101 protein-coding genes and 1 pseudogene (2 of these 102 running past the window's edge) are annotated in these 115343 nt (G+C 70.1%); 51 read left to right on the top strand and 51 right to left on the bottom strand.

Going from position 1 to position 115343, the window contains the following annotated elements:
- Nucleotides 1-2213 carry the 5' portion of a penicillin acylase family protein gene (locus ACIQF0_RS06535; RefSeq protein WP_401025237.1) on the bottom strand. 328 nt of this gene lie to the left of the window's left edge, so the window shows 2213 of its 2541 coding nt (coding positions 1-2213); the start codon lies at nt 2211-2213; the stop codon falls past the left edge of the window.
- Between the two features lie 118 nt (nt 2214-2331).
- Between ACIQF0_RS06535 and ACIQF0_RS06530 the strand changes: the two genes are divergently transcribed.
- A complete protein-coding gene (locus tag ACIQF0_RS06530) occupies nt 2332-3564 on the top strand; it encodes an MFS transporter (RefSeq protein WP_401025234.1) in 1233 nt (410 codons plus the stop codon).
- A gap of 7 nt (nt 3565-3571) precedes the next feature.
- On the opposite strand, the gene ACIQF0_RS06525 is transcribed toward ACIQF0_RS06530, so the two are convergent.
- Genes ACIQF0_RS06525 through ACIQF0_RS06500 form a run of 6 tightly spaced genes read right to left on the bottom strand, consistent with a single transcriptional unit; the run spans nt 3572 to nt 13778 of the window.
- Entirely contained in the window at nt 3572-4906 is a 1335-nt protein-coding gene (locus ACIQF0_RS06525; protein WP_401025231.1) for a M20/M25/M40 family metallo-hydrolase, read from the bottom strand.
- Between the two features lie 19 nt (nt 4907-4925).
- Entirely contained in the window at nt 4926-6728 is a 1803-nt protein-coding gene (cysC, locus tag ACIQF0_RS06520; protein WP_401025228.1) for an adenylyl-sulfate kinase, read from the bottom strand.
- Complete coding sequence (gene cysD, locus ACIQF0_RS06515; RefSeq protein ID WP_401025225.1) at nt 6728-7636, bottom strand: sulfate adenylyltransferase subunit CysD; 909 nt, start codon at nt 7634-7636, stop codon at nt 6728-6730. The genes cysC and cysD overlap by 1 nt, the downstream gene beginning before the upstream one ends.
- Nucleotides 7636-7842: an MbtH family NRPS accessory protein gene (locus ACIQF0_RS06510; protein ID WP_360033704.1), complete on the bottom strand. Its 207-nt coding sequence runs from the start codon at nt 7840-7842 to the stop codon at nt 7636-7638. The genes cysD and ACIQF0_RS06510 overlap by 1 nt, the downstream gene beginning before the upstream one ends.
- Nucleotides 7835-12928 (bottom strand): MupA/Atu3671 family FMN-dependent luciferase-like monooxygenase, encoded by a 5094-nt coding sequence (locus tag ACIQF0_RS06505; protein ID WP_401025222.1) that lies wholly within the window; start codon nt 12926-12928, stop codon nt 7835-7837. The genes ACIQF0_RS06510 and ACIQF0_RS06505 overlap by 8 nt, the downstream gene beginning before the upstream one ends.
- Before the next feature lie 28 nt (nt 12929-12956).
- The gene (locus ACIQF0_RS06500; protein WP_401025219.1) at nt 12957-13778 is read right to left on the bottom strand and encodes a GNAT family N-acetyltransferase; all 822 of its coding nucleotides are present in this window, start codon (nt 13776-13778) and stop codon (nt 12957-12959) included.
- Nucleotides 13779-13908: 130 nt separating this feature from the next.
- On the opposite strand from ACIQF0_RS06500, the gene ACIQF0_RS06495 reads away from it, so the two are divergent.
- The 3 genes from ACIQF0_RS06495 to ACIQF0_RS06485 are packed head-to-tail and all read left to right on the top strand — an operon-like array spanning nt 13909 to nt 19219.
- Entirely contained in the window at nt 13909-17175 is a 3267-nt protein-coding gene (locus ACIQF0_RS06495; protein ID WP_401025216.1) for an amino acid adenylation domain-containing protein, read from the top strand.
- Nucleotides 17172-18284, top strand: a complete 1113-nt coding sequence (locus tag ACIQF0_RS06490) for an acyl-CoA dehydrogenase family protein (protein ID WP_401025213.1) — start codon at nt 17172-17174, stop codon at nt 18282-18284. Before ACIQF0_RS06495 ends, ACIQF0_RS06490 begins: the two co-directional genes overlap by 4 nt.
- The gene (locus ACIQF0_RS06485) at nt 18281-19219 is read left to right on the top strand and encodes an acyl-CoA dehydrogenase family protein (protein WP_401025210.1); all 939 of its coding nucleotides are present in this window, start codon (nt 18281-18283) and stop codon (nt 19217-19219) included. Before ACIQF0_RS06490 ends, ACIQF0_RS06485 begins: the two co-directional genes overlap by 4 nt.
- On the opposite strand, the gene ACIQF0_RS06480 is transcribed toward ACIQF0_RS06485, so the two are convergent.
- A complete protein-coding gene (locus tag ACIQF0_RS06480) occupies nt 19200-19907 on the bottom strand; it encodes a sulfotransferase family protein (protein WP_401025207.1) in 708 nt (235 codons plus the stop codon). The genes ACIQF0_RS06485 and ACIQF0_RS06480 overlap by 20 nt on opposite strands.
- 253 nt (nt 19908-20160) lie before the next feature.
- Here ACIQF0_RS06480 and ACIQF0_RS06475 point away from each other — a divergent pair, with 253 nt between their 5' ends.
- The 10 genes from ACIQF0_RS06475 (at nt 20161) to ACIQF0_RS06430 (ending at nt 33380) form a co-directional block, all read left to right on the top strand.
- The gene (locus ACIQF0_RS06475) at nt 20161-22983 is read left to right on the top strand and encodes an amino acid adenylation domain-containing protein (RefSeq protein WP_401025205.1); all 2823 of its coding nucleotides are present in this window, start codon (nt 20161-20163) and stop codon (nt 22981-22983) included.
- A 78-nt stretch (nt 22984-23061) separates the two neighbouring features.
- Nucleotides 23062-26148 (top strand): amino acid adenylation domain-containing protein, encoded by a 3087-nt coding sequence (locus tag ACIQF0_RS06470; RefSeq protein WP_401025202.1) that lies wholly within the window; start codon nt 23062-23064, stop codon nt 26146-26148.
- Nucleotides 26148-27227: a [LysW]-lysine hydrolase gene (locus ACIQF0_RS06465; protein WP_401025199.1), complete on the top strand. Its 1080-nt coding sequence runs from the start codon at nt 26148-26150 to the stop codon at nt 27225-27227. Before ACIQF0_RS06470 ends, ACIQF0_RS06465 begins: the two co-directional genes overlap by 1 nt.
- Before the next feature lie 16 nt (nt 27228-27243).
- Complete coding sequence (lysX, locus tag ACIQF0_RS06460) at nt 27244-28101, top strand: lysine biosynthesis protein LysX (RefSeq protein ID WP_401025196.1); 858 nt, start codon at nt 27244-27246, stop codon at nt 28099-28101.
- A complete protein-coding gene (locus tag ACIQF0_RS06455; protein WP_401025194.1) occupies nt 28098-29417 on the top strand; it encodes a DegT/DnrJ/EryC1/StrS family aminotransferase in 1320 nt (439 codons plus the stop codon). Before lysX ends, ACIQF0_RS06455 begins: the two co-directional genes overlap by 4 nt.
- Nucleotides 29414-30229: a transketolase gene (locus ACIQF0_RS06450; protein ID WP_401025192.1), complete on the top strand. Its 816-nt coding sequence runs from the start codon at nt 29414-29416 to the stop codon at nt 30227-30229. Before ACIQF0_RS06455 ends, ACIQF0_RS06450 begins: the two co-directional genes overlap by 4 nt.
- Nucleotides 30226-31173, top strand: coding sequence for a transketolase family protein (locus tag ACIQF0_RS06445; RefSeq protein ID WP_401025190.1), 948 nt, complete (start codon nt 30226-30228; stop codon nt 31171-31173). The genes ACIQF0_RS06450 and ACIQF0_RS06445 overlap by 4 nt, the downstream gene beginning before the upstream one ends.
- Before the next feature lie 67 nt (nt 31174-31240).
- Nucleotides 31241-31414 (top strand): lysine biosynthesis protein LysW, encoded by a 174-nt coding sequence (lysW, locus tag ACIQF0_RS06440; RefSeq protein ID WP_360033666.1) that lies wholly within the window; start codon nt 31241-31243, stop codon nt 31412-31414.
- Entirely contained in the window at nt 31415-32431 is a 1017-nt protein-coding gene (argC, locus tag ACIQF0_RS06435; protein WP_401025186.1) for an N-acetyl-gamma-glutamyl-phosphate reductase, read from the top strand. It begins immediately after the preceding gene.
- 121 nt (nt 32432-32552) lie between these two features.
- Complete coding sequence (locus ACIQF0_RS06430) at nt 32553-33380, top strand: [LysW]-aminoadipate kinase (RefSeq protein WP_401025183.1); 828 nt, start codon at nt 32553-32555, stop codon at nt 33378-33380.
- Nucleotides 33381-33475: 95 nt separating this feature from the next.
- Here ACIQF0_RS06430 and ACIQF0_RS06425 read toward each other — a convergent pair whose 3' ends face one another.
- Nucleotides 33476-36022 (bottom strand): ATP-binding protein, encoded by a 2547-nt coding sequence (locus ACIQF0_RS06425; RefSeq protein ID WP_401025181.1) that lies wholly within the window; start codon nt 36020-36022, stop codon nt 33476-33478.
- 581 nt (nt 36023-36603) lie between these two features.
- Between ACIQF0_RS06425 and ACIQF0_RS06420 the strand changes: the two genes are divergently transcribed.
- The 8 genes from ACIQF0_RS06420 (at nt 36604) to ACIQF0_RS06385 (ending at nt 47409) form a co-directional block, all read left to right on the top strand.
- A complete protein-coding gene (locus tag ACIQF0_RS06420) occupies nt 36604-37539 on the top strand; it encodes a chlorinating enzyme (RefSeq protein WP_360033655.1) in 936 nt (311 codons plus the stop codon).
- Nucleotides 37539-37817, top strand: coding sequence for an acyl carrier protein (locus tag ACIQF0_RS06415; protein ID WP_401025178.1), 279 nt, complete (start codon nt 37539-37541; stop codon nt 37815-37817). The genes ACIQF0_RS06420 and ACIQF0_RS06415 overlap by 1 nt, the downstream gene beginning before the upstream one ends.
- 164 nt (nt 37818-37981) lie before the next feature.
- Nucleotides 37982-39454 carry an amino acid adenylation domain-containing protein gene (locus tag ACIQF0_RS06410; protein WP_401025176.1) on the top strand — a complete coding sequence of 491 codons (1473 nt, stop codon included), beginning with the start codon at nt 37982-37984 and terminating at the stop codon, nt 39452-39454.
- On the top strand, nt 39451-40539 hold the full coding sequence (locus tag ACIQF0_RS06405; RefSeq protein WP_401025173.1) for an acyl-CoA dehydrogenase family protein: 1089 nt from the start codon (nt 39451-39453) through the stop codon (nt 40537-40539). The genes ACIQF0_RS06410 and ACIQF0_RS06405 overlap by 4 nt, the downstream gene beginning before the upstream one ends.
- Before the next feature lie 15 nt (nt 40540-40554).
- Complete coding sequence (locus ACIQF0_RS06400; RefSeq protein ID WP_401025170.1) at nt 40555-41814, top strand: cation:proton antiporter; 1260 nt, start codon at nt 40555-40557, stop codon at nt 41812-41814.
- A complete protein-coding gene (locus tag ACIQF0_RS06395; RefSeq protein WP_401025167.1) occupies nt 41811-42593 on the top strand; it encodes a thioesterase II family protein in 783 nt (260 codons plus the stop codon). Before ACIQF0_RS06400 ends, ACIQF0_RS06395 begins: the two co-directional genes overlap by 4 nt.
- 101 nt (nt 42594-42694) lie before the next feature.
- Nucleotides 42695-45685, top strand: a complete 2991-nt coding sequence (locus tag ACIQF0_RS06390) for a substrate-binding domain-containing protein (protein WP_401025165.1) — start codon at nt 42695-42697, stop codon at nt 45683-45685.
- Between the two features lie 137 nt (nt 45686-45822).
- Nucleotides 45823-47409, top strand: coding sequence for a glycoside hydrolase family 76 protein (locus tag ACIQF0_RS06385; protein WP_401025162.1), 1587 nt, complete (start codon nt 45823-45825; stop codon nt 47407-47409).
- A gap of 13 nt (nt 47410-47422) precedes the next feature.
- Here ACIQF0_RS06385 and ACIQF0_RS06380 read toward each other — a convergent pair whose 3' ends face one another.
- The 4 genes from ACIQF0_RS06380 to ACIQF0_RS06365 form a co-directional block, all read right to left on the bottom strand.
- Nucleotides 47423-48442: an NADPH:quinone reductase gene (locus ACIQF0_RS06380; RefSeq protein ID WP_401025160.1), complete on the bottom strand. Its 1020-nt coding sequence runs from the start codon at nt 48440-48442 to the stop codon at nt 47423-47425.
- Entirely contained in the window at nt 48442-49011 is a 570-nt protein-coding gene (locus tag ACIQF0_RS06375; RefSeq protein WP_401025157.1) for a TetR/AcrR family transcriptional regulator, read from the bottom strand. The genes ACIQF0_RS06380 and ACIQF0_RS06375 overlap by 1 nt, the downstream gene beginning before the upstream one ends.
- A gap of 122 nt (nt 49012-49133) precedes the next feature.
- Nucleotides 49134-50300, bottom strand: coding sequence for an AbfB domain-containing protein (locus ACIQF0_RS06370; RefSeq protein WP_401025155.1), 1167 nt, complete (start codon nt 50298-50300; stop codon nt 49134-49136).
- Between the two features lie 26 nt (nt 50301-50326).
- A complete protein-coding gene (locus ACIQF0_RS06365) occupies nt 50327-50635 on the bottom strand; it encodes an AbfB domain-containing protein (protein ID WP_401025152.1) in 309 nt (102 codons plus the stop codon).
- A 318-nt stretch (nt 50636-50953) separates the two neighbouring features.
- Here ACIQF0_RS06365 and ACIQF0_RS06360 point away from each other — a divergent pair, with 318 nt between their 5' ends.
- Entirely contained in the window at nt 50954-51397 is a 444-nt protein-coding gene (locus tag ACIQF0_RS06360) for an SRPBCC family protein (protein WP_401025150.1), read from the top strand.
- A gap of 144 nt (nt 51398-51541) precedes the next feature.
- Nucleotides 51542-51907, top strand: coding sequence for an ArsR/SmtB family transcription factor (locus tag ACIQF0_RS06355; protein WP_401025147.1), 366 nt, complete (start codon nt 51542-51544; stop codon nt 51905-51907).
- On the opposite strand, the gene arsB is transcribed toward ACIQF0_RS06355, so the two are convergent.
- Together arsB and ACIQF0_RS06345 are read right to left on the bottom strand one after the other, a co-directional pair.
- Nucleotides 51861-52934 (bottom strand): ACR3 family arsenite efflux transporter, encoded by a 1074-nt coding sequence (gene arsB / locus ACIQF0_RS06350; protein WP_401025144.1) that lies wholly within the window; start codon nt 52932-52934, stop codon nt 51861-51863. The genes ACIQF0_RS06355 and arsB overlap by 47 nt on opposite strands.
- 19 nt (nt 52935-52953) lie before the next feature.
- The gene (locus ACIQF0_RS06345) at nt 52954-53283 is read right to left on the bottom strand and encodes an ArsR/SmtB family transcription factor (protein WP_401025141.1); all 330 of its coding nucleotides are present in this window, start codon (nt 53281-53283) and stop codon (nt 52954-52956) included.
- 59 nt (nt 53284-53342) lie between these two features.
- Between ACIQF0_RS06345 and ACIQF0_RS06340 the strand changes: the two genes are divergently transcribed.
- Nucleotides 53343-53744, top strand: coding sequence for a low molecular weight phosphatase family protein (locus tag ACIQF0_RS06340; RefSeq protein WP_401025138.1), 402 nt, complete (start codon nt 53343-53345; stop codon nt 53742-53744).
- Here ACIQF0_RS06340 and ACIQF0_RS06335 read toward each other — a convergent pair.
- Both ACIQF0_RS06335 and ACIQF0_RS06330 read right to left on the bottom strand, forming a co-directional pair.
- Nucleotides 53741-54928, bottom strand: a complete 1188-nt coding sequence (locus tag ACIQF0_RS06335) for an MFS transporter (protein ID WP_401025135.1) — start codon at nt 54926-54928, stop codon at nt 53741-53743. The genes ACIQF0_RS06340 and ACIQF0_RS06335 overlap by 4 nt on opposite strands.
- Nucleotides 54918-56243 carry an FAD-dependent oxidoreductase gene (locus ACIQF0_RS06330; protein WP_401025132.1) on the bottom strand — a complete coding sequence of 442 codons (1326 nt, stop codon included), beginning with the start codon at nt 56241-56243 and terminating at the stop codon, nt 54918-54920. Before ACIQF0_RS06330 ends, ACIQF0_RS06335 begins: the two co-directional genes overlap by 11 nt.
- A 226-nt stretch (nt 56244-56469) precedes the next feature.
- Here ACIQF0_RS06330 and ACIQF0_RS06325 point away from each other — a divergent pair, with 226 nt between their 5' ends.
- Nucleotides 56470-56946 (top strand): hypothetical protein, encoded by a 477-nt coding sequence (locus ACIQF0_RS06325; RefSeq protein ID WP_401025130.1) that lies wholly within the window; start codon nt 56470-56472, stop codon nt 56944-56946.
- A gap of 56 nt (nt 56947-57002) precedes the next feature.
- Here ACIQF0_RS06325 and ACIQF0_RS06320 read toward each other — a convergent pair whose 3' ends face one another.
- A complete protein-coding gene (locus ACIQF0_RS06320) occupies nt 57003-57767 on the bottom strand; it encodes an SDR family NAD(P)-dependent oxidoreductase (protein ID WP_401025127.1) in 765 nt (254 codons plus the stop codon).
- Nucleotides 57768-57852: 85 nt separating this feature from the next.
- On the opposite strand from ACIQF0_RS06320, the gene ACIQF0_RS06315 reads away from it, so the two are divergent.
- Nucleotides 57853-58695: a helix-turn-helix transcriptional regulator gene (locus tag ACIQF0_RS06315; RefSeq protein WP_401025124.1), complete on the top strand. Its 843-nt coding sequence runs from the start codon at nt 57853-57855 to the stop codon at nt 58693-58695.
- Here the strand turns inward: ACIQF0_RS06315 and ACIQF0_RS06310 are convergent.
- The 6 genes from ACIQF0_RS06310 to ACIQF0_RS06285 form a co-directional block, all read right to left on the bottom strand.
- Nucleotides 58692-59450: a DeoR/GlpR family DNA-binding transcription regulator gene (locus tag ACIQF0_RS06310; RefSeq protein ID WP_401025122.1), complete on the bottom strand. Its 759-nt coding sequence runs from the start codon at nt 59448-59450 to the stop codon at nt 58692-58694. The genes ACIQF0_RS06315 and ACIQF0_RS06310 overlap by 4 nt on opposite strands.
- A gap of 73 nt (nt 59451-59523) precedes the next feature.
- Nucleotides 59524-60804 carry an alpha-glucosidase/alpha-galactosidase gene (locus ACIQF0_RS06305; RefSeq protein ID WP_401025119.1) on the bottom strand — a complete coding sequence of 427 codons (1281 nt, stop codon included), beginning with the start codon at nt 60802-60804 and terminating at the stop codon, nt 59524-59526.
- A gap of 56 nt (nt 60805-60860) precedes the next feature.
- A complete protein-coding gene (locus ACIQF0_RS06300; protein WP_401025116.1) occupies nt 60861-61772 on the bottom strand; it encodes an SIS domain-containing protein in 912 nt (303 codons plus the stop codon).
- Between the two features lie 23 nt (nt 61773-61795).
- The gene (locus tag ACIQF0_RS06295; protein ID WP_401025113.1) at nt 61796-62602 is read right to left on the bottom strand and encodes a carbohydrate ABC transporter permease; all 807 of its coding nucleotides are present in this window, start codon (nt 62600-62602) and stop codon (nt 61796-61798) included.
- Complete coding sequence (locus tag ACIQF0_RS06290) at nt 62599-63489, bottom strand: carbohydrate ABC transporter permease (protein WP_401025111.1); 891 nt, start codon at nt 63487-63489, stop codon at nt 62599-62601. Before ACIQF0_RS06290 ends, ACIQF0_RS06295 begins: the two co-directional genes overlap by 4 nt.
- A complete protein-coding gene (locus tag ACIQF0_RS06285; RefSeq protein ID WP_401025108.1) occupies nt 63486-64754 on the bottom strand; it encodes an ABC transporter substrate-binding protein in 1269 nt (422 codons plus the stop codon). The genes ACIQF0_RS06290 and ACIQF0_RS06285 overlap by 4 nt, the downstream gene beginning before the upstream one ends.
- 177 nt (nt 64755-64931) lie before the next feature.
- Here ACIQF0_RS06285 and ACIQF0_RS06280 point away from each other — a divergent pair, with 177 nt between their 5' ends.
- Nucleotides 64932-65780 carry an endo alpha-1,4 polygalactosaminidase gene (locus ACIQF0_RS06280; RefSeq protein ID WP_401025105.1) on the top strand — a complete coding sequence of 283 codons (849 nt, stop codon included), beginning with the start codon at nt 64932-64934 and terminating at the stop codon, nt 65778-65780.
- A 40-nt stretch (nt 65781-65820) separates the two neighbouring features.
- Here ACIQF0_RS06280 and ACIQF0_RS06275 read toward each other — a convergent pair whose 3' ends face one another.
- Nucleotides 65821-66693, bottom strand: a complete 873-nt coding sequence (locus ACIQF0_RS06275) for a hypothetical protein (protein WP_401025103.1) — start codon at nt 66691-66693, stop codon at nt 65821-65823.
- A gap of 196 nt (nt 66694-66889) precedes the next feature.
- Nucleotides 66890-68128, bottom strand: coding sequence for a hypothetical protein (locus tag ACIQF0_RS06270; protein ID WP_401025100.1), 1239 nt, complete (start codon nt 68126-68128; stop codon nt 66890-66892).
- A gap of 135 nt (nt 68129-68263) precedes the next feature.
- Here ACIQF0_RS06270 and ACIQF0_RS06265 point away from each other — a divergent pair, with 135 nt between their 5' ends.
- The 4 genes from ACIQF0_RS06265 to ACIQF0_RS06250 all read left to right on the top strand — a co-directional run bounded on the left by ACIQF0_RS06265 (nt 68264) and on the right by ACIQF0_RS06250 (nt 72538).
- A complete protein-coding gene (locus ACIQF0_RS06265; protein WP_401025097.1) occupies nt 68264-69094 on the top strand; it encodes a PhzF family phenazine biosynthesis protein in 831 nt (276 codons plus the stop codon).
- An 82-nt stretch (nt 69095-69176) separates the two neighbouring features.
- The gene (locus tag ACIQF0_RS06260; protein WP_401025094.1) at nt 69177-70637 is read left to right on the top strand and encodes a PP2C family protein-serine/threonine phosphatase; all 1461 of its coding nucleotides are present in this window, start codon (nt 69177-69179) and stop codon (nt 70635-70637) included.
- A complete protein-coding gene (locus ACIQF0_RS06255) occupies nt 70634-71647 on the top strand; it encodes a B12-binding domain-containing protein (protein ID WP_401025091.1) in 1014 nt (337 codons plus the stop codon). Before ACIQF0_RS06260 ends, ACIQF0_RS06255 begins: the two co-directional genes overlap by 4 nt.
- Before the next feature lie 120 nt (nt 71648-71767).
- Nucleotides 71768-72538 carry an MHYT domain-containing protein gene (locus tag ACIQF0_RS06250; protein WP_401025088.1) on the top strand — a complete coding sequence of 257 codons (771 nt, stop codon included), beginning with the start codon at nt 71768-71770 and terminating at the stop codon, nt 72536-72538.
- Between the two features lies 1 nt (nt 72539).
- Here ACIQF0_RS06250 and ACIQF0_RS06245 read toward each other — a convergent pair whose 3' ends face one another.
- The 3 genes from ACIQF0_RS06245 to ACIQF0_RS06235 are packed head-to-tail and all read right to left on the bottom strand — an operon-like array spanning nt 72540 to nt 74501.
- On the bottom strand, nt 72540-72803 hold the full coding sequence (locus ACIQF0_RS06245; RefSeq protein ID WP_360033532.1) for a Smr/MutS family protein: 264 nt from the start codon (nt 72801-72803) through the stop codon (nt 72540-72542).
- Entirely contained in the window at nt 72800-73297 is a 498-nt protein-coding gene (locus tag ACIQF0_RS06240) for a hypothetical protein (RefSeq protein WP_401025085.1), read from the bottom strand. The genes ACIQF0_RS06245 and ACIQF0_RS06240 overlap by 4 nt, the downstream gene beginning before the upstream one ends.
- A complete protein-coding gene (locus tag ACIQF0_RS06235) occupies nt 73272-74501 on the bottom strand; it encodes an MFS transporter (protein WP_401025082.1) in 1230 nt (409 codons plus the stop codon). Before ACIQF0_RS06235 ends, ACIQF0_RS06240 begins: the two co-directional genes overlap by 26 nt.
- A gap of 67 nt (nt 74502-74568) precedes the next feature.
- On the opposite strand from ACIQF0_RS06235, the gene ACIQF0_RS06230 reads away from it, so the two are divergent.
- Entirely contained in the window at nt 74569-75009 is a 441-nt protein-coding gene (locus ACIQF0_RS06230) for a helix-turn-helix domain-containing protein (protein WP_401025079.1), read from the top strand.
- Here ACIQF0_RS06230 and ACIQF0_RS06225 read toward each other — a convergent pair whose 3' ends face one another.
- Genes ACIQF0_RS06225 through ACIQF0_RS06215 form a run of 3 tightly spaced genes read right to left on the bottom strand, consistent with a single transcriptional unit; the run spans nt 75010 to nt 76628 of the window.
- Nucleotides 75010-75675 carry a DUF1345 domain-containing protein gene (locus ACIQF0_RS06225; protein WP_401025076.1) on the bottom strand — a complete coding sequence of 222 codons (666 nt, stop codon included), beginning with the start codon at nt 75673-75675 and terminating at the stop codon, nt 75010-75012. It lies immediately after the preceding gene.
- Entirely contained in the window at nt 75668-76009 is a 342-nt protein-coding gene (locus tag ACIQF0_RS06220) for an STAS domain-containing protein (protein ID WP_401025074.1), read from the bottom strand. The genes ACIQF0_RS06225 and ACIQF0_RS06220 overlap by 8 nt, the downstream gene beginning before the upstream one ends.
- A 1-nt stretch (nt 76010) precedes the next feature.
- On the bottom strand, nt 76011-76628 hold the full coding sequence (locus ACIQF0_RS06215; protein WP_401025071.1) for a DsbA family oxidoreductase: 618 nt from the start codon (nt 76626-76628) through the stop codon (nt 76011-76013).
- A 73-nt stretch (nt 76629-76701) separates the two neighbouring features.
- Here ACIQF0_RS06215 and ACIQF0_RS06210 point away from each other — a divergent pair, with 73 nt between their 5' ends.
- Together ACIQF0_RS06210 and ACIQF0_RS06205 are read left to right on the top strand one after the other, a co-directional pair.
- The gene (locus ACIQF0_RS06210; RefSeq protein WP_401025069.1) at nt 76702-77718 is read left to right on the top strand and encodes a GTP-binding protein; all 1017 of its coding nucleotides are present in this window, start codon (nt 76702-76704) and stop codon (nt 77716-77718) included.
- Nucleotides 77718-78812 carry a GTP-binding protein gene (locus ACIQF0_RS06205; RefSeq protein WP_401025067.1) on the top strand — a complete coding sequence of 365 codons (1095 nt, stop codon included), beginning with the start codon at nt 77718-77720 and terminating at the stop codon, nt 78810-78812. The genes ACIQF0_RS06210 and ACIQF0_RS06205 overlap by 1 nt, the downstream gene beginning before the upstream one ends.
- Before the next feature lie 215 nt (nt 78813-79027).
- Here the strand turns inward: ACIQF0_RS06205 and ACIQF0_RS06200 are convergent.
- The 4 genes and pseudogenes from ACIQF0_RS06200 to ACIQF0_RS06185 form a co-directional block, all read right to left on the bottom strand.
- Nucleotides 79028-79870: pseudogene (locus tag ACIQF0_RS06200) on the bottom strand (glycosyltransferase 87 family protein); the annotation flags it as partial.
- A 61-nt stretch (nt 79871-79931) separates the two neighbouring features.
- On the bottom strand, nt 79932-81095 hold the full coding sequence (locus ACIQF0_RS06195; RefSeq protein ID WP_401025064.1) for a glycosyltransferase 87 family protein: 1164 nt from the start codon (nt 81093-81095) through the stop codon (nt 79932-79934).
- Nucleotides 81088-82584, bottom strand: a complete 1497-nt coding sequence (gene mptB / locus ACIQF0_RS06190) for a polyprenol phosphomannose-dependent alpha 1,6 mannosyltransferase MptB (protein WP_401025061.1) — start codon at nt 82582-82584, stop codon at nt 81088-81090. The genes ACIQF0_RS06195 and mptB overlap by 8 nt, the downstream gene beginning before the upstream one ends.
- A 103-nt stretch (nt 82585-82687) precedes the next feature.
- Entirely contained in the window at nt 82688-83038 is a 351-nt protein-coding gene (locus ACIQF0_RS06185) for a hypothetical protein (protein ID WP_401025058.1), read from the bottom strand.
- Between the two features lie 56 nt (nt 83039-83094).
- Here ACIQF0_RS06185 and ACIQF0_RS06180 point away from each other — a divergent pair, with 56 nt between their 5' ends.
- Together ACIQF0_RS06180 and ACIQF0_RS06175 are read left to right on the top strand one after the other, a co-directional pair.
- A complete protein-coding gene (locus tag ACIQF0_RS06180; RefSeq protein WP_401025055.1) occupies nt 83095-83982 on the top strand; it encodes a trypsin-like serine peptidase in 888 nt (295 codons plus the stop codon).
- A 102-nt stretch (nt 83983-84084) separates the two neighbouring features.
- A complete protein-coding gene (locus tag ACIQF0_RS06175) occupies nt 84085-84603 on the top strand; it encodes a DUF4232 domain-containing protein (RefSeq protein WP_401025054.1) in 519 nt (172 codons plus the stop codon).
- On the opposite strand, the gene ACIQF0_RS06170 is transcribed toward ACIQF0_RS06175, so the two are convergent.
- Nucleotides 84536-85645: a glycosyltransferase 87 family protein gene (locus ACIQF0_RS06170; RefSeq protein WP_401025052.1), complete on the bottom strand. Its 1110-nt coding sequence runs from the start codon at nt 85643-85645 to the stop codon at nt 84536-84538. The two genes, ACIQF0_RS06175 and ACIQF0_RS06170, sit on opposite strands and share 68 nt — an antisense overlap.
- 148 nt (nt 85646-85793) lie before the next feature.
- On the opposite strand from ACIQF0_RS06170, the gene ACIQF0_RS06165 reads away from it, so the two are divergent.
- On the top strand, nt 85794-88124 hold the full coding sequence (locus ACIQF0_RS06165; RefSeq protein WP_401025049.1) for an ATP-binding protein: 2331 nt from the start codon (nt 85794-85796) through the stop codon (nt 88122-88124).
- Nucleotides 88125-88163: 39 nt separating this feature from the next.
- Here the strand turns inward: ACIQF0_RS06165 and ACIQF0_RS06160 are convergent, their stop codons facing one another.
- Nucleotides 88164-89351, bottom strand: coding sequence for a peptidoglycan DD-metalloendopeptidase family protein (locus ACIQF0_RS06160; RefSeq protein WP_401025047.1), 1188 nt, complete (start codon nt 89349-89351; stop codon nt 88164-88166).
- A 227-nt stretch (nt 89352-89578) separates the two neighbouring features.
- Here ACIQF0_RS06160 and ACIQF0_RS06155 point away from each other — a divergent pair, with 227 nt between their 5' ends.
- Nucleotides 89579-90514 carry a hypothetical protein gene (locus ACIQF0_RS06155; protein WP_401025044.1) on the top strand — a complete coding sequence of 312 codons (936 nt, stop codon included), beginning with the start codon at nt 89579-89581 and terminating at the stop codon, nt 90512-90514.
- Here the strand turns inward: ACIQF0_RS06155 and ACIQF0_RS06150 are convergent.
- The 3 genes from ACIQF0_RS06150 to ACIQF0_RS06140 form a co-directional block, all read right to left on the bottom strand.
- On the bottom strand, nt 90511-91155 hold the full coding sequence (locus ACIQF0_RS06150) for a DUF998 domain-containing protein (RefSeq protein WP_401025041.1): 645 nt from the start codon (nt 91153-91155) through the stop codon (nt 90511-90513). The genes ACIQF0_RS06155 and ACIQF0_RS06150 overlap by 4 nt on opposite strands.
- 24 nt (nt 91156-91179) lie before the next feature.
- Nucleotides 91180-92061 (bottom strand): alpha/beta fold hydrolase, encoded by an 882-nt coding sequence (locus ACIQF0_RS06145; protein ID WP_401025039.1) that lies wholly within the window; start codon nt 92059-92061, stop codon nt 91180-91182.
- Between the two features lie 87 nt (nt 92062-92148).
- On the bottom strand, nt 92149-93069 hold the full coding sequence (locus ACIQF0_RS06140; RefSeq protein WP_401025037.1) for an RNA polymerase sigma factor: 921 nt from the start codon (nt 93067-93069) through the stop codon (nt 92149-92151).
- A gap of 91 nt (nt 93070-93160) precedes the next feature.
- Between ACIQF0_RS06140 and ACIQF0_RS06135 the strand changes: the two genes are divergently transcribed.
- Complete coding sequence (locus ACIQF0_RS06135) at nt 93161-95167, top strand: ATP-dependent Clp protease ATP-binding subunit (protein ID WP_401025035.1); 2007 nt, start codon at nt 93161-93163, stop codon at nt 95165-95167.
- Nucleotides 95168-95189: 22 nt separating this feature from the next.
- Here ACIQF0_RS06135 and ACIQF0_RS06130 read toward each other — a convergent pair whose 3' ends face one another.
- Nucleotides 95190-96095 (bottom strand): NADP-dependent oxidoreductase, encoded by a 906-nt coding sequence (locus ACIQF0_RS06130; RefSeq protein WP_401025032.1) that lies wholly within the window; start codon nt 96093-96095, stop codon nt 95190-95192.
- Between the two features lie 121 nt (nt 96096-96216).
- On the opposite strand from ACIQF0_RS06130, the gene ACIQF0_RS06125 reads away from it, so the two are divergent.
- The 3 genes from ACIQF0_RS06125 to ACIQF0_RS06115 all read left to right on the top strand — a co-directional run bounded on the left by ACIQF0_RS06125 (nt 96217) and on the right by ACIQF0_RS06115 (nt 98059).
- Nucleotides 96217-96669, top strand: a complete 453-nt coding sequence (locus ACIQF0_RS06125; RefSeq protein WP_401025029.1) for a MarR family winged helix-turn-helix transcriptional regulator — start codon at nt 96217-96219, stop codon at nt 96667-96669.
- 138 nt (nt 96670-96807) lie between these two features.
- Nucleotides 96808-97701 (top strand): aminoglycoside phosphotransferase, encoded by an 894-nt coding sequence (locus tag ACIQF0_RS06120; RefSeq protein WP_401025026.1) that lies wholly within the window; start codon nt 96808-96810, stop codon nt 97699-97701.
- Between the two features lie 67 nt (nt 97702-97768).
- Nucleotides 97769-98059, top strand: coding sequence for an NUDIX domain-containing protein (locus ACIQF0_RS06115; RefSeq protein ID WP_401027729.1), 291 nt, complete (start codon nt 97769-97771; stop codon nt 98057-98059).
- On the opposite strand, the gene ACIQF0_RS06110 is transcribed toward ACIQF0_RS06115, so the two are convergent.
- A complete protein-coding gene (locus ACIQF0_RS06110; protein ID WP_401025024.1) occupies nt 98049-99077 on the bottom strand; it encodes an SDR family oxidoreductase in 1029 nt (342 codons plus the stop codon). The two genes, ACIQF0_RS06115 and ACIQF0_RS06110, sit on opposite strands and share 11 nt — an antisense overlap.
- A 133-nt stretch (nt 99078-99210) precedes the next feature.
- On the opposite strand from ACIQF0_RS06110, the gene ACIQF0_RS06105 reads away from it, so the two are divergent.
- Both ACIQF0_RS06105 and ACIQF0_RS06100 read left to right on the top strand, forming a co-directional pair.
- Complete coding sequence (locus tag ACIQF0_RS06105; RefSeq protein ID WP_401025021.1) at nt 99211-100047, top strand: helix-turn-helix domain-containing protein; 837 nt, start codon at nt 99211-99213, stop codon at nt 100045-100047.
- Nucleotides 100048-100107: 60 nt separating this feature from the next.
- A complete protein-coding gene (locus tag ACIQF0_RS06100) occupies nt 100108-101427 on the top strand; it encodes a hypothetical protein (protein ID WP_401025018.1) in 1320 nt (439 codons plus the stop codon).
- Nucleotides 101428-101458: 31 nt separating this feature from the next.
- On the opposite strand, the gene ACIQF0_RS06095 is transcribed toward ACIQF0_RS06100, so the two are convergent.
- From ACIQF0_RS06095 to ACIQF0_RS06075, 5 genes are all read right to left on the bottom strand, one after another.
- Nucleotides 101459-104212, bottom strand: coding sequence for a BTAD domain-containing putative transcriptional regulator (locus tag ACIQF0_RS06095; RefSeq protein ID WP_401025015.1), 2754 nt, complete (start codon nt 104210-104212; stop codon nt 101459-101461).
- A gap of 103 nt (nt 104213-104315) precedes the next feature.
- Nucleotides 104316-104801 carry a flavin reductase family protein gene (locus tag ACIQF0_RS06090; RefSeq protein WP_401025013.1) on the bottom strand — a complete coding sequence of 162 codons (486 nt, stop codon included), beginning with the start codon at nt 104799-104801 and terminating at the stop codon, nt 104316-104318.
- A complete protein-coding gene (locus tag ACIQF0_RS06085) occupies nt 104798-106939 on the bottom strand; it encodes a tetratricopeptide repeat protein (protein WP_401025011.1) in 2142 nt (713 codons plus the stop codon). The genes ACIQF0_RS06090 and ACIQF0_RS06085 overlap by 4 nt, the downstream gene beginning before the upstream one ends.
- Nucleotides 106936-108120 (bottom strand): hypothetical protein, encoded by a 1185-nt coding sequence (locus ACIQF0_RS06080; RefSeq protein ID WP_401025008.1) that lies wholly within the window; start codon nt 108118-108120, stop codon nt 106936-106938. Before ACIQF0_RS06080 ends, ACIQF0_RS06085 begins: the two co-directional genes overlap by 4 nt.
- A 260-nt stretch (nt 108121-108380) precedes the next feature.
- Nucleotides 108381-108881, bottom strand: coding sequence for a methylated-DNA--[protein]-cysteine S-methyltransferase (locus tag ACIQF0_RS06075; protein ID WP_401025005.1), 501 nt, complete (start codon nt 108879-108881; stop codon nt 108381-108383).
- Nucleotides 108882-109025: 144 nt separating this feature from the next.
- Here ACIQF0_RS06075 and ACIQF0_RS06070 point away from each other — a divergent pair, with 144 nt between their 5' ends.
- The 6 genes from ACIQF0_RS06070 (at nt 109026) to ACIQF0_RS06045 (ending at nt 113843) form a co-directional block, all read left to right on the top strand.
- Nucleotides 109026-109400 carry a YciI family protein gene (locus tag ACIQF0_RS06070; RefSeq protein WP_401027726.1) on the top strand — a complete coding sequence of 125 codons (375 nt, stop codon included), beginning with the start codon at nt 109026-109028 and terminating at the stop codon, nt 109398-109400.
- Nucleotides 109400-110635, top strand: coding sequence for an RNA polymerase sigma factor (locus tag ACIQF0_RS06065; protein ID WP_401025003.1), 1236 nt, complete (start codon nt 109400-109402; stop codon nt 110633-110635). Before ACIQF0_RS06070 ends, ACIQF0_RS06065 begins: the two co-directional genes overlap by 1 nt.
- Nucleotides 110636-110768: 133 nt before the next feature.
- Nucleotides 110769-111803 carry a DUF1996 domain-containing protein gene (locus tag ACIQF0_RS06060; RefSeq protein ID WP_401025000.1) on the top strand — a complete coding sequence of 345 codons (1035 nt, stop codon included), beginning with the start codon at nt 110769-110771 and terminating at the stop codon, nt 111801-111803.
- The gene (locus ACIQF0_RS06055; protein ID WP_401024997.1) at nt 111803-112321 is read left to right on the top strand and encodes a DUF305 domain-containing protein; all 519 of its coding nucleotides are present in this window, start codon (nt 111803-111805) and stop codon (nt 112319-112321) included. Before ACIQF0_RS06060 ends, ACIQF0_RS06055 begins: the two co-directional genes overlap by 1 nt.
- A 93-nt stretch (nt 112322-112414) precedes the next feature.
- On the top strand, nt 112415-112984 hold the full coding sequence (locus ACIQF0_RS06050) for an RNA polymerase sigma factor (protein ID WP_401024994.1): 570 nt from the start codon (nt 112415-112417) through the stop codon (nt 112982-112984).
- Entirely contained in the window at nt 112977-113843 is an 867-nt protein-coding gene (locus ACIQF0_RS06045) for a CU044_5270 family protein (protein WP_401024991.1), read from the top strand. The genes ACIQF0_RS06050 and ACIQF0_RS06045 overlap by 8 nt, the downstream gene beginning before the upstream one ends.
- Here ACIQF0_RS06045 and ACIQF0_RS06040 read toward each other — a convergent pair.
- The 3 genes in view from ACIQF0_RS06040 to ACIQF0_RS06030 are tightly spaced (at most 35 nt apart) and all read right to left on the bottom strand, a layout consistent with a single transcriptional unit that may run on beyond the window.
- A complete protein-coding gene (locus tag ACIQF0_RS06040; protein ID WP_401024989.1) occupies nt 113840-114682 on the bottom strand; it encodes an alpha/beta hydrolase in 843 nt (280 codons plus the stop codon). The two genes, ACIQF0_RS06045 and ACIQF0_RS06040, sit on opposite strands and share 4 nt — an antisense overlap.
- 30 nt (nt 114683-114712) lie before the next feature.
- Nucleotides 114713-115249 carry a carboxymuconolactone decarboxylase family protein gene (locus ACIQF0_RS06035; protein ID WP_401024987.1) on the bottom strand — a complete coding sequence of 179 codons (537 nt, stop codon included), beginning with the start codon at nt 115247-115249 and terminating at the stop codon, nt 114713-114715.
- A 35-nt stretch (nt 115250-115284) separates the two neighbouring features.
- Nucleotides 115285-115343, bottom strand: the 3' portion of a protein-coding gene (locus ACIQF0_RS06030; RefSeq protein WP_401024984.1) for a hypothetical protein. The gene runs 469 nt beyond the window's last position; only the last 59 of its 528 coding nucleotides appear in the window; its start codon lies off the right edge, out of view; its stop codon occupies nt 115285-115287.

Genomic DNA, 115343 nt, shown 5'->3' with positions numbered 1-115343 from the left:
AGAGTCTGGTTCTGCACCGTCAGCTGGTGCAGGTCGCCCCACTTCCACGCGGCCGGGTCGGCGCCGAGCCGTTCGCGCAGCTCCTTGTTGGCGTCGTTCATGGCCGTGCTCAGCATGGCGTCCCTGCCGTTCACGCCGCGCTGGGTGTTGTGCCAGAAGTCGTCGTCCGGGTGCTCCAGCAGGGTGCGCACGACCTCGAACCACTGGCCGCCGCCGTCCACGTCGACCTTGGGCGCGGCGTTCGTGAGCTTGTCCAGGAACATCAGCTGCAACAGGTTGCGCCACACGGCGTTGAAGTAGGCGGCCGGGGCGGAGTCTGCCGGTTGCAGGTAGTCCCAGCCGCGCAACAGGTCCTGTGCCTTGGCCGTGTCTCCCTCGACGGTCGCCTTGAGCAGGTACGGGGTGAGGTTGGCCGCGTTGGCGTTGCGGGTGTCGAGCTGGATCCGCTGCATCGCCGCCGCGTCCAGCTTGCCGCCCTGCTTGATCAGGTCGGTGATCCGCTGGCTGCGGTTGCCGTCACCCCAGTCCTTGGTGAGCAGGTACGGGTACGACGGGTCGGTCACCGCGTTGTTCGCGTTCACGAAGTACCCGCCGGCCGGATCCAGCGCGCTGGGCAGCTTCTCGAACGGGATGTACCCGGACCACTCCGTCGCGCTCGTCCAGCCGGGCACCGGGAAACGCCCGTCGCCCTGTTTGCGGATCGGGATCTGACCGGGCACCTGGAAACCGATGTGCCCCGCACCGTCGGCGTAGAGCATGTTCTGCGACGGCGCGGCGAACAGCGACGCGGCCTCGCGGAACGAGTTCCAGTCGCGGGCGGTGGCCAGCCCGAACACCGCGTCGACGGTCCGGGACGGTTGCAACGCGGTCCACTTGAGCGCCACCGCGTACTCACCGGACTCGACTCCGGGCTCACGGCCCTGCGTGCCGACGGCCTTCAGCCGGTCCATCACGTCGGACATCAGCGGGCCGTGCCCGGTCGATCTGACCGTGATCGTCCGGGATTCACCGCCGGAGACCTTGATGACCTCCTGCCGGGTCTCCAGGGGCTTGCGCTCGCCGTCGTACTCGTAGGTGCCGTCGCTGACGCGTTCCAGGTAGAGGTCGACGACCGCCGGGTCGAGGTTCGTCAGCCCCCAGGAGATGTCGCGGTTGTGCCCGATGATCACGCCGGGCATGCTGGAGAAGGTGAAGCCGCTGACGTCGAACGGGCAGTCCTCGCCGACCGAGCGGCAGTGCAGACCCATCTGGTACCAGATGCTCGGCATCTGCGGCCCGAGGTGGGGATCGTTGGCCAGCAACGGTTTTCCGGACGCGGTGAGCTTGCCGGACACCACCCAGGCGTTCGACCCGATGCCCTTGCCGCGCGGCCCGAGAACGCCGTCGAGGGTGCCGGCGGCGTCGGCCACGCCGGCCACGGCCGCCGCGATGCCCGCCTTCTCGTCACGTCCGGCGCTCTGCGGCACGGTCGCGTCCGGGTCGGCCGGCACGCTGGGTTCCCAGCGGCTGAAGTCGTACTCCGGGAAGAGCCTCGCCACCGTGTCCGCCGGCAGGCTGGCGGACAGCATCGCGTGCCTGGCCTGGTACGTGATCGTGCCGCTGAGGTCCCACGCCATCGCCTTGAGCCAGGACACCGAGTCGACCGGAGACCACTTCTCCGGCGTGTACCCCGGTGTGAGCAGCCCGAGGATCGCGTACTCCGCGCTCAGCTCCGAACCCGTGTGCTCGGCCAGATAGGCGTTCACGCCCTCGGCGTAAGCCTGCAGGTGGTCGCGCGTGCTCGCCGAGAGCATCCCGTACTCCTGCTCGGCGACCCGGCGCCAGCCCATCGTCCGCACCGTCGCGTCGGTGGCCACCTGATCCTCGCCGAACAGCTCGGCGAGACGCCCGGCCGTGATGTGGCGACGGATGTCCATCTCCCAGAACCGGTCCTGCGCGTGCGTGTACCCCTGCGCCAGGAACAGGTCGTGCGGGTTGTCCGCGTAGACCTGTGGCACGCCGTACTGGTCGCGCAGCACCTCGACCGGCGCCTGCAGGCCCGGGACGACCAGTTCGCCGTCGGTGACCGGGAACGAGTTCCGGACGGTCCAGGTGACGAACAGGCTGACCGCGGACAGCACCACGACCAGGAGCACCACGACACACCACGCCGTGACGCGCAATCGGCGCGGCCACTTCGATCTCGGCCGTGCCTGCGGAACGGCGTCGGTCACGGTGCCCGGGGTGCTCGACACATCTACCACTCGTGGAGCATCGCCACGTTCGCGCGCCGGGCAAAGAGAGGGGTTCTCCTGACTTAACCCGCGTACGCGCAGGTGCCACGCTCGCGAAGTGGTTACCGATGCCGCCGTGCGCCCCAGGTCAGGACCCGACTTCCGCCGGTTCTGGACCGGCGACGTGGTGTCGCAGTTCGGCTCCCGGATCACCGAGTTCGTGCTGCCGCTGCTCGTCGTGACCACTTTGGACGGATCCGGCACGCAGGTCGGCCTGTTGCAGGGCCTGTACCTGTGCCCGTTCTTCCTGTTGCCGCTGCTGGCGGGTGTCTGGCTGGAGCGGCGGGCCAAGCGGCCGGTGATGATCGCCACGGACCTCGTGCGGTTCGTGCTGGTCATGGCCGTGCCGGTGCTGGCCCTGTTCGGCGGGCTGACCTTGCCCCTGCTCTACGTGATCGCGGTGCTCGGCGGCACGATGACGGTCGTCTACGACATCGCGGCGACCAGCTACCTGCCAGTGCTCGTCGAGGGCGAGGAGCTCGCGTCGGCCAACAGCAAGGTCATGGCGGGCCAGGCCGCCAGTGCGACCGGCGGGCCTGGCCTCGCCGGCTGGCTCAGCGGCCTGTTCGGCCCGGCCGCGACGCTCGTGTTCGACGGGTTGTCGTACCTGGCCTCGGCGAACGCGTTGCTGCTGATCCGCCACCGCGAACAGGTCCCTTCCCGGCCGCGGCGCGACCTCCGGCACGAGCTGGTCGAAGGGCTCCGGGCGGTGCTGCACAACCCGCCGGTCCGGGCGCTCGCCGTCCACGCGGGGATCTACAACGCCGCCACCGCTATGACGACCGTGGCGTTCCTGATCTACTTCGTGCGCGACCTCGGGCACAGTTCGGCGGCGTACGGCCTGATCATGGTGTTCGGCGGGCTCGGCGGCATCTCCGGCGCGCTGGGCGCACCCGCCCTGATCAAGCGACTCGGGTACGGGCGCTCGATGCTGGTCGTGCTCGTGTTCTCCACGTGGTCGTACTTCCTGCTGCCCCTGGCCGGTGGCGGTCAGGCGGACGTGGTTCTGGGCGGCCTCGCCTACTTCCTCGGCTCGGCCGGTGCCGCGGGCGGGACCGTGGTCGCGGTGACCGTGCGGCAGAAGACCACACCGACCGAGCTGCTCGCGCGGATGAACGCCAGCTACCGGCTGTTCGCGTTCGGCATGCTGTCACTGGGTTCCGTGGCCGCGGGATTCCTGGTCGACGGGATCGGCGCGCGAACCACGTTGTTCGTCACGCCGATCCTGTTGCTGATCTCCGCGATCCCCGCGGCCAGCCGGCCGGTTCGCACGATCCGCGAACTGGACTGACCTTGCGCTAGCGATAGGAGCGCAGCAGTTCCGTGAGGCAACTCGTGCCGAACTCCAGCGCGTCGAGGGGAACGCGCTCGTCCACCGTGTGCAGCAGGCCGCGGTAGTCGGTCCCCACCGGCAACTTCAGCGGAAGCCAGCCGTAGCAACGGATGCCGAGCTGGGCGAACAACCGGGCGTCGGTCGAGGCCGGCGAGACCATGGGCAGCGGGATCGCGTCGGGGTCGGCCTTGGCGAGGATCTCGGCCATGGTGTCGTAGAAGCCGCCGAACTCCGGTTGCCTGATCCGCTCCGGCCGGACCATCGAGCCCTCCAGCAGCAGTTCGTGCTCGAAGTCCTCGCCGACGAGGGTCCGCAGTTCACCGACGAAGTCCTCGACGGTGTAGCCGCCGGGCAGGATGCGGCCGTCCAGGTCGACGGTGATCTCGCTCGGCACGACGTTGATCTTCTCGGTCGTCCGGACGATCGTGGGGTTCGCGGTGTGCCGCAGCACCGAGTCCAGCCGCAGGGCCTCCCGCAACGGAAGCCCGTCGGGGCGAGGGTCTCCCGCCTGGTCCTCCCGGTAGCGCGCCACGTGCTCCGAGAGCGGTGCCGGCAACGCGCCGGCGAGCACCTCCAGCATGCGGTCCGCGGCCGAGGTCTGGTGACGCGGCATCCGGGTCCCGGTCAACGCGGTGAGCAGTCGTCCCAGCCGCGCCATCGGCGAGTCCGGTGGCGTGAGCCGCGAGCCGTGACCACCCGGTCCGCGCAGGGTCACGCGCAGCCAGCAGGCACGCTTCTCCGCCACGACGATCGGGTGGAACCGGTGGTCGGTCAGGTCGATGCCCGCACCGCCCTCCTCGCCGATCGCGTACTCGACACCGTGGAACAGTTCGGGGTGCTCGTTCACGAGATAGCGAGCGCCGACCGCACTGCCCGCTTCCTCATCGGCCACCACGGCCAGCACGACGTCACCCGCCGGGCGCTCCCCCGCGGCCGCCAGCCGCGACAGGGCGGACAGCATCATCGCGATGCCGCCCTTCATGTCGATCGCGCCACGCCCCCAGACGTGCCCGTCGACGATCCGCGCCTCGAACGGCGGATGCGTCCACTGCTGGCCGTCCACCGGCACGACGTCGGAGTGCGCGTGCAGCAACAGCGGCGGCGCCTCGCCGCGGCCGGGGAACCGCGCGACCAGGTTCAGCCGCTCCGGATCCGGGCCGAGCACCTTGACGTCCACGTCGGCACCGGCGAGCAGCCGCCGCAGGTGGTCGACGACGGCGGTCTCCGCGCCGGGCGGGTTGGTGGTGTCGATCCTGATCAGATCCCGCAGCAGCGGCACCGGATCGTTGGCGAACGACATGGATGTGCGTCCTTCCTCGTCAGCTGAGCAGGTCCACCACTCGGGCGGCGAGCGCCTGGACGTCACCGTCGCCCGGCCGCAGCACCAGCTCTGGGCGCTCCGGCCGCTCGTACGGGTCGTCCACGCCGGTGAAGCCCGTGATCTCGCCTCGGCGGGCCCGCGCGTACATCCCCTTGGGGTCACGCGACTCGCACACCTCGAGCGGGGTGTCGACGTGCACTTCCCGGAACGCCAGCCCGGTCTCGTCGTGCCTGGCCCGCACCCGGTCGCGGTCGGTGCGGTACGGACTGATCAGCGCGACGATCGCGACCACACCGGCGTCGGCGAACAGCCTGGCCACCTCGCCGACCCGGCGGACGTTCTCCGCCCTGTCCTCGGTGCTGAAGCCCAGGTCCGAGTTCAGGCCGTGCCGCAGGTTGTCGCCGTCCAGCAGGTAGGCGGGCCGGCCCGCCGCGATCAGCAGGCGCTCGACCTCCGCCGCGATCGTGGACTTGCCCGCCGCCGACAGGCCGGTCAGCCACACCGTGCAGCCCGGCGTCGGACGAGTCACCTCGGTCCGGTGCCAGACGACGGAAGGCGCCGCGGGACGCAGGATCATCCCGGCGCCGACGGTGTCGTTCGTGGCCTCGTCGATGAGCACGAAGCCGCCGGTGGCGCGGTTGTGCCGGTACACGTCGTAGGCCAGCGGCGCGTGGGTGTGCAGCGTGATGCGCCCGATCTCGTTGAGCGACAACGACTCCGCGGACTCGTCACGGTGCAGGGTGGTGATGTCCAGCCGATAGCGCAAGGTCCGCACCGTCGCGCGAACCTCGCGCGTGGTGTGCTGGACCAGCAATCGCGATCCAGGTGTGAGCGAGGACCGGTCGCCGAGCCAGCAGACCATGGCCTCGACGTCCCTGCCGATCTCGGGCCGGTTGCCGGGCTTGCAGATCAAGTCACCACGGCGCACGTCCACGTCGTCGGCCAGCCGCACGGTCACCGCCTGGGGCGCGAACGCGTACGGCGACGATCCGCCGCCGGGCCGGTGGATGGCCGAGATCGTCGAGGTGACGCCGGACGGCAGGACGACGACCTCGTCGCCCGGCCGGAAGGTGCCACCACCGATGGTGCCCGCGTAGCCGCGGAAGTCACCGTGGCGCACCACGTACTGCACCGGCAGCCGGGCGTCGACGAGGTTGCGGTCGGACGCGATGTGCACGTCCTCCAGGTGGTGCAGCAGCGGAGTGCCCTCGTACCAGGGCATCTGAGTGCCTCGGTGCACGACGTTGTCCCCGTGCAACGCCGAGACCGGGATGAACGTGACGTCGGCGACGTCGAGCCTGGACGCGAACTGCTCGAACTCCGCACGGATCTCGGCGAACCGGTCGGCCGACCAGTCCACCAGGTCCATCTTGTTCACGCACACGACCAAGTGCGGGATGCCCAGCAGGCTCGCGACGAACGCGTGCCTGCGGGACTGCTCGAGAAGGCCCTTGCGCGCGTCCACCAGGACCAGCGCGAGGTCCGCGGTGGAGGCGCCGGTGACCATGTTGCGGGTGTACTGCAGGTGACCGGGGGTGTCGGCGATGATGAACCGGCGCCGTGGCGTGGCGAAGTGCCGGTAGGCCACGTCGATGGTGATGCCCTGCTCGCGTTCGGCGCGCAGTCCGTCGGTCAGCAACGCCAGGTCCACGGCCGTGCCGCGGACCTCGCTGGCGCGCTCGATCGACGCCAGCTGGTCGGCGAAGATCGCTTTCGCGTCGTAGAGCAGCCGTCCGATCAGCGTCGACTTGCCGTCGTCCACACTGCCCGCCGTGGCCAGCCGCAGCAGCTGGGGCTCCATCAGAAGTACCCTTCCCGTTTGCGGTCCTCCATGCCTGCTTCGGAGATCCGGTCGTCGGCCCTGGTCGCGCCGCGTTCGGTCACGCGCGTGACCTCGGTCTCCGCGACCACCGCGGCCGGTGTGTCCGCTGTGGACTCCACGCAACCGGTGCAGGTGGCGTCGCCGACCGTGCGGAAGCGGACGGTGGCCTCGTACGGTTCCTCTCCGGCCACCGGGCGCAGGAACCTGTTCTGTGCCAGCAACATCCCGTCGCGCTCGACCACCGTGCGGCGGTGGGCGTAGTAGATCGATGGCAGGTCCATGCGCTCACGGGCGATGTAGGACCAGATGTCCAGCTCGGTCCAGTTCGACAGCGGGAACACCCGCAGGTGCTCGCCCTTGCGGTGGTGGCCGTTGTAGAGGTTCCACAGCTCGGGTCGCTGGTTTCGCGGATCCCACTGGCCGTGGTCGTCGCGCAGGCTGAAGACGCGTTCCTTGGCCCTGGCCTTCTCCTCGTCGCGGCGAGCCCCGCCGAACACCGCGCCGAACCTGTGTTGAGCGATGGTCCGCAGCAGGGTCGTGGTCTGCAGGCGGTTGCGGCCACTGGGATCCTCGGTCACGCGGCCCGCGTCGATGTCGTCCTGGACCCTGCCCACGACCAGCCGCACGCCGGTCCGGCGCACGACCTGGTCGCGGAACTCGATCACCTCGTCGAAGTTGTGCCCGGTGTCGATGTGCACCAGGGGGAACGGCACAGGCGCCGGCCAGAACGCCTTCGCCGCCACGTGCAGCATCACCATGGAGTCCTTGCCGCCGGAGAACAGCAGGGCCGGCCGCTCGACGGTCGCGACCACCTCGCGCAGGACGTGCACCGCCTCGGCCTCGACCGCGTCCAGGTGCGACAGCACGTAGTCCTCCGTGACGGCCACTACGCACCCATCGCGCGACGCAGGCTCAACGGCCGCATGTCCGTCCAGACGGTCTCGACGTGCGCGAGGCACTCGCTCTTGGTCCCGGTCACGCCGACCTCGCGCCACCCCGACGGCACCTCGCGGTACGTCGGCCAGATCGAGTACTGCTCCTCGTGGTTGACCACCACGGTGTAGCGGATGTCGTCCTCGTCCTCGTCACGCATTTCCAACCTCCATCTCGGTTTCACGCAGTACTGCCAGCGAGCGCAGGACCGCGGCCAGCTCACTGGCGTTGGCGGGCTGCATCATGCTGAAGTGGTCGCCCCGCACGGCCGTGACCCGGACCTCGCCATCCACAAAGGACTCCCAGCCCGCCGCGGTGGTGCTGGAGTCGTCCGGGACCAGGAGGTCCACGACACCGCGGTGACGTTCGGGCTGCCACACCGACACGGCCGTGGTCAGGTCCACGAACGTCTTCGCCCTGGCCAGCATCTCGTCGTGTTGCCCGTCCGGCAGCAACCCGGCCTCCGCCAACGAGTTCAGCGCCTTCTCGTACTGAGCGCCGGGTTCGAGAGCGCTCAGCTCGGCGACGTCCAGCGTCACGTCGAGGCCCGACGCCCCGGCCACGCTGCGCACGAAGCCGTCCACCGCGAGCGGCAGCGGAACCGGGACGCCGGGGACCTCGGGCGAGACCGTGTCGAGCAGGGCGAGCAGCCGGACGTCGCCGAGCTCGGCGGCGACCGCCACGGCCAGACTCCCGCCCAGCGACCACCCGACGAGGTGGTACGGGCCTTCCGGCCACCGCTGACGGATCACCGCCGCGTACCGGCGCGCCAGTTCCGGCACGTCCCGCCGGGCGTCCTCGGGCAGCTCGATGGCGTAGCACGGCCGGTCGCCCAGGTGCTTGCTCAACGGCACGTACGGCAACGAGGACCCGGTGCTCGCGTGCAGGCAGATCAACGGTGCCGACGTGCCGGACCCGTTCAGCGTCACGACCGATCCGGCTCCGGCGAGGGCGTCCCCGGCGGTGACGACTCCGGCGAGTTCGCGGATCGTCTGGTGCTGGAACAGCTGGCGGGCGGTGACCGGCACGCCGCGCCGGTTCGCCTTGTCCACCACCAGGACCACGGAGATCGAGTTGCCACCGAGGTCGAAGAACCCGGTCAGCACACCGACCGGTCCCGCGCCGAGCACCTCCTGCCAGATCTCGGCGAGGATCTCCTCCACCGGCGTGGCAGGCGGCTCGTACCGCACCTCCGGTGCGGCCGCGCCCGGTTCGGGCAGCCTCTTGCGGTCGACCTTCCCGTTGGGCGTCAAAGGGAATGCGTCCAGCCACGTGTACCGCGCCGGGACCATGTGCTCCGGCAGCACGTCGCGCAGATGCCGCCGCAGGTCCGCGTCGCCCGGCCGCGTGCCGTCCTCAGGCACGAGATAGGCCGCGAGGTACTGGCGATCGGCCTCTCCCCAGGCGGCGACGGCGGCCGAGCGGACCATCGGATGGCCGAGCAGCGCGGCCTCGATCTCGCCGAGCTCCAGCCGATGTCCCCGGATCTTGACCTGGTCGTCGGCCCGGCCGAGGAACTCCAGCCTGCCGTCACCACGCCACCGGGCCAGGTCGCCCGTCCGGTAGAGGCGCCTGCCACCACCGGCGAAGGGATCCGGGACGAACCGGTCGGCGGTGAGGCCGGGCCTGCGGTGGTATCCGGCCGTGACGCCGTCCCCGCCGATGAACAACTCCCCTGCCACGCCAACGGGTTGCGGCTGCATCCGGCGGTCGAGGACGTAGGCGGCCTCGTTCGCCAGCGGCGTGCCGATGGTCACCTCGCCCGCGACGCGGTCCGCGGTCGACCACACGGTGGTCTCCGTCGGGCCGTACATGTTGTGCAGCTCGGCGGAGGTGATCTCGCCCAGCCTGCGGGCCAGGTCGCCGGTCAGCGCCTCACCACCGACGAACAGCACCTTCAACGACCCCAGGGCTTCCGCCGCGTCCGCGTCCCCGGCGAGCAGCCCAGCGAGCGTGGGGGTGCACTGCATGTGGGACACGCCGTGCGCACGGATCTGCGCCGCGAGACCGGCGTCCCGCTTGGCGCCGGTGAAGGCCCGGCGGACGGTGTCGACGTGCGGCAGGGACGCGAGGACGTCGTCGGTCGGGACTCCGAAGTCGATCAGGCAGGCGATCTCGTCGACGCCCAGTTCGGCCAGCTTCTCCGCGAACCGCACGCACTGCTCCGGCGTGCCGAACAGGCCACCGGAGTCCATGTACCGGTCGGCGGCGTGCTCCAGCAGTGCCAGCCGGTCGTCCTCGCCGAGCGTCTCGAACTCCAGGCCCATCTGCTTGGCCAGGCCGCGCAACAGGTCCAGCGACGTGCTCAGGTACTGGATGAACGGGTCGCGCGCCACACTCCGCGCGCGGTCGCCGTCCGGGTCGATGAACGTGTGCAGCATCAACGCCACGTGCCCGCCGTCGGTGCCGTGGCGTTCCCGCCAGGCCGCCCGGTAGACGGCGATCTTCTCGGCGAGCGCGTCGAGGTCCTGGCCGAGCATGTGGGTCAGCAGGCCGAGGCCGGCGTGCCCGGCCGCCCGGAACGTTTCCGGGCTGCCCGCGGCACTGAGCCACATCGGCAGCTCGGCCTGCACGGGAGCCGGCCGGAGGCGGACCTCGACGTCGGCGCCTTCGCCGGCGGGCAGGTGGACGCTTTCCCCGCGCCACAACGACCGCACGGTCTCGACGCTCTCCAGCATGATCTTCTTGCGTTCGGCGTAGTTGTCCGGCGCGAACACGAAGTCGTTGCGATGCCAGCCGGACGCGACCGACATGCCGACGCGGCCGTCGGACAGGTTGTCCACAACGGACCATTCCTCGGCCACGCGCACCGGGTTGTGCAAGGGCAGCACCACACTGCCCGCGCGGATCGAGATCCGGTCGGTCACCACGGCCAGTGCCGCCGCCGCGACCGAGGGCGCCGGGTAGAGCCCGCCGAACGCGTGGAAGTGCCGTTCCGGGGTCCAGACCGAGCTGAAACCGTTGCGGTCGGCGTACTTCGCGCCTTCCAGCAGGAGCCGGTAGCGCTCGCTGCCGGGTGCGCTCGAGTCGTCGCTCGCGAAGTAGAACAGGCCGAAGTCGAGCTTCCTCGCAGGCCGCGCGGTGCCCAGCATGGTGTCCGTGTTCGCCTCGGCGACCACGACGGTGAAGCCCCTGGCCAGCGTCCACAGCAGCTCGACCACGGAGATGTCGAACGAGATGCTGCTGACCGCCAGCCACACGCCAGGCTCGTCGGTGCCGATCCGGCGGTCCAGCTCGGTGTACAGGGTGATCACCTTGCGGTGGTCGACCATCACGCCCTTGGGCTGCCCGGTCGAGCCCGAGGTGTAGCAGACGTACGACAGCATCTCCGGCGTCACCGCGACCTCGGGCGCGGTGGCCGGTTCGCCGTCCACGTCCGCCACGTCGATCAGCGTGACGCCGTGCTGCGCCATCGCGGCCTTGCTCTCCGCGTCGACGAGCACCGCCGCCGGCGCCGCGTCCTCGAGGACGAACCCGAGACGTGCGGCGGGGTACTTCGGATCCAGTGGCACGTACGCCGCGCCGGCCTTGAGCACGCCGAGCAGGGCGGCGACGGTGTCCACCGACCGTCCCACGGCGACCCCGACCAGACTGCCGGGCCGGACGCCGACGGAGATCAGCCGGTGCGCGACCTGGTTCGCCCGGCGCCGCAACTGCTCGTACGTCAGCGAGCCGTCCCTGCTCACCACGGCGGTCGCGTCCGGGGTGCGTTCGGCCTGGGCGTCGAAGGCCTCGTCGACGGTCCCCGGGGCGACCGGTGCCTTGGTGTCGTTCCAGTGCACGGTCAGCCGGACGCGTTCCGCCAGCGGCAGGAGGTCCAGTTCGGACAGACGGGCGTCCGGGCGGGCGACCGCGGACTCCAGGAGCTGACGGGTGTGCTGCAGGAAGCGCTGCATCCGGTCGCGGTCGAACAGCTCGGTCGCGTACTCCAGGCCCAGCTCGACACCTCCGGCGGACCGCTCGGCGACGCTGAGGGTCATGTCGAAGCGCGCGGTGCCGGTGTGCAGCGCGACGCCCTCGACCTCCACGTCCCCCATCCGCGCAGCCTTGAGCTGCTCGTCGACCTGCAGCAACGCCACCTGGAACACCGGGTTGGCGCCCGCGTCCCGTTCCGGTCGCAGCTCGTTGACCAGCTGGTCGAACGGCACGTCCTGGTGCGGGTGCGCGGAGTAGACGGTGTCCTTGGCCCGCGCCAGCAGTTCCCGGAAGTTCGGGTCGCCCGCGGTGGACACCCGCAGCACGACCGTGTTGGCGAAGTAACCGATCAGCTGCTCCAGCTCCGGCCGGGTGCGGCCGGAGAACGCAGTTCCGGCGACGATGTCGTCCTGCCCGGTGTACCGGCCCGACACCGCGGCCAGTGCGGCCAGCGCCAGGGGAAGCACCCTGGTCGGTTCGGGGCCGCCCAGGGCCTGGAGCTCGCGGTGCAACCGGGCGGGCAGAACGTCGTGCACGGTGTCGCCCGCCCAGCTCGGAGCGGCCGGTCGCGGCCGGTCGGCCGGGAACCGCAGCGTCTCCAGGCCCGCCAGGGCCTCTCGCCAGTACTCCATCGACGACTCGCGCGCCGCGGCTGCCTGAGCGCCGTGTTGCCAGGCGGCGTAGTCGGCGTACTGGATCGACAGCTCGGGCAGCACGGCGGGCCGGCCCTCGCGGGCGGCGCCGTAGAGCTCGATCAGTTCCCTGGTGAGGATCTCGGTGGACCAGGCGTCGGTGGCGATGTGGTGCAGGGCGAGGACGAGCAGGTGCTCGTCGGCCGCCAGCCGCACGAGGTCCGCCCGCAGCAGCGAGTCGCGTTCCAGGTCGAACCGGCGGCGCCCGGCCGTGGTCAGCAGGTCGGCCGCCCGGCGTTCGCGGTCCTCGAACTGCCTCAGATCCGACACGGTGAGCAGGTCCGCGGCGGGCGCACCGATGATCTGGCGCGGGCCGCCGGGCGTGTTCACGTAGCGCGTGCGCAGGCTTTCGTGCCGCGCGACCAGAGCGGAAACAGCGTCCCGCAACAGGGTCACGTCGAGCTCACCGCGCAGGCGCATGGCCATCGGCGTGTTGTAGATGGGCTTGCCGTCCGCCCACTGGTGCATGAACCACAACCGCTGCTGCGCGAACGACAACGGCAACGGCTCGTCCCGGCCCACGACGGGTATCCGGCCGGTCTCGCGTTCGGCCGCACGCCTGGACCGGAGTTCGGCCACGAGTGCCGCACGCTGCTCGGCTGTCAGCTTGCCCAGCCGCTCCTCAGTGCTCTCGTGCATCGCGCTCCTCGAAGCTCCGTGGCCACACTCAGGCAGCCTGTCCACCCGGTGGAGGGGTCGGCCAGTCGGGGGATTCCCCTACCCGCCACCACGCCAGGAACTCCGGCTCGTCCAGCCGGGGCTGGGCGAACGAGCCGATCAGGGCGACGGGCACCGGCCAGCCGCGCCGCACCGGCGGGGCGTCCGAGAGCGGAGCCCAGTCCACGCCCCGCAACACACCCAGATGACGATGTCGCCGCACCTCGGCGGAGATCCCGCCGGGCGCGGGCGACGTGACGCACACCGTGCCGCCGTCCGCCGACCACCAGGACCGGACCGTTCCCGGCGTGGGGTCGAACTCCGGGTAGTCACGGGCTCGCACCGGCTCGCCGAGCAGGAGTTCCATGTGCACTTCGGACAACGGCTTGTCGTCGGCGGGAAAGTGGTGCACCGTCCGGTAGCCCGCGCGGGCGTAGAACGCCGGATTGCCGCGTTCGACCACCGCGTCGAGCACCACCCGTGACGCTCCGGCCGCACGCGCGCCGGCTTCGAGCGCACGCAGCAGCCGTTTGCCCACGCCGAACCGGCGGGCGTCGGGCGACACGGCGAGCCGGCGCACGACCCAGTCCACGCTGTGGGCGCGAACCGCGCCGACGATCCGTCCACCGGCCGTCGCGGTCCACAGGTGGTACCCGGCGGCCAGGTCGGCCCGCACGCTGTCCGCGGTCTCCCCGGCGCCGTCGGCGACCGGCAGGCCCGGCACCAGATCCCCGGCCCGGTAGGCGTCCCTGGTCACGGCGGCGACGTCGGCGGCCAGCCGATCGGTCAGCGCGGCGACCGGCGCGACGACCAGAGTGTCTGTTGTGGACACACCACACCTCCCCCGTGGACCGTGACACGCCAGGGGCTCGCCGGACCTGTCGGGGTATTGCCGGACTCGTCCCGCCCCGGTGGGCTGGACAGGGTGGAGGCTGGTCTGTCGCGCAGCCGAGGAGCCGAGCATGCCGAATCCGCCATCCCGACCGGCGGCGAGTGGACTCGCTGAAGCGCGCAAGGCGGTACTGGCCTTGCGCAACCGGCAGCACACCGCCAGCCACGGAGGCGGCACCCGGATCGAGCCCGCCGCACGAGACCGGCGGCTGCCGCTGTCGTTCGCCCAGCAGCGCCTCTGGTTCCTCGACCAGTGGTCGCAGGACCAGCCGGTCTACAACGCGCCGCTGGTGCTGCGCCTCAGGGCCGAACTGGACGTGGAAGCGCTCCAACGCGCGCTCACCGAAGTCGTCACCAGGCACGAGATCCTGCGCACGCGCTACCCGAGCGAGAACGGCGTGCCGTACCAGGAGGTCGAGCCCGCCCCCGAGCGCGTCCCGCTGCCGGTCACGGACGTCTCCGCCGCCGACGTGCGCGCGTACGTCGAAGCGCTCGTGCGGGAGCCGTTCGACCTGAGCACCGGCCCGGTGTGCCGGCCGGCGCTGGGCCGGGTGACCGCCACTGAGTACGTCCTGGTGCTGGCCATGCACCACATCGCCACGGACGGCTGGTCCGTCGACATCATCCTGCGCGAGCTGGTCACGAGCTACCAGCGGGCGATCGGCGCGCCCGTCGACGCCGTCCCGCTCGCCGTGCAGTTCGCCGACTACGCGGTCTGGCAACGGGACTGGCTGGCCGGCGAGGCGCCGCAGGACCAGCTGCGGTACTGGCGCGAACAGCTGCACGACCTGCCGACGCTCGACCTGCCGACGGACCGGCCGCGGCCCGCGGAACGCACGCAGGCGGGCTCGATCGAGGAGACCTTGCTGCCGGAGTCGCTGGCGGCGAAGCTGGCCTCGTTCGCCGTCACCGAGCGGGCCACCGTGCTGACGGTCGCGTTCGCCGCGTTCACCGCCGTGATGTCCCGCTACAGCGGTCAGGACGACGTCGTGGTGGGCTCGATCTTCTCCGGCCGCACCCGGCCGGAGGTCGAGCCGCTGATCGGCTTCTTCGCCAACACCCTGGTGCTGCGCACGTCCACCGCGGGAAACCCGACGTTCCGGGAGCTGGTGGCACGCACGGGCAAGACCGTGATCGACGCGCACCTCAACCAGGACCTGCCCTTCGGCCGGCTGGTCGACGAGCTGAGTCCTGAGCGCGACCCGAGCCGCAACCCGCTGTTCCAGGTGTCGTTCACCCTCCAGCAGGCGTCCGCGGAGTCCGCGACGGTCGGCGACCTGACCGCCGAGGTGTACTCGCCCGACATCGGCACCGCGCGGTTCGACCTGGCGTTCCAGGTGACCCAGGTGGCCGGGAGCGGCCTGCGGCTGTGGGCGGAGTACTCCACGGAACTGTTCGACCGCGCCCGGATCCAGCGCCTGTTCGCGCACTACCACCGCGCGCTCGAGCTGTTCCTCGACGATCCCGGGCTGCGGCTGGGCCAGGTGCGGCTGCTCACGGACGCCGAGTACGACGAGGTGGTGGTCGACGCCAATCGGACGGAGAGGTCGTACGGCCCGCCGGAGCGCTGCCTGCACCACCTGTTCGAGTCCGTTGTGGACAGAGCACCGACCGCGGTCGCGTCCAGGTTCGCCGGTGTTTCCCTGACGTACCAGGAGCTCGACGAACGGGCCAACCGGCTCGCCCGGCACCTGTCCTCGCTCGGAGTCGGCCAGGAGACCGTCGTCGGCGTGCTGCTGGAGCGCGGCCCGGAGCTGCCGGCCGCGTTCCTGGGCGTCCTGAAAGCGGGTGGGGCGTACCTGCCGCTGGATCCCGACCATCCTGTCGCCCGGCGCGAGCTAGTGCTCGGCGACGCCGGCGCGACGATCGTCGTCACGACCACGGATCTGGCCGGGGGCGTGCCGGAGGGTGTGCGGGCGGTGTGCCTGGACGACCCGGCCGTCGCGGCGCAGGACCACTCGCGGCCGAACTTCGCGGTGCACCAGGACAACCTCGCGTACGTGATCTTCACGTCCGGCTCCACCGGGCGGCCGAAGGGCGTGCAGGTCTCCCACCGGTCGATCGCGGGCTTCACCCCCGCGGTGATCGAGCTGTTCGGCCTGGACGTCGGCGATCGCGTGCTGCAGTTCGCCAATCCGGCGTTCGACGTGAGCCTCTTCGACTTCTTCGGCGCGCTGTGCAGTGGCGCGACGCTCGTCCAGGCACCCCGCGCGGACCTGCTGGACCCGGCGCGGCTGACGGAACTGATGCGGTCCGAGAAGGTCACCGTCACCGACCTGCCACCGGCCGTGCTGCGGCTGCTCGACCCGGCCGCGCTGCCGGGCCTGCGGGCGTTGTTCGTCGGCCTGGAGTCGTTCCCCGGTGAGCTGGTCAACGCCTGGAACACCGGGAACCGGATGTTCCACAACGGATACGGCCCCACCGAGGCGACGGTGGCGTGCGTCGACTACCTCTGCCCGCACGAGCACCACGACGCGATGCCGCCGATCGGCGTGCCGATGGCGAACTACCAGGCGTACGTCGTCGACCGGTTCGGGGAGCCGGTGCCGGTCGGCGTGCCGGGTGAGCTGCTGATCGGCGGTGTGGGTGTGGCTCGCGGGTACGCGGGCCGGCCGGACCTGACCGCGGAGAAGTTCGTGCCGGACCCGTTCGGCGCACCCGGCGGCCGGTTGTACCGCACCGGTGACCTGGTCCGCCGCCGCGCGGACGGCAACATCGAGTTCGTCGGCCGGATCGACAACCAGGTCAAGATCCGCGGCCTGCGGGTCGAGCCCGCCGAGATCGAGCACGCCGTCCTGGCGTTGCCGCGGATCGAGGACGCGGCCGTGGTGGTGTCCGGGAGCGGCAGCGACGCCCAGCTCGTGGCGTACGTCGCCGGTGTGGACGTCGACACGTCCGGGTTGCGGGCCGAGCTGGCCAGGTCGCTGCCGGTGTACCTGGTGCCGTCGACGTTCGTCGTGCTGCCGTCGCTGCCTCGCGCGGCGAGCGGCAAGCTCGACCGCAACCAGTTGCCCAAACCGGGAGCGGCTCTTCCGGTCGCGTCGCCTCCCACGACGGCCACGGAGATCGCGCTCGCCGAGATCTGGAAGGAGCTGCTCGGCACCGAGTCGATCACGGTGCAGGACAACTTCTTCTCGATCGGCGGCACGTCACTGAAGATCACCCAGGTGGCCACCAGGATCCTGGAGAACTTCGGGGTCCGGCTGGAGCTGCGCGACTTCTTCCTGCACGCCACGCTCGGCGATCTCGCGTCGCTGGTGGAGAAACGCGAGCTGGAGGCCGCCTCCCCGGACGAGCTGGCCGAGTTGCTGGCCGCCGTCGACCGGCAGTCGTCATGAACTTCCGCGAGGAGATCCGCGCTTTCCTGGCATCCCAACGGGTTCAGGACGCGGTCACCGAGATGCGCGCTCTGCCGCCGACCGCGGAAACCGGTCGTCTGGACGTCTACTCCTGGCTGGGCGAACGCGGCTGGCTCGCGCCCCACTGGCCGGAGCGGTACGGCGGCCTCGGCCTCGGCCCCGCCGAGGCTGCGGCGCTCACCGAGGAGATGTTGTACGCGGGCGTCCCGGACGACCTGCACACGCTGAGCATCGGCATCGTCGGCACGTTCCTGCTGCACAGCGGTTCGGAGGCCCAGAAGCGGGAACACCTGCCCGCGCTGGCGAACGGGACCCGGATGGCCACCGTGCTGTTCACCGAGCCCTCGTGCGGCTCGGACCTCGCCGCTCTGAAGACCGAGGCACGGCAGGACGGCGACGGCTGGCGGTTGTACGGCACGAAGATCTACAACCAAAAATCTCAGTTCGCCGACATGGCCCTGTGCGCGGCACGCACCCGCTCCAGCGGGGTGGGGATGGACGGCATCACTCTGTTCCTCGTACCCCTGAGGTCCGCGGGCGTGCACGTGTCCGTCGTCGAGTCGATGGGCAACGACCAGTTCACGCAAGTGGTGATCGACGGCCTGCTGCTCACCGAGGACGCCGTCGTCGGCGACCTGCACGACGGCTGGACCCTGATGAACTCGTTGCTGCTGCTGGAACGCACCGGCATCGACTTCCGCGCGAAGGCACGGGTGCTGCTGGACACCGTCATCGAGCGGGCCCGCGCCACCGGTCGTCTGTCGCCGGAACTGGCCGAGCTCGACGCGCGGCTGGCAGCGGCGCACGCGCTGGCGTGGCAGCAGGTGCGCAACCTCGCCGAGGACCGGCCCTCACCGGGCGGCTCGGCCATGGCCAAGTGGTACGCCTCCGAGCAGTTCCGGCCGATCCTGCGGGCCGCGGCCGAGATCGACGGCCTCGACTCCGTGCTGACCTCCTGGGACGGCGCCGCACCTGCGGACGGGATCGTCGAGTCGGCCTACCGGACCGGGCCGAGCCTCCGCCTCGCGTCCGGCACCTCCGAAGTCATGCTGTACCTCATCGCGACCGGTGAACTGGGGCTGCTGTGACGCTGACCGACCTGTTCGACGACGAGACCATCCCGCTGCTGCGCCGGCTGGGCGAACGGCGGCGCGGCGACCACACGCCGGTGAACGAGGAAGCCCGGCGGCAGGTGCTGGCCGCGCTCACCGAGTCCGAAAAGTCCACAGTGGAGGTGCTGCGGGCCGCGGAACTGATGGGTGCCGCGCTGTACCAGAGCCCGTTCCTGGACACCGTGGCGGCCGCGGAGATCTTCTCGCTCTCCCCTGGCCGCACGGTCGCCCTGGCCCTGCGGGAGAAGGGCACCGACAACCCCGCCACCCCCGCACCGATCTCCGTCCGGGACGGCAGGGTCACGGCGGTGCGGAGGTTCGTCGCCTTCGCGTCCGAAGTGGACGATCTGCTCGTCGTCGGCGGGAACACGGCCGCACTTGTGGCCGTGCGGCAGCCCGGCGTGCGGACGTCCCGGCAGGACGACATCGGCCGCGGTGACCTGCACACCGTCGAGATCCAGGACGCGGCGGCTCAGGTGAGGGACGTGACCGCGGACTACCCGGGAGTGCTGGCGCGGGCCAGGACCCGGCACGCCGCGTACCTCGCCGGCTCGGCGAAAGCCGCGATCCGGCTGACCGCGGACCACCTGAAGGAGCGCAAGGCGTTCGGTCAGCCCCTGGCGAAGAACACCGCGCTGGCGTACCGGCTGGCGGCGCTGTACGCCGAGGCCGAAGCCGTCCTGGCGCTGATCGGCACGGAGCCGAGCCCGGCGACGGGTGCGCAGGCGATGTTGCTGGCCGGTGCGGTCGCCCGCCAGAGCGCGGAGGAGGCGGTGCACCTGCACGGCGCCTACGGGATGACCGAGCGCAGCGACGCCCAGGTGTTCTACCGGCGCGCGGCGGTCGACGCCCAGTGGTACGGAACGGCGACCGACCTGCGCGCCGAACTCCTCACCGCACTAGGCGGTTAGCCGCGAGCAGCTCGTAGAACGGCTCGTGGTGCTTGCTGAACGCCGCGAGCTTCTCGTTGTTGTCCACCGTGTCCGCGTACGTCGTCGACGTGGCGGTGAATCCCGTGCTCTCGCTGACCCCCTTGTGCCAGCGGGCGGACTGCGCCCATTCGACACGTTCCCCGGAGGACCAGGTGGTCGCAGAGGCGCGGTAGGCGATCCCCACGCGGTCGCAGTACTCCCGCAGCATCTCCGCCGGTGCGTCGACCACGTCCGCGGCGTCGAGCACCACGGGCGTCTGCCCACCTGCGGCGAGCACGGCCTGGTACATCTCGTACAGGCCTTCGAGGCCGATGTCCGAGCACACCATGTCCGGCTTGAGCGCGTAGAACGAGGCCGCGATCTCGTCGGGGCGGCGGATCAGGAACGTGTGCCGCGCCTCGGCCAGGAACTCGCGGTCGGCCAGCACCGCGTCGTACCGGAGATCCGTGGTGTCCTTGAAGTACACCGTGCGGGTCGCGGACAGCTCGCGGATCGCGGCGATCAGTTCCGCGTGGGTGTGCACCTCGCGGGAGCCGACGGTGGTGGAGCCGTAGTCGGAGATGTTGCAGAACGGCTCGTGCAGGGCGAGGAGCCCGCCGTGCTCGACCATCGAACGGAAGAGCGCGGTCGACCGGGATCGCGGGGCCGCCCACAAGGCGATGATCATGTCGCTCCTTCCTGGGATTCTCACGTTCTCCCGGTCCGCACGGACGGGATAAGTCAGGCATGTCCCTGACTTGAGGACGTCACGTCCCGGCCACGATGCTCGGGTCCGAACGTCGGAGGGCGGCCTCATGCACGCTGAGTCCACAGTAGACAGTCGGACGGCCGCACGACCACGCTCGGTACCACGAGCCGACCGCGGCGACGGGCGGCTGCCGTGTTCGCCCGCGCAGGAACGACTCTGGTTCCTGGAGCAGGTGGACCCCGGCTCCCCCGCGCACGTGGTCGCGGGCGCGGTGCGGTTCACCGGAGACCTCGACATCTCAGTCCTGAGCCGGTGCCTGGACGAGATCGTGCGGCGGCACGAGGTGCTGCGGACCAACATCGTCGAGCGTGACGGCACGCCCCACCAGGTGGTGAGCCCGCCGGCGCCCGTGCCGTTGCCGGTGCGCGACATCAGGGACGCACCCGACGTCGAGCGGGCGATCGACGACGCCGGCCGGCGTGAGGCCGCCACCGCGTTCGACCTGGCGACCGCTCCGATGCTGCGGGCGAGCCTGCTGCGGGTCGACGACCGCGCGCACGTGCTGCTGCTCAGCGTGCACCAGGTCGCGTGCGACAGCTGGTCGATCGGCGTGATCCGCGCGGAGCTGGCCGCGTTGTACCAGGCCTTCCGCGACGGCCTGCCGTCCCCGCTGCCGGAACTGCCGGTCCAGTACGGAGATGTCGCGGTGTGGCAACGTGCGCGGCTCGACCGCGGTGAGCTGGACGCTCAGCGGGAACACTGGCGGACGGCGTTGGCGGGCGCGGGCGAACTGCTGCTGCCGACGGACAAGTCCCGTTCCGCCGCACGGACTTCGCGCGGCGACGCCGTCCCCTTCCACTTGCCGGCCGACCTCGTCGCGTCGGCGGCTGAGGTCGAGGCGACGCTGGTGGCCGCGTTCGCCGTCCTGCTGTGGCGGTGGAGCGGCCAGGACGCGGTGGTGATCGGCTCCCCCGTCGCCGGCCGGTCCGCGGCGGAGACCGAGCCGATGGTCGGGTTCCTGGTCAACGTCCTGCCCCTGCACCTGGACCTGTCCGGTGATCCGGCGTTCGCGGACCTGGTCGCGGCCGCCCTCCACGTCCGCACCGCGGCCCGTGCCAACCAGGACTACCCGAGCGACCGGATGATCACCGACGCGGGGCGCACCGATGGCCTGGTCCAGGTGACGCTCACGCAGCGCGCCGCGCCGCCGGCACCCGTGGAACTCGGCGGGCTGATCATCGAGGAGCTACCGGTCCGTTCGGTGTCCACGAGATTCGACCTGTCGCTGGACCTCGTGCCCGACGCGGACGGCGGCATCGACGGGCGCCTGGAGTTCAGCACCGACCTGTTCACCCGCGACACCGCGGCCCGGATGGCCGACGCGTTCGTCTTGCTGCTGCGGCACGGCGTGTCCCGGCCCGGCGACGCCGTGTCGGCACTGCCGTTGATCACGCGGGCCGAGAGCACCCGGATCACCCAGGAACTCAGCGGCTCGACCGTGCCGTTCGAGGGCCCGCGGACCATGCACGGGATGTTCGAGCAATGGGCGGACCGGACTCCGGACGCCACAGCCGTGGTGGCCGGGCGGCACACGCTCACGTACGCCGAACTGGACGCGCGCGCCAACCAGCTGGCGCACCACCTGCGCGAGCTCGGAGTCGTGCCCGAGCAGCTGGTCGGGATCTCGCTGCCGCGGTCCGAGCTGATGATCGTCGCGGCGCTCGGCATCCTCAAGGCGGGCGCGGGATACGTGCCTCTCGACCCCGGTTACCCGCGGTCGCGAGTGGCGCACATGACCCAGGACGCGAACGTGCCGGTGATCCTGACGCACTCGTCGGTCGAGATCGAGGATTCGGTCCGGTTCGTGTGCCTGGACACCGAGTGGCCGGAAGATCAGCCCGTCACCCGGCCGGACGTCCACGTGCACGATGCCGGTCTCGCCTACGTGATCTACACGTCGGGTTCGACCGGTCTGCCCAAGGGTTCGGCCAACGAGCACGCCCGCGTCGTGAACACGCTCCACGGGGTCAACAACGTCTACGACCTCACTCCGCGGGACCGCGTGCTGGCGATCTCGTCGCTGAGCTACGACATGTCGGTCTACGAGATCTTCGGCGCGCTCGCGGCGGGCGCGACCGTCGTCGTACCCAGCGACGCCGAGACCGCGGACCTCGATCAGCTGCTGGATCTGCTGGTGCGCCAGGAAGTCACGGCGTGGAGCTCGGCACCGGCGCTGCTCGACGCCCTGGTCCGGCACACCGGCAGGCGGGGCGGCCTGCCCGGTGTGCGGCTGCGCGTCGTGGGGCTGGGCGGTGACCGGATGCCACCCGCGCTGCCCGGCCGGCTCGCGGAGTTGGTCCCGGGTATCCGGCTGCTGAACCTGGCCGGCATGACCGAGTCGTCGTACTGCAGCCTCGCCCACCGCCTGACTCGCCGGAACTACCCGGGAGGCGTGCCGTGGGGCAGACCGTTCGCCAACCACCGCGTCTACCTCCTCGACCGGCACGGCAGGCCCGTACCCGTCGGCGTGCCGGGTGAGCTGTTCATCGGCGGATCCGGACCCGGCCGCGGTTACTGGAGCAGGCCGGGGATGACGGCCGACAGGTTCCTGCCCGACCCTTACAGCGCGGAGCCCGGCGGCCGGATGTACGCCACCGGCGACCACGCGCGGTTCCTGGCGAATGGGGACGTCGAGTTCCTCGGCAGGCTGGACCAGCAGATCAAGATCCGCGGGTTCCTGGTCGAACCCGGCGAGGTCGAGGCCGAACTGGCGACGCACCCGGCGGTCATCGACCCGGTGGTGCTCGCGTTCGACGACAACCTGGGCGAACGCAGGCTGGCCGCCTACGTGCTGGCGCGCGGCAGGCAGCGCCCGTCCACCTCCGAGCTGCGCGCGTATCTGGCCGCGCTGCTCCCCGACCACATGGTGCCGGCGGTCTTCGTGGTGCTCGACCGGCTTCCTCTGCTGCCCAGCGGAAAGCTCGACCGGGCCGCGCTGCCCGCACCGGCCATGGCCGGACCGATGTCACCCGACGACGTGCGCTCCGGGCGGTGAGCCAGGGAGATCACCGACTGTCCCGGGCACCGCGGGACCGGCAACGTCTGCAGATCAGGAATGGGAGGTGAGGACCCGGTGACCGACACGTACGTCTTCCCGGCGTCCTTCGGCCAGGAACGGCTGTGGATGCTGCACGAGATGGGCGCGGGCAGCGCCTACCACGTCAGCGGTGCGCTGCGGCTGACGGGCGACCTGGACGCGGACTGCCTGCGGCAGGCGCTGCAACTGCTCGTCGACCGGCACGAGGCGCTGCGCACCGGTGTCGAGATCGGAGAAGGCGGCGCGGTCACGCAGGTCGCGATCTCCGCGCTGACCGTCCCGTTCACCACCGGCGACACAGTGGAAACCGAGCTCGGCGACGCGATCCGCGCAGTGGTCGGCGAGCCGTTCACCCTGTCCTCTCCCCCGCTGCTGCGGGCGCGACTGTTGCGGGTCACCGACGCAGCCGAGCCGCAGTGGGTGCTCGTGTTGTGCGTGCACCACATCGTGGTCGACGGCTGGTCGCTGGGCATCCTCGTGGCGGAGCTCGGTGCCGCGTACACGTCGCTGGTGGGCGGGACACCGCCGCAGTGGCCGGAGCCCGAGATGCAGTACGCGGATTTCGCGCTGTGGCAACGGGACTTCCTGACCGGTGACGAGATCGTCGCGCAGCGCGAGTTCTGGCGGACCACCCTGTCCGGGGCGACCGCGCTCGACCTGGTGACCGACCACCCCCGTACAGCGGCCACGAGCTACCAGGGTGACGCGGTCCGCACGGTCCTGCCGGACGTTCTGGTGAAGCGGCTCGCCACGGCGGCGCAGAGCGAGAACGCCACCGAGTTCATGGTGTTCGTGACCGCGTGGTCGGTTGTGCTGTCGCGGTGGAGCGGTCAGCACGACCTCGTCATCGGCACCCCGGTCGCCGGCAGGCCCAGCGACGAGCTCGACGGTGTGGTCGGATTCTTCGTCAACACCCTGCCGTTGCGCGTGCGGCTCGACCCGCAGGAGACGCTCCGGCAGACGCTGGCCCGGTGCCGTGCGGTCTGCCTGGCCGCGCTGGCCAACCAGGACGTGCCGTTCGAGTGGATCAAGCAGGCGCTGGGCGACGGCGTGAAGATCCCGCAGACCCTGCTGGCCCTGCAGAACACCCCGAGCGGCAGCCTCGGTCTCCCCGGCGTGCAGGTGGAGCAGGTCGGCGTGCCCAGCGGAGGGGCCCAGTTCGACATCGGTCTGTACCTCGCGCCCGCCGACGACGGTCTCGCCGCCGAACTGACGTACTCCACCGGACTGTTCGAGCAGGCTTCCGCGCAACGCGTGCTGGACGCGTTCGTGACCGTGCTGACCGAGTTCGCCGAACACCTCGACTCTCCACTGTGGACCACCCCGGTGCTGTCCGCGGCCGAGCGGGACCGGGTCGTGGCGATGACCGGATCGACCGAGCTCGCCGAGCCGCTGCCCTCGCTCGCCGAGTCGTTCGAGCAGGCCGTCGAACGCACACCGGACGCGGTCGCGGTCGTCGCGGACGCCACCGGTGACTCGCTGACGTACCGCGAACTGGACATCCGCGCCTCGGGCGTGGCGTCGTGGTTGCGGGCCAACGGTGTCCAGGTGGGCGACAGCGTCGGCGTGTGCCTGGAACGCGGGGTCGACCTGGCCGTCGCCGTGCTGGGCGTGCTGAAGGCGGGCGGGGCGCACCTGCCGCTGGATCCCGACTATCCCGACGGAAGGCTCGCGGCCGTGTTGTCCGCCGGGCGACCGGGCATCGTGCTCACCTCGGCCACGACACGTGCCCGCGTCACCGGCGGCGCCCGTGTCGCCGACATCGGCGAGGCGACCGGAAACCCGTTGGCACCAGTGGAGGTTCCGGGCGGCAGCGGGGCGTACGTGGTGTTCACGTCCGGTTCGACCGGCGTGCCCAAGGGGGCCGTCAACACGGTCGACGGCCTGGCCAACCGGCTGCGCGCGGTGGCGGCGAGGATGCCGCTCGGCGCTCAGGACGTCGTCGCGCAGAAGACGCCGATCGGGTTCGACGTGGCCGTGCCCGAGCTCCTCGGCCCGTTGCTCGCGGGTGCCAGGGCGGTGTTCGCCGCACCGGGCGGTCATCGTGATCCCTTGTACCTCAAGGAGTTCTTCGTCCGCCACGGCGTCACGCACACGCACTTCGTGCCGTCCATGCTGCGCCTGTTCATCGACTCCGGCGTCACGGGCGCCGACGTGCCGCAGCTCAGGCGAGTGCAGTGCAGCGGCGAGGAGGTGCCGGCCAAGCTGGCAGCGGACTTCTTCGCCGCGTTCCCCGGCGTCGAGCTGCACAACATGTACGGGCCGGCCGAAGCCGCGGTCGAGGTGACGCACTGCCGGGTCGAGCCGTCGATGACCGGCCGCCGGATCCCGATCGGCGACCCGCTGCCCGGCGTTCAGGTGCTGCTGCTCGACGCACACGGACAGCCTGTGCCCGTTGGCGTTCCCGGTGAGCTGTACCTCGCGGGTGTGCAGAACGCGCGTGCCTACATCGGTCAACCTGGGGCGACCGCGGCCGCCTTCCTCCCGCACGAGAACGGCACGCGCGTCTACCGGACCGGCGATCGCGCGTACTGGAACCCCCAGGGGCGACTGACCTTCCTCGGCCGCACCGACCACCAGGTCAAGATCCGCGGCCAGCGCGTCGAACCGGCGGAGATCGCGACCACCATGCGCTCGCACCCCGCGGTCACCGACGCGGTCGTGGTCGTCCGGCCGGACAGCCGGGGCAACCCGCGCGTCATCGGCTATCTCGTGGCGGACGGCGACGTGGCCCTGGACGAGCTCCGGCGCCATCTCGCCGCCCGGCTGCCCGCCGCCATGGTGCCCGGCCAGTTCGTGACCGTGCCGGCGTTCCCGGTCACCGCCAACGGAAAGATCGACCCGGCCGCACTGCCCCTGCCGGCGGCGGACCTGGAGGAGTCGGTCCGCGTGCCACCGAGGACACCTGTGGAGACGCTGCTGGTGAAGCTGTGGGCCGAGGTGCTGGGTGTGTCGAACGTCGGCGTCCGGGACGACTTCTACGAGCTCGGGGGCGACTCGTTGCGCGCGGTGAACGTGTTGCAGCGCACCCGTGAGCTCGGCCTGGAGTTCCCGCTCCAGGTCCTGCTGGGCAGGCACACCATCGAGGAGCTCGCCGAGCAGACCACGGACGGGCGCGGCTGATGACACGCACCTCCCCCGCCACGACCGGACGCGCGGTGTCTCGCAGCGAGGCGATCGACCTGCTGCACCGGATGGTGGCCATCCCTTCGGTGTCCGGCGACGAGCGCGACGTGGCCGAGTTCGTCGTCGGCGCCATGACAGAGCTGGGTTTCGAGGCGCACGTCGACGACGCGGGCAACGCCATCGGCGTGATCGGCGATCCGAGTGGTCCCACGGTCATGCTGCTCGGTCACCTGGACACGGTTCCCGGCGGGCCACCGGTGCGGCTCGACGGCGAACGCCTGCACGGTCGTGGTTCGGTGGACGCGAAGGGCCCGCTCGCGACCATGATCGTCGCCGCCGCGCAGGCGAGGGCGGCGGGCGCACGGATCGTCGTCGTCGGTGCGGTCGACGAGGAACGCGACTCCGTCGGCGCGCACCACGTCGTGGCCACCCAGCACGCGGACGCCGTGGTGATCGGCGAACCGAGTGGCGTGGGCACGGTTGTCGTGGGCTACAAGGGTGTCCTGCGGTTCACGTGCACCATGCGCCGGCCGCAGGCGCACACCAGCACGCCGGAACCCAACGCCGCCGAGGTCGCCGCCGCCTTCTGGGAGTCGCTGCGTTCGCGGTACGCGGTGGACGGAGGCCGGGTGTTCGACCGGTTGTCCCCCACCCTGATCAGCATGAAGGCCGACCTCGTCCGGGCCGACCTCGTCATCTCCTGCCGCACGCCGTTGAACTTCGACACCACCGCTTTCCTGGCCGAGGTGCGAGGTCTGGCCGGGGACGCGGAGCTCACCGTGCTCGAGGTGACGCCGGCGATCCGCAGCTCCCGTGCCGATCCGGTGGCCCGCGCCCTCGCCGGTGCGATCCGTGCGCACACCGGGAACGCCGAGTTCAAGCTCAAGCTCGGCACCTCCGACATGAACGTCCTGGGCCCGGCCTGGCGCGTACCGATCGCCACCTACGGCCCCGGTGACCCGCACCAGGACCACACCCCCACCGAACACATCGACCTGCCCGAGTACCTGCTGGCGGTGGCGATCCTGACCGACGCCATCAACCGGCTCGCCACCGAACTGATGTCACCGAGCTGACCCCGGGGATGACTTGATGGATCTGCCTGTCGCCGTTCTGGCATCGCGTGTCCGCCTCGAGGAGAAACTCATCCTCGCCGAACTGGCCAGGCGCGGGGTGCCGGTGGAGGTGATCGACCCCCGCCGCGCGCTGTTCGAGCTGCAAGCACCCAAGCCGAGGTACGCGGGCGTCATCAGCCGCGAGATCTCGCACACTCGCAACATGTACGCGGCCCGGCTGCTGGAGCACGCGGGCCTGACCGTGGTCAACAGCGCCGACATCATCGCGCTGTGCGGCGACAAGCTGCTCACCACCCTCGCTCTGCACGCCGCCGGACTGCCGGTGCCGCGGGCGGCCGTGAGCCTCTCGCCGGAGCACGCGCTGGAGCACCTGGAGAACTTCGGGTTCCCCCTGGTGTCCAAGCCGGTGAACGGGTCGTGGGGGCACCTGGCCGCCAAGCCCACCGACCGCAACTCCGCGGAGATCATGCTCGAACACCGCCGCGCGTTGCCCAGCCCGCAGTACCAGGTCGTGTACGTGCAGGAGTACGTCGACAAGCCCGGCCGCGACATCAAGGCCTACGTGATGGGCGGCGAGATCATCGGCGTGATCTACAAGATCTCCGACGAGTGGCGCACGAACACCGCCAGGGGTGGGACGACGGCACGCTGCGAGCCGGACGAGGAGCTCACCAAGCTCCTGCGCGCGACGGCCGACGTGGTGGGTGACGGCATCCTCGGCATCGACGTGATGGAGTCCCCCGACGGCGGCTACCTGGTCAACGAGGTCAACCACACGCCGGAGTTCCACGGCGCTCTCGAGGTGCTGTCGGTGGACCTGGTCGGGGCCTACGTGGACTTCGCGACCCGCAAGCTCGGCATCGGTGCGGCATGAGCGACAAGCTGGCGATGTTCGGTGGCACCAAGGTGATCGGGAAGGGCAGCGTCCCGCCCGAGCAGATCCGGTGGCCGGTGATCACCGACGCCGAACACGAGGCCACCCGGCGCGTGCTGGACAGCGGGCAGTTCACGTCCAACAGCACCGGCGGCGGCGAGGTGGCCGCGCTGGAGGCGGAATGGGCCGAGTTCGTCGGTGCCCCGCACTGCGCCGCGGTGGTCAACGGCACCGCGGCCATCGAGCTGGCCATCGCCGCGGCCGGGATCGAGCCGGGTGCGGAGATCCTGGTGCCCGCGCTGAGTTTCATCGCCAGTGCGGTGGGTGCCGTGCAACGCATGCTGGTGCCGGTGTTCGTCGACATCGATCCGATCACCTACAACATGTCACCCGAAGCCGCCGCGGCGGCGATCACGTCGCGGACCCGCGCGATCCTCGTGGTGCACCTGCACGGCCTGCCCGCGGACATGGCCGAGTTGCGGGCGCTGGCCGACCGGCACGACCTGCTGTTGATCGAGGACGCAGCCCAGTCTCACGGAGCCACCTACCAGGGCAGGCGCACCGGCACGCTCGGCGACATCGCCACGTTCAGCCTCAACGTGGTCAAGAACCTGCCCACGTGCGGCGAAGGCGGCCTGATCACCACGGCCGACCCCGAGCTGCACCGGAAGGTCGTGCTGCACCGGCAGTTCGGCGAGGACCTGCGCGGCGGCCGGGAGCGGGACTACGTCTCCCGCGTGCTGGCCGGCAACGCCAAGCTCAGTGCCATCCAGGCGGCGTTCGCCCGTGCTCAGCTGGCCAGGCTGCCGGAGTACGACGCGGCCAGGAAGCACAACATCGAGGCCATGCTGGCCGCGCTGGCCGGTCTGCCAGGACTGGTGTTGCCAGTGGTGCCCCCTGACCGGACCCACGCCTGGCACATCCTGAGGTTCCGCTTCGATCCCGAGGCGATGGGTCACCCGGACGTCCACCCCGGAGCGTTGCGGTCGATCGTGCACCGGGCACTGCGCGCCGAAGGCGTCCCGGTCCAGCCGTACCAGCTGGTTCCGCTGCCGATGCAGGAAGCCTTCCAGACCCGTGCCGGGTTCGGCGGGTACCCGTGGAAGCTGGGCGGCGACGTCGGCCACCAGGACTCGTACCCGCGGACCACGGCGGTCATCGAGTCGTCACTGACGCTGCAACGCTGGCACCTCAACCCGCACAGCGGCCCGGTGCTGCTGCGGTGCGCCGAGGCGTTCCGCAAGGTGTGGGACAACCTGGACACCCTGATCCCGATCGCCCGCAGCCTGGACCGCTCTTCGAAGGTGGCGGTATGACGACCTCACTCGCCGCCAGGGCACTGCACAACCGCGAGCAGATCCTGCGGATGGGATCCTCGCCGTCCGGTACGCACATCGGTGGCAGCCTGTCCTGCGTCGACGTGCTCACCTTGCTGTACGACGAAATCCTGAACGTGCGGCCGGACGAACCCGACTGGCCGCTGCGCGACAGGTTCGTCCTCAGCAAGGGCCACGCGAGCGCGGCCCTCTACGCCGTGCTGGCCTCCGCCGGGTTCATCCCGGAGTCCGAAGTGGACACCTACGCGGCCAGTGGCGGCCGGCTCGCGGGCCACCCGTTGCGGCGCCTGCCGGGAGTCGAGTTCCCCAGCGGCTCGCTGGGGCACGGGCTGTCCCTCGGCGCGGGAGTCGCACTGGCCGCCCAGCGCCTGGGCCACGCGTACCGGACGTTCGTCCTGATGGGCGACGGCGAGCTGCAGGAGGGCTCGGTGTGGGAGGCGGCCCAGTACGCCCCCGCGGCGGGCCTGGACAACCTGGTCGCGATCGTGGACCGCAACGGCTGGCAGATCACCGGCCGCACCGAGGAGCTGGGACTGGAGCCGCTGGCCGACCGGTGGCGCAGCTTCGGCTGGGCCACCACCGAGGTCGACGGCCACGACCTGGACGCGCTGCGCGAGGTCTTCACGTTGCTGGAGCCGGGCCGGCCCACCGCGGTCATCGCGCGGACGGTCAAAGGAAAAGGCGTGCCGCTGTTCGAGGACAAGAAGAAGAGCCACCACGTCACGCTGACGCCCGCCCTGCTCACCAGGGCACAGGCGGGCCTGCGGGCGAGGGCGAGGAGGACGTCATGAGCGTCGAGACCGCACCCGGCGTCCTGGTGCCCACCCGCGAGGTCTACCGCCGGGTCCTCGGCGAGCTGGCCGAACGGGACCAGCGGGTGTTCTGCGTGGACTCCGACATGGGCGGGCTGGAAACGGGTTTCGGCGAACAGTTCCCCGAGCGGTACACCAACGTCGGCATCGCCGAGGCGAACATGATGGGCGTCAGCGCCGGACTGGCCTCCGCGGGCTTTCTCCCGTACGCCAACACCATCAGCACGTTCGCCACGTGCCGCGCGTGCGAGCAGATGAAGGTCGACATCGCGGGCAACAACCTGCCGGTGCGGATCGTGGTCACGCACGCCGGGTTCTCCGCCGGGCACTACGGGCCCACGCACCACGCGCTGGAGGACATCGCCATCGCCCGCACCATGCCCAACATGACCGTCGTCGTGCCGGCCGACTCGGTGGAGACCGAGGCGGCGGTGCTGGCCACCGCGGACCTCCCCGGTCCGCTGTTCCTGCGGCTCGGCCGGGCCGCCACTCCGCTGGTGCACGAGTCGTCCGCCGGCTTCGTCCTCGGCGAGGCGGCCCGGCTGCGCGACGGCGACGACGTGACGATCATCGCCACCGGGCCCTACCCGGTCGTGATGGCCCTGCAGGCGCACGACGTGCTCGCCGCGGCGGGAATCCGCGCGCGGGTGCTGGACATGCACACCGTCAAGCCCATCGACCGGGCCGCGATCGTCGCGGCGGCCGAGCAGACCGGCGGCATCGTCACGGTCGAGGACCACGTGCTGGAAGGCGGGATGAGCAGCGCGGTCTGCGAGGTGCTCGCCGAGACCGTGCCGTGCCGCGTGCGGCGGATCGGCGTCCCGATCTCGTTCTTCGACCTGGTCGGCGACGAGCTGGAACTGCTGACCGCGGCAGGGGTGTGCCCGGACGCCGTCGTCGCGGCGGCGAAGGACCTGCTGTAGGGGACTTTCCGGACTACTTCGGACAGTGCCAGGACCACATGCTCGGCTGGACACCAGAGGAGAAGCCATGACCACCGCGACGGCGTGCCCCGAGTGTGAAGGCGCGATCGAGATCACGAACTCGTTGACGCAGAACGAGATCGTGGAGTGCCCTGACTGCATGAGCGAGCTGGAGGTGGTCACCGCCGAGCCGCTGGTGCTGGCACTGGCCCCGGAGATGGACGAGGACTGGGGCGAGTAGGTGGCCTCGATCTCCGCCGGAATCGTCGGCGCGGCCGGGTACATCGGCGGTGAGCTGCTCCGGCTGCTCACCGGTCACCCCGAGGTCGAGGTCACGCGGGTGTACTCCACGAGCCAGCAGAGCAAGCGGGCCGACAGCGCGCACCCCAACCTGCGTGGCCACACCTCTCTCACGTTCACGCACCCCGACGACCTCGAATCCCACGACGTGCTGTTCGTCGCGGTGTCGCACGGGAAAGCCGCCGAACTGGTGCGGCGCATCGGTTCGGCGGCACCGCTGGTCGTCGACCTCACCGCGGACTTCCGGCTCAAGGACCCCGCGGTCTACGAGACGTACTACGACTCCGCGCACCCGGCCGCGGACCTGCTGGCCGGGTTCACCCCCGGACTGCCGGAACGACACCGGGACGCGCTGCGGACGGCGTCCCGGATCAGCGTGCCGGGATGCATGGCCAACGCGGCGACCCTGGCGCTGGCGCCGCTGGCCGGCCTGATCGACCCGGACGTCACCATCGACGCCAAGATCGGCTCCAGTGGCTCCGGCGCGACCGCGACCGGCATGAACCTGCATTCCGAGCGCAGCGGCGCGATGCGGGTCTTCGCACCGGTCCGCCACCGGCACGAGGCCGAGGTCGCCCAGGAGACCGGACTGCGGGCGCGCATGACCGCGACCGGTGTCGAGGCCGTGCGCGGGGCCCAGGTCCTGTGCCACGCCACGGCTCGCGGGGTCACCGAGAACGACCTGCGCCGTGCGTACCGGGCCGCCTATCAGGACGAACCGTTCGTGCGGATCGTGGCGCAGCGCCGGGGGCTCTACCGGCTGCCCGAACCGAAGATCCTGGCGGGCACCAACTTCTGCGACATCGGGTTCGCTGTGGACGGTGACCGCGTGCTGGCCGTGGCGGCGCTGGACAACCTCGGCAAGGGCGGCGCGGGCAACGCGGTGCAGTGCCTGAACATCCGGATGGGCTGGCCGGAGCGAGCCGGACTGGACTTCATCGGGCTGCACCCGGTCTAGGGCCTGTTTCCTGGATCTCGATGGGAGTCGGGCCCGAGGTGAGTCCTCCGGCCCGGCTGTCGCGAACACGGATCCGAGAAACAGGCCCCGAGGCCACGGCCCCGACACAGGCAGGAGAGGCATGGACCAGGTGCTGGTGGTCAAGGTCGGTGGCGCGGCCGGGATAGACCCCACCGGGGTCTGCGCGGACGTGGCGGCCCTGGTCCACGGCGGCCGCCGGGTGGTGCTCGTGCACGGCGGCTCGGCGACCGTCGACTCCCTGGCGGAGCGGCTCGGCGTGCCACAACGTCATCTCACGTCCGCCAGCGGCGTCACCACCCGCCACACCGACGCGGCCACCCTCGAAGTGCTGCAACTGGCACTGCTCGGCCAGGTCCGCCCGGCCGTGCTGGGCGCGTTGGGCGACGGTGGCGTCCGCGCGGTCGGACTGTCCGGTCTGGACGCCGGACTCCTGCGGGCCGAACGCCGCGCCGCGATCCGGGCCGTGGTGGACGGCAAGCGCGTCCTGGTTCGCGACGACCACAGTGGACGGATCACGTCCGTGGCGGGATCATTGCTGGAACTGTTGCTGGACAACGGGTTCACCCCGGTCATCTCGCCGCCGGCGCTCGCCGGGGACGGCCGTCCGGTCAACGTCAACGCCGACCGGGTGGCCGCCGCCGTGGCCGCCGAGCTCAAGGCGGACACGCTGGTGTTCCTCACCGCCGCTCCGGGTCTGCTCAGCGATCCGGCCGACCCCTCGTCGCTGATGTACGCCCACACCCTCACCGAGGACAGCGCGTCCGCCGTGACCGGTGGCATGTCGGTGAAGCTGATCGCGGCGCGTGAGGCCCTGCGGGGCGGCGTGCGGACGGTGGTGATCTCCGACGGCAGAGCGGAGTCGCCGGTGAGCCGGGCGCTCGACGGCGCCGGCACACGGGTCGTCCTCGACCCGGCCGAGCAGGCCTGAGGCGTCGAAGATTGTTTCCGCGTCCGGAGAACGGCACCAGGGCCGTTGTTCTCGTCCGGTTGATGAACGCCGACGTTCATCAACCGGACGAGAAGCTACGCGATTCGACGCATTGTGCCGGTCATGGCCGCCACCTCGGATCGGGACGAGACCTCCAGCTTGTCGAAGATCCGGCGCAAATAGGTCTCCACCGTCTTGTGGCTCAACGTCAGCGCCCTGGCGATTTGCTGGTTGGTCCGTCCGCGCGCCACGAGTTCCGCCACCTGGTTCTCCCGCACGCTCAACAGGCTCAGCCGCTCCACGACGACTTTCTCGAGATCCTCCGCCTCGGTTTCCCCGGCATCTCGCACGGGCGCGCCCTCCAGCCGGAGCACGGCGAGCAACACCCGGTGCGAGCGTGCGGACAACACGACCACGGCGACCCGGAGCATCTGCCGCGCCCGGTTCTGGTCGGTCGCCCACTCCAGGCACGCCGTGGCCAGCAGCATCAGTCCCAGCTGATCGGCCGGACCTGGCCTGGAGGACAGCTCGTCCTCCAGCGCGTGCCAGAACCGCGCGTCCTCGCTTCTGCCCGCCGTCGCGCTCAGCCCGGCCAGCACCGCCCACAGCGACCCCGACAACGCCGTACCGCCGCTCGTGATCACATGCCCGATCTCGGCGCACAGCCGCTTCGCCCGCACCTGCAGCGCGGCCGACCCGGTCGCGGACGCCAGCGCGCTCGCGTCCGCGGCATGGTCCACCGCCAACCCCAGAGCGCTGTCTCGCAGGTGCGCGGTGGCCAGCCCGAGGTGGAGCCTGCCGAGAACGTGGGTCTGCTGGTACCGCTCGGCGAGCTCCAGCCCGCGCGTGAACTGGCACAGCGCCTCCGCACTACGTCCGGACCAGATGTTGGCCCAGCCCAGCCAGTCGAGAACCTCGCACGTCGAAGCGACGTCCTCGCGCGGCTCCTCGAACGCCTCGGCGGTGCGGTCGGCCACCGCCATCGCCTCCGTGCCACGTCCGAGCGTGGCCAGCATCGCGCTGTGCACGGCCGACGCACGAGGATCGTCTTCGGCGAGCGCTCCCACCGGTGCCAGCAAACCGGCCACGTCACCGCCGCTGTCCAGCGCGATCTCGGCGAGAGCGAGGGGCAGTTCGACCCGCCCGGCCGCGGTGCGCATCAGTTCCGTCGCGTCGTCGAACCTGCCGAGCAGGCGCAACACCCTGACATGAGACTCCGCCAGGCCGGCGAGCGTCGCCGGATCCAGCTCGGCGTGGTGCTTCCACGCCAGCTGGTGGCCGGGAAGGCTGGCGGCGAGCTGCCCGGACAACGCGGTCGCCCTCGCGAGCCGGGTGATCACTTCCCCGCGCAGCAGATCATGCTGCTCCAGCAACCGCCGCAGCCAGCGCGACACCGTGCCGGGCATGCGGTCACCGGTGCTTCTGGCCGCGACCAGAAGCGTCTCCGCGTCCCGCCCGGTCTCCGAGTTCCCGGCTCTCTCCAGATGGTGCGCCTGGTCGGCGAGCGGTGCACCGCGCTTCCACAGCGCCTCGTACGCGCGGGCGTGCGCACCAATCCGCCATCCTCCACCCGAATGGTGGTAGCAGATCGAACGGACCACACCGTCGCGGAAGACGAGCCGGTTGTTCCTGGTGCGCACCAGGTCCTGTGCGATCAGCTCGTCCAGGCCCGCCAGCGCGCTGTCGTGTTCGAGCTCCGCGACCTCGGCCACGAGCGCCGGGTCGAACGCGTCGCCGATGACGGCGGCGGCCTGGGCGAACAGCCGGCCCGCCGGCCCGAGCGCCCGCAGGTCCATGCCCACGGCCGCCGCGACCGGATGGGGCGACGGCACGTCGTCGACGATCGCCGTGTCGTCGTGCGGCCCGGCGGCCAGCGCGTTCAGCAGACCGGGTTGCCCACCGCTGAGCCGGTACAGCACCCTGCGACGACCCGGCCGCATGGTGACGGGGAGCAGGCGCACCGCGTCCGCCTCGCCCAGGGGCCCGAGCTCGATCCGCCGCACCGCGCCGGTCTCGGCCGCCGTGCCCAACGCGCTGAGCAGGTCCACCGGCGTCTGCCGCGGCCGATGGGTCAGCACGAGCAGCACCGGTGCGGCCGGCGGGCGGCGCACCAGGTTGAGGATCATCTCGATGGAGCTCTGGTGCGCGTGGTGCACGTCGTCCAGCAGCAGCACGAGCGGCTTGTCCTCGCTCAGCCTGCCGAGCAGCGCGCGAATCCCCTGACTGGCCCAGTAATGCCGTTCCTGTGGCTGTATCCGGGCCGCCCCGGACGTGTGCAGGGCCGGGAAGATCTCCGGCAGCCGCAACGCGGCACGCGGGTCCATTTCGGACAAAAGACCCGCACCGCCCGAGGCCAGCAGATCATCGAGGGCGTCGACGAACACCGCGAACTCCGTCATCAGCGGCTTGGCCACGACCTCACCGTGCGCCACCCTCGCGCCGGCGCGTTCCGCCCGCTCCCGCCAGGCGGCCAGCAGGCGGGTCTTGCCCATACCGGGCTCACCCGCCAGCTCCACCACACGAGCGGAACTCCCGCCGAACGTCTCCAGCAGGTGGTCGAAGAACTCCAGCTCCCGCGTCCTACCCCGTAAGGGTGGCTGCCCGGACGACTCTCCGGGCGTGCCGAGCCCGCCCCCGAACATCGAAGGCCCCCTCCCCCTGCAGTGGCGTACACCCATGGACGTATACCCGTGGATGTACGCCTAACGGACGTACACCGATGGACATACACCCGTGCGCACATTCCGCGCACATGTGCATGTATGAACCACATGAATAGACCCCAGTACCGTCGTCAGTATTACCTTGACGGCACACCGAGGGCAAGCCTGAACCAAATAGGCCACCAGTCAGGCAAAACCTTGACATGCCAGCGGCGATTTGGTTACGGTCGCTCCAGCTTCAACCGCGCAGGGGGCGCCACCAGGAGCGAATTGCACTGGGGACCAAATTGGGGTGGACGTTGTTGCCAAGCCGAAATGGATCAGCTAAACCTGCAGGTCACAGGGATGTGACCGCAAGAGCCGGTCAGCGCTGACGACATAGCGCGCGACACCGGATCCATACGAACAAGGTCACGGCAGCCGAATCTGTCCTTCGGCTCAGTTGAGATTTCTACATTTAATTGTCGACCTCCGAGCACGGCACGCCCGCCGTGCGAATTTGGCGTGCACATTTCCGAACAGCAGGGGTAATCATGACATCCGAGGGCAATGCGTTCGCATTGAGCGAATCGGAACTCGCGCAGTTCCACACCAACGGATACATCGGGCCGTTCGATCTCTACGAGCCCGAGGAGATGGCCGCAAATCTGCAGGCCTTGCGACCGAAACTCATCAACACGAAAAAAGCCGTCTACGGCGGCGGCAAGACCATCTCCGGCGTGACGAACCTGTCGAACTACGACCGGCACCTGGACGTCGACTTCCTGGCCGAGCACATCACCCGTCCGGAGATCGTGGACAGGGTGTCCAGCATCCTCGGCCCGGACACGCTGTGCTGGCGCTCGGAGTTCTTCCCCAAGTACCCCGGTGACGAGGGCACGGACTGGCACCAGGCCGACAACTTCTCCAACGTGGCCGGCTCGAAGCACCCCCAGATCGTGTGGCCGGAGGACGCCGACTTCGGCGGCACCATCACGGTGTGGACGGCGTTCACCGAGGCGTCGGTGGACATGGGATGCCTGCAGTTCATCCCCGGCTCCCACCGGTCGATGAACTACGACGAGTCCAAGGTCATGGACTACAACCCCGACCTGGTCAACAACGTGGAGAAGTCCGGGGTGCGGCGCGGGTTCTTCGGCTACGACTACCGGCAGCTGCAGAAGGACCCCAACTGGTCTCCCGACGAGGCCAAGGCCGTCTCGCAGGTGATGCGCCAGGGTCAGTTCATCATCTTCTGGTCCACGCTGATGCACGCCTCGCATCCGCACGCGGGCAAGACCGACCAGATGCGGCTCGGGTTCGCCGGCCGCTACCTGCCGACCTCCGTGCAGGTCTACCCGCACTCGGACTCACTCGCCGAGTTCGGCGGCGCGGCGAGCCTGGACAGGTTCGGCAACGTGCTGACCTCCGGCCAGGACCACTTCGGCCACAACAAGTTCGTCGAGTCCACTGTGAACGGTTACCGCTTCCCCGTCCGCGAAGGGGCGCCGGCCTGATGGCGAACGACGACACCGAGATCGAGACCGGTACCGACACCGTTCAGGCCTGGGTCCTGGCCGCCTGTCAGGACCTCGGGCTGAACGTGGACGCCGACTCCGACTTCTTCCGGGCCGGAGGGTCGTCGCTGACCGCCGTGAAGCTGATCGCCAGGGCCGAGGAGACCTTCGGCGAGGACTCGCTCCCGCCCGAGGACCTGTTCGGCAACAGCGGCATTCGGGAGATCGCCGAGAGCATCGTCCGCAACCGGCAGCAGGTCGACGCACCACAGGCGTAGCGCGACGCGTTTCCCGGGTTCGTCCTTCGGCGCTGTTCCACCCGCAGGCAGGAAGCAGATCTCAAGGGAGGCGCATGAAGCGGCTCACGGCCGGGCCCGGGGCGCGCGCGGTACACGTTTTGGCCAATGTGGACACTTCGGTCCCCTTTCCGTCGGACAGCAACGTGAAGGAGCTGTTCGAGCACCGAGTCCGGCAGAACGGTGCGGCGACGGCGCTCGTGCACGGCGAGCGGCGGATGACCTACGCCCAGCTGAACACCTCCGCCAACCGGCTGGCGGATCACCTTCTCCAGCGAGGAGTTCAGCCAGGCGAGGTGATCGGCGTGTGCGTGCGGCGATCCTGCGAGCTCGTCGTCACGCTGCTCGCGATCATCAAGTGCGGCGCGGTGTACCTGCCGTTCGACCCGTCGTGGCCGGACGCCCGCCTGCACACGATGTTCGGCATCGCCGGCTGCGCGCGGGTGGTCACCGACCAGCCGGACGTCCTCACCCCGCGGCTGCCGCGGTGCCAGGTCGTCGCAACGTCCTCATCGGACGGTGACGGCACCGTGAACCCGGCACTCGCGGTGCTTCCCGCGGACATCGCGTACATCAACTTCACGTCGGGATCGACCGGGCGGCCCAAGGGAGTGCCGATCCAGCACAGGTCGGTCGTCCGGCTGGTCCACGACGCCCGCTACGCCCGCCTCGACGAGCGGACCGTCACCCTGTTGCTCGCTCCGGTCACCTTCGACGCGGCCACGTTCGAGATCTGGGGCGCACTGCTCAACGGCGGCACCTGCGTGCTCTACCCCGGCGGTTTCGTCCGGCTGTCCGAACTGGGCCGGGTGGTCCGGCGGCACTCGGTCAGCACGGTCTTCCTGACCACGGCGTTGTTCAACACGATGGTCGACGAGGACATCGACGCTCTCAGCAGCGTGGACACCATCCTCACCGGCGGTGAGGCACATTCGCTGCCCCACATCGAGAAAGCACTGGCCCACTACGGCACGGGACGGCTCGTCAGCGTGTACGGCCCGACCGAGTGCACCACGTTCGCCACCTACTACCCGTTGACCGGGCCGCAGCCGGCGGATCGGCCGCTGCCCATCGGACGGCCGATCCAGAACACGCGGGTGCACGTCGTCCGCGACGGCAGGCTGTGCGAACCCGGCGAGACGGGCGAACTGTGCCTGTCCGGCCCCGGCCTGTCCCCCGGATACGCCGGGATGCCGGAGGCGACCGCGCGACGTTTCGTGGACTACGTGGTCGACGGCGTTCCCGAACGGCTCTACCACACCGGTGACCTGGTGTACTTCCAGAGCGACGGCGTACTGGTGTTCCAGGGCCGCGACGACGACCAGGTCAAGATCAACGGTCACCGGATCGAGCTCGGCGAGGTCCGGCACGTCCTGGCCGGGCACCCGGACGTCCGCCAGGCGTTCGTCACCGTGCACGTCACCGGCACCGGCGAGCGGGTGCTCATGGCGTTCGTCGTGTCGGACGGCACGAGCGAGACGTTGCGGAACCACCTGGCGCACCGGTTGCCGCCGTACATGATTCCGGCCGTGATCGAGATCCGCGAGTCGCTTCCCCTGTCCACGCACGGAAAAGTGGACCGCCAAGCGCTCGTGTCCTCCCTGCGGCCGGTGTCATGACCGACGACTTCCGCCAGGAGATCCGGTCCGTCCTCGACAAGGCCGTGCTGCCGCACGCCGACCAGTGGGAGCAACAGGGGCACGTGTCGGCCGACGGGTGGCGCGCACTGGCCGACGCCGGTCTGCTCTCCTTGCCGCACAACGGTCCCGGCTTCCTGCGCAGCGCCGTCTTCCTGGACGAGCTGGGCGGCACCGGATACGCCGGCATCCGCGCGTCGATCGGCGTCAGCGCCTACATGGCACCCGCGTACCTGCACCTGTACGGCACCGAGTCGCAGCGGGCCACCTGGCTCACGCCCGGAAAGATCGCCGCGCTGGCCATCACCGAGCAGAACGCCGGCACGGACCTGTCCCGGCTGTCCACAGTGGCGAAACCGGACGGCGGCACCTACCGGCTGACCGGCGAGAAGCTGTACGTGGCCAACGGTTCCGCCGCGGACTACTTCATCGTGCTGGCCAGGACCCGCGACGGCGGTACCGCCCCGGTGTTGTCCGGCGCGAGCCTGCTCGTCGTCGACGGCCGCTCCCCCGGTATCACCCGGCACCGGCACGAGACGCTCGGCTGGCGTGCGGCGGACGCGTGCCGGGTGTCGTTCGACGACGTGCCCGCCGCCGGAGTGATAGGCAAGCCCGACCGGGCGCTGATGTACCTGATGCCGGCGCTGGACTTCGAACGGCTGGTCGCGGGCCTCCTGGCGGTCGGCGGAGTCCGGCACTGCCTCGACCTGCTGCGGTCGTTCGTCCGGTCCCATCAGGTGCGCGGCGCCGCGTTGAGCGCCAACCAGGCGGTCCGGCACCGCCTCGCCGATCTGGACGCCCAGTTCGAGCTGGTGCGGACGTACGGCTACCAGCTGGCGAACGAGCACTGCGCCGGACGGCTCGACACCAAGGCCGCCGCCGTGCTCAAGCTGACCGCGACCGAGCTGGCGGTCACGGCCGCGCAGGTCTGCGTGCAGTACCACGGGGCACGGGGATACCTCGACGACTCCGTGCCCGCTCGTCTGCACCGCGACGCGATGGCGGGAACCATCGCGGCGGGAGCGAGTGAACTGGTGCGTGAACTGATCTTCGAATCTGGCCGATGAGGAGTTGAACGACACGTGGGAAACCTGGACGCCGCAACGGTCAGCGGTCGCATCCTGCTCGCCATGGCCGTGCTCATGGTCACCGTGCGGATCGTCGGCTGGCTGGTGAGCAAGATCGGCCAGCCGAGGGTGCTCGGGGAGATCGTCGCCGGGATCCTGCTGGGCCCCAGTGTGCTGGGCCTGGTGTGGCCCGGGCTGATGGCCCACCTGTTCCCGCCTCAGGTGATCACGGGACTGAACGTCTTGGCCCAGACCGGCCTGGTGATGTTCATGTTCCTGGTCGGCCTGGAGATCGACGTGAAGTCGTTGCGCGGGCAGGGACGCAAGGTCACGGTGATCAGTCACGCGTCGCTGCTCGTCCCGATCGCCCTCGCGGTGCCCCTGGCCGTGTGGCTGTACCCCCGGTTCGGGCAGCGGACCGACGAGCTGGCGTTCGTCCTGTTCTTCGCGGCGGCCATGGCGATCACCGCGTTCCCGGTGCTCTCCCGGCTGCTGCGGGAATCCGATCTGCTGTCCACCAGGGTGGGCGTGGTCAGCCTGGTGTGCGCGGCGATCAACGACATCTACGCGTGGATCATGCTGGCGGTCGTGGTCGCCGTGGCCAAGTCGGCCGGTTCCGAGGACGTGCTGCGGACGCTCCTCCTGTCGATCGTCTACGTCGTCGTGATGCTCGCCGTCGTCCGCCCCCTGTTGCGCAAACTCGGCCACCCGTCGATCTGGGTGATGATCGCCGTGGCGATCCTGAGCGCCTGGACGACCGACCAGATCGGCATCCACGCGATCTTCGGAGGCTTCCTGGCCGGCGCCGTGATGCCGCGTGACCCCGACTGGCAACGCGACGTGGAGGCGAAGCTGGAGAGCATCATCTCCGTGCTGCTGCTGCCGATGTTCTTCGGCCTCGTGGGGCTGTCCACCCGGATCGACCAGCTCACCACCGCCGCGCTCTGGCTGACCGCGCTGCTGGTCGTCGTGGTCGCCACCGCCGGCAAGCTGGGCGGGGCCACGGTCGCCGCGCGTCTGACCGGCGACCGGTGGACGGAGTCGCTGCTGATCGGCGTTCTGATGAACACACGCGGGCTGACCGAGGTGGTGATCCTGACCGTCGGCGTGCAGCTGGGCGTGGTCTCCCCGGCCCTGTTCACGATCATGGTCCTGATGGCCCTGGTCACCACCTTCATGGCGGCACCGCTGATCACCGTCCTGAAGCGGCGCATGGCGGCCGGCCAGGTCACCTCGCCGGCCGGTGATCTCCGCGGCGCCGGTGCCGCGCGATGACCCGGTTCGACCACGACGCCTGGCTGCGGAGCTTCCGGCCGCGCCAGGACCACGAGACCCAGGTCGTGTGCCTGCCCCACGCCGGGGGTTCGGCGAGCTTCTACCTGCCGTTCGCCGAGGAGCTGTCCCCGGTGGCCGACGTGCTCGCCGTGCAGTACCCCGGCCGGCAGGACCGCGGGCACGAGCCGTGCGTCGACGACCTCGTCACGCTGGCGGACCTGATCGCCGAAGCGCTGGCACCACTGGCAGACCGCCGGATCGTCCTCTTCGGACACAGCATGGGGGCGATGCTCGCGTTCGAACTGGCACGACGTGTGCCCACGGCACACCTCTTCGTGTCCGGCAGACGCGCGCCGTCGTGCTGGCGCGACGAACGGGTCCACCAGCGAGACGACGACGGCTTGATCGCCGCGATGCAGGAGCTGAACGGAACGAACTCCGCGTTGCTGCACAACAAGAAGATCCTCCGCATGGTCCTCCCCGCGGTGCGCGCGGACTACCGGGCCGCCGAAACGCACCGCTACGCCGACGGCCCCGGCGTCACCGCGCCCACCTCCGTGCTCCTGGGCGACGACGACCCGATGGTGACGCTCGACGAGGCACGTGCGTGGCAGCTGCACACCACCGGGACGACAGAGCTGCACGTGCTGCCGGGCGGTCACTTCTACCTGGTGGACCACTGGCCGCACATCGCCCGCCTGGTCGAGGACGAGGTGCCGGAGACCGCGACTCCGTCGACGACGAAGCCCGCCGGCCTCAGCGGGGAATGGCCGAATTGATCGTAACGGGGTGTCAGGTATTCCACACCGCGCGTATCATCTGACGCCGGTTCGACCACACGACGAGCCAGGTGTGAGGTTTCGTGGGAAACGGCGCGACGGTGCGACCCACCATCGGCATGATCACGGCAGGCCCGCTCATCGAGCTCGCCGGTGAGCAGTGGCAGGGCGTCAGCGACGGCGCGGCCGCCGGTGGCTGCGACCTCGTGTGCTTCGCCGGCACCGAGCTGGCGCACCCGGACCGCCACAAACGACAGGCCAACGCGGTCTACGACCTCATCGCACCCGGCCGGATCGACGCGCTCGTCATCTGGACGACGCGGATCAGCCAGCAGATCGGCGAGGCCGCGATGCGCGAGTTCGCCGTCCGCTACGCGCCCATCCCGATCGTCAGCGTCGAGGCGCACCTGGCGGACTGGCCGACGGTGCTGATGGACAACCGTGCCGGCATGGACCAGGCGGTCAGCCACCTGATCGAGGTGCACGGCCATCGGCGGATCGGCTTCGTGCGCGGTCCGCTGGCCCATGTCGGCGCGCAGGACCGCTACCAGGGTTACGTGGACGCGCTCACCCGCCACGGCCTGCCGATCGAGCCGAGGCTCGTGACCACGCCCGCCCCCTCCTGGGATCCCGCCGCCGCGGCGGACGCGGTCGCCGCGATCCTGGCCGAGGACGCGGAACCGCCGGACGCCTTCGCGGCGGCCAACGACGAGTTCGCGCTCGGCGTCGTGACCGCGGCGCAGGAGGCGGGCCTGCGCACGCCGGAGGACGTGGCGGTCGTCGGGTACGACAACCACACGTGCATCCGCTCGAACGATCTCGGTTACCAGGCGCCCGCGCGGCCGGCCTCCGGCAGCGTGCACCGCCGGGTCAACATCGACGCGGGAACGCCCGCGCTCACGACGGTGCGTGCTCCGTTCTACGAGATGGGGCGCCGCGCCGCCGAACTCGCGCATGCGTTGGTCCGCGGTGAACCCGTGCCCGTGCTGGAGATCGTTCCCACCGAGCTCGTCGTCCGCCGCTCGTGCGGCTGCATCCCTTCTGGCGACGGAATCTCGGTGCCGGCGCACGGTGAGCTCGCCGTTCCGGAGCACGACACCGCCGAGGCGGTCGCGGCGAACCTGCGCCGGGGGCTTGGGCCGAAGTCGGCCGTGCTGCCGGACGGTTGGGCCGAACACCTGACCCGTCTGTTCCTCGACACCGGACGACCAGAGGACTTCCTCGGTGTGTTCGCGGAGTACCTGCGCGACAGCGCCCGCGCCGGATGCGCGGCGCAGTCGTGGTGGGCGCCGTTGTTCTACCTGCGCCGGTTCGCTCTCGCGCGCGGCGCCGACGAGGGCGCGACCGAGGACCTGTGGCTGCGGGTGCAGCTGATGGTGTCCGACGTGGTCGAGCGGGAGAGGACGTTCGAGTACCTGCTGCACGAACGGCAGGACCAGACCGTGCGCGAGGCCGGCCAGCGGCTGATCGTCTCGCGGGACGTCGCCGAGCTCAGCGACGCGCTGGTGGCCGAGCTGCCCAGGATGGGCATCCCCGGCTGCCACGTGATGACGTTCGAGTCGACCCGTGAGTGGGCGCGCCCGCTCATGTCGTACGAGAACGGCGAACTCCGGCCGGAGCGCACGGCGTTGACGTTCCGGTCCACCGAGCTCACGCCCCACCGGATGGACCGGCCGGCGCCGGGCAACTTCGTGGCCGCCGCGCTCTTCGGGCTCGAGGAGCAGCTGGGGTTCGCGCTGTTCGAGGTGGGCGCGATGCCGGGCTGGGTCTACGAGGCGATCCAGCAGCAGCTCAGCAGTGCGTTGCGCGGCATCAGGATGCTCGAGCGGGAACGGCAGGCCCTCACCGAGGCCGAGCAGGCGCGGCACTCGCTCGAGCTGGCCCACGCCGAGCTGGAGGACCGGGTGCAGGAACGCACCGCAGCACTGGTCGACGAGATCGCCGAGCGCGAGCGACTGGAGGCACAGCTGCGGCACGCGCAGAAGATGGAGGCGATCGGCCGCCTCACCGGTGGCATCGCACACGACTTCAACAACATCCTGACCGTCATCAACGGCAACAGCGAGGCGTTCCTGCGCCGCTGTTCTCCGGACGACCCACGGCGCCCGGAGATCGAGGACATCCGGCACTCCGGTGAGCGCGCGGCGAACCTGACCCGCCAGCTGCTCGCGTTCACCCGCCAGCAGGTGCTGAACCCCGAACGGGTGGACCTCAACGCGGCGATCACCAAGGTGCGGGCCATGCTGGCGACCCTGATCGGTGACGACGTGGAGCTGGCACTGGACCTGCCCGCGCACGTGTCGCCGGTCTGGGCGGACGCCGGCCAGGTCGAGCAGATCCTGTTCAACCTGGCCGCGAACGCCCGTGACGCGATGCCCGGCGGCGGTGTGCTCGGCATCGGCACGGACGACGTGGTCCTCGAGGCCGGCCACCCCGGCCGCATCGTCGGCGTGCACCCTGGCGACTACGTGGCGCTCCGGGTGAGCGACACCGGCACCGGTATGGACGAGTCGGTCCAAACGCAGATCTTCGAGCCGTACTTCACCACGAAGCCCGTGGGCAAGGGCACCGGCCTCGGCCTGGCCACGGTGTTCGGCATCGTGCAGCAGAGCGGCGGCCAGATCGACCTGACGAGCTCGCCCGGCGCGGGCACGACGGTCGCCGTGTACCTGCCCCGCGCGCAGACGCCCGCCGCACCTCTCCCCCGCGCCACGCCCCGGACGTCACCTCACCGGGGCTCGGAGACCATCCTGCTGGTGGAGGACGACAGCCAGGTGCGCGCCGTGGCACGCCACTCGCTGGAACGGTCCGGGTACGCGGTGATCGAGGCGTGCAACGGCCTGCAGGCGCTGACACTCGTCGACACCCACGACGACATCGACCTCGTCGTGACCGATGTCGTGATGCCGAAGATGGGCGGCCCCGAGCTCGTGGCCACGGTGCGGCGGATCCAGCCTGATCTGCCCGTGCTGTACGTGTCCGGCTGCACGACCGCCGAAGAACTGGACGACACGGCGGTTCTGCTCGCCAAGCCGTACGCGGAGACCGAGCTGCTGGACGTCGTCCGCAGGCTGCTCGACCAAGCGGTCTGATTCGCATCGCTGGGCCACAGCCTGACAAACACCTGACCGGTCGGATGCGTTGACGACGGAATTGGCCGCCCCTAGCCTGAAAATTGAGAGCGCTCTCATAGAACCGTCTGGCCGCCCACCCTGCACCGGGAGGTCTCGTGCTGAGAGCTGTCCTTCTCACGTCCCTGATGATGTCCGCACTCGTCGTGGCCGCACCGGCGGAGTCGGTGGCCGTTGCGCCGCAAGTGAATCAACCCTCTGTCTACTGCGACAACTACTGCGACAACCGTGATCCCTCGCTGCCTCCCAGTGCACGGCGCTCCGCCTACCGGCCTGACACCAAGACGCCGCCGCCGACCGGTGGCCCGCCGTCGACGGGGAACGCCGCGCCGGTCGCCTCGGCCGTCATCTGCAACAGGTACTGCGACGCCCGCGATCCCGCCCTCGCGCCCGCGGACCGGCTCGCCCAGACCGTCACCGTCGGCGGACGCCGGGTCTCCCTGCACTTCGACGACGCCGACGCGATGGGCTGGGCGGTGATCTCGGCTGCCGGGCAGGGTGACGAGGTGTGGCTGGACCGGTCCTTCGACGCCGGTGTCAGCTGGGGTTCCGGATCGAGGCTGGGCAACACGGCGGCCCCGCCGGGATTCGGCGAGTGGCGCACCATGATGTTCAACGTCGACGACTGGGCGAACTTCGGCGTCGGCCTGCTGCGAGCCTGCGGACGGCCGGCCGGGTCGTCCACGATCGCGTGCACCAGTTGGTATCGCACGACGTGGAACGCCGGCGAACGTCGTACGGCCGCGGCGACGGCACTGATGGAGCGGTACAACCTCGGCAACGGCCTGTTCGACACGACCGGCTGGTGGAACTCCGCCAACGCGCTCACCGCGATCATCGACAACATCCGCCTGACCGGGATGCCCAGCTACCGCTACGCCATCGCCCGCACCTACGACCTCAACCGCCTGGCGTGGCAGGGCAACTTCATCAACGACTACAACGACGACGTCGCCTGGTGGGGCCTGGCGTGGCTGGCCGCCTACGACCTCACCGGCGACAGCAGATACCTGAACACCGCCCGGGTCGGCGCGGACCACATCTTCCGTTACTGGGACTCGGTGTGTGGCGGCGGCGTGTGGTGGAGCTCGAGCAAGAACTACAAGAACGCGATCGCCAACTCGTTGTACGTGCAGCTCAATGCCGCGCTGCACAACAGGATCCCCGGTGACACCGTGTACCTGCAGCGCGCCAGGGCCGGCTGGACCTGGTTCGTGAACAGCAAGATGATCAACAGCGCCAACCTGGTCAACGACGGTCTGACCACGGCCACCTGCGCCAACAACAACCTGACGCCGTGGAGCTACAACCAGGGCGTTCCGCTCGCCGCGCTGACGGAGCTGTACCGGGCCACCGGCGACGCGAGCCTGCTCGCCAAGGCGCGCACCCTCGCCGACGCCTCGACCAGCAGCAGCTTCCTCAACCCCGGCGGCACCCTGTTCGACGACGGCGGTGGCGGGGACGTCCCGTCCTTCAAGGGAATCTACGTGCGAGGCCTGTCCGTTCTGAACAGAGCGTTGGCAGACCACCCGTACACGAGCTACCTGCGCCGCCAGGCCGACACCGCCCACGCGCGGGATCGCTCCAGCGCCGACTCGTACGACCAGCCGTGGGCAGGCCCGTTCCAGCGCAGTGACGCTGCCCGGCAACACAGCGCGGTGGACCTCATGAACGCCGCCGGTTGATCGACGACGCGGTTCAGCGCGCGACGTCGATCAGGACCTTGCCGACGGCGCCGTTCTCCACGGCCCGGTGGGCGTCGGCGGTGTGGTCGAGCGGGAAGCGCAGCAGCGGCAGGCCGTGTTCCTCGCCGACGGGCAGGGCGCCGTCGGCGAGGGCGGCGGTGACGTCCTCGACGGCCGCGGCCAGGACCTGCGGTCCCGCGGTGTAGAGGACGAGGAACTGGAAGCGGGTGTTCATCACCATGTTCCGCCGCACGTCGAGCTCGACCGGCCGGCCGCCGTCGTTGGCGTAGGTGGAGATCGTGCCGCGGAAGCGCAGGACCGCGAGGTCGAGTTCGAGGTTCGCGCCGAGGGCGACCTCGGCGACGATGTCGACGCCGTCCGGGGCGATCTCGCGGATCGCGGCGGCCGGGTCGCCTTCGCGGTAGTTCACGACGTGGTGGGCGCCGGCGGCGGTGGCCAGCCGGGCTTTTTCCTGCCCGCTGACCGTGCTGATCACGGTGGCACCCGCCCAGCGGGCCAGTTGGATCACGGCGTGCCCGACCGCTCCGGCGCCGCCCGCGGCGAGCACGACCTTGCCGTCGAGCGCACCGGGCCGCAGGCGGTCGGGTCCGCCCTCGGCGACGGTGAGCGCGCGGTGCGCGGTGAGAGCGGGAATGCCGATCGCGGCGCCGGCCTCGAACCCGACGTCGTCGGGCAGCGGTACGGCCCGGTCCGCGGGTACGACCGTGAACTCCGCCGCGGTGCCCGCCGGTCTTCCCGCCGCGGCCATGAACAGCCACACCCGCCGGCCGACCCGGCCCGGATCGACACCGTCACCGACGGCGTCGATCGTGCCCGCGCCGTCGTTGTGCGGGGTGATCTCGGGGAAGCTCTTGGGGTGGGCGTTGCCGGAACGGGCCTGCGCGTCGGCCGGGTTCACGCCCGACACGGCAACCCGGACGCGAACCTCACCAGGGCCGGGTGAGGGCAGGTCGCGGTCGACGAGTTCGAGAACCTCGGGACCGCCGGTGTCGCGGTAGATGACGGCTCTCATCAGATGGCTCCTTCGCTGGAGCGGGACTCGACGGTGGGCAGCAACGCGGCCTGAAGCAGTTCGGCGAGGTAGAGCGCCATCACCCGGTGCGCGATCGGACCGGACTGCTCCCCCGCCTCGGCCGGATCACGTCCCTCGACCTTGACCAGCCACGCCGTCACGCAGCCGCGCACCATCGCGCGCAACCGGTCGATCATGTCCACGACGATGCCGCCGATGACGGGGTCGGTCGTCGCCTCGCCCCAGATCTGCACACCGAACCTGGCCCCGACCGGATCGATGACGGCGGTCATGCGGGCGAGCAGTTCGTCGGGGCCTGGCGGGTGGTCGTCGTCGGCGTACCCGGCGAGCGCCTCGGCGCGTTCGACGAGGGTGGCGCGGGCGGTGGCCTGGATCAGCTCCGCCTTGTTGCGGTAGTGCGCGTAGATCGACCCGGTCGAGAGCCCCGACTCCGCCGTGATGTCGGCGATCGACGTCCGCTCCAGACCGCTGCGCCCGAAGCAGCGCACCGCCGCCTCGGTGATCTGGGCACGTCGGAGCTCCCTGCGCGCTTCAGTGAGTCGGGGCACCGCACCTCTCCAAAAAGAGTCGTGGTTCTGTTTGTGACCACGCTAGCAGAACCGGGATTCTGTTTGTCGAGGATGTTGCGGGCAACGGGGCGCCGAACCAGCGCTGGACCACTGGGCTCTGATCACGGCACCCAGGGTGCGTCGACCGACCAGCCGAGGTCGGGGACTAGGTTCGCGGCCGCGTCCTGGGGACCGGAGCCGCCAGGGGTCGCGAGCCACAGTTCGCTGTTGATGTGCCTCAGGTACGACCCCGGGAAGTTCCACGCGCTGAACCGCACGCCGGTCGGCGCGGAACGGGCGCACCACGTGGCGTCGGCCCGCGTCAGCGCGGTGCCGTCGTCAGTGCTGATCTTCACGCGGCTGTTCTGATGGCGGAGGTAGTAGCCGGGGAAGTTGCGCGACTCCAGGCTGTAGCACCCTCCGGCGAGGCCCGGCACGATCCGCCAGGTCGCGTCGGACTTGAGCAGCGCGGAACTGCCGGAGTCGACGTGTTCGGTGTACCCCAACGCGTTCTGATGCCGCGCGTACCGGTCGGTGAAGCCGGGAGTGGTGACGCGCAACGAACGCGGGCCGGTGGGCACGGTGACAGGAGCGCCGTCGTTTCCGGCCGAACCGGGCACTGCGGCAAGCGCGGACGCCCACCGCGCCGCCATCTTGTCGTAGCCCACGCGGTTCGGGTGCACTCCGTCGGCCAGGTCCGCAGTGGACAGAGCGGCGTGCATGTCGACGAAGTGGACCCGCGATCCCTTGCCCCGCACGATGTCCGGGAGGGTGGCGTTGTACGCGCCGGCCCTGGCCTCCAGCACGGGATCCGACAACGGGACCACGGAAGAGACGAACACGTCGGCGTTCGGTGCCGCCGCACGGATGTGGTCGATCAGGGCACTCAGCCGTGCCGGGGCGTTCGGCAGGTCGTAGTTCTGCACGATGTCGTTGGTGCCCAGGTGCACCAGGACCGTGCGTGGACCGGTGTCCCGCAGCACGCCGGCGACGATCGCGTCGATCTGGTCGATCCGCCAGCCGGAATGGCCTTCGTGGTCGTGGTCCGGCAGGTCCGCGGGCCCGTTGACCTGGTTGCCCACGAAGTCGGTCAGGTGGCCCGCGCCGGCCAGCGCGCGCCACAGGTTGATCCGGTAGCCGCCGGGCACGTTGAAGCCGTCGGTGATCGAGTCGCCGAGCGGCAGTATTCGCGTGCCGCCGTTGCTCTCCGCGGCGGTCGCCACTCCCCCGAGCACGCCCAGAGCGCACAGAAGAGTCGTCGTGAGGATCGCTGTGCGTCGTCGCCACATGTCGAGCTCCCGATTCTGTGAGAGACCTACGGCGCCCAGGGTGCGACGATGGTCCAAGTGCTGTCGGCGGTGAGCGTCCGCGGCCGGTCGAAGCCCGGCAGGTTGATCGACTCCAGCGTCACGCCCGTGCCGTTCAGGCCTGGCCTGGCGCAGAACGTGGCGTCGTCGCGGAACAACGCCGAGCCGTCGTTCGGCGATTCGAACGAGTAGCAGCGTGCGTCGGCCAGGCCGATCGGGTACGGCTCGAGCACGCGTCCGGGCAGCGGCTGCCCCCACGGCGGCGTGGCGTACTGGTTGACCAGCGCGGCCGCCGCCCAGGCGGCGAGGGGGCGCATCGAACTCCTTCAGGCAGGGACTGGAGGGCTGACACAACTCAGATTCGCGCGGATACTTCAACAACAACGCACATGCAGGGTGTAGTGCGTTAACGGGATCGTAACCCAGTTCAACCCTATGAAAACCACCAAAGACCAACTGGGACAGGGAAAACTCCACCGAAACTCTTGTCGGATCCTGTTGGAGTTCTCCTCTCCGTGTTGAGTGCAGACGTGCGGATCCAGCGGGCGCGCGCGTGCCACGGCCCCGGCGAAGCGGCGCCGGGATGGATTGCTGGTCGTTGTGCATGCGACGGTCGCGGGTGTTTGGCTGGAGGCGTGCCGAAGCGAAGCATCTCCGTCAGTGCGACTGTGCCTGTGTCAGCCGAACGAATCTTCGACCTGCTGGCCGATCCGTCGAAACACCCGTTGATCGACGGGTCAGGATCCGTGCGCGCACCACGGTCGGACGCTCCCGCGCGGCTCGCGCTGGGCTCGTCGTTCGGCATGGACATGAAGCTCGGCCTGGCCTACCGGATCGAGAACACGGTGGTCGAGTTCGAGGAGAACCGGCTGATCGCGTGGCGCCACTTCAACGGGCACCGCTGGCGCTGGCAGCTCACGCCGTTGGACGGCGGGATCACGGAGGTGACCGAGACCTTCGACTGGTCGACCGCGCGGATGCCGCTGCTGCTCGACCTCTCTCGCTTTCCGCGCCGCAACAAGGTTGCGATGGAGCGATCCCTGGAACGACTGGCCGGCCTCTTCGGCGCTGCCGCCTGACTTGCCCCGCGCACCCAGGTGGTGGTGGACGCCTCACGACTGGCGAGGCGTCCACCACGACAACACTTCAGCTGACCAGCGGGGTCGTTGATCCCACGGGCATCCGGCGTTGCACGAAACCGGAAGTGTCGTCAATATTGAAGTATGTCGAAGCAAGAGTCGGGCTGCTGTGCGCCGCTGTCGGCACAACCACTGGCGGAGGAGCAGGCGGCGGACCTGGCGGCGACGTTCAAGGCGCTGGGCGATCCGGTCCGCCTGCGGCTGCTGTCGCTGATCGCCTCGCGGGACGAGATCTGCGTCTGCGACCTGACGCCGGCGTTCGAGCTGTCGCAGCCGACGATCTCCCACCACCTCAAGCTGTTGCGGCAGGCGGGCCTGGTCGACTCCGAACGCCGGGGGACCTGGGTGTACTACCGCGTGCGGCCGGAGACGACCGACCGGATGGCCGCGCTGCTGACCAGCGTCAGAGTGGAGCGCGAGACACCCATCGGCGCCGGAGCCAGAGGCTGACGTAGACGAGCGCGACCAGCACGGGCACCTCGATCAGCGGCCCCACCACGCCGGCCAGCGCTTGGCCGGAGGTCACGCCGAACACACCGATCGCGACGGCGATGGCGAGCTCGAAGTTGTTGCCCGCCGCGGTGAACGCGAGGGTCGTCGTTCGTTCGTAGGACAGGCCGGACGCCTTTCCCAGCGCGTAGGAACCGGCCCACATGATGGCGAAGTAGACGAGCAGCGGCAGTGCGATTCGCGCGACGTCGAGCGGCCGGCCGGTGATGGTCTCGCCCTGCAGTGCGAACAGGACGACGATCGTGAACAGCAGGCCGTACAACGCGATCGGGCCGATGCGCGGCAGGAACTTCGACTCGTACCAGGCCCGGCCACGCGACCGCTCCCCCAGCTTCCGGCTCAGGTAGCCGGCCAGCAGCGGGATGCCGAGGAAGATCAGCACGGACTTGGCGATCTCCCACGCGGAGAAGCCGACCGCGGCGGTGTCGAGGCCGAGCAGTCCGGGCAGCAGGTCGAGGTAGAACCAGCCGAGCACGCCGAACATCACGACCTGGAACACCGAGTTCAACGCCACCAGCACCGCGGCGGCCTCGCGGTCGCCGCACGCGAGATCGTTCCAGATGATGACCATCGCGATGCACCGGGCGAGGCCGACGATGATCAGGCCGGTGCGGTACTCGGGCAGGTCCGCCAGGAAGATCCAGGCCAGCGCGAACATCAACGCCGGGCCGAGCACCCAGTTCAGCACCAAGGACAGCACCATCGTGCGCTTGTCGCGGGTGACGGTGCCGAGCCTGTCGTAGCGCACCTTCGCGAGCACCGGGTACATCATCAGCAGCAGGCCGAGGGCGATCGGCAGCGACACCTCGCCGATCTTCACCGCGTCCAGCACGCCCTGCAGGCCGGGGACGAACCGGCCGAGCAGCAGGCCGGCGGCCATGGCGACGCCGATCCACACCGGCAGGAACCTGTCCAGGAAGGACAGTCGGTGCAGCACGTCCGGTGCCGTTGTTTCCTTGGTGCTCAACAGGTTCTCCTGGGTGCGGTCAGTCGCAGCACGCGCTGGCGTCGCGCAGCGGTCCGCCCGGCGCCAGCACCGCGGCGAGGGTGTCGATGGCGACGTTGTCGATGCGGTACCAGCTCCAGGTGCCGCGGCGTTCGCGGCTGAGCACGCCTGCCTGCACGAGGATCTTGAGGTGGTGGCTCAGCGAGGACTGCGGCATGTCGAACTGGTCGGCCAGGTCGCAGAAGCACGCCTCCTGCCCTTCGGTCCGGCGCACCAGGCCGACCAGCTCGACCCGGACGGGGTCGCCGAGCGCCTTGAACAGGCGGGCGGCGGTCGTCGAGTCGAGCAGCGTCTGGTCCTGGCTCGTCATGATGAGGACCATAGCGGCCTGGATTGACAAAAGTCGATTCACGAGATGTGATCTGCGCTGTGTCCAAGACTCCCGAGGTGCTGTTCGTCTGCGTGCACAACGCGGGCCGCTCCCAGATGGCCGCGGCACTGCTGCAGCACCACGGCATGGGCCGCATCTCCGTCCGCTCAGCCGGTTCCGAGCCCGCCGACGAGGTCAACCCAGCAGCCGCCGCGGCTTTGGCGGAGTGGGGACTCGACATCACCGCCGAGGTGCCCTCGAAGCTCACGACCGAGGACGTCGAGGCGTCCGACGTGGTGATCACGATGGGCTGCGGCGACACCTGCCCGGTCTTCCCCGGCAAGCGCTACCTGGACTGGCAGCTCGAAGACCCCGCAGGACAGGGCATCGACGCCGTGCGGCCGATCCGCGACGACATCGACCGCCGCGTCCGAGGTCTTCTAGCCGAACTGCTCGACTAGCGCGGCACGCTGGCGGTCGACAGCACGGCCGCGAGCACGCCGATCGCGCCCAGCACCACGAACACCGCCGGGTAGCCGCCCAGCCACGCCGCCAACGCGCTGCCCGCCCACGGCGCGATGGCGGCGGTGAGCATGACCGGTGCGGTGAGCAGGCCGTTGAGCTGTCCATAGTGGACCGGTCCCCACCGGTCGGTGATCGCGGTCGCCTGCACGAGCGTGAAGATCCCGCGTGTGACACCGGCAAGCACGGAGCCCGCGATCAGCAGCAGAGCCGGACCGGGCACCACGCCGAGCAGAGCGGTCACCACCGCGCTCGCCAGGAGGATCAGCAGGGTGCGGGTGCGCACCGAGGTTCGAGCGGCCAGTCTGGCGTAGCCGAGCCGGCCGAGCACCTGGCCGACCCCGCCGAGCCCGAGGGCGATCGCGGCGGCCGAGGTGGTCATGCCGCGTTCGGTCAGCAGCGGGACGAGGTTGATCACGACGGCGTACACGCTGAACGCGGCCAGGCTCATCGCGACCACGAGCACCAGGAACGGCCTGCTGCGCGCCACCGCCGACGGAGCGTGGGCGGTCTCGTGCTCGACCGCCGGCCACGGCAACCGCAAACCCCACAGGTGCAGCGGAATCGTCGTGACAGCGAGGAATCCGGCCAGGACGAGGTAGGTACCGCGCCAGTTCACGTGCTCGTTCAGCACGGCGGTCAACGGCGCGAACACGGTGCTGGCCAGCCCGGCCACGAGCGTGACGGCGGTCAGCGCGGACACCCGGCGTGGCCCGTACCAGCGGGTCAGCGCGGCGAACGCGGGTGCGTAGAAGATCCCGGCCATGGCGACGCCCGCGAGCAGCCACGCGGCGGTGAACCACGCCAGCGTCTTGGCGGTCGCCAGCGCCACGAGGGCGAGCACGGCGACGACCGAGCCGGTGGTCATGATGGCGCGCGGGCCGTGCCGGTCGAGCAGTCTGCCCACCGGGATTCCCACCAGGCCCGCGACGATCTGGCTCGCGGAGAACCCGGCCGTGATCGCCGCCAGGGACCATCCCGTGCCGGCGCTGATGGTCGGCAGCAGCACCGGGAACGCGTAGTAGAGCACGCCCCAGCTGATGATCTCGGTGGTGCACAACACGATCAGCACGCGGCGCAGCCCGGCGTCGATGCCGGGCCGCGCCGTCGTGTCAGCGGGCACTGGGCGTGAGGCCGATCGTCACGTCGACGGTCTCCGGCGCGCTGCAACAGCCGCCGCCGTTCTCCGCGGGAGCGTCGAACACCCCTGCGCCACCGCAGACCCCGGTCTCGGGCAGCACCAGCTCGACCCGCCCGGCCGCCTCGTGGTCGCCGGCGATCGCGGCCACGACGGACCGCGCCTGCTCGTAGCCCGTCAGCGACAGGAACGTCGGTGCACGGCCGTAGCTCTTCATGCCCACCAGGTAAACACCCGGCTCGGGGTGCCGCAGCTCGTTTTCACCATGTGGATAGACGGTGCCGCACGAGTGGACGTTCGGATCGATCAACGGCGCCAGCCTGGAAGGTGCCTGCAGCACCGGGTCCAGGTCGAGCCGCACTTCCGACAGCCACGACAGGTCGGGCCGGAACCCGGTCAGCACAACGACTTCGTCGACGCCCTCGACCCGGTGGCCGTCGAACGACTCCAGCGTGAGGCTGCCGTCCGCCGCACGTTCGACCGCCGCCGTGCGGAACCCGGTCGCGGTCTCGACGTACCCGGCCTCGGCCGCCTTCCTCGCACGCAGTCCCAGCGCGCCGCGGGCCGGGAGCTGGTCGGCCTCACCGCCGCCGAACGCGTTGCCGACCGCGCCGCGCCGCAACAGCCACACGATCTTCGTGCCGGGCTCCTGCTCGGCGAGCTCCGTCAGCACCACCAGCGCGGTGAGCGCGGAGTGCCCGCTACCGGCGACCGCGATCCGCTTGCCCGCGTAACGAGCGCGCTCCGCCACGAGGTCCGGCACGCGGTAGGTGATCTTCTCGGCGGCCGCCTGCTCCCCCACCGCGGGAAGTCCGTCTCCGCCCAACGGGTTCGGCGTGCCCCACGTGCCGGAAGCGTCGATCACCGCGCGTGCCGTGATCCGCACTTCCCCGTCCGCGGTCCGCACGTGCACGGTCAGCGGCTCGGCTTCGCGCCCGGCGTCCACGACGCGGTCCCGCCCCCGCCGCGCCACACCCACCACACGCGCACCGAACCGCACCCGGTCACCCAGCACCTCGGCCAGCGGCCGCAGATACCGCTCCGCCCACTCCCCGCCGGTCGGGTACGCGTCCCCGTCCGGGCGCACCCACCCGGCCGGGCTCAGCAGGCGCTCGGCCGCCGGGTCGACGAGTTCGCTCCACTGCGAGAACAGTCGCACGTAGTTCCACTGCGACACGGCCGCACCCGCACGGTCACCCGCCTCCAGAACGAGCACCTGCTCGCCCCGCTCGACCAGGTGCGCCGCCGCGGACAAACCCGCGGGTCCGGCACCCACCACGACGACTGGCAACTCACTCACGACGCACCCCTTGTATCGACAGATTTCGAATCAACACGGCGGACTGTATAGACCGACGTCGATTCACGCAATCATCGATCTGCGTCGATACTTCGGTTCGTCGACCGGAGGGGCGTTCGGCGTCCGGCATTCCTGCTTCTGGCCTATCGCCAGCGACGGATCGCGGCATACAGTCGTCACGTACTAGATCAAAGACCTGGGGGTCATGTTGAAGTACGCACTGGGGATGACGGCTGCCTTGGCACTGTCACTGCTGGCTGCTCCGGCAGCTTCGGCGGAGTCCGACTTCGCCACCATCACGCTCACGAAGGTGTCCGGCTGGACCGGACCGGAGGGTGGCTTCTGGTACACCAGGGGCCACCCGGTCGATCGGCAGAAGTTCGACGTCGACATCAAGAACGTCGCGGGCCACGGCGAGCAGGGCCTGGACCTGTTCATCTCGCTCCCGACCGACCGGCTCGACGTCACCGGCTACGCGGGCGATGGCTGGGACTGCTGGGACGTCAACGAAGGTGTTGGCGCCGAAGGCATCCGCTGCACGCAGGACGCGGCGATCGCGGACCAGCAGGCGTGGCCGGAGCTGACGGTCGAGACCAGGGGCTTCAGCATCTACACGGAGGACACCATCGACGTGTACGCCGAAGCCGGCGGCCACGCCGAGGTGCACGCCGGGCAGGCGTTCCTGATCGACACCAGCACCTGATGAACCTGTAGGGCGAACGGGCGGTACCGGTCCTTCCGGTGCCGCCCGATTTCGTGTCAGGCGCCCGCACCACCGTCGACGGGCACGATCGCGCCGTTGACCATGGACGCCCGGTCGCTCAGCAGCCAGGCCGCCACCTCGGCGACCTCGTGCGGTTCGGCCATGCGACCGACGGGGCTCGTCGCGGTGATGTGCGCGGTGACGCCGGGGGTGGCCGCCTCCCACTGCTCGATCATCGCCGTCGCGGTGCCGCCGGGCGTGATGCCGTTGACCCGGATGCCCTCCTTGCCCCACGTCACGGCCGCGCTCTCGGTGAGGCTGTTGAGCGCGCGCTTCATGGCGCCGTAGGCGGGGAGCACCGGGTTCGCGCGGCGGCTGCCGATGCTGGAGGTGTTCACGATCGCGCCTCCGCCGTGCCGCCGCATCAGCGCCGCTTCGGCGGTCATGGCGGTCCAGTGGCCGCGGAAGTTCACCGCGAACTGCTCGTCGATCTCGTCGTCGCTGGTCGTGTCGAGCGGGCCGGGCTGCTGGACGACCGCGCCGTTGTTGAACGCGCCGTCGAGTCGTCCGTGCAGCTGCTCGACCTGGTCGACGGCGGAACGGATGGAGGCGCGGTCGGCGAGGTCCATCGTGATCGCGTCGGCGGTGCCGCCCTTGGCGCGGATCTCGGTGACGACGCGGGTGAGGGCGTCGGTGCCGCGCGCGGCGAGCACCACGGACGCGCCTTCCTGGGCGAAGAGCCTGGCAGCGGCCTCGCCGATGCCTCGGCTGGCGCCGGTGACGAGCACGACCTTGCCGGTGAGAAGTCCGTTGTTGTTCATGACTCCAGCGTCGGCTCCGCTGGGAACCTGAGACAGGCACAGGCTGTACCAGGCTGAGCGGCCACCTGGCGCGGATACTCGGAGTATGGACAAGCAGCAGCTCGGTGCGTTCCTGCGGAGCCGGCGCGAGCGCCTCAGGCCGGCGGACGTCGGTCTGCCCGCGGGGCCGCGCCGCCGGACGTCCGGTCTGCGCCGCGAGGAAGTGGCTGTCCTCGCGCACATCTCGACCGAGTACTACCAGCGTCTCGAACAGGGCCGGGCGCCGCGTCCGTCGGCCGAGGTGCTCGCCGGGCTGGCGAGCGCGCTGCGGCTCACGGACGCCGAGTCCGACCACCTCCACGTGCTCGCCGGCACGGCGCCGAGTCGTACCGGACGGCATCGGCGGGACGTGCGGCCCAGCATCCTCGCGTTGCTGGAACGGCTTCCGCAGACGGCCGGGTTCGTCATCTCGGCGGCGTTCGAGGTGCTCGCGTGCAACGACCTGATGGCCGCGTTGATGGAGGACTTCCGCACACTCGCCCCGAAGGACCGCAACCTCGCGCGCCGCGCGTTCCTCGGGCCGCAGGGGCTGTACGGGGTCTCGGACGCCGCCGAGTTCCGGCATCACGTCGTCATGCAGCTCCGGACGACCCTCGCGCGGTATCCGACCGACCCCGTGGTGTCCGGGCTGGTGGACGAACTGCGCGAGGGCAGCCCGGAGTTCGCCCGGCTGTGGGAGCGGCACGACGTGCAGGGCGAAACGGTGCTCACGAAGACGTTCCGGCACCCGCTCGTCGGGGAGATCACCGTCGACTGCGACTCGCTCGCGCTCACCGACACCGATCAGCACCTGGTGCTCTACAGCGCGCCACCCGGCTCTCGCGACGCCGAGGCGTTGGCGTTGCTGAACGTGTTGGGAGCACAGAACTTCACGGGTTCGAGCTCCTAGGCGACGATGACGTCGACGCCCACCGCGCGCAACCGGTCCAACTCATCCGGGGGTGCGGAGGAATCGGTGATCAGCACGTGCACGTCGGAGATGGCGGCGATGCGGGAGAACGCGCGCTTGCCGACCTTCGACCCGTCCGCGAGCACCACCACCGTGTCGGCGGTGCGCAACAGGCAGTTGTCGGTCTGCGCCTCGACCTCGTCGTGGGTCGCGATGCCGGTGCGGGCGTCGATGCCGTCGACGCCGAGGAAGACGAGGTCGAGGCTGATGCCGGCGAGGGCTCGGTCGGCGAGCGGGCCCACCAGCTCGTAGCTCTCCGGGCGCACGCCGCCGCCGGTGACCACCAGGTCGATCAACGGGCGCGGACACAGGTCCGAGGCGATGTTGAGCGCGTTCGTCACGACCTTCAACGGCCTGGAGACCGCGAGCAGGCGCGCGAGTTCGGTCGTCGTCGTGCCGCCGTTGAGGCCGACGGAGTGGACGGACTCGGTCACGAACCGCGCGGCCGCCTCGGCGATCTGGCGCTTCTCCTCGCGGCGGCCCACCCGGTAGCGCAGCGGCAGCTCGTAGATGACCTCGACCGCGACCGCACCGCCGTGGGTGCGTTTGAGCAGCTTCTGCTCTTCCAACGACTGGAGGTCGCGGCGGATCGAGGCGACCGACGTGTCCAGGTCCTCCGCGAGCCCGGTCACGCTCACCGAGCCCGCGTCCGCGAGCTTGCCCAGAATCGCAGCAAGACGCTGCTCTTGACGCATTCGATCACTATAGCGCATGAATCATGCTCGATTTAGCGCTTATTACGCACTAACCACGCACTTTGCCTGCTCGTTATCGCAACGCAGCCGGCAACAGGTCCGCGTGCGCGGCCGTCATCGCCGCGACGAGGTCGTCGATCTGGTCGACGGTGAGGGCCGCGGCGGTCGCCGGGTCGCACAGCGCGGCGTGCCGGACGTGGTCCGGATTGCCTTCCACGGCCGCTGCGACGGTCAGGTCGACCACGTTGAGGAAACTCCGGTTCACCGCGGCCAGCTGACGGGGCAGGTCGCCGACGCGGTGCGGGTGCACGCCGAGCCGGTCGAGGGTGGCGGGCACCTCCACGGCGGCACCTTCAGGAAGGTTCGAGATCAGGCCGTGGTTCGCGACGTTCACCTGGATCGTGCGCTGGCGTCCGGTGACGAGGCTGTGGATCACCTGCGGCGCGTACTCGACGGCGTCGTCGGCCAGCGGCGGCAACGCCTCCCCCGCGGCCAGTGCGTTCCGCGTCTTCTCGTACGTGGCAACGTTCTCGGCGCTGATCGTCGCGTATTCGCGGACCGGGACGCGCAGTCGCTCCACTTCGGACTGGTGCCGCAGGTACCACGGCACGTACTCGGAGGAGTGCTCGCTGGTCTCGGTCGGGTAGTAGCCGAGCCTGCGGTACAGGTCGACGCGCACCCGGCGGGCCAGCTCCGGGTCGGCCGCGATGGCGGCGTCGAGCGCCGGGTAGAGGTCGCGGCCCTCGTGCTGCCACCGCAGGATCCACGCCTGGTGGTTCACGCCCGCGGACAGGAAGTCGACCTCCTCGTGCGGAACGCCGACCAGCGCGCTGAGGTCGTGGATCGTCCAGTGCACCGAGTGGCACAGGCCGACCGCCTTCAGGCGCGGGGCGATGGTCGCGAGGTACTGGATGTTCATCGCCATCGGGTTGGTGTAGTTCAGCAACCACGCGTCCGGGCACACCGCGAGCATGTCGGCGGCGAGCTCCTCCAGGAACGGGAAGGTGCGCAGCCCGCGGAAGATCCCGCCGATGCCGAGCGTGTCCCCGATGGTCTGCCGCAGACCGAACGACTCCGGCACGTCGAAGTCCCGCAACGTCGCCGCGTGGCCGCCGATCGCGACCATGTTGACGACGACGTCCGCGCCCTCCAACGCTTCTCGGCGCGAGAGCGAGGTGCGGATGTGCGTCGCGCCGGCCAGCCGCGCCAGTGCCGCCGCGACCTCCAGCCGTTCCGGATCGATGTCGTGCAACGAGATCGAGCAGCCGGCGAGCTCGGGGAACGACAGGACGTCGCGGAGGAGCTGGCGGGTGAACTCGACGGAACCCGCGCCCACGAACGCGATGGTGAACATTGATCAGCCTTCCAGTGCCCGGATGAGTGCCGCGTTGAGCGTGAGGGTCGACGTGCTCACGGCGTGCCGTCGAGGATCACGGACCGGGTCAGGTTGCGCGGGGTGTCGGGGTGCAGTCCCCGCAGCAGCGCCACCTCCACGGCGAGCCGGTGCACCGCGACGAGTTCGGCGAGCGGGTCGCGGTCGCGGGCGATCCACCGGCCGCCTGCTCCGGCGACGTCGAGTTCGAGGCCTTCCGGTGCCGTGCCGAACACCCAGACCAGCGAGCCCTCGTCGGTGATCGCGATCGGCCCGTGCCGGTACTCGGCGGCCGGGTAGGACTCGGCCCAGCTCAGCGACGCCTCGCGCATCTTCAGCGCGGCCTCGGCGGCCAGGCCCGTGGTCCACGGTGCGCCGCCGAGGAAGGTGAACTGGTTGCGCTCCACCAGGTCCGGGGTCAGCGGGTCGGCGAGGGCCTGTTCGGCGTCGAGGATCGCGCGTTCCAGGTGCTCGCCGAGGTGGGCGCGCAGCAGCACGAGCGCGGTCGTCGCGAACCGCGTCTGGACGACGGAGCGTTCGTCGGCGAACTCCAGCGCGACCACGTGGTCGGCCAGTTCGGTCGCGGGCGTGCCGGGGGTACCGACGACGACGGTCGTGGGCACCCCGGAAAGCCGCCGCAGCACGTCGATCACCTCGGTGGTGGTGCCGGACCGGGTCAGCGCCACGACGCGGTCGTAGCTGCGGCTGAACGGGAACTCCGAGGCGGCGAACGCGTCGGTCTCCCCCAGCCCCTCGTCCTCCCGCAGCCGGGCGTAGGCCTGGGCCATGAAGAACGACGTGCCGCAGCCGACCACCGCGACGCGCTCACCGCGTGCGGGCAGGGCGGCGACGACGGCCGGGTCGGTGGCGAGTGCGACGGCCCGGCGCCAGCAGGCGGGCTGGGACGCGATCTCGGCGGTGGTGTGCAGCTGCGCGGCATTGGTGTGCATGGCGGATTCCTTTGCTTGTCGCGTCACTTGATGCCCGCTGCGGCCACCGACCGCACGAAGAACCGCTGGGCGAAGAAGAAGACGAGCAGGACGGGCAACTGGCTCAGCACCGTACCGGCCATGAGCTTCGGCCAGTTGGTGGTGTGCGCGCCCTGGAAGCTCTGCAGTCCCAGTTGGACGGTCATGACCTCCGGGCTCTGCACCGCGATGAGCGGCCACAGGAAGTCGTTCCAGGTCTGCAGGAACGTGAGCACGGCGAGCGTCGCGAGGGTGGGGCGCATCAACGGCAGCAGCACCTGCAGCAACGTCCGCAGCCTGCTCGCACCGTCGATCCGGGCGGCCTCCTCCAGTTCCCTGGGCAGGGTCGTGAAGAACTGCCGCATCAGGAACACCCCGAACGCGGTGGCCAGGTTCGGCGCGATCAGCGCGCCGAGGGTGTCGATGAGTCCGAGCGACCGCATCATGATCAGCAGCGGCAGCATGACGATCTGGAACGGCACCATCAGCGTCGCGAGCATGAGCACGAACGCGACCCTGTTGCCGAAGAACGGGATGCGCGCGAACGCGTAGCCCGCCAGCGAGCAGAGCAGCAGGTTGCCCGCCACGCAGACGACGGACACCACGAAGCTGTTGACCAGCCACGATCCCAGCGGCGCGTCCCGCATCGCCGCGAGGTAGTTCTCCCACTCGATCCCGCTCGGCAGGCCGGGCGGGAAGCGCCGCGACTCCTCCCTGGTGGACACCGACACCAGCAGCATCCACACCAGCGGCGTCACCATGACGACCGAGAGCGGGAACAGGACCAGGTGCAGCGCGCTCGGCCTTCTCATCGAACCTCGTAGTGCGACGTGCGGCGGTTGAACCGCAGCTGGGCCAGGGTGAACACACCGATGATCAGGAACACCGCGCAGCCGATCGCCGCCGCGTAACCGCCGTCGAAGCTGACGAACGCCTCGTTGTAGAGGTGGTAGACGAGCACGGTGGTCGCGCGCAGCGGTCCGCCCTTGGTCGTCACGTAGACCGCGTCGAAGAGCTGCAGGCCGTTGATCGTGAGCCACACCAGCAGAAAGCCCGTGGCCGGGGCCACCAGCGGCAGCTCGACGTGCCAGAACGACCGGGCCCGCCCGCAGCCGTCCAAGGAGGACGCTTCGAGCAGGTCCTTCGGCACGTTCTGCAGTGCCGCCAGGTAGATGATGACCGCGAACCCGAGCCAGCCCCACACCGTCATCGCGACCACGGCGAACAGCGCCTGGCCGGGATCGGTGAAGAACCCCTGCTTCGGCAGCCCCACCGCGTCCAGCGCGGCGTTGACCAGCCCGAACTGCGGGTTCGCCAGCCAGCTGAACATGATGCCGGTCGCGACCGTCGAGGTCACCAGCGGCACGGACACGGCGAGCCGGTAGAACACGACGCCGCGGATCTTCTGGTTGAGCATCACGGCGATCGGCAGCGCGAACACGAGCGTGATCGGCACGAACAGCACGACGTAGACGAGCGTGCGCCGGGCCGCGTCCCAGAACAGCGGGTCGGCGACGAGCTTGGCGTAGTTGTCGCCGCCCGCGAACGTCCCTGGCGAGGTGAGGTCGGTGTGCTGGAAGGACAGCACGATCGACCACACCACCGGGACGAGGCCGAACACCCCGATCAGGATCACCGCGGGCGCGGCGAACCCCCACCCGGCGGCGTGGTCGGCCAGGCGGCGCCGGTCGAGCGTCATGAGTCCGCCAGCACCTGGTCGACCTCGGTCCGCGCCTGGTCGAGCGCGGCCTGGGGCTCTGCCTGGCCGAGCAGGACCGACTGCACGGCGGTGCCGAGGACCTGCGAGATCTTGGGGTACTGCGGGATGTTCGGCCGCGCCTTCGTCACGTTCTTCGCGAGGTTGTCGACGAACACCTTGGTGCCGGGGTACTTGGCCTCGTACTCGGCGTAGGCCGGGAGGTCCACTTCGGACTGCCGGATCGGCAGGTGGCCGGTCTCCATCGCGAACTCCAGGTGGATCTCCGCCGAGAGCAGCCACTTCAGGAACGGCAGGGCGTTCTTGCGGCCGTTGTCACCGAAGACGACGAACGTGTCCGGTCCGGCGATCGTCGCGTGGGTGACCTTGCCGGGCAGGATCTGCACGCCGTAGGAGACGTCCTCGTTGATGGAGCCGAGGTCCCACGGGCCTGTCCACAGCATGCCGACGCGGCCGGAGTTGAAGAGGTTGAGGTACTGCTGGTCGCCCGCGTCCAGGTACACCGACTTGTCCGTGACGGCCATGTCCCGCAACAACTGCATGACCTGCCGGCCGGCGTCGGAGGCGAACGCGGCCTTCTTGCCGTCCGGGGAGAGCAGGTCGCCGCCGGCCTGCCAGAGCAGGGCGAGGAACCGCCAGACGGTGTCCTCGGTGCCGTCGTTGACGTAGGCCCAGCCGAATCTGCCGTCCGAGGTGAGCTTCTGCGCGGCGGACCGGAAGTCGTCCCACGTCCAGGAATCGGTCGGGTGCTCGATCTTGGCCTCGTCGAAGAGCTTCTTGTTGTAGACGAGCGAGAGGTTGTCGACCAGGGCGGGGACGCCGTAGATCTTCCCGTCCACCGTCGCGGCGTCCCGGCCCGCCGGGAACAGGTCGTCCCAGCCGAACCCGGCGTCGCGCCGCAGGTCCTCGGTCAGCTCCTGGGTCTGCGGCCGGCCGGTGAGCCCGGTGATCGAGGAGCCGTACTGGTAGGCGACCTCCGGCGGGTTGCCGGACGCGAACGACGCCAGCGTCTTCTGCAGCACGTTGTCGTTGCCGCCGTTGAACACCAGCTCGACCTGCTGCTCGGGATGGGCGGTGTTCCAGCGCGCCGCGAGCTTGTCGAACGCGGCTGCTTCCTTGTCGGTGTAGCCGTGCCACACCTTCACCTTGCCGTTCCCGCCGGAGCCCGTTCCACAGGCGGCCGTCATGACGAGCGCGGCACCCATCGTGAGCACCGCGCGGCGACTGAACCCTCTGCCGTCCGCCATGTCGACTCCCTCGCGTTCGTGGATGCGGCTGTGTGGTCGCGAACACTAAGCTGGAATCGCTCAAACAAGCAAGACTCGTGACCGATTGAGATTGGTTACTACCTCGTCACGCGGGATCTCGGTAGAGTCGCTCACACTCAATCACCACTTGTGAGCGATCAAGGAGATTTGGCGCCTATGACCTCCCCTGCCCGCGCCCTCACCGGTACCGCGTTGGCCGCAGTCGCACTGGCCGCCTGCGTGGCCGGCCCCCTGTCCTCGTCGAGCCAGGCCGACGACATCACCACCGCCGCGGTCCAGCTGCCCCCTGCCGGCGCGGTCCTCGACTACCAGCTCGGCGCCGCGTACACGCCGCCTCAGGGCGTGAACCTGGTGACCCGCGACAGCACGGCCTCACCCGCGCCCGGCATCTACAACATCTGCTACGTCAACGGTTTCCAGACGCAGCCCGCGGACCGCGACGTCTGGCTGAACCAGCGCGGTCACCTGATCCTCAAGGACTCGTCGGGCAAGCCGATCATCGACCCGAACTGGCCGGACGAGTTCCTGCTCGACACGTCGACCTCGGCCAAGCGCACCGAGCTCGCCGGCATCATCGGCGCGAGCATCGACCAGTGCGCGAACAAGGGCTTCAAGGCCGTCGAGGTGGACAACCTCGACTCCTACCTGCGGTCCAAGGGCAAGCTGAGCGTGAACAACAACCTCGCCTACGCGAAGCTGCTGGCCGACCGCTCCCACAGCCGCAACCTCGCCATCGGCCAGAAGAACTCGGCCGAGCAGGCCGCGCGCGGACGTTCCGAGGTCGGGTTCGACTTCGCGGTCTCCGAGGAATGCCACCGCTGGGAGGAGTGCGGGTCCTACTCCGAGGTGTACGGCTCGCACGTCATGGACATCGAGTACACCGACGACCTGCGCGGCACGTTCGAGGACGTGTGCAACGACCCGGACACTCCTGCCACCACGACGTTGCGCGACCGCTACCTCGTCGGGCCCGGCCAGTCGGGCTACGCGTTCGACCACTGCTGACAGCCGGCGCGTGAACGAACCGCCTCACCGGGCGGTTCGTTCACGCGCCCGCCGCGGCGCGTTTCGCGATGCTGCCCAGCACCCCTGAGAGCACGAGCGCGACGACCACCGCGCTCGCCGGCACCACGAGGACGGGCACCGACAGGTTCAGCGACGAGGACGACAACGCCTCCGCCGCCGCGTACCCCAGACCGCACGCGAGCACGACCCCCAATGCCCATCCGCGCAACACCACTCCGCCGCACGCGGCCGGCATGAGCGCGACCGCCAGCACGGGCACCGCCATGGCGGCCACCAGCACCGCCGTCGCGGCCAGCTGCCTCGGCAACGGCGAACTGCTCGCCCACAACAACCACAACGCCGGCCCGAACCACAGCGCGGCGGCCACACCCGCTGTCACGACGAGACCCCACCGCAGCCGCGTCCCGCGCCTGCACGTCAGCGCCACCGCTGCGACCGTCGCCCCGGCCATGACCCCGATCAGCACCACCGCGGCCCAGAACTCGTCGCCCACCACCAGCGCCGGAGCCAGGAGCGACAACCACAGCGAGGACTGGCCGGCGAACGCGTCCAGCCGCCAGGCGTGATGGCGCCGGCCCATCAGGTCCCACGCCGTCCAGAGCAGGTTGAACGCGAGGAAGCCGACGAGCAGCACCAACGCGACGAGGCCGCCGGACGGCAGCGGCAGCCCGTTGGCGCTCCCCAGGAACGACAACCCGAAGTTCATCGCCGTGAGCATGGTCCAGCCGCTCAGCAACAGGAACGCCGCCGCCATCCCCAGCCCCGCCATCAGCGCCACCACACCCAGCAGGACCAGCCGGGGATCGCGGTGGCGGATCGGCAGGGAGGAGTGCACGTGCAGGTCTCTCATCGACCCGGACTGCACGACGCTGCCGTGAACCTCTCCGTGCATCGTGTTGTGGGTCAACGGTTCTTGAGGTGCGGACATGAGCACGACCCCCTCGTCTCATCCGAGGTCGCAGCGTAGTGACGCACGGCCCTCGCCCGGACGGGAATCGTGAGGGGGTCGCCCAGGTGGCGCAGCCTCACTGGGAGTAGTCCACGAGACAGCGGTGGACGGCCGCCCGCCCACCGCGGCGCTCATCTGATCAGCACTTCACCCAGTAACCCGGCGCGGTCTGGCGGATCGTGCTGGTGGTGAAGGTGTTCCACAGCCCCAGTGGCTGGTTCGAGCCCAGCGCGTAGGTCTGGCCCAGGTTGGCGTAGGCGCGGGCGGCGACGGTGTGGGCGTAGTTGCTCGCGGTGACGCACTGCGAAGTCGGCGGTGTGGTGGTCGTGGTGGTCGTCGTAGTCGTTGTGGGCGGTGGTCCACTGGCGCTCAACGCCTTGACCATGTTCACCACGGCGGTCATCTGCGGGCCGGTCTTGAGCGCGTACTGCGCCGACTGGTAGCCCCACCAGTCCCAGCACCCGCGCGGGTTCCCGGTCATCGTGGTGGCCTGCGGATACAGCACGATCATGTTGTTGGTGTCGGCGTACTCGTTGAGATAACCCTTGTCCATCAACGCGTTGCCGATCAGACCGTAGTACTGGTAGCAGCCGTGCAGCGTCACCATGAGCTTGCACGGGCCGGTGTCGCACGCCCTTGGCACGTAAGCGAAACCCTCACGTCCCATGCTGATCGACGCCGCGTTGCCGCCCGGCGCGTAGGAGTTCTGGTCGAACTGGACGAGCTTGCCGGACAACGTCGAGGCGGCCGCGTTCACCGAACCGAACAGGTGGCCCAGCATCTCCTTGACGGGGTCGGTCGTCCCGCACTTGTTGATGTACGGCGAAGTCGTGACACCGCAGGCGTTCGGGCCGATCGGGCTCACCCACGCGTGCCCCGCCGCGCTGGTGTTGTTGTAGGCGACCCGCGCGCCGAAGTCGCGGTAGTAGGTGGCCAGATCGTCGTTCACCACGCGGTCGACCGTGACGTCGGCGGTGCCGTGGAACAGCCACACCGGGTCGCCGGAGAGGTTCCCCGGCGGATCGACCGTGCCCGCAGACGCACGCGTGCGGGTCAGCTGCTCCAGTTCGGCGGGGGTTTTGCGCGCCTGGAAGGTGTCCATGCACGCGAGAAGCGCGGTGTTCACGTTGTTCTGCGCGCAGTCGTAGGCGCCGGCGGAGAAGATGCCCGCGCCCTGGAACACGCTGGAGTACGCGACGTGGAGTTGGTTGGCGAGGTAGCCGCCGGACGACACACCGCTGACGTATGTGCCGGTGATGTCGTACTTGGTGAGCGTGCCGGGCTGCGGTGGCGGGACCGCCGCGAGCGAGATCGACAGGGAAGCCGCGGCCAGGCCGGTGGCCGCCGCGAGTGCCACGAGAGCGTTCCTCAATCGCATGTGTTCGCCTCCGTCATTGCAGGCAGGACATGGTTTTGAGGTTAAGAGCCGATAACTGGACCGCACCACGTGTGAGGTCGCCACCTCGCGGAGCGGTCAGACGTCGAACGGCACCATTGACAGTAGGTTGGCCTCATGCGGACGTTCAGCCAGGTCGACGTGTTCACCGACGAGTTCATGAAGGGCAACGCGCTCGCGGTCGTGCACGACGCGGAGGGCCTGTCCACGGACGAGATGGCGGCGTTCGCGAACTGGACGAACCTCGCGGAGACCACGTTCCTGCTCCCGCCCACCGACCCCGCCGCCGACTACCGGGTGCGCATCTTCACGGTGAGCCGCGAGCTGCCGTTCGCGGGCCATCCGACGCTCGGCTCCGCCCACGCGTGGCTGACCGCCGGGAACACCCCGCGCGACCCGGACCGGCTGGTGCAGGAGTGCGGCGCCGGGCTGGTGGAGGTGCGCCGCGACGGCGACCGGCTGGCGTTCGCCGCTCCCCCGCTCCTGCGCGGCGGCCCGGTCGAGAACCTGGACGACCTGGCGGCGGCGCTGGCGATCGCGCCGGAGGAGATCGTGGACGCGCGGTGGGCCGACAACGGGCCGGGCTGGGTCGCGGTGCTGCTGCGTTCCGCCGAGGCCGTGCTGGCGGTGCGGCCCGACTACCAGCGGTTCGGCGCGTTCACGGACATCGGCCTGGTCGGCCCGCACCCGGACGGGGGTGACGTCGCGTTCGAGGTGCGGGCGTTCGTCAACGAGAGCGGCAAGTTCGCGGAGGACCCGGTGACGGGCAGCCTCAACGCCTCGATCGCGCAGTGGCTGATTCCGGCGGGAATCGCGCCGCAGCGGTACGTCGCGGCCCAGGGCACCGCGCTCGGACGACGTGGGCGAATCCACCTCTCGCAGGCCGAAGGCCAGATCTGGGTGGGCGGGAACACCGTGGTCGGCGTCACCGGACAGGTCGCGTTGTGATCGTCCTTTGAGGACGCCCTACCCACTCCGGGGGCGTGTCAAACGTTGTTCTTGATCGGCTTCCGATGAGACACTCGAGGACGTGGTCACGGTTTCCAGCTGGTTGCGTTCGCCGTGCCCCGCGCTAGTCGTCGACGCTGTCGGTGCGGTGCACGGCATGAACGACGCGGCCAAGACGCTCTTCACGGAACAGGTCGTACCGCCCCAGTGGCGGCACGGCGAGTCCGTGCACGTCGCGGAACGCAGCTATGCCGCACACCGGGTCGACAACGAGGACGGCTCGGTCACCTGGTGGTTGCTCGACGAGACGGACCTGCTGCTGGAACGGGAGCGGGCCGCGCTGCTGGCGCGGATGTCCAGCGCCCTGATGACGTCGCTCAACCCCGAGCGGTGCATGACCGTCGTCGCCGAGCTCGCCGCCGCGCACCTCGCGGACGAGGCACTGGTGATCGCTCCCCAGTCCGACCACGGCCACCCCGTCACGCGGTGCCTGCGCGGCGAGTCGCCGACGTACGAGTTGCAGCACGTCGACGTCGAGGAGGTCGTCGGGCTCAGCGAGGCGTTGCGCGGCTTCCCACCGGTGCCGTCGCGCTGGATCGACCCGGCCGCGGCGCCGGGCTGGCTGGCCCAGGACGTGGTCTCGATCGTCGTCACTCCCCTGCCCGGCCACGGCGTGCCGGCCGGTGCGTTGATCCTCATCCGGCGGGACAAGCGGTTCACCGAGGACGAGGAGACGTTCGCGCGGCTGTTCGCCTCACGGGCGGGCGTGGCGATCTCGGCGGCGAGCCTGTTCACCCAGCAGGCCGTGATCACCGACCGGCTGACCCACGACCTGTTGCCGCCCACGCTGCGCCGCTACGAGCGCGTCGAACTGGCCGGGCGGTATCGGGCGTCTGCCGACACCGAACGTGTCGGCGGCGACTTCTACGACGTGCACGAACTGCCGGACGACGAGCTGTTCGTCGTACTCGGCGACGTGTGCGGCAAGGGACTCGACGCGGCGGCGCAGACCGGCAAGGTCCGCACGGCCGTGCACGCGCTTCTGCAGGTCGTGACGGACCACGACAAGATGCTGCACGCCCTCAACCAGGCGTTGCTCACGACGGACAAGTCCCGCTTCATCACGACGGTCGTGGGCACCGTGCGGCCCGTGGACGAAGGTCTGCGCGTGACGCTGACCTCGGGCGGGCACCTGCCGCCGTTGATCGTGCGAGCGAACGGCACGGTCGAGGCGGCCAGGACCAAGGGCACGCTCGTCGGCATCCTGCCGCGGATCGTGACGGCGACCGACGAGGTGCTGCTGTCCCCTGGCGACTCATGCCTGCTCTACACCGACGGCATCACCGAGGCCCACGGCGGCCCGCTGGGCGACGAGGAGTTCGGCGAGGACCGCCTGCGCCGCGCTCTCACAGGCTGCGGCGGCATGCCGGCCGAGGCGCTGGTCGAACACGTGCACATGCTCGCCGCGCAGTGGGTCGGTAGCGGCGCGCACGACGACATGGCGGTTCTCGCGATCACCGCACCGCGCAGGAGGTCCTCGTGAAGGTGGTCGACGCCCTGTGGGAGGCCGCGCTCGACGGCGACGAGCACCGCGCGACCGACGTGGTGCTCGAAGCGGCCGCTGAGCACGGCCACGAGGTCGTGCTGCTCGACGTGGTCGGCGCGGTGCAGCAGCGGGTCGGCCGGGAGTGGGCTGCGAACCGGATCAGCGTGGCGCAGGAGCACGCGATCACCGCGATCAACGACCGCGCGGTCACCGCGTTGTCGATCACCAGACCCCGCACGAAAGCGGTGCACGGGCGCGTGACGGTGGCGTGCGTGGACGGCGAGTGGCACGCGTTGCCCGCTCGGTTGCTGGCGGAAGTGCTGGCGTTGCGCGGTTTCGCCGTTGACTACCTGGGCGCGCAGGTGCCGGCACCGCACCTCATCACGTACCTGCACCGCACCAGCCCGGACGTGGTGGCGCTGTCCAGTTCGATCGCCACCCGGCTGCCGGTCGCGCACGCCACGATGACGGCCTGCCAGGCGACGGGCGTGCCGGTGATGGTCGGCGGCGCCGCGTTCGGCGTGGACGGCGTGTACGCGCGGCGGTTCGGCGCGAACGCGTGGGCCGCCGACGCCCGGTCCGCCGCGGACATGCTGCTGTCCCAAACGATTCAGCCGCCGAGCGCGCCGCACCAGCCCGTCGACGACCTGCCGCACCTCGCGGACCAGGAGTACACGCTGGTGACGCGCAGCGCCCGCGACCTCGTGCGGTCGGTGTACCGCGGCCTCGAGGAACGCGTGCCCACCATGGCGTCCTACACCGACGAACAGCGGCAGCACACGGCCGAGGACCTGGCGCACATCGTGGAGTACCTGGCGACGGCGCTGTACGTGGACGACGACTCGTTGTTCCGCGACTTCCTCTCCTGGACCGGTGAAGTGCTCAACGCCCGCGGGGTGCCGGCGCAGGTGCTGGAACCCGCCCTGGACCTACTCTCAGTAGAACTTCGGGACTTCCCGCGCGCCCAGCGGATGCTCGCTGCACCCGACCGGTCACTGCCCGTGTAAGTCCTTTGTGGACAGACAGCGCACACGCGGCGTGTTCGCCTGATCGCACAACGATTTCCCTGGTACCAGTGTCCACACCGGTCTTGTGTCGCATAGATTCGAAATGTTTTCATCTCGACCATGGAAATGGGGACGCTCACTCCGATCGCTGCCTACGTCGTCGCGGTTCTCGGCTCGGTGCTCGGTCTCCTGTCCGCTGAACGCGCGCGAAACGCCTCCAGGACGACCCGGAACTGGTGGATCGGCGTGGCCGCCGTGTCGATCGGCGGGCTCGGCATCTGGGGCATGCACTTCACCGCGATGCTCGGCACGTGGATGGGTGCGAACGTCTCCTACGACATCCCGATCACGTTGCTGAGCATGCTCGTCGCGATCGTGGTGGTCGCCGCCGGCCTGTTCCTCGTGCGGCGGTACGGCGTCAACGGCGACACGCGCTTCCTGCCACTGGCGCTGGGTGGACTCGTCACCGGACTCGGCGTCGCCGCGATGCACTACACCGGCATGGCCGCGATCGTGATCAACGCCGACGTCTCCTACAACATCGGTCTCGTCGCGCTCTCCGTCGTGATCGCCGTGGTCGCCTCGACCGTCGCGCTGTGGTTCACGCGGAAGGTCAGTGGCTTCGCCGCCGTCATCGGCGCCGCCCTGGTGATGGGCGTGGCCGTCACGGGCATGCACTACACCGGCATGTACGCGATGAGCATGGCGCACGACCACAGCGCGTCGATCGTCGTCGGCAACTCGCAGGAACTGATCACGTCGCTGATCATCGGCGGCGCGGGTGTCAGCGTGATCATCATCTTCCTGCTCGCCCTCACGTCCAGCGACGACGAAGGCAGCGAGGAAGCCGAGCTGCTCGCCCGCGTCATGCGGCGGACCAGCGAACGCTGAGCTACCTGAGGTGCACGAGCACCATTCCGTCGTTGCCGGGAGCTGTTTCGACGCGCTTGTAGAGCTTCTTGACGTGCGGCTGCTTCAGCATCGCGAGCACACGCGCCTTGAGCTTGCCCGAGCCCTTGCCCGTGATGATCTCGACCAGCGGCACCTTCTGCCCGGCCGCGCGGAACAGCGCGGCGCGGACTGCCTGGGCGATGTCCTGGTCGCTGCGGAAGATCGGGTGCAGGTCGACGGTCAGCTTGTCGGGCACGCCGCTCATTCTGCCCGAGCGGTCCCGGTGGCCTCGAAGACGCGGTGGATCAGCAGTTCCGCGCCCTCGGTGAAGGCGTTGACGGTCACCTTGCGCCCGTTGACCAACCTGATCTGACACGCGACGTCGCCGCCGAAAGCCTTGGACAGAAACGTTTTCTTGCCCACGTCGGTGACGGTGGCGACGTCCGTCCACGGCACGGTGATGGTCTTCGCGCCCCACGTGTGCACGAATCCGTGCTCGTGCAACGTGAAGTGCTCGCCTCGGCGCGTCACGGACTGCACGGCGAGGATCGTCCCCATCACGGCCGCGCCCAGGCCGCCGCCGAGGAAGATCCCGGCGAAGAACATGATCGACCCCGCCCGGCCGACGTCGACCGTCAGGAGCACGAACGCCCCGAGCACGACGACGGGAGCGCCGGCCGTCACCGCCAGTGCTCCCGTCACCGCGCGACGGCGGTTGCTCGTCTCGTACCGTTCAAGCACCGCTCCCAGATCCGTCACGAGCCGGGACAGTAGACACGGCGGCACGGGACCGGTCCCAGAACACCAGTCCCGCCAGCGCCCCGCCCGCGGTGACCACGCAGGCGACCACCACGGCGGCGCGCAACGACAGCGTTTGCGCGAGCAGAGGTCCGGCCAGCGCACCGATCAACGTCGCCAACGCCTCCGCCGACAGGAAGACCGCGCCGATCCGGCCGAGCGCCTCGTTCGGCACCACCCGCTGCAACGCCGTCTGCGGGGTCACCAGGGTCATCGAGCCGAACACACCGATCGCGACGGCAGCGGGCAAGGCGGCGACCAACGACGACGAGCTGAAGAGTGCGAAGAACGCCACGGCGGTCGCCAGCTGGGTCGCCGCGAGCAGGTGACGGGCCTGCACCCGGTCGACCAGCCTGCGGATCGCCACGGCGCCGAGCAGGAACCCGACGCCGAGCGCGGACACGACGAGCCCGATCTGTTCGGTGCCACCGAGTTCCTGGATCCCGAACGGCACGAGCAGCGCGCTCAGCGAGGCGTTGGCCGCCAGGAAGATCGCGGTGAGCGGCAGCAGGACGACCGCGATCGGTGTTGCCCGCAGCACCGTCCACCCGCCGGCGAGATCGACCGGCGCCCGCTTCCCCGCCGGACCTCGGCGGCGGGTCGTCCACGCGATCGCTGCCGCCGAGACGAGGTAGCTCGCGATGTCGATCCAGATGAGCGCCTGAAAGCTCGTGAGCGTCATGACCGCGGCGCCGAGCGGTGGTGCGACGAGGCGGACCGTGCCGTCGGTGAACGCGTTGAGCGAGTTCGCGCTGCTCAGTCCACTACCTGTACCGACGACGACCGGGATGTGGGCCTGCGCGGCCGGACGGAACAGCACGGCGCCGGTGCTCTCGGCGATCAGCGCGGCGTAGACCAGCCAGAGCGAGTGCCCGGCCGTCGCGAACAACATCAGCATGACCGCTGTGGCGCGGAACAGGTCGGCAGCGATCATCACCCGCCGGCGGTCCCACCGGTCGGTCAGCACGCCCGCGACCGGGCCGAGCAGCAACGGCGGCAGGTACTCGGCGACGAGCGTGAGGCCGGTCGCGAGCAGCGAACCGGTGAGCGCGTAGACGTGCGCCGGGATGGCGATCACCAGCAGCCACGAGCCGAGCAGGCTCACCGTTCGCCCGGCCCACAACAGCCGGAAATCCCTGATCTTGAGCGCTTCGAGCACCGCCACCCCCCAGGTAGTAGTCTTGACAGAATAAGAGCGTCGATTGAAGTGTTCTGTCAAGATAGGAGCGGTTGTGCCGAACGAGCCCATCGGGCCGAGGTTGCGCGCGCTGCGGCAGGCCTCGGGCCGCACCGTCGCCTCGGTCGCCGCCGACGCCGGGTTGTCCGTGCCCTACATCGCGAACCTGGAGAACGGCAGGGGAAACCCGACGACGAACGCGCTGAGCAGGCTCGCCGCCGCACTCGGCACCGAGCTGTCGATCGAGTTCGGTTCAGGCGCTCCGGCACCGATCGGCCCGGCACCGCAGAGCGTGGTGAAGCTCGGCAGGAGCCGGCGGTTCCGTTCGACCGTCGCCGCTCTCGCCGCGAAGTCCGGCCAGGATCCCCAGGACGTGGCCACGCGGTTGATCAGCGCGTGCGGCCTGCTCGCGGAGGCGCTCGGACACGAGGCGAGCGAGCACGACTGGTGGCGGGTGCTCGACGCGCTAGTGCTCATCGCGGACCACCCGGCGTGATCACTGGCTGCTGATGCTCGCGACCAGGTTGATCGTCGTGGCCAGCACACCCGTGCCGAACAGGTACGACAGCAAGGCGTGCTTCAGGGCCGTGCGGCGCATCTCGCGGCCCGACAGGCTCGTGTCGGACACCTGGAACGTCATGCCGATGCTGAACGCGACGTACGCGAAGTCGCCGTAGTCCGGCGGTTCGGACTGGTTGAAGTCGATGCCACCGTCCGCGCCGTAGTAGTAGAGGCGGGCATAGCGCAGCGTGAAGATCGTGTGCACGACCGCCCATGACAGCACCACGGACAGCACACCGAGCCCGACGCGCAGCAGTTCGGACGCGCCGGTGGTGTGCGCCGCACGGGCCAGTACGAAGCCCACGGACACGAGGCTCGCCAACGCGGCCACGAGCAGCAGCACCTCGGCGACGCGCCGGGTCGGGTCGTTGCGGACGGCGTGCTGAGCGGTCTCCTCGGCGTCCATCGGCCAGATGACCATCCACGCGCGCACGAGGTACACGAGGGTCGCGACGTCCCAGCCGACGAGCAGGCCGAACTCGCCGTGGCCGGTGAACGTGACGGCAAGGCCGCACACCAATCCCGCAGCCACCGCCACGACGATCTTGGTGCGGTCCAGCACGACGCCGTCCGGCATCGGGCGGGACGGCAGGTCAGCCATTCAACGCCGCGTCCAGGTCGAGGTAGAGCTCCAGCGTCTGGTTCAGCGTGGTGGCCTTCAGCGCCCGCAGCACGCTCCCCCTGGGCGACACCAGGCGCAACGGGATGCCGCTCTCCTCGCCGCGCAGGTGGAACTCCACGAGCACGGAGAGACCGATGGACGCGAAGAACTCGACGGCGCTGAGATCCAGCACGACGGGAAGACCCGCGCCGAACGCCTCGGACAGCTTGTCGCGCAACAGATCCGCGGTGTACGAGTCGACCTCGCCCTCGGCGCGCAGCACGACGGCGTTCGGGAGCTGCTCCGACTCGACCTTCAGCAGAACCTCGTCCATCTCACGCCTCCCAAGCCTGCGTCAGTGCGCGCCCGAACAGTTCGACGGGCTGAGCGCCGGACACGGCCAGACGTTCGCCGACGACCACGAACGGCACACCCGAGACACCGATGTCGCGAGCGCGCTGCTCGTCGGCGCGCACCTCGTCGGCGTAGGCGGCGGGGTCTTCGAGGACGGTCTTGACGTCGGCGGCGTCGAGGCCGGCCTCGGTGGCGATCTCGGTCAGCGACTCCGGCGTGAACAGCGAGCGCGCCTGCGCGAAGTTGGCGCGCAGCACGGCGTCGAGCACTTCGTGCCCGATGCCCTTCTCTCCCGCCAGGTGTAGCAGCCGGTGCACGTCGAACGTGTTGCCGACCTCGCGGTCCAGCCGATATTCGAGGCCCTCGTCGCGCGCGAGCTGGGCGACGGACTCCTCCATCTCGGCGGCGCGCGGGCCGAACTTGGCGGCGAGCATGTCCTGCACGGACTCGACGCCCGTCCTGGTGGGATCCAGCTCGAACGCGCGGTGCACCACGGTGATCTCCGCACGGTGCTCGAAACCGGCGAGCGCTTTCTCGAAGCGCGCCTTGCCGATGTAGCACCACGGACAAATGACGTCAGCCCAGAACTCGACCTGCATCGTTCGATCATGTCATGTCCCGCCCGCGCCGTCCGTTCAGAAACGATAATCGTTGTCATGTAGGCTGCGGGCCATGGCAGCACGGGTCGTATTGGTAGCCGGGTTCACCCACCACGACGTGGCCGACGAACTCTGGCGGGCGTCACCGGAGTCGTCGCTGGTCAGACACGATCTGAGCAGCCTGGCCGAGGGGGTGGTGCGACGGTGGGCGGACGGCCGGCTCACCGTTCTGGAGCTCGCGCACGGGTGCGTCTCGTGCACGTTGCGGCTGGACCTCGTTCCGCTGCTCGAGGGGCTGGACGGGCGCGTGATCGTGCAGCTGGACCCGATGCTCGAACCGGAGGCCGTCTGCTTCGCGCTGAGCGGGACCGAGGTGGAGATCGAGGCGGTGGTGACGGTGGTCGACACCGCGACCTGGCTCGACGACGCGACCGGCGCCGACTCGCTCGCCGACCGGGGCTTGCGCGCGGCCGAGGGCGACGAGCGAATGGTCGCGCAGGTCGTGGTCGGGCAGGCGGAGTTCGCGGACGCGCTGGTGCTGACCGGTCCCGGTGACCCGGTGCTCACCGCCGTGCTCGACCGGCTCTCCCCCGGCGCACCGCGTCAGCAGCTGTCCGAGCTCGACGTCGTCTCCTTGCTCGCCGCGATTCCCGCCGACGCGCGGCGCGGTGAGATCGACGACGGCTTCGGGTCGCTGCTGTACGGGCGGCCGTCGCTGGAACCGGCGCACGGCGTGTCCGTCGTCCACTTCACCGACCGGCGGCCGTTCCACCCCATGCGGCTGCACAACTGCATCGACGTGCTGCTCGACGGCGTGGTGCGGGTGCGCGGCCGGGTGTGGGTGGCGAGCCAGCCCGACGCGGCGCTGTGGCTGGAGTCCGCGGGCGGCGGGTTGCGCGTGGGCAACCTGGGGCCGTGGGAGGGCGACCGCGACCAGGAGCTCGTCGTGATCACCAAGTCCGCCGACGCGGCCGAGATCGCCGCGGCACTGCGGTCGGCCCTGGTCACCGACGAGGAACTGGCGCTGGTCACCGAGCTCGACTTCGCCGACCCGTTCGCCGACTGGCACGAGGAAGAGATGGAACTCTGATGCGCACCCCCGTGACCGTGCTGTCCGGTTTTCTCGGCTCCGGCAAGACGACGCTGCTCAACCACGTGCTCACCAACCGCGAAGGCAGGCGGGTGGCGGTGATCGTGAACGACATGAGTGAGGTCAACATCGACGCGGCGCTGGTCGACCGGACCGTCGAACGCGTCGTCGAACTCACGAACGGCTGCATCTGCTGCACGTTGCGGGAGGACCTGCTCGACAGCGTCGGCGAACTGGCGCGCTCGGGCCGGTTCGACACGATCCTGGTCGAGTCGACGGGCGTCTCCGAGCCGATGCCGGTGGCGGCGACGTTCGAGTGGACCTTCGAGGACGGCACGAGCCTGTCCGACCACGCGCGGCTCGACACGATGGTGACGCTGGTGGACGCGGAGGGTTTCCTGCGCGGGCTGGCCGCCGGTGAGGTCTCGGACCTGCTGGTGGACCAGGTGGAGTTCGCGAACGTGCTGGTGGTGAACAAGACCGACCTCGTCGGCCCTGATCAGCTCGCGAAGCTCGACGCGTTGCTGCGGCGCCTGAACCCGTCCGCGCGTCTGCTGCACACGCGCAACGGCGTCGTGGAGCTGGCCGACGTGCTCGACACCGGCTCGTACGACCCGATCACCGCCGCGCAGGCACCGGGCTGGGCTGCCGAACTCGCGGGTGGGCACACCCCGGAGACCGAGGAGTACGGGATCAGGTCGGTCACCTATCGCGCGTCACGGCCGTTCCACCCCGCCCGGCTCGTGGAGGCGCTCGCGGACTGGGAAGGTGTGTTGCGCAGCAAGGGTTTCTGCCACATCGCGTCCCGGCCGGACGTACTGGCCGTGTGGTCGCAGGCCGGTCCCAACCTCGTCATCGAACCTGGTCAGCTGCTCGACTCGCCTCGTGCTCGTCAGGAGCTGGTGTTCATCGGGGTGGACCTGGACGTGACGGAGCCCGCTCAGCGCCTGGATCCCGCGCTGCTCACCGACTCCGAGCTCGCGGCAGGACCCGAGGTGTGGCGGACGTTCGCGGATCCGTTGCCGGAGTGGGACTTCAGCGACCTGCACGACCACGCGATGACGACCAGCGTCACCAACGCGAACGCCGGGTAGGCCCAGCCGACCAGCGACAGCCAGCCGGGCCTGCTGATCGTCCAGATCGTCGGCTGCCGGTCCAGCTGGAACGCGATCACGTCCAGGAACATCACCGGAACCCACAGCGCCAGCAGGGTGTTGCGCACCCACGGCGCGATCTTCTTGTGCACCAGCCAGATCAGCAGCGGCGCCACCCACACCCAGTGGTGGTCCCAGGAGATCGGCGAGAGCAGCAAGCCCAGGAACTGCACCGACAGCACGCCGATCAACGCGTCGTTCGCCCGGACCGACGCCCTCAGCGCGAACAACGCGATCACCGTCGACACCAGGGCGGCGATGATCCACGGCCAGGACATGCCGACGTCGTAACCGAGGCTGCGGGACAGCGCGCCGCGCAACGACTGGTTGTGCGCGGTGGCGATGGGCCCGACCCGGTCCGGATCGCCGAACAGCACGAACCAGTACTGCCTGGCCTGCTCGAAGTTCACCAGGAACCCGAGGCCGACGCTCGCCGCGAACGCCGCCACCGACCACACCGCGGCCTTCCACCGGCGGGTCGCGAGGAAGTACAGGCCGGAGATCGCGGGCACGAGCTTCACCCCGGCGGTCAGGCCGATGCCCGCTCCCGCGACGCGCGGGTCACGGGCCACCAGCGCGGCCAGCACGACCGCGGCCAGCACCAGGTTGATCTGGCCGAACTCGAAGGTGTGGAAGACCGGCATCATCCACAGCAGCACGGCCGTCCACAGGATCGCCCGCTGCCGCCACACCCGGTCCGTCCACGACTCCCCCGCGACGAGCCGCAGCGCCACGCGCACCAGCCAGTACAGGCACAGCACCGTCAGCAGGCGGAAGCTCCACTGCGCGGCGCCCCAGAACAGCCACGTCATCGGCAGGAACACCAGCGCGCCGAACGGCGGGTAGGTGAACGGCAGCGGGAAGTCCGGCGGTGAGTGCGGAGAGACCACCTGGTAGAGGTCGCCGTCGAGCACGTGCGGGGCCAGCGACCAGTAGACGTACAGGTCGATCGACTCGTTGCCGAAGCCGGTGACGATGATCCACGTGCGGGCGAGCATCGAGATCGCCAGCAGCCACGGCGCGACGGCGAGCAGCCGCCGTTCCAGCTTCGCGAGGGGCTTAGGTCGCAACACGTTCTGCCTTCGGGATCGGGTCGAGCAGCTTCGGCGTCAGCGCCAGGGTGAGCAGTGCGAGCGCCGGGTACACCCAGCCGAGCGCCGCGAGCGGCCAGGGTCTCGGGATCTCCCAGATGGACGGCTGCAGGTTGATCAGGATCGTGATGACGTCCGAGAGCACCGCGACCACCCAGGCGCCGGCGAGCCACAGGTTCCGTCGCGCGTAGATCAGCCAGAGGACCAGCGGGATCACCCACAACCAGTGGTGGCTCCACGAGATCGGCGAGACCAACAGCCCGAAGACCTGCACGATGATCACGGCCGCCAGGGTGTCCCCGGCCTTCACCGCTGCCCGCAACGCGAAGCCGGTGAGCACGACGGACACCGCCGCCGCGAGCAGCCACGGCCAGGTCATCTCGACGTCGTGGCCGAGTGAACGCGACAACGCGCCGCGCAACGACTGGTTGATCACCGAGCCCACCGGCCCGACCCGGTCCGCCGCGCCGAGCAGCTCGAACCAGTAGCGCCACGAGTCCGCGGCGGACACGAGGAAGCCCAGCGCGACGGTGATCGCGAAGCCCGCCACCGACCACAGCGCGGCCTTCCACCGCCGCGTGACCAGGAAGTACAGGCCCGAGATCGCCGGCGTCAGCTTCATCCCGGCGGCGACGCCGACACCGAGTCCCGCGACGGCCTGCCGGGTCGCGACCATCGCCGCGAACGTCCCGGCGATCAGGACGAGGTTGATCTGTCCGAAGTCGAGGGTCTTGCGCACCGGCTCGAACCACAGCGCGATCGCCGTCCACAACAGAGCGCGGCGCCCGTCGTACGGCTGCTCGGCCTTGTCCGCGAGCAGCTTCAGCGCGGTGCGCACCAGCCACCACAGGCAGACCAGCGACAGCACCTGCCAGACGATCTTCGCCGCGAGCCACGGCAGCGCCGACAGCGGGAGGAACACCAGCGCCGCGAAGGGCGGATAGGTGAACGGCAGCGGGAAGTCCGCCGTGAACGGCATGTCGATCGAGTAGAGCTCGTCGGTGAGCACGTTCGGAGCGAGGCTCCAGTAGACCTTGAGGTCGATCATCCCCCAGTTCGCCGTCGCGGCGTAGATGCCCAACGACAGGCACAACACCAACGGCGCGAACCTCAGCACACGCTGCTCACTCACCGGTTCCTCCAGCCACCGGGGCCGGTTGGCGCACGGGGTGCAGCAGCGCCCGCCCGACCCACATCCCTGCCACAACAGTGGCAGCCAGGTACGGCCACCACACCCAGGGGTTCATGGAGTCGTACGTCCAGCGCGCGACGATCGTGCCGTCGGGCAGGGTGACCAGCACCATCCACACCGAAACGCCCGCCAGCACGGCGATCCGGCGGTCCTTCCACGCGAACGCCGCTCCCAACGCGAGCGCCCACGTGAAGTACCACGGCAACACCGAAGGCGCGAGCAGAGACGCGGCGAGCAACGCGATCGTGGCGCGTCTCACCGCTTCCACACCGCCCTCGCGTGCCAGCCACCACTGCCGCACGAGCACTCCGGCGAGCACGACCACGCCGGCGGCGCGGAAGAAGGTGAGGAAGCCGAGGTGCGTGAACCCCGGCACGACACGGCCGATCGAGAAGTAGAGAAGCTCCGCCACGGCACACGGCAACGACATCCACGTGAGCAACGGCCCCTGCGACCGCAGCACGCCGATCCAGCCGAGATCGACGCCCGCCACCACCGTCGCCGCCGCGAAGACCACGACGAACACCGCTCCCCCGGTGGCGGCCGCGGTCAGAAAGCGTTGCCGTGCCGCACCTTCCAGCCGTGCCGCCCACACCCACACGAGGAACGGCGCGACGAGCAGCGCGGTCGCCTTCACCGCCGTCGCCAGCGCGATCAGCGCGAACCCTCTCAAGTGCCTGCGGTCCAGCACCATCAGCACGCCCGCCGCCATCAACCCGACCATCAGCACGTCGTTGTGCGCGCCACCGATGCCCAGCGCCACCACCAGCGGGTTCGCGACCGTCAGCCACAACGCCGTCGAAGTCCGCCCGCCCAAGTGCCTCGTCAGACCGGGAATCGCCCACGCCAGCAACACCAGCCCGGTGAGCACGGCGACGCGCATGACGATCGCGCCGAGGATGACGTTGTCGCCGGTCAGCCACACCGTTCCCTTGCCCAGCAGCAGGAACAGCGGCCCGTACGGCGACGGCGTCTCCTGCCACAGGCCCGCGACGTTGCCCCGCAACGGCAGGTCGAGCACGGCGGCGCCACGCGAGTAGGGGTCGAAGCCGCGCAGCGCCACCGCGCCCTGCGCCAGATAGCTGTAGACGTCACGGCTGTAGAGCGGCGGCGCGATGATCAGCGGCGCGGTCCACGCGGCGGCCGTCACCGCCACCGGCCTGCCGCCCACATCACCTGCGAGCACCAACCGTCCCAGCCGGACCCAGGACAGCACCATCAGCGCCAGTCCCGCGAACAGCACCAGGAACGCGAGGTCGTGGCCATGGCCGTACCTCATCGCGTTCAGGACGGTCCCGCTCAGCAACGGGTCCCTGCGGACGATCGCGCCCGCTCCCAGCCCACCGATCGCGAGCAGGACGGCACCGAACACACCAGGCCACAGCACGTTGCGCGGAACTCGCCGGAACAGCTCCGCAACAGCGGTCACAGCCGAATCCACCCTCTTGACGTCTCTTGTCACGAGGTAATCGCAAGGGCGAGACGCCAGCCAGGAAGAAGGGCATGAAGATCAGGTTCTTCGGGTGGTTCCTCTAGCCGGTGAGCGTGTCCATCACGACGTGGGCACCGAGTTCGCCGAGCGACCTGATCAGGTCCGGGCCGAGGCAGACCGAGTCCTGCCCCTCCTTCGGCGACCAGGAGACGAACAGGTCCACCTCACATCGAGCCGCTACCTCGAGGAGCACTTCCCGGTGCTCAGCGAGCAACGCCTCGACGAGTTTCAGCAGGTCGTCCAGGTGCAGGTCGCAGCCACCGGCGTCGACGCACCAGAGCCCGTCGCCGCACTCGGCACCGTCGATCTTCAGGGCGGCGCCGATCTCCGCGACGGTCATCTCACCCGCCCACACCCGCAGCGTGGCCCTCGACCAGGGTTCTTCCTCCACGGGCTGAATCCTCGCAGCCCGCGCAACTCAGATCCGTCGTGGAACGTCACCCGATCATGATCTGGAAAGCGCTGAGCACGTCCGGAGTGATCCTCGCGGCGGCCCTGGTGGCGTCCCCTGCCCAGGCCGCGGCGGGCCAGGTGGTGACGGAGGTGTCCACACCGGACCGCGCCGCCGCCCTGGCCCACTGGACGCCGGAACGGATGAGGGCCGTCGGCGACGGCGACCTCCCACCCGCCGAGAAGATCTCCCAGCCGTACGAGGGCGCGGTGCCGGGCGTCGGCCGGTTGTTCATGTCCACCTCGACGGGCCAGGACCACTCCTGCACGGCCACGGTGGTGCCGAGCGCGACCAGGGACGTCGTGCTGACGGCCGGGCACTGCGTCAACGGCGGCCTGGACCGGTGGGACAACCCGATCAAGATCCTGAACGTGGTGTTCGTGCCCGGCTACGACCACGGAACGCGGCCGCACGGGGTGTTCGTGGCGCGCGCTTTCGCCTGGTCCGACACCTACAGCGGACCGTCGAGCGGCCTGGACGACGACGCGGTGATCGCGCTCGACCCGGTGGACGGCGGGCACGTGCAGGACGTGGCCGGGGCGCAGGACATCTCGTTCGACGCGGTGGGCTCGCCGACAGACCAGACGACGCTGGGATATCCGGTCTCGGCGCTCGAACGCGGTGAGAAGCTGCTGTCGTGCGCGCGACCGGCGACGTTGAAGGTCAACTCGGTCCTGTCGGTGTGGGAGACGGACTGCGACCTCGCGGGTGGGTCCAGCGGTGGGCCGTGGTTGCGCGGGTTCGATCCGGCCACGGGTAAGGGGACGATCTTCGGGGTGACCAGCCGGGGCACGATGAACGAGGACCTGGTCACGACCGACTTGAGCGCGGCGAAGCTCACCGATGCCGTGCGCGCGTTGTACGTCAGCGCTGATCACCTCTGACCACCGGTTGCTCCATTGAGACGAATGTCATCTCGGCGCATCGTCGGTGCCCGGCTGGGCATCCTTCCCACCAAGGGGATCACCACCAGGGAGGGGTGTCGAATGAACACCAGGTACAAGGTAGGTCTGGGCGTCGCCGCGTTGCTCGCCGCCACCGCGTTGCCGCTGGTAACGGGAACCGCGTCCGCCAACCCGTCCGACCAGCCGTGCGACGTCTCGGACCTCGTCGTCTCGGTGACGCAGGATCCGCACTCGTCCGCAGGTCAGCAGGCGTTCGTGCTGCACTACGCCGCGGCCGGCGAGCACACGAACTGCAAGCTGCAGGGCGCGCCGACGGCCGTCACGTTCACCAAGGGCAGCGGGCACAGCGAGGGTGACGACAGCGGTATCGCCGTCGTGCTGGACGACCCGAACGGCACGCCCGCGCCGGTGAACGTGCGGCCGGGCAGGGACGCCGAGTCGCGGATCCTGATGTCCTCGCAGGCGCCGGTCTCGTTCCAGCCCGACGTCGTCAACCTCGACCTGCCGGCCGAGGGCGGCCACACGACGACCGTCAGCTGGCCGAGTGGACAGCCGCTGCGGGGATCGTCGGTGGAGCTGACGTTCGTGTCGCCTGCCTGAAAGCCAGCAGCCCCAACGCCATGACGGTCAGCCACACGTAGGTGTCGAACTCGTGCAGCCGTGTCACGAACACCAGGAACACGGCGGCGAAGGCGACCCGGTTGCCGCGCAGTGCGACGAACACCAGCACCGGCACGCACCACACCCAGTGGTGCAGCCAGGAGACCGGCGAGGCCAGCAGCCCGGCACCCGCGATGACGAACAGCGCGACGAGGTCGTCGCGGGTCCGCCGGGCCACCAGGAACGCCGTGGCCACCGCAGCGGCCGCGAGCACGACCCACAGCAGCGTTTCCACGCCGGGTGCGAGACCGAAGCCGCGCAGCAGACCGCGGATCGACTGGTTGGTGGACAACGACATGTCGCCGATGCGGTCGGGGTTCAGCAGCGAGTGCAGCCAGTACTGCAGCGAATCCCTTGGTGTGATGAGGAATCCTGCCAGGGCCAGGCCCGCGAAGGTGGCCATCGACGTGATCGCGGCCCGCCAGTCGCGCTTGACGATGAAGTACAGCACGAACACAGCGGGCGTCAGCTTGATCGCGGCGGCGACGCCGATCAGCACGCCACGCCAACGCTTGTCGGTGACCAGCAGGACGTCGATCACGACCAGCGCCAGCAGGAACAGGTTGATCTGGCCGTAACCGTAGGTCATCCACACCGGGTCCAGCGCCAGCGCGCCGATCGCGGCCAGCGGCCCGGCAGTCCACTGGAGATCGGGACGGACCTTGCCCGCCACCGCCACGCACACCGCGGTGAGCGCGACGAAGCCGGCCGCTACCACCAGCAGGTTGTGCCACCCGCCCGGCACGAAGCTCAGGCCGCTGAACAGCACCGCCGCGATCGGCGGGTAGGTGAAGGGCAGCTGCGGGTCGAGCGGCGGGCCGGTGAACCCGACGTAGAGCGAGCGACCCTCGAGCCACGCGAGGCCGCCGAGCCGGTACACGTCGAGGTCGATCGGGTAGTGACCGGACCAGGTGAACAGCAGCCACGCCAGGGCGGCCAGCCAGAGGGCAGCACAGAGCCGCACTGGGTTTGCGAGGGACACACCTCGAAGCTAATTTCGGCCGGGAAAGTTCACCTTGCTGAACAACCAGCAGAAGTTCCGGCAGAAATGTGGTTCGGAAGCAGCGCTACCCCGGCGCCAGGCGTCTACCTGTCAGCACCATGCGCTGAAGACGTCGGGGGGTAGCGCAGTGAGCACGACCGCGTTCGGGGATTTTCTCCGCTTTTATCGATCGCGTGTTCCGTTGACGCAGGAAGAACTGGCCGAACGCACGGGCCTGAGCACACGCGCGATCAGTGACATGGAACGCGGCCGCACGCTCAGTCCGCAGTTCCGCACCGTGCAACTGCTGGTGGGCGGGCTCGGGCTCGGCGGCGAGGAGGCGGCGGAGTTCACCGCGCTCGCCCGCGCCAGCCGGGTGGCCGGAGCCGACGAACGCCCGGACGCGCCGTTCGCCTTGGCGTCCTGCTCGCTGCCGCCGGTGCTGATCGAGCTCACCGGCCGGGAGGACGAGAAGAAGCTCCTGGACGGGTTCGCCGCGGACGCCTCGTCGTCGTCACGGCTGCAGATCGCGGTGGTCCACGGCGCGCCCGGTGCCGGCAAGACCGCGCTCGCCGTCGACGCGGGACACCGGCTGGGCGCGCGGTTCGCCGACGGCTGCGTGTTCCTCGACCTGCGCGGCACCGACGAGCCGCTGACCCCGGGCAAGGCCGCGCACCGGCTGCTGCGCTCGTTCGGCGTGGACGAACGCCAGATCCCCGCCGACCCGGACGACAAGCTGTCGCTGTACCGGTCTCAGCTGCGCGACCGGGCCGTGTTGCTGGTGCTCGACAACGCGGAGAACGAGGCGCAGGTGCGTCCGCTGCTCGCGTCCAGCCCCGGCACGCTGGTGCTGCTGACCAGCCGCCGAACGATGACGGGCCTGGACGCCCGGCACCGGCTCCCGCTGGAGTTGTTGCCGCTGAACCGTTCCGTCGAACTGCTGCGCGCCGTGACCGGCCCGGACCGGCTCGACGCCGAACCGGAGGCGGCCGAACGGGTCGCCGAGCTGTGCGGCGGCCTGCCGCTGGCGTTGCTCATCGCGGGGAACCGGCTGACGAGCAGACCACAGTGGACGATCGGTCACCTCGCCGAGCAGCTGGAGGACGAACGACGGCGGCTGTCCGTGCTGCGGGCGGGCGACCTGCAGGTGCGGGCGGCGTTCGAGATCTCCTACCACCAGCTCAGTCCGGGCGCCGCCACGTTGTTCCGCAGGCTGGCGCTGGTCGCGAGCCCCGAGGTTAGTGAGGCCCTGGCCACCGTTCTGGTCGACGACGCGGAGGAGGCGTTGGAGGAGCTGGCCGACGCGAGCCTGCTCGGCATCAGCGAGACGCCGGGCCGGTACACGCGCCACGACCTGCTGCACGTCTTCGCCGCCGAACGTCTCGAACTCGACGACGACCCGGCCGCCGTCCTGAAGACGCGCACACGTTTGCGGCACTGGCTCATCGACACCGCCACCGGAGCGGCCCTCTTCTTCGACCACGACAGGCCCGCCGGGCGTGCGGGTCCGGTGCACGACAAGGAATCCGCGGACCGGTGGCTCGACCAGGAACTGGAGAACTGGCGCGGCGCGGTGCGATCGGCCGTGGCGGAAGGCGAGCACGACCGCGTTCTCGAGCTGGCACAGGCGATGCACTGGTACTCGGACATGCACGGCGTCGGCGAGCTGTGGCGCGAAGTCTTCTCGGCCGGCGCCCACGCGGCCCGGCGACTGGGTGACGCCAAGGCCGCCGCCGAACAGCTGAACTACCTGTCGTGGGCGCTGTACGCGTTGTGCGGGCAGCCGCACGAGGCTTTGGCCGTGCACGAGGAGGCCGCCGCGGAGCCCATCGACGACACCATCACCGAAGCGTGGAACTGCTACTACGGCTCGGCGATCCGGCGGCGGCTCGGCGAACCGGACAGGGCGGTGTCACTGGGCCGCCGGTCCGTCGAGGGGTTCCAGCGGGCCGGCTACCTGATCGGCGAGAACCTTGCGCTCTCCCTGCTCGGTCTGATGCTGCACACCGCGGGCGACCTCGGCGAGGCCGCCGAGGTGCAGCAACTCAGCGTGGACCAGCACCGCAAAGCCGGTGGTGACGACGAACTGCTGTCGATGCTGCTGATCCGCCTGGCGACGACGCTGGCGGCCGCGGGCCAGGTGATCGCCTCGATGGACCTCCTCGACGAGGCCGAGTTGTTGTTCCACCGGCACTCCAACACCGCGGGAACAGCTCGGGTGCGGCACCACCGGGGCCTGGTGCTGATGGACGCGGGCCGGTTCGGCGAGGCGCGGGAACAGCTGCTGTCGGCGCTGGGCGAGGGGCGGCTCTCCGATCACCGGGTCGAGATCCTGGCCAGGCTCGCCGAACTCGCTGACGCCGCAGGGGATTCGGCGCAGGCCCGCGAGTACCGGGTGCGGGCGCTGGCCGAGTGCGACCGCTACGACACCCCGGCGGTCCGTCTCACGGCGGCGAAACTGGTGGCAGCGCTGAAATGAGTGCCGATCCCACTGCGGGGCGGGATCGGCACCGTCAGGTCAGCAGGCCGAGGCCACCGGTTCGTTCGAGCCGGTGTCGACGAAACCGTCGCTGATCCACTTGCCGTCCTCGAGCCGGTTCCACAGATCCGTGCGGCCCCAGACTCCCTCGACGGCCTCGCCGCGGCTCGTGCACGCGATGGACACCGTCGCACCGTCCGCGACCGTGCCCGCGACCGGGTGGCTCAGGCCGGGGCCGGAACGCAGGTTCACCGTGGTGTTCGGCCCCGCGTCGACCGTGCCGGTGGGCAGGGTCGTGCCACCACCACCGTAGTTCGTGACCTTGCCGCCGACGTTCACGCGCGTGCTGCCACGTTGCGCGTAGCCGCCGTACGCCTGCGAGCCCTCGTAGAAGGTCCAGCCGCCGATCGTCATCCCGTTGACGCTCACGTGGGTGTTGCCGCGCAGCAACGAGAAGTGCACGTGCGCCCCGGTGCTCGAACCGCCGCACGGCAGCTCGTTGCCGATGTTGCCGAGGTACGTGCCGGTGCGCACGGCGCTGCCGTCGGCGAGCGTCGTCAGGTTGTACATGTGGTAGTAGGTGGTGCTGTAACCGTTGTCGTGCACGACCTTCACCAGTGCGCTGCGGCCCACGACGCAGCTCTTGTAGACACGGCCGTTGCCCGCGGACAGGACGCGGCCGTCACCGCCGTTGAAGTCGATGGAGCTGAACGGCCGGCTGTTGCCGCTGTTGCCGTGCGGGCCGCCGCCCATCCACCAGGCCACGTTCACCGGCCACGGCAGGCCGAGTCCGGTGGGCGCGAGCGACTGGTTGGCCGCGAAGGTCCGCTTCTCGCCGTCGCTGAGCACGCCGGACGGCGCCTGTGCGGCCAGGGCGGCGAATCCGGCGGTGCCGTCGAGCTCGACCCGCCACGCGGACCGTTCCTTGCGTGCCAGGAACAACGCCATGTGCGGCGCCCCGTGTTCCTGACCGTGGGCCAGTGGAATGGTGGTGCTGCCGAACACCCACGAGCCAGACGTGCGAGTCGGCTCGAACAGCGGTTCACGCAACGTCTGCGTGTCCCACTGCTGTTTCAACGCCTCGCCGTGTTGCTGGAGCATGGTGGCGCGAACGGTCGTGGCGAGGTCGGGTGCGGCCGTCGCGGACGGCGCGACCAGCACCGCGGCACCGGCCACGAGTGCGGAGAACAACGCGGCGAATCGCCGCGCGGACAACGGACGGGACATGTGCCCTCCAGGGGGAAATCGGCACAGGGCAGGGATTCGGCGGCTCTTGCAGGGGGCCGCCGCGCCGATGACATACCGGTGGTCCGACGCGGTCAAGGTCACCTCCGGCAGGCGACCCACCACTGTGGAACGCCCTCCAAAACTGTGGAGGGATACCTACGTTTGTCGGTCATATCGGGCGCATTCGGCCTTCTAAACTGTTTTCTCCACAGTCGAGGGGGTGTGCGGTGGTCGTTCCTCCCGACGACGAGGTCGACGTGCTGCTACGCGCCGGTCCGTTCCACGTGGCGTTGCGGGCCGCCGTCGAGCGCAGCGGCCTCACCCTGGAACGCCTGCGCGACCGCCTCGATCGCCGGGGCATCCACGTCAGTCTCTCGACGCTGAGCTACTGGAGGCTGGGCCGCAGCCGCCCTGAACGCGCCGACTCGTTGCGCGCGGTCCAGGCCATCGAGACCATCCTCGGCCTGCCCAGGCACTCGCTGGAAGCCCTGCTCGGGCCGCCGCGCCCGCGTGGCCGATGGGTGTCGAAGCAGCAGCAGACCCGCGACTACGGACGGATGCTGGAACCCGCGCAGTCGCTCGCGGAGATCGTGCGGGCGCTGGTCGGCCCGTCCGACGGCGACCTGCGCCTGTGGTCGCAGGACGACGCGGCCACAGTGGACGAGCACGGCGCGCTCCGGACGATCCACACCAGACAGGTGCTGCGCGCGGTCGCCGGCAACCCCGACCGCTACCTGGCCGTGTACTGCGCGGACGCCGGCACGCCACCGGACGCGCTGGGCGTCGAGGCCGTGCGCGACTGCCGGCTGGGACGCGTGCGGCGGCACCCCGGAGCGCCGGTGATCGCCGTGGAGCTGCTGTTCGACCAAAGCCTGCGCGCGGGTCAGACGCACCTGCTGGAGTACCGCTTCACCATCGCGGAGAACGGCGCGCGGTCACACGACTACCGGCGCGCGTTCCGTTACCCCGTGGGCACCTACGTGGCGAGCGTGCAGTTCACCGAACCGTGCCTCCCGGTTCGCTGCTACGCCCTCGCCCAGCCCGGTGTGGACGCGACGCAGGTGCACGGCGACGAACTCGCGCTCACGCCGGGGCGGGTGCTGCACCTGACGGCGAAGGACGTGCGGCCGGGCGTGCTCGGCATGGGCTGGGACTGGTCCTAGGTATTGGTAGTGGCCTTGGTCCTGGCAGGCAACGCCACACCGCAGACGACCGCCCACAACAGCACCGGGAACGCCGCGATGCGTTCCCACAGACCGAACAGCGCCGGACCGCCGACCTGGGCGAACAACAGCACGAGGGCCACCGCCGCCACGATCGCGGCGCCGGCGCCGACGCGGCCCAGGAGGCGCCACCGGGCGGTGCCCGCCAGGGCGAGGCCGGTCAGCAGCATCGCGACCTCGCCCACCGGGATGGCGACGACCGCGCCGGCGACGTGCAGCGTCCGGCTGGTGTCCTCGGGGTTCAGGCCGACCACGGCCAGGGCCAGCCCGGTGACGACGAGGAGCACCAGGCCGGCGCGGGCCGTCCGCACGTCCGGGAACAGCGGCCGGACCAGCAGGGCTCCCGCGGCCAGGCACAGACCCGCGAGCGTCCAGGACACGCCGGAGACGACGTGCCACGGCGAACACACCCAGCGCTCGACCTGGTCCGACTGGAAGCAGGTGGCCGCGCCCAGGTCGCTGATGGCGTTGCTCAGCCAGCTGTACGGAACGTCCCAGCGGGCCTCCACCACGAACAGCAGCAAGAAGTACTGCGCCACCAACACCCACAGCACCGCGCCCAGCCGCGTTCGCCCGCTCATCCCCGTGATCTTAGGCTGACCGGCCTACCGCGACCGATCGCCGACGAAGTCGAGAACCGCGTCCGCGAAGGCGTCGGGTTCCTCGACGTGCCCGAGGTGCCCGCTGTTCTCCAGGACGACGAGCCGGGAGTCCGGGATCAGCTTGTCCAGCTCCTCCGCCCAGCGGACACCGCACACGACGTCGTGGCGGCCGACGATCACCAGCGCCGGCACCACGAGAGAGCCCAGCTCCTGCCGGTCGTCGATGACGTCGGGAACGAGGTGCTCGTCGAGGCTGGAGAGGTGCGAGCCGGTGATGGCCGCCCGGAGCGGGGCGAACTCCGTTTCCCTGCCCCAGTAATCGGCGAGGTAGGCGGGCAGCAGTCCACGAAGGACCTCGGTCATCTCCTCGTCGGTGGAGATGCCGCCGGTCGCCTGCAACGCGGCGAGCACCGCGGGCAGTTCGGGATTGTCCGCGTTCCTGCGGGCGAAGATCTCCACCTGGGCCATGGCTTCGGCGACGTGCTCGGGGCCGGTCAGCGGCGCGCTCTCGTAGAGGATGACGCCGGTGACGCGGTCGGGGTGCCGCAGGGCGCAGCGTTGGGCGACGAACCCTCCGTGGGAGTGTCCGAGCAGGTACGCCGTCTCCAACCCGAGGTGGTCGAGCAGGCCGATGAGCGCCTCGGTGTAGCGGTCGCGGGTGTAGCCGTGGGGGTGCGAGTCGAGGCGGCCGGATCCACCGGTGCCGAGCGGCTCCAGGTAGACCATCGTGAGGTGGTTTTCCAGCGCGGGTGTGCGCAGGTACTCCCAGAACACGCCCGGTCCGCCGGGGTGCGCCAGGCAGACCGGGCCCTCGCCGTGCACGTGATAGCGCTGGAGCACCCCGCCGATCTCGGTGGTGTGCGTGCCGGGGGCTGGGGAGTTCACGGTGTTCTCCGATCAGGTGGTGTCAACGACACCGGCAAGACCAGGAGAACGAGCGAAAGTTCAATCCACGAGCTGTGACGGCCGCCACTACGACGAGTGGGCGGGGTGGAACAGCCGCAACTGGCTCACTCGTCCGTTCTCCAGGGACATCACCCAGGTCACGGCGGGCGGGCAGTGCCGGGGGTTGTCGGCGGGGTTGAGGATGTCCATCTCCCAGATCGTGATGTCCCGGCCGACGACCGTGTCGGCGAAGCGCTGGCGGACTCCGGCCTCCAGATCGCCGGCCGCACCGCGAACCAGGAAGTCGCGTCCTCCCACGGGGTCGCGGCCGTCGAACAACATGGCGTCGGGCGCCCACCGTTCGGCCATCAGCCTGCCGAGGTCTCCCCTGTGCATCGCGTCCAGGGTCTCCAGCCCCTCCGCACGGCTGGCCACGGCCAGTGCCGCGACGTCGTCGTGCGCGGTGGCCGCGGTCGCTGCCAGCGCCGCGCCGAGTTTGGTGCGGGCCTGGCTCAGACGGCTGCGCACCGTGCCCACGGGCACGCCGCAGACGGTCGCGATCTGGTCGTAGGTGCTCGCCCTGCTGAAGTGCCGCAACAGCACGGTCATGCGCAACGCCGGCGCGAGGTCTCCGATCGCGTGCCAGAGCCAGTCGCGCATGGCGTGCTGCTCGACGATCCGTTCCGGGCTCTCGTCGCTGACCAGTTCCAGGTCGGCCACCGGTCGCGCGAGAGCGGCCGAACGCAGCCTCGTGCGGCACCCGTTGCGCACGATCATCCGCAGCCACGCACCGACCGCCGCCGGTTCCCTGACGTCGCCGATGCGGCTGAGCGCGACCAGCATCGCGTCCTGGACGGCGTCCTCGGCGTCCGGACCGTGCCCGGCGACGCTCAGCGCCACCGCCCGCATGCCGGCCTCGTGCCGCGCCAGAAGGACGCCGAGCGCGGTGACGTCACCGGTCTGAGCAGCACGGGTGAGCTCTTCGTCCGAAGCCTGCTGCGCTGCCAACCCGTTCCTCCTGCCATCACTTCTGTGTTCTGAGCCCACGAGGCGCAGGATTGTAGGCGCAGGCCCCTCGATCGAGCGGAGATGGCGGCCGATGGCAGACGACTGGGTGTTCGGGTTCGGGTCCTACTCCTGGGAGGACCTGGTCGGAAAGCTGTTCGGCGGATCGGAGGAACCGTCCGCGACGCGGCGCACCGACCGCTTCGGACGCGACCTCACCGCCGCGGCGCGGGACGGGCTGCTCGATCCGGTGGTCGGCCGGGAGGACGTGATCGACGAGATCCTCGAGGTGTTGTCGCGGCGCACCAAGAACAACCCCGTCCTGATCGGCGATCCCGGCGTGGGCAAGACCGCCGTCGTCGAGGGCATCGCGGCCCGGATCGCGAGCGGCGAGGTGCCCGCGACGCTGAGCGGCAGGCGGCTGATCTCGCTGGACATGGCGGGCATGGTCGCCGGGGCGAAGTACCGGGGCGAGTTCGAGGAACGGCTGCAGGGCGTCATCGACGAGGTGTCCGCGACGGACAGGGCGGTGGTCCTGTTCATCGACGAGCTGCACGTCGTGGTGGGCGCGGGCAGTGCGGAAGGCGCGCCGATGGACGCCGCGACCATGCTCAAACCCGTGCTCACGACCGGACGGGTGCAGGTCATCGGCGCCACCACGGCCGAGGACTACCGGCGGTACATCGCGAGGGACGCCGCGCTGGAGCGGCGGTTCCAGCCGATCCAGGTCGCCGAACCGTCGGTCGACGAGGCGATCGCCATCCTGCGCGGGCTGCGCAGCCGGTACGAGATGCACCACGGCGTGCGGATCTCGGACGAGGCGATCGTGTCCGCCGTGGAGCTGTCGGCCCGCTACGTCACCGACCGGTTCCTGCCGGACAAGGCCGTGGACCTGGTGGACCGCGCGGGTGCGCGGGTCCGGTTGCGGGAGAAGTCCCCGATGCCGGCGGACCCGGTGCGGCTCGAGCAGCGAGTCCGGCGGCTGGAGCGGGAGAAGGACGCCGCCCAGGGCGAGGACGCGGTGTTCCTGGCCGGCGAACTCGACCGGGCCGTCGCCGAACTGGAGGCCGCCCGCGCCGCCCTGGCCGACGCACCCGAGGTCGTGGCGAACGACGTCGCCGAGGTCGTGTCCCGCAGCACGGGCATCCCGGTAGCCCAGCTCACCGAGGCCGAACGGCACCGGTTGCTGCACCTGGAGGACCACCTGCACCAGCGGATCGTCGGGCAGGACGAGGCGGTGGAGGCGGTCGCGGACGCTGTTCGCCAAGGCCGTGCGGGCCTCAAACACCCGCACCGCCCCGTCGGCTCGTTCCTGTTCCTCGGCCCGACCGGCGTGGGCAAGACCGAACTCGCACGGGCGTTGGCCGAAGCGCTGTTCGGCTCGGAGGACCGGCTGATCCGGTTCGACATGAGCGAGTTCGCGCAACCGCACGCGGTCACGCGACTGATCGGCGTGCCACCGGGCTACGCGGGCCACGAGGACGCCGGCCAGCTCACCGGCGCGGTCCGGCGAGCCCCGTACTCGGTACTCCTGCTCGACGAGATCGAGAAGGCCCACCCCGACGTCTTCAACACCCTCCTGCAGGTGCTGGACGCGGGCAGGCTCACCGACGCCGGCGGACGCACCGCCGACTTCACCAACACCGTCATCATCATGACCAGCAACATCGGCGCCGACCAACTCCTCGCCGCGGCCACCTCAGGTGTGCTGGCAGAGCAGCTGAGGGAACCGCTGATGGCGGCCGTCCGCCGCAGTTTCCGCCCGGAGTTCCTCAACCGCCTCGACGAGATCATCCTGTTCCGCGGCCTGAACGCCGCCCAGCTGCGGCAGATCACCGCCCTGCTGCTCGACCGCACCCGCCAACGTCTGCGCGAACAGAACATCACGCTGGACGTGAACGAACAGGCCGTCGACTGGCTCGCTGCCCGCGGTTACGTGCCCGAGTACGGTGCACGGCCGTTACGCCGCACCATCGGCAGGGAGCTCGACCGGCGGCTGTCCCGTGCACTGCTCGCGGGCGAACTGCGGGGCGGGCAGCACGTCGTCGTGACGGTCACCGACTCGGACCTGACCCTGACGATCAGCGACACCCCGGACTGAGCGTGCGGCGGGGTTCCGGTCGTCACAGGGTGATGATGATCTTTCCCTGGGTGCGGCCGCGTTCGGACTCCTGATGCGCCTCAGCGATCTTGTCCAACGGGTACGTCGCGGCGATGTAGGGGGTGTACCCGCCTTGGGCGCCCAGGGCGGCACCTTCCTGGAGCACGGCGGAGTCGTTCTCGGCGAGGAGGTGCCGCACGCCGAGTTCGCTCGCGCGGACGGTGTCGGCGACCGTCACGACGTGGTCCGCACTACCGGCGATGGCGACGAGGTCGGCGAGTGAGCCGGAGGCGGCTGTGTCGAGCACGGCGTCCACCCCCGCGGGTGCGAGTGCACGGACGCGATCGGCCAGCCCTTCGCCGTAGGTGGTGGGCAACGCTCCCAACTCGCGCAGGTAGTCGTGCTTGCCCGTGCTCGAGGTGCCGATCACGGTGGCGCCGCGCGCGACAGCCATGGAGACGGCTGCACTGCCCACACCACCGGCGGCACCTTCGATCAGCAGTGTGCGTCCCGACAGGTCGCCGAGCGCGTTGAGCCCGCGGCCGGCGGTGGCGACAGCCAGTCCGGCTCCAGCGGCCTGCTCCAAACTCCACCGCTCCGGTACCGGAGCCCAGGCCGTCAGCGTGGCGTACTCCGCGGACGCGCCCCACACGCCCCCGAGACCGAAGACCCGGTCACCGACAGTGACACCGGTGACATCGTCCCCGACCTCGTCGACCACGCCCGCGGCGTCGCGGCCGGGGATCGCCGGGAACTCGACGGGCAGGAACGACCGGGCGGCTCCCGAGCGCAGTTTCCAGTCGACCGGGTTGACACTTGCCGCGGTGACCCGGATCCGGACCTCGCCAGGACCCGCGTGGGGCTCCGGGACGTCCTCGATGACGAGCACGTCTGCCGGGCCGTAGTCGTGGTAACGAGCTGCGCGCATGGAGGCTCCTTGATCCGCCGGATGGTTTCCGCAGAAAGTAACTTAGGGTAAGACACTTTCCGCGGCAAGTGTCCGGCGAATCACTTTCCGCGGAAAGTGTCTGAGTGGTACTTTCGCGCTCGTGGACGGCGAGCTCGCTCCAGCAGAGGCGGAGACCTGGGAATCCCTGCTGTCCGTGCTGCTCTGGCTTCCCGCGGCGCTGGAGGGACGACTCAAGCAGCACGGGCTCAGTCACTCCGAGTTCCTGATCCTCTGGTGCCTGTCGCAGCACGCAGACCGAGTCCACACCATGAGCTCGCTCGCCGACCTGTCCCGCGTCACTCCATCACACCTGTCCCGCATCGCATCCCGCCTGGAGAGGCAGGGCTGGCTGACGCGTGAGTCCGATCCGGCGGACACCCGCTGCACGATCGCGTCACTGACCGCGGCGGGGTCGCTGAAGTACGAGGAGTCGGCGCCCAGCTACTACGCGACCCTGCGCGAACATCTCTTCGGCCGGCTCGCCGAGGAGCAGGTCCAGCAGCTCGGCGGGATCACGGCACACATAGCGCGGTCTCTCGACCCTCGCCGCTGAACAGGCCGCTGAATTTCGGGCACGCAAGGCAGAACCCGTTAGAGGCATACCCCTGCACGTCCGTTCCTTGGAGCCTTTCCAAGCGGTACCAAGGAAGTCGCAGAATGCGCTCCGTGCGCACCAGGGCGAGAGGATCCCGTGTCTCAGCATCTTGACCTCAGCGAGGCCGACGCGCAGTTCCGCGAGTGGATGCACGAAAACCTCAGCCACGCAGCAAAGCGCTTCGGACTCACCGTCGTCGGACAAGCCCGACTCGGTTGGTTCGACCGCTCGATCAGCGCGCGCGTGCAAGCAGGCGACCGGCAGCTCTGGCTTCGAGTGGCGTCCCAGGACAAGCAGTGGACCGGCGGCGAGTTCTGGACCGGCAACGTCGACGCCAACGTGTTCGCCGCGCTGTCCAAGCCGCAGGTTCTCGACGTCTACGAGTGGGAGGAATGGCGGCAGCAACGTGCCGAGCTGATGACCTTGGCCCCAGGCTCACCCTGCTCCCCCACCGATGCGTTGAACCACGCCGTCGACCTTCCCGACGAGTGGTGGACGCAACTCCGCAGAACGATCCAGGCGGTCGCGGCGACACCTACCGACCGCGTCAACGCCGATCAGGCCCTGGTCACCGGCAGGATCCAGCAGTACTTCGGGAACTCGGTGAACCCCGTTGTCCGCCAATGGGAAACCGTGCACGGCGACCTGCACTGGGCGAACCTGATGGGACCGGACTTCAGCCTGCTGGACTGGGAGTCGTGGGGCCGCGGTCCAGTTGGGACAGACGCGGCCACACTGCTCTGCTACAGCCTTCTCGTGCCGGAGACCGCAGATCGAGTGCGGACCACGTTCGCCGACGTGCTCGACACCGATGCCGGACAGCTCGCCCTGCTCTACGTCGCCGCCCGGCTGCTGCACCGGATCGACAGGGGCGATCACCCGGACCTCGCCGCACCACTGAGGAAGCTCGTGAGCCAGCCTCGCAAGGACGCCCTGATGGCCGATGGTTCCATGACCGGTCGGCTGCAACGAATCAAAGCAACCGGGTGACCACATCGGAGTCTGCGGACGAGGTGCTGCCTGTCGAGCAGTACGTGCCGGCTTGGCGCGCAAGTGCATGGCTGCTGGAGTGCTGTTTCGCGACAGGGCGAGCAGGGTGCTGTTGTTCGAGCCGTCTTACAAACCGAACTGGGAGATTCCCGGTGGCGCAGCGGAAGCGGACGAGTCGCCATCGGCGGCAGCGACTCGTGAGCTCGCCGAGGAGTTGGGATGGGAACGGCCGCTCGGCCGCCTGCTCGTGGTGGACTACCCACGGCCACAGGACTTCCGTCCTGAGGGTGTGGTGTTCGTCTTCGACGGCGAGGTCCATAGTGGACTGCGCCCCGAGCAGTCGGTGATCAGGCCTTGACGAGCGACTTCCTGACCATGCTCCGCCCGGCGGCGATGACGGCCTCCGCGGCCGGGCGCGGCTGCCAGCCGAGCAGCCGGGTGGCCTTGTCGTGGGAGATGACCTTGACGAAGCCGAGTTCGGCGGCGACCGACCTGAGGTCGGGGTTGACGCGGGCGGCGAGCTTGACCACGAAGTTCGGCAACGTCCGGGTGGGCACGTGCTGGGCGGCGGCGCCGAGGTTGTCCTTCAGCAGTGCGCCGATGTCCTTCATGGCCGTCGACGGGCCGCTGGCCACCAGGAACCGCTGGCCCGCCGCTTCCGGCGCGGTCATGGCCAGGACGTGGGCCGAGGCGACGTCGCGGACGTCGACGATCGGCATCCACATGTTCGGGTAGCCAGGCATGTCGCCGTCGAGGATGCGTTGGACGGCGTGGTTGGCGCCTGAGATGTCCTTGCCCAGCACCGGTCCCATCACCGCCACCGGCAGCATCGTGACCAGCTCCATGCCACGGCCTTCGGCGGTGATGAAGTCCCACGCGGCGCGTTCGGCGAGGGTTTTGCTCCTGCCGTAGGCGTCCATACCTGGTCCATTGAGGACAGACCAGTCTTCTTCGGTGAACGTGCCGTGCGTGTGCGGGTGGCCGAATCCGACGGCGTGGAAGGCGGAGGTGAGCACCACGCGGCGCACACCGGCGTCTCGGGCCGCGCGCAGCACACGCAGAGTGCCTTCGCGGGCGGGCCTGATGACGTCGTCCTCGTCCTTGACCTGCTCCAGGTGCACGGGTGAGGCGACGTGCAGCACGTACTCGCACCCGGCGACGGCTTCGGTCCAGCCGGTGTCGCTGGTCAGGTCTGCGGTGACGAAGTTCAGTGCCGAGTCGTCGGTCAGGCCCGCGTCGGCCAGCACGGCGCGGACGGTCTTCTCCTTGCTCAGCGAGCGCACGGTGGTCCGGACCCGGTGGCCCTCGCCGAGGAGCCGCATGATGATGTGGCCGGCGATGAAGCCCGAGCCACCGGTCACCAGAACGTTGGTCATGTCGTTCACTTTCCCTGGTCAGATGTGGTGTAAGACGATCGTTCGCCCGAACGTGTCCGGCTGCCAGGGCCCTGGTCAGCCTGGGGAGTGACAGGGCCCCTCACGGTCGTTGCCGTCGTCCTACGGTGGTGGCATGACCGACGACCCGAACCTGCTCGGTGACTTCCTGCGGGCCCGGCGTGAGCTCGTCACGCCCGAGCAGGCCGGCATTCCGGTGCACGGGGTGCGGCGCGTCGCGGGTCTGCGCCGCGAGGAGGTCGCGATGCTCGCGGGCATCAGCGCCGACTACTACCTGCGGCTCGAACGCGGCCGCGACCGGCATCCCTCGGTGCAGGTGCTCGAGTCGCTCGCGGGCGTTCTGCGGCTCGACGACGACACTCGCGAGTATCTGCTCAGTCTTGCCGCCGACAAACCACGTCGGCGTCGGCGCGCCAAGAAGGAGACCGTTCCCGTTGGCACGGCCAAGTTCCTGGCGATGCTGCAGTTCCCCGCGTTCGTCGAGGGGCGCTATCTCGACGTGCTCGCCGCGAACCCGTTGGCGACCGCACTCTCGCCTCGGCTCACGGTGGGCGCGAACCGGCTGCGTGACGTGTTCCTCGATCCGGAGGAGCAGGCGATGTTCCCGGACTGGGAGATGGCCGCCGCGTACCTGATCGCCGGGTTCCGCCAGGCGGCCGGCACCGCCACCGACGACCCCCGCTTCATCGAGCTCGTCGGCGAGCTCACCCTGGTCAGCCCGCTCTTCCAGAGGCTCTGGGCACGCCACGACGTCCGGCCCCGCATGAGCGCCACCGTCCGGTTCGCCCACCCCCAGGTCGGCGAGATCACCCTCAACCGCGAGAAGTACCTGGTCTCCGGTACTGAGGGCATCATGCTCGTCGTCTACCACCCGGACGCCGGAACCGAGGACGCCGACAAGCTCGCCCTGCTGGGCTCAGCCGCGGCGGAACATTCGAGAACACGCCTCTGACCAGCGCACCCGTCTGGCAAAATCCGCCGCACCAAGCGGAACCACCAGGGGGAATGCACCGTGCACAGTCGAACACGAAGAACCGGAACCGCCGCGCTCGGCATCCTGCTCGCCGCCGGACTGCTGGTGCCGACGGCCGCCGCGGCCGCCGAGCTGCCGACCAACATCAGCGTCGGGTCCAACGCGCTCTCGGTCGAGATCAGCCCCAACGGGGCCCTCGCGTACGTGACGAACGCGGCCGACCGCACGGTGTCCGCCATCGACACCGCGACCAGGACGGTCACCGGCACGATCGGCGTCGACCCGCAGCCGGAGGGCATCGGCTTCAGCCCGGACAGCCGTACCGCCTACATCGCGCACGGCGACCTCACCGCCACCACCGGCAAGGTCTCGGTGATCGACACCGCGACCCGCACCGTGGTCAGGACCATTTCGGTCGCCCCGATGGGGCCGGCTGAGGCGGTCGTCGTGTCACCGGACGGCAAGAAGGCGTACGTCTCCGGGTACAACTACCTGGCGGTGATCGACACGGCCACCGGTGTCCCCCGCGTGATCGGCGTCGGCAACAGCTACGGCGCGGACATCACGATCTCCCCGGACGGCTCCCGCGTCTACGTCGCGGACTTCTACACCTCGAAGATCTGGGTGGTCAGCACCGCGACCGAACGAACGATCGCCACGGTGCAGCTGCCCACCGCGCCCAGCCACCTCGCCATCACGCCCGACGGCCTGCGCGTGTACGTCACCAGCTACCAGGCGAACAAGGTCTACATGATCTCCACGGCCGCGAACGCGGTCCACGCCACGCTGGACGTGCCAGGGAACCCGCTGGGCGTGGCCGCCGCACCGAACGGAAGCCGGATCTTCGTCACGGGTTATGAGGGACACACCCTCACGACGGTGAACGTGGAGAACAACGCGATCGTCCAGACCAGGCCGATCGGCCGTTACCCGCGCTCGGTGGCGATCTCGCCGAACGGGCTGGAAGCCTGGGCGTTGCAGGACTACTACGTCACGGTCTTCGACGCCACCACCGGGGGCGAGCCCGGTCCTGACCGCGTGGTGCGCGGGGAGACCCTGACCGCCGGGCAGTCCCGGATCTCGCCGGACGGCAGGTACAAGCTGCTCATGCAGGGCGACGGCAACCTGGTGCTCTACGTCGTGGCGACCAACCGGGCGTTGTGGGCCAGCAACACCTACAACTCCGGTGCCATCCGCGCGACCCTGCAGCACGACGGCAACTTCGTCGTCTACGCCGCGAACAACGTGCCCAAGTGGAGCACCAACACCTGGAGCACCGCGGCCGACCGGCTGATCGTGCAGAACGACGGCAATCTCGTGCTCAACGGCCCGAACTCCACCCGCTTCTGGGCCCGCTGACCACCGGCGGTGGCCGCGAGAGCGGCCACCGTCACCCCGAACGCTGGGCAATGCGATCGGCCGCGTGGTGCAGGTTCTGCCCGCGGTAGAGGTCGATGGCCTCCTGCCAGCACCGCTCCGCCTGATCACCCTCGCCGAGTTCGCGGTGCGCGTCTCCCAGCGCGGCAAGGGTTCCCGCCTCCCGGTAGGTGTTGTCGAGGCCACGCCACACCGCCAGCGCGCGCTCGTAGTGGTGCAGGGCCTGGCGGTGGTCGCCGGTGTTCCCGGTGATCGCGCCGAGGCTGTCCAGCGTGTCCGCCTGGCCGTACAGGTCGTTGTGCCGCAAGCACAACGCCAGCGCGGACTCGCAGAACGCGCGCGCCCGGACGTGATGGCCGAGCCGGGTGTACGCGGCGCCCATCATGCTCAGGACGCGGATCTCCCACTGCGTGTTGCCGCTGCGCCGGTACAGGTTCCTCGCCTCGGTGAGGTGGGCCAGCACGCCGTGGTCGTCCTTCTTCCACGTCAGCGCCAGCGCGAGAACCACGTGCGCGCCTGCCTGACCGGTCGTGTCGCCGACCTGGGCGGACAACGCCAGCGACTGTCTCAAGTGGAGCGACGCCTCCTCGTCCCTGCCCAGTGGCGCGTACACCAGGCCGAGTCGCCGGTGGGCGCGGGCCTGCACGGCGAGATCGCCCAGCCGTTCCGCGGCGGCGAGTCCCACCTGCCAGGAGGCGATGTTGTCGTGCAGGTGGCCGCGGCGGTAGTGGAAGTTGTCCAGCGACCAGGCGAGCTGCCACACCACCGTGTCCCAGCCCGCGTCCTCGGCGGCGATCCGCGCCGCCAGGACGTTGCGGTGGTTGGCGTCGAACCACGCCATCGCGGCCGCACTGCCGGACATCGGGTGCGGGACGCAGTCGGCCGCCTCGAGTGCGATCGGCGGGTGTTGCCGGTCGAGCACCCTGCTGCCGTTGTGCGCGGTGTGCAGGTAGTAGCCGACGACTCGGCGCAGTGCCTTGTGCCGCAATGCTTCCGGCTCGTCCGTCACGGCGACGGCATGGGCGTGCTGCCGGACCAGGTCGTGGAAGCGGTACCGGCCGGGCGCGGGTTCCTGCAGCAGGTGGTCGTCGACGAGGCTTTCCAGCAGCCGTTCGGCTTCGGAGAGGTCGACGGCCGCGAGCGCCGCGGCGGCGTAGGCGTCGAAGTCCGGGCCGGGGTGGATGCCGAGCAGCCGGAACAGGCGCTGCTGCGGCGCGTGGAGGTGCTGGTAGGACAGGGCGAACGCGGCGGCGACGCTGCGGTCCCCCGCCTCGAACTCGGTGAGCGGGGAATGGGCCTGGCGCAACCGGTTCGCGAGGTAGCCCACCGTCCACGCGGGACGGGCGCGCAGCCGGGCGGCGGCGATGCGGATCGCCAGCGGCAGGTGACCGCACAACGCGACGACCTCGTGCACCGAGCCTTCGGTGCGACCTCCAGCAACGCTGATGAACAGGGCGACGGCGTCCTGCTCCGGCAACACGTCGAGCGACACGACCTGGGTGGCGTCGAGGTCGACCAGGCGGCGACGGCTCGTGATCAGCGTCAGGCTGCGGGACGTGCCGGGCAGCAACGGACGCACCTGCGCGGCGTCGGCGGCGTTGTCCAGCACGACGAGCACCGAGCGGGTGGCCAGTTCGGCACGCCACAACGCCGCACGGGCGTCCGGGTCCTGCGGAATCCGGTCGGGCGGCACACCCAACGCCCGCAGCAACGCGTCCAGCGCCGTCATCGCCGTGACGGGCCGATGGCTGGAGGCGTGGCCGTGCAGGTCGATGAACAGCCGGTCGCGGTAGTGCTCCGCGAACCGGTGTGCCGCGTGGACGACCAGCGTCGTCTTGCCGACACCGGCCATGCCGTCGATCGCCTGGATCACCACGGCCCGGCCCGCGGCACGCGCGGAGGCGAGCGCGGCGAGTTCGAGGTCGCGGCCGGCGAAGTCCGCGATGTCACCGGGAAGGTCGTCACGGGCCGGTTCGCTCGCCGCGATGGCGGGAACGCCGAACAGCCGGGCGTCGTTGTCGAGCACCTGCTGGTGGATCTCGGACAGGCGCGGTGAGGGATCGAGACCGAACCGCTCGATGAGCGCGGTGCGGGCCCGCAGGTACGCGTCGAGCGCCTCGGCCTGCCTGCCCGCCCGGTACAACGCGGTCATCAGCTGCCCCCACAGGCGTTCCCGGCCGGGGTGCTCGCCGGTCAGCGCGGAGAGCTCCTCGACCAGCGTCACCCCCGCGCCGGTCGCGAGGTCGGCGTCGACGCGGTCCTCGACGGCGCCGAGGCGCAGGCCTTCCAGCCGTGCGGCCTCGGCGCGCAGCACCGGCGTCACGGTGAACTCGCCATACGCCTCACCTCGCCACAACCTCAACGCGAGCGAGAGTTGTTCGGCGGCGTCCGCGGGCCGGCCCGCGGCCAGGGCGTCGCGTCCCGTCTCGACGAGCCGTTCGAACCGGCGGGCGTCGACGACGTGCGGTTCGAGCCGCAGCACGTACCCCGCCGGGTGCGTGACGATCAGCCGGTCGACGGCGAGCGCGCGGCGCAACCGCGAGACGTAGCTGCGCACGGTGCGGTGTGCGTCAGGCGGGGATTCCGGTCCCCACAACGCTTCCACCATCGTGCCGACGGTCGTCACCCTGCCCGCGTTCGCCGTCAGCAACGCGAGCAGCGTCCGGATCCGCGGGCCACCCAGGTCGAGCACCTCGTCTTGCACGCGCACCTCGAACGGCCCCAGCACCTGGAACTGCGGCTGCAGTGCGACGGAGTCCGCTCCCACTCAAGACAAGGAGTTGGCCGAGCCTGCCGGGATACCGTCGTGGACGAGGCAGACCACCGCATCCGTCGCGAGGGGACAATACTGCCCATCAACGAGAAATCCGTCAGGCACGGGCCAAACGGCCATATCCGCCGTCGTAGTGGACCAGCGGCAGCCGGCCGGGCGAGCCGCGCTCGACGGCCACCACCAGGCCCACGACGAGGGCGCTGCGGCCCACCCGGACCCGTTCCACCGGGGCGATCCGCCAGCGGGAGAGAACCCCGTGCAGCGCGGGCAGTCCCGCGCTGTCGCGGTACCAGCGCGTCTCCTGGCCGAACTTCTCCGCACCCGGCCGGCTGAACGCGCGGGCGACGTCCTCCTGGTCGTCGGCCAGCAGGTTCACCGAGACGTGCTCGGCGGTCTCGATGACCGCCCACGACGCCGACCGCGTGCCGATGGCGAACGACAGCACGGGCGGGTCGATGGACACGGGCGCGAGCGACGTGGCGCAGAACCCCACCGGCGTGACTAGCCCGGCGGTGACGACGGCGACTCCCTTGGCGTGCTGGTGCAACGCCACGGAAAGCCCTTCCGGAACCGTGGTCGTCACGCCACACGCTCCGCGATCTGCACCGCGTGAGGCGAGGTCTCCTCGCCGTACGCCGCGAGGTGCGCCTCCCAGTCCGCACGGGCTCCGGCGTCGTCGCCGACGGCCAGCCGGCTCACGCCCCGGAAGTACAGCACGTCCGGATCGTCGGCCCCGGCGGCCAGCGCCGCGTCGAGGTCCCGGACGGCCTGGCGGTGGTTTCCCAGTTCCTGCAAGGCGATCGCGCGGTTCACGCGGAGCATGCCGTCGTCCGCGAGGCGGATCGCCTCGGTGAGGTCCTCGACCGCCTGGCGCGGCCGTCCCGTCGTGAACGCCAGGACCGCGCGGTTCGCCCACGCCGCCACCAGCGCCGGATCCAGCGCCAGCGCGGCGCTGTAGTCCGCCCAGGCAGCGTCGTGCTCACCGACGTCGGCGAGCAGGCTGCCGCGTGCCGAGAGCAGCCGTGCGTTGTGCGGATCCAGCACCAGGCCGTGGTCGACGTCGGCGGACGCCCGCGCCATGTCCCCGTTCGACAGCAACAGGTCCGCCCGGTTGACGAGCGAGTCGACGTGGTCCGGTTCGAGCTCCAGCGCGTAGTCCAGGTCCCGCAACGCGCCCTCGTCGTCACCGAGTTCGCGCAGCAGGTCCGCGCGGTTGTAGTGCGCCTCGTGGAAGGGCGGGCTCAGCCGGATAGCCGCGGCGTAGTCCTCCAGCGCCTCGGCGGTACGGCCCGCCGCGCGCCGGACGGTGGCCCGGTCGAAGTAGTACTCGCCGTAGTTCGGATCCCGCCGGATCACGTCGTCGTAGTCCAGCAACGCCGCGGCGTGCTCCCCCATCGCCGCCAGCACCTGGGCCCGGTTGTGCGTGAGCACCGAGCGGTGCAGCAACTGCTCCTCGTGCCCGAGGTGGGAGTCGGTCATCCCGATCGCCTCGTTCACCAGGTCCAGCGCGGCCTTGAGGTCGCCCCGGTGCAGCTCGACCAACGCCTTGCCGTTGCGCATGAACGCGCCGTTGAAGGTGCGCCGTTCGGGCTTCGGGTAGTTGTCGGCGAGGACGATCGAGATGTTGGACCACTCCAGCGCGAGGTCGTGGTCGAGGGTGTCCTTCGGCAGGTAGCGGGTGTGCAGCATCGCGGTCATGTAGCTGGACCGCATGTGCATCTCGGCGTCGGTGGTGTGCCGCAGTTCCCCGAGATAGCGCGCGGCCTCCTCCCCCGGTCCGAGATAGGACAGGCACGCCGCGACCTTGGTGGTCAGGTTCCAGTACAGGTTGGGCTGCTTCTCGGCCGAGACCAGCTCCCGTCCGCGCAGCGCCAGGTCCATCGAGGCGTGGTAGTACCCCAGTTCCAGGCAGCGCGTCGTGGCCTTCAGCAGTGCCTCGCCGCCCGCGACGGCCGGGTCCATCCCGCGCTCCAGGTGGAACGGGACAGCGCCCAGCTCGAAGCTCGGTTCTCCCCCTGCCGCAACGACTTCCGCCCGCTCGGTGTGCCGGCGAGCGCGTTCGTCCGGCGGCAGTTCGTCGTACGCGCGCAGGACTGCCTCGTCGTCGAGGACGCCGTCCGAGTCGATGTACAGCTGCGCCAGGTCGTCCCCCACCACGGGCTTGCGGGCGCGGCGGGCACCGGTTCGGGTGTACTTGCCCAACGCGTCGGCGAGCAACGTGTCGTCACCGGGATCGTCGAGCTCGACGACGACGGTCAGCCGCCGGGGATCGCAGCGGCGCAACAGGACCCGCAGCAGTTCGCGGTCGGTGGCATCGGCCTGTGCGACGTGTGTGAACGCGACGACCACACCGTCCGGGTGCAGCACTCTCGCCCAGTCCATCAGCAGTTCCGCGATGCCGTGCACCAGACGTTCGGTGCGACCGGCGGAGTAGAACCGGGTGCGTTCCCGCGGTTCGGCAGCCTCGGTGAGCGTCTTCTCCGGCAACGGCAGCACAGCCGCGAGCTCCGGTGCGATCGCCACGATGTTCGTGGTGCGCGGGAGCACCAGATCAGCGTTGTGCGCCAGCAACTCCGGCACGATCTGTCGCAGCAGCGCGCCCGCACCGGTGTACGGCCCGCGCGATCGGCGGTGGCACATCGCCTCGACGTGCGGCGCGGGCGCCGGGGGCAGCGTGTCCGAGGTGACCGCCCAGCTGTGCCAGGCCTGCGGTGAAGTCATGCGAGCGCTCCTTGCTCGACTCTGGTGCGGTTCCGGGCGCGCCGGTCCCGCACGGTGACGTAGATCAGCAGACCCAGCTGTGCGACGGCCATGCTGAGGAAGATCAACGTGTCGATCACTTCCGAGGTCGGCGTGTCCGGCGCGGTGACCCGGTCGAACACCGTCGACCAGAACCGCCACACCGTCGGGATTCCGGCCCAGGCGAGGCTGCCCAGCGAGAACCCGTACCCGAGCACCAGCAGCGGCGCGTACCAGCGCGCCACCACGAGATCCCGGTCCGTCCACTCGGCGTCCGGTACCGGAGCGGACCGCCCCAGCCACCGCCGCACCCGCGACCGGATGAGGAACCGGGTGGCGTTCTGGAGATCCGCGCAGCGCAACGCCGTCGCGATCACGTGGTACAGATCGGTTTCCAGGTAGAACATGAACTGCCACACCAGGCGCAGCAACGTGCTGAACGAGATCGCGAGCAGCATCCCCGGCACCCACGCGGGCACCGCCTGACCCATCAGCCAGCCGGCCGTCAGCGTCAGCACGGACACCAGAATCGCGTCGAGCAGCATCCCCGCCAGGAACGGCAGATAACGCTGCCGGCGCGGCACGCTGAGCAACGCGTCCAGCCGGGTCTCCGCGACCAGGTAGTACAGGCGGCGACCGATGCCCAGCGTCGACGGCAGCCCGAGCCTGCGCCCCGCCAGCACGTGGAACCACTCGTGCAGCAGCACCAGCGGGATCTGCGTGAAGGTCAGCACGATCGGGATCAGCGAGATGTGGTCGGTGAAGAAGAAGACCTCGTAGGACGGCCGCAGCGACGGGACGCGGAACATCGCCACGACCGCGCCCACCATCAGCGCGACGTACAGGCACCAGGCCGGCCAAGAGAACGCCCACCGTCCCGCGCGCTGCCACCGCACCGGTTTCACGACCGGCGCGTCCGCGTCCTCGGCCACCAGGAAGCCCAGTTCGTCGAGCACCTCGAAGAAGTCGTCGAAGTCGAGCGGCGTGCCGCATTCGCGTTCGTACCAGGCGGCGACCTCGTCGACCGGCTTCCCGGCCCCCAGCAGTCGCAGCGTCTCCGCTCCCTCTTCCGGGAACATCGCGTAGGAACCGGTGTCCGGGCGGCCGACCATGACACCGTCGCGTTCCGCCACCATCGTGAGCCGGTGCAGGCGAACGGACATGCGGCACACCTTTCTGACGAAGAGATGGATAGGGCCGGGGCTGGACGCGCCATCCGCAGGCCAGCCCCGGCCCACGTCACGCGATCAGCTGGCCGAGCACGGGCAGTAGTAGCTCGGGCTGGTCAGGCGGATCGTTCCGGCCTTGCGAATCGACATCTTCTGCATGGTTCCTCCTCTGGTTCGGACAACACCGAGGACGGTGCCAGGGGCCGTCGACAGTCCGCCGACAGTCCGCCGACGATCGGCCGACAAGGCCGCGCTCAGAACAGGCGGCCGTCCTCTTCCGGCGACGGCCCTTCGAGCTCCAGGAGAAACCGCTTGCGGTCGAGCCCGCCCGCGTAGCCGGTCAGGCGCCCCTGCGAGCCCACGACCCGGTGGCACGGAACGATGATGCTGATCGGGTTCCACCCGTTGGCGTTGCCGACCGCCTGTGCGGCCGCGGGTACGCCGAGTTCCGCGGCCAGCTGCCCGTACGTGCGCGTCTCGCCGTGAGGAATCGACATCAGCAACGCCCACACGCTTTTCTCGAACGCCGAACCGCGCGGCGCCAGTTCCAGTTCGAAACGGCGCCGCTTCCCGTCGAAGTACTCGTCGAGCTGGCGACGCACCTCCTCGAAGCCCGTGCTGGTGCGTGGGCCGAGGCTGTCCAGGCGCGGAGTGCGCAGGTGTCCGTCGAAGTAGAGGCCGAGCAACGCCGTGCCCTCGCCGACCAGCGTCAGCTCGCCGATCGGTGAGTCGACGACGGTGTGGTGAACATCCATCCCCGGATTCTCCGGTGGTGCTTCCGACAGATGTGGAGAAGGCATGTAGACCTGGCGAGCGCGGCTCCGACGTCTCGGGTGAGGATCGGTCGTCCGGACGCGTCCACGACATCGCACCAGGAGCCGATGGTGAAGTACGTGATCATGATTCACTCGAACCCGCAGCCGTGGGGGCACCCGACCCCGGAGTACCTGCCGGAGTACCAGGACATGCCGCGGGAGCAGCGGGATCGGATCAACTCCGAGTTCGAGCAGCTGCTCGGCGAGCTGCAGGAGAGCGGCGAGCTGCTCTCGGGTGAGGCGCTGGGATCGCCCGAGTCGTCGCGGCTCTACCGGTGGGACGACGGGAAACCGCTGGTCACCGACGGCCCCTACTCGGAGGCCAAGGAGCACCTGGCCGGGTTCTTCCTGATCGACGTGGACAGCCAGGCCCGCGCCGAGGAGATCACCGCCCACTTCGCCGGCCCCGGCGAGACCGTCGAACTGCGGCCGGTCATGTGGCCCGGTGGTGACGCCTGATGGACTCGCGGGTGGTGGAGGACGTGTGGCGGCGCGAGTCGTCGCACGTCCTCGCCGCCCTGCTGCGCCGCTACGGCGACCTGGGTGACTGCGAGGACGCGGCGCAGGAGGCGGCCGAGGCGGCGGCGTCGCAGTGGGAACGCGACGGGGTGCCGGACAACCCCCGCGGCTGGCTCATCCGGGTCGCCTCCCGGCGGTTGATCGACCGGGTGCGCGCCGACAGCGCTCGGGCGGGGCGGGAACAGGCCGTGGCCGCGGCACGGCCAAGCGACGCCGACCTCGCGCCGTCGGCCGACCACGGGCAGCACGGCGATGACACGTTGCAGCTGTTCCTCCTGTGCTGTCACCCCAGCCTGAGCCGGTCCTCGCAGGTCGCCCTGACCCTGCACGCCGTCGCGGGCCTGAGCACGGCCCAGATCGCCGCCGCCTACCTGGTGCCGGAGCGCACGATGACGCAGCGCCTGACCAGGGCGCGGTCCACGTTGCGGGCGGCGGGGGCGGTGTTCGGGCGGCCGGCCGAGGCGGAGGTGCCCGCACGGATCGCCGCGGTGCTCGACGTCTGCCACCTCATGTTCACCGAGGGGCACACCCGTTCCACCGGGGACGCGCTGGTGGACTCGACCCTGGCGGAGGAGGCCATCCGCCTCACCCGGCACCTGCACGCGGCGATCCCCGACCACGACGAGGTCGCGGGCGCCCTGGCGCTGATGCTGCTCACCCACGCCCGCGCGACCGCCCGAACCTCCGGCGGCGACCTGGTGCCGCTGGCCGAACAGGACCGCTCGCGGTGGGACCAGCCGAGCATCGCGGAAGGGGTGCGCATCCTGGAGCGCGTGCTGCCCCGCGGGCACGTCGGCAGGTTCCAGCTCCAGGCCGCCGTCGCCGCCGTGCACGCGGAGGCCGTCACCTGGGAGAGCACCGACTGGCGGCAGATCAGCCTGCTCTACGGCATGCTCGCCAGGGTCGCCCCCAGCCCGATCGTGACGCTCAACCAGGCGGTCGCGGTCGGGATGGCGTTCGGCCCGCAGGACGGCCTGGCCCTCGTCGACCCGCTGCTCGACGACCCGGCGATGCGACGGCACCACCGCACCCACGCCGTGCGCGCCCATCTGCAGGAACTGGCCGGCGACCCGGCGGGAGCGCTCGACAGCTACCGGCAGGCCGCCCGGCTCACCACGAGCCTGCCGGAGCAGCGTTATCTCAACGCCCGGATCCGCCGCCTGGAGCAGGCCTGATCCGGAGACCGGCGAACGTGCGATCCGCTGGCGCGCGAGCTTCTGAGAACGCCGTGACTTTTTCTGTTATCGGCGGGCGGGCGGGACATCTCCTGGTCAGAAGATCCCCTGAACCCTGCCGAAAGGTTTCTCGATGCCCCACGTCCTCACCTCACGACTGCGGCGGCGCGTGTGGATCGCCGCCCTCGCCGTGGCAGGCGTCGCGGCGTCCGCGGTGACCGCGAACGCGATGTTCTTCACCCCGCCCGCGCCCCCCAAGGCGAGTCCGACCTCCTCGGCCACGACCGTGACCACGTCGGCTCAGGCCGCGGGCACCCCGACGCAGGCCGGTACGCCCACGCAGGCGGCCGAGACGACGAAGGCCGCCGCGGTCGCCCCGGTGAAGCCGCAGGAGCCGATCCCGCCGAACGCGGTGCGCGTCGCGGAGTTCGTCGCCGAGTGCCCGTTCACGCACCGGCTGCCGGACGACCCGATCGTCCTGCCGAACCTGCCCGGCGCCTCGCACCTGCACAGCTTCTTCGGCAACGACTCGACCAACGCCCGCTCGGACGTGACGAGCCTGGGCAAGGGCGCCAGCACGTGCAACCCGAAGGTCGACCTCTCGTCGTACTGGGTGCCGACGCTGCTGGTCGACGGCCAGCCCGTCGAGCCGACCGGCACGACGTTCTACTACCTCGGCGAGGGCGTGCGCGACGACGTGACCGCGCGCATCCAGCCGTTGCCGCACGGACTGCGCATCGTCGCGGGCAACGCCAAGGCCACCGCGCCGGACAACACCACGATGTCGCGCTGGTCGTGCCTGCACGCCGGGCACGTCGGGGCGTCCAAGGACTTCGTGAACTGCCCGGCCGGCACCATGATCGAGTCCTATTTGGACTTCCCGCAGTGCTGGAACGGCAAGGACCTCGACTCCGCGGACCACAAGAGCCACATGTCCTACCCGGTCGCCGGTGACTGCCCGGTCACGCACCCCGTGCCCGTGCCGAAGCTGCGCCAGGTGCTGCGCTACCCCGTGAGCGGCGACCCGGCGCGGTTCAAGCTGTCGTCCGGTCCAGGCTTCACGATGCACGGCGACTTCTTCAACGTCTGGCCGGAAGCCGAGATGGCGCAGCGCGTGCGCGACTGCATCAACCGGATCGTCAAGTGCGGACCGGACGGCCGCCCCTAGTGCGGGTCCTCCTCGCCGTAGCGCTCCTGCTGGTGGCGGGCTGTGGCACCCCGCCGCCCGCCGCGCCAGAAGAGCTCAGCGCCACCGATCTGGCGTTCGTGGACCTGGTGATCCCCCAGAACGAGTCCGCGCTCGCCGCACTCGCCCTGACGAACCGTCCCGGTTCCGCGCTGCGCCCGGTGGCCGCTCAGGTGGAGGACCGCTACCGGGCCGAACTGGCGCAGGTCCGGGAGTTGCTGGCCAGGACCGGCCGGCAGGAGAGTGACCAGCACGAGGGCCACGACATGCCCGGCATGATCACGGCCGCCGAGCTGACCGCCGTCGGGTTCGCCGAGGGAGCCGCCTTCGACCAGCAGCTGAAGGTGTTGCTGCGCGCCCAGTTCGAAGAGGCACGGACCGTCGCCCGCGCGGAGCTGTCGTCGGGCACGAGCAAGCCGGTGCTGGAGCTGGGTGCTCGGATCGACAGCACGCGAGCGGAGTTCCTCGCGCTTCTGGGAGACGCCCCGAAGTCGCCTTGACCTGTGGTTTGATCTGCTGAACGCCTCGACCGTGAACCCGGTCGGGGCGTTCTGCCGATAACAGGGCGAAGACCCTTCGCTCGAAAGGCCACCATGACAGCAACCGACGCGGAGCTCATCGAGGCGTCGCTGCGCGTGACGGAGAAGTTCGCGGTCATCTTCGACCGGCACGCACCGCACATCCAGCGCTATCTCGCCCGGCGTCTCGGTCAGCAGGTCGCCGACGACCTGCTCGCCGAGACGTTCCTCGTGGCGTTCTCGAAACGGGGGCGCTACGACTCCTCCCGCCCGGACGCCCGGCCGTGGTTGTACGGCATCGCCACCAACCTGGTCGGTCAGCACCGGCGCGAGGAGGTGCGCCGGTACCGGATGCCCGCGGCCGTGCCCGACGTGGACGACCACGCCGACCGGGTCGCCGCGGACGTCACCGCGCAGGCCATGCGGTCGATGCTCACCGGCGCGCTGGGGGCGTTGTCCGTCGAGGACAGGGACGTGCTGCTGTTGGTCGCCTGGGAACAGCTCAGCTATCTCGAGGTCGCCGACGCGCTGGCGATCCCGGTGGGCACGGTGCGGTCGAGGCTGAACCGCGCCCGCCGCAAGGTCCGGACGGCGTTGGGAACCGACAACCACACCGAGGTCGAGGAGCTGCTCAACAATGGATGACCTTCAGCTCGTCCGGGAACTGGACGAGACCCCGCTCAAGTCCGCCGACCAGCTGGCAGCCGCCCGCGCGCAGTTCGTGGCGGGCATGAAAGCACCCCGGCGCGGTCGTGCCGGGATCATCGCCGTTGCCACGATCGCCGTGGCGGCAGCGGCCGCCGGCGTGGCGCTGGTGCTGCCGTCCGGCTCCCCTGACCCGGCCCACCACGACGCCGCTGCCCCGGTGGTGGACTCCGCCGTGCAACTGCTGAACCACGCCGCCGCGGCAGCCCGTTCGAAGCCCGACCTGGTGCCACGACCCGACCAGTTCTACTACGTGCGCACCGGCGGGCGGGAGGACTGGTTCTCCGTCGACGGCACCCGGGACGGCCAGATCATCCAGGCCGGGGGCGCCCCGCCGATCCCCGTGCCCGGCTGCGTCGACGGCCGCAGGAAGGTCCTCGACAAGTACGACCAGCCGACGGGCGCCGTCGAGGAGTGCACGCCGGACCGCTCGTACCGGAACGATCTGCCCACCACGGCCGACGAGATGCTGAAAATCCTGCAGGGCAACAACAAGGGCCAGTCGGTCAACGCGTACGGCAAGGACGTGCTGGGCCTGGTCGTCAACTCGTACCTGCCGGGTCCGCAGCGGGCCGCGCTGTTCGAGGCGGCGACCCGCGTGCCGGGGCTGACGGTCGTGGAGAACGTCTCGTCCGGCCGTCCGGGGATCGGGATCAGCTGGCCGGTGCCGGAGGGGTCGGCGCCGTGGGCCGAGCCGGTGGTGATGGTGTTCGACAAGGACACCTACGAGTACCTCGGCACGAAGAACAGGCCGCAGGACGCGTCCGGGTTCGTCGACCAGGTGGGCGACCGCGTCTAGCTCAAGTCGTTCAACGCCGCGACGGTGTGCTCGACGATCCGGTCCTGTGCCTCGGCACGGGACCGGGTCGGCACACCGTCGCCGGGTTGGTCGCCGTAGTCGCCGAAGTACGCGTGGACGGCACCGGCCACGACCTCGAAGTGCGTGCTCGCGGGCAACAGCTTCCGCGACTCCGCGACGTCCTGCGGTGTGGTGAAACCGTCGCGTTCACCCGAGATGGACCAGGCGGTGAGGTTGTCGCGGGCGGAGAGGTCGTCGACCGGATAGGACGCCCACAACACCAGCCCGCGCACGGATCCATCGGCGAGAACGTCCTGGGCGGCCGCGACGCCACCGAGAGAGTGGCCACCGACCGCCCAGACCGGGACGTCGGGATGGTTCCTCCGCACCTGCGCGGTGTCTCCGCCGAGCAGCGCGATTCCCACCGGCTCCTTCACCACCACGACGAGAAACCCTTCTGCCGCAACGCGTCGCAGGAGCGGGAAGTACGCGCGGTGGTCGACCCTGGCGCCGGGGTGGAAGACCAGCCCTGCGCGCACCGGACCGTCAGGGCGCAGCACCGCCGTGGTGGCGGTGTTCTCCGCCATGACGATCGTCGTCGCGCCGAACGGCTGCAGGTACACCGTGGGAGCGACGAGCAGAACGGCGACCACGACGGCGAGCCACGCGGGAACTCGCCGCCACAACGCCATCGCGATCCCCACCGCCACCACCACCGCGAGCAGCACCAGGTGGACCGGATGTCCGCTGCTCAAAGGACCCCAGCCGAGCAGGAGCAGCACCGGCGGGACAGCGATGCAGGCGGCCACGGCACACCGTCGCGCCCATGTTCGGATCATCGGACGGACGATACCGAGCGCCTGGGTCTCTCAGCTCAGAGCCACGCGGGTGAAGTCGACGGGCACGTCGAGCGCGACGTTGATGTAGTTGGTGAACACGTTCAGCGCGACGTGCGCGACCGTCTCGACGATCTCCTCCTGGCTCAGGCCTGCGTCCCGCGCGGCCTGGACGTCGGAGTCGGCGATCTGGCCGCGGTTCTCGACGAGGGCGGTGGCGAGCGTGAGGACGGCGGCGGTGCGCGGGTCGTCCGACTTGCCGCTCTGGGCGTTCCTCATCTCCGCCGCGGTGACGCCTGCCTTCCTGCCGAGCACGGTGTGCGCGGAAAGGCAGTAGTCGCACCGGTTCTGGTCGGCCACGGCCACGGCGATCTGCTCGCCGATCTTCGCTCCGAGCGTGCCGCCGCCCAGTGCGCCGAACTGCGCCCACATGCTCCGCAGCGCGGCGGGTGAGTTCGCCACGGCCTTGAACATGTTCGGCACCAGGCCGAAGGCGCCCTTGATCTGCGCCAGGGTCTCGGCGCGCTCGTCGGTGATCTGGTCGGGGTCGGTGAGGTCGATGCGGGACATGGTGGTTCTCCTTCTGGTGATGGGGGTGGGGCGGATCAGGTGCAGGTGCCGTCGATCGCGCAGACGGCCGGTGGCACGGCGCCGTCGAGCAGCC

Source organism: Lentzea sp. NPDC092896 (genome assembly GCF_044754905.1).
Taxonomy (GTDB): domain Bacteria; phylum Actinomycetota; class Actinomycetes; order Mycobacteriales; family Pseudonocardiaceae; genus Lentzea.
This window is presented reverse-complemented; position numbering and strand designations above follow the sequence as displayed.

Excerpts from the sequence above, each read along its gene's own strand:
- ACIQF0_RS06205 (WP_401025067.1), top strand. The coding sequence starts at position 77,718 with ATGCGCACCCCCGTGACCGTGCTGTCCGGTTTTCTCGGCTCCGGCAAG.
- ACIQF0_RS06290 (WP_401025111.1), bottom strand. The coding sequence starts at position 63,489 with ATGACGCTCGACCGGCGCCGCCTGGCCGACCACGCCGCCGGGTGGGGG.
- ACIQF0_RS06450 (WP_401025192.1), top strand. The coding sequence starts at position 29,414 with ATGACGACCTCACTCGCCGCCAGGGCACTGCACAACCGCGAGCAGATC.
- ACIQF0_RS06180 (WP_401025055.1), top strand. The coding sequence starts at position 83,095 with ATGATCTGGAAAGCGCTGAGCACGTCCGGAGTGATCCTCGCGGCGGCC.
- ACIQF0_RS06115 (WP_401027729.1), top strand. The coding sequence starts at position 97,769 with ATGGCTGCTGGAGTGCTGTTTCGCGACAGGGCGAGCAGGGTGCTGTTG.
- ACIQF0_RS06370 (WP_401025155.1), bottom strand. The coding sequence starts at position 50,300 with ATGTGGCGACGACGCACAGCGATCCTCACGACGACTCTTCTGTGCGCT.
- ACIQF0_RS06425 (WP_401025181.1), bottom strand. The coding sequence starts at position 36,022 with ATGTTCGGGGGCGGGCTCGGCACGCCCGGAGAGTCGTCCGGGCAGCCA.
- ACIQF0_RS06110 (WP_401025024.1), bottom strand. The coding sequence starts at position 99,077 with ATGACCAACGTTCTGGTGACCGGTGGCTCGGGCTTCATCGCCGGCCAC.
- ACIQF0_RS06345 (WP_401025141.1), bottom strand. The coding sequence starts at position 53,283 with ATGACGAGCCAGGACCAGACGCTGCTCGACTCGACGACCGCCGCCCGC.
- ACIQF0_RS06315 (WP_401025124.1), top strand. The coding sequence starts at position 57,853 with ATGGACAAGCAGCAGCTCGGTGCGTTCCTGCGGAGCCGGCGCGAGCGC.
- ACIQF0_RS06280 (WP_401025105.1), top strand. The coding sequence starts at position 64,932 with ATGACCTCCCCTGCCCGCGCCCTCACCGGTACCGCGTTGGCCGCAGTC.
- ACIQF0_RS06150 (WP_401025041.1), bottom strand. The coding sequence starts at position 91,155 with ATGAGCGGGCGAACGCGGCTGGGCGCGGTGCTGTGGGTGTTGGTGGCG.
- ACIQF0_RS06265 (WP_401025097.1), top strand. The coding sequence starts at position 68,264 with ATGCGGACGTTCAGCCAGGTCGACGTGTTCACCGACGAGTTCATGAAG.
- ACIQF0_RS06325 (WP_401025130.1), top strand. The coding sequence starts at position 56,470 with ATGACGGCTGCCTTGGCACTGTCACTGCTGGCTGCTCCGGCAGCTTCG.
- ACIQF0_RS06250 (WP_401025088.1), top strand. The coding sequence starts at position 71,768 with ATGGAAATGGGGACGCTCACTCCGATCGCTGCCTACGTCGTCGCGGTT.
- ACIQF0_RS06065 (WP_401025003.1), top strand. The coding sequence starts at position 109,400 with ATGGACTCGCGGGTGGTGGAGGACGTGTGGCGGCGCGAGTCGTCGCAC.
- ACIQF0_RS06245 (WP_360033532.1), bottom strand. The coding sequence starts at position 72,803 with ATGAGCGGCGTGCCCGACAAGCTGACCGTCGACCTGCACCCGATCTTC.
- ACIQF0_RS06455 (WP_401025194.1), top strand. The coding sequence starts at position 28,098 with ATGAGCGACAAGCTGGCGATGTTCGGTGGCACCAAGGTGATCGGGAAG.
- lysX (WP_401025196.1), top strand. The coding sequence starts at position 27,244 with ATGGATCTGCCTGTCGCCGTTCTGGCATCGCGTGTCCGCCTCGAGGAG.
- ACIQF0_RS06505 (WP_401025222.1), bottom strand. The coding sequence starts at position 12,928 with ATGCACGAGAGCACTGAGGAGCGGCTGGGCAAGCTGACAGCCGAGCAG.
- ACIQF0_RS06135 (WP_401025035.1), top strand. The coding sequence starts at position 93,161 with ATGGCAGACGACTGGGTGTTCGGGTTCGGGTCCTACTCCTGGGAGGAC.
- ACIQF0_RS06215 (WP_401025071.1), bottom strand. The coding sequence starts at position 76,628 with ATGCAGGTCGAGTTCTGGGCTGACGTCATTTGTCCGTGGTGCTACATC.
- ACIQF0_RS06305 (WP_401025119.1), bottom strand. The coding sequence starts at position 60,804 with ATGTTCACCATCGCGTTCGTGGGCGCGGGTTCCGTCGAGTTCACCCGC.
- ACIQF0_RS06225 (WP_401025076.1), bottom strand. The coding sequence starts at position 75,675 with ATGGCTGACCTGCCGTCCCGCCCGATGCCGGACGGCGTCGTGCTGGAC.
- ACIQF0_RS06275 (WP_401025103.1), bottom strand. The coding sequence starts at position 66,693 with ATGCACGGAGAGGTTCACGGCAGCGTCGTGCAGTCCGGGTCGATGAGA.
- ACIQF0_RS06465 (WP_401025199.1), top strand. The coding sequence starts at position 26,148 with ATGACACGCACCTCCCCCGCCACGACCGGACGCGCGGTGTCTCGCAGC.
- ACIQF0_RS06355 (WP_401025147.1), top strand. The coding sequence starts at position 51,542 with ATGTCGAAGCAAGAGTCGGGCTGCTGTGCGCCGCTGTCGGCACAACCA.
- ACIQF0_RS06300 (WP_401025116.1), bottom strand. The coding sequence starts at position 61,772 with ATGCACACCAATGCCGCGCAGCTGCACACCACCGCCGAGATCGCGTCC.
- ACIQF0_RS06080 (WP_401025008.1), bottom strand. The coding sequence starts at position 108,120 with ATGTCCGTTCGCCTGCACCGGCTCACGATGGTGGCGGAACGCGACGGT.
- ACIQF0_RS06295 (WP_401025113.1), bottom strand. The coding sequence starts at position 62,602 with ATGAGAAGGCCGAGCGCGCTGCACCTGGTCCTGTTCCCGCTCTCGGTC.
- ACIQF0_RS06430 (WP_401025183.1), top strand. The coding sequence starts at position 32,553 with ATGGACCAGGTGCTGGTGGTCAAGGTCGGTGGCGCGGCCGGGATAGAC.
- ACIQF0_RS06380 (WP_401025160.1), bottom strand. The coding sequence starts at position 48,442 with ATGAGAGCCGTCATCTACCGCGACACCGGCGGTCCCGAGGTTCTCGAA.
- ACIQF0_RS06035 (WP_401024987.1), bottom strand. The coding sequence starts at position 115,249 with ATGTCCCGCATCGACCTCACCGACCCCGACCAGATCACCGACGAGCGC.
- lysW (WP_360033666.1), top strand. The coding sequence starts at position 31,241 with ATGACCACCGCGACGGCGTGCCCCGAGTGTGAAGGCGCGATCGAGATC.
- ACIQF0_RS06415 (WP_401025178.1), top strand. The coding sequence starts at position 37,539 with ATGGCGAACGACGACACCGAGATCGAGACCGGTACCGACACCGTTCAG.
- ACIQF0_RS06045 (WP_401024991.1), top strand. The coding sequence starts at position 112,977 with ATGGATGACCTTCAGCTCGTCCGGGAACTGGACGAGACCCCGCTCAAG.
- ACIQF0_RS06210 (WP_401025069.1), top strand. The coding sequence starts at position 76,702 with ATGGCAGCACGGGTCGTATTGGTAGCCGGGTTCACCCACCACGACGTG.
- ACIQF0_RS06310 (WP_401025122.1), bottom strand. The coding sequence starts at position 59,450 with ATGCGTCAAGAGCAGCGTCTTGCTGCGATTCTGGGCAAGCTCGCGGAC.
- ACIQF0_RS06525 (WP_401025231.1), bottom strand. The coding sequence starts at position 4,906 with ATGTCGTTCGCCAACGATCCGGTGCCGCTGCTGCGGGATCTGATCAGG.
- ACIQF0_RS06040 (WP_401024989.1), bottom strand. The coding sequence starts at position 114,682 with ATGATCCGAACATGGGCGCGACGGTGTGCCGTGGCCGCCTGCATCGCT.
- ACIQF0_RS06270 (WP_401025100.1), bottom strand. The coding sequence starts at position 68,128 with ATGCGATTGAGGAACGCTCTCGTGGCACTCGCGGCGGCCACCGGCCTG.
- ACIQF0_RS06405 (WP_401025173.1), top strand. The coding sequence starts at position 39,451 with ATGACCGACGACTTCCGCCAGGAGATCCGGTCCGTCCTCGACAAGGCC.
- ACIQF0_RS06085 (WP_401025011.1), bottom strand. The coding sequence starts at position 106,939 with ATGACTTCACCGCAGGCCTGGCACAGCTGGGCGGTCACCTCGGACACG.
- ACIQF0_RS06320 (WP_401025127.1), bottom strand. The coding sequence starts at position 57,767 with ATGAACAACAACGGACTTCTCACCGGCAAGGTCGTGCTCGTCACCGGC.
- ACIQF0_RS06490 (WP_401025213.1), top strand. The coding sequence starts at position 17,172 with ATGAACTTCCGCGAGGAGATCCGCGCTTTCCTGGCATCCCAACGGGTT.
- ACIQF0_RS06160 (WP_401025047.1), bottom strand. The coding sequence starts at position 89,351 with ATGTCCCGTCCGTTGTCCGCGCGGCGATTCGCCGCGTTGTTCTCCGCA.
- ACIQF0_RS06495 (WP_401025216.1), top strand. The coding sequence starts at position 13,909 with ATGCCGAATCCGCCATCCCGACCGGCGGCGAGTGGACTCGCTGAAGCG.
- cysC (WP_401025228.1), bottom strand. The coding sequence starts at position 6,728 with ATGGAGCCCCAGCTGCTGCGGCTGGCCACGGCGGGCAGTGTGGACGAC.
- ACIQF0_RS06395 (WP_401025167.1), top strand. The coding sequence starts at position 41,811 with ATGACCCGGTTCGACCACGACGCCTGGCTGCGGAGCTTCCGGCCGCGC.
- ACIQF0_RS06480 (WP_401025207.1), bottom strand. The coding sequence starts at position 19,907 with ATGATCATCGCCTTGTGGGCGGCCCCGCGATCCCGGTCGACCGCGCTC.
- ACIQF0_RS06175 (WP_401025054.1), top strand. The coding sequence starts at position 84,085 with ATGAACACCAGGTACAAGGTAGGTCTGGGCGTCGCCGCGTTGCTCGCC.
- ACIQF0_RS06070 (WP_401027726.1), top strand. The coding sequence starts at position 109,026 with ATGATTCACTCGAACCCGCAGCCGTGGGGGCACCCGACCCCGGAGTAC.
- ACIQF0_RS06285 (WP_401025108.1), bottom strand. The coding sequence starts at position 64,754 with ATGGCGGACGGCAGAGGGTTCAGTCGCCGCGCGGTGCTCACGATGGGT.
- ACIQF0_RS06105 (WP_401025021.1), top strand. The coding sequence starts at position 99,211 with ATGACCGACGACCCGAACCTGCTCGGTGACTTCCTGCGGGCCCGGCGT.
- ACIQF0_RS06365 (WP_401025152.1), bottom strand. The coding sequence starts at position 50,635 with ATGCGCCCCCTCGCCGCCTGGGCGGCGGCCGCGCTGGTCAACCAGTAC.
- ACIQF0_RS06060 (WP_401025000.1), top strand. The coding sequence starts at position 110,769 with ATGCCCCACGTCCTCACCTCACGACTGCGGCGGCGCGTGTGGATCGCC.
- ACIQF0_RS06130 (WP_401025032.1), bottom strand. The coding sequence starts at position 96,095 with ATGCGCGCAGCTCGTTACCACGACTACGGCCCGGCAGACGTGCTCGTC.
- ACIQF0_RS06050 (WP_401024994.1), top strand. The coding sequence starts at position 112,415 with ATGACAGCAACCGACGCGGAGCTCATCGAGGCGTCGCTGCGCGTGACG.
- ACIQF0_RS06510 (WP_360033704.1), bottom strand. The coding sequence starts at position 7,842 with ATGCGTGACGAGGACGAGGACGACATCCGCTACACCGTGGTGGTCAAC.
- ACIQF0_RS06445 (WP_401025190.1), top strand. The coding sequence starts at position 30,226 with ATGAGCGTCGAGACCGCACCCGGCGTCCTGGTGCCCACCCGCGAGGTC.
- ACIQF0_RS06075 (WP_401025005.1), bottom strand. The coding sequence starts at position 108,881 with ATGGATGTTCACCACACCGTCGTCGACTCACCGATCGGCGAGCTGACG.
- ACIQF0_RS06220 (WP_401025074.1), bottom strand. The coding sequence starts at position 76,009 with ATGGACGAGGTTCTGCTGAAGGTCGAGTCGGAGCAGCTCCCGAACGCC.